The organism is Paraburkholderia sp. J94 (assembly GCF_905220285.1).
GTDB classification, from domain to species: Bacteria; Pseudomonadota; Gammaproteobacteria; order Burkholderiales; family Burkholderiaceae; genus Paraburkholderia; species Paraburkholderia tropica_A.
The window spans coordinates 1-115,343 of the sequence record NZ_CAJMZH010000022.1 but is presented as its reverse complement, the minus strand read 5'-3'; the positions used below and the strand labels follow the sequence as shown (position 1 = coordinate 115,343).

Here is a 115,343-nt window from a genome sequence, read left to right as displayed (position 1 = left end):
CGCGCAGTGCCTGAGCGGTCAGCGGTGGCGAATTCAGCCATTGCACGGCGCCGTCCAGCGGCGGCAACTGGCCGAGCACCGGCAGTGTCGTCGCAGGCCGCATGGCGTCGGAGGCGCGCATCATCGCGCCGCCGTTGGCCGACATCGCGCCTGCTGCCATTGTGTTTCCGGTATCCGCGCTGTCGTTCTGCGCATTCGACGATTTCGATGAATTGACGGAGCCGGTCATCGCCATCGTGGCGTGCTTCGACGGGGCGAAGCTATCGACGAGATGCTGCTCCAGACTGCCTGTCGCGACGGTCGAAATGCGCGTGAGGACGCCCGTGTCCAGCCCGAGCGCCACGGCGGCGACACCGGCGAGCATCGCCACGCCAATGCCGCGCCGGATCCATTCGCCCGCGCCGAGCGAGCGCTTCATGGCCGCGAAGACCCGGCCGCCCAGCAGCAGCGCGACGGCCAGCGAAGTCGCGGCGCCCGCCGCATAGGCCAGCAACAGCAGGGTCGTGCCGATGCTTGCGCCTTGCAGCGCCGCGCCGGTCAGGATCAGGCCGAGAATCGGACCCGCGCATGGCGCCCACAGCAGCCCCGTCGCGATGCCGAGCAGAAACGAGGCGCCGACACCGGGCGCGCGTTCGTGCTGCATGGTCTCGGTTAGCCGGTTGCCGACGTTCACGAGCGGCTGCATGATGCGCTCGGCCAGACGAGGGACCAGCAGCGTGAGGCCGAACACGGCGAGCAGTACGATGGCGAGCCAGCGGCCATATTCGTTGGCCTGGGCCACCCAACCGCCGCCGACGGCGGCGAGCGTGGCGACCGCCGCGAAGGTCGCGGCCATGCCGCCGAGCAGCGGCAGGCCGGAACGCACGAAGGGCTGATCGGCGCGCGCGAACACGAAGGGCAGCACGGGCAGGATGCAGGGGCTCAGGATGGTGAGCACACCGCCGAGATAAGCGAGGACGATGAGTAACATGGTGGTGTCCGAAGCAGCGATAGCGGGTCGATCGAGGCGCTCAGGCCGCGTGAGGCGTGAAGGTCATGGCGACGCCGTTCATGCAGTAGCGCAGGCCGGTCGGCTTCGGACCGTCGTCGAAGACGTGGCCGAGATGGCCGCCACAACGACTGCAAAGCACTTCGGTGCGGGCCATGCCGAACGAGAGATCTTCGCGCTCGATCACCGCGTGCGGCAGCGGCGCATAAAAGCTCGGCCAACCCGTGCCGCTGTCGAATTTCGTGGTCGAGGCGAACAGGTGCGCCGCGCAACCCGCGCACGCGAACGTGCCGTTACGGTGTTCGTCGTTGAGCGGACTGGTGAACGCGCGCTCCGTCCCCGCATTGCGCAGCACCTCGTACTGGGCGGGCGTGAGGCGCTTGCGCCATTCCGCATCGGTATGCACGACGGCGAAATGCCCGGCAGGGCCGGACGCCGCACTCATGGCCATCGCGCCGCTGGCGGGCTGGGCCGCCTTCGCGCGCCATTGACCGAGCGCGGCCATGACGGCGAGCGCGCCGCCGCCGGATAGCAACAGGCGTCTACGTGTGTTCATCATGTTCTCCGTGTGCGATGCGCCGCCGCCCGCGGATCAGGACAGCGCGCAACCGTTACACGAAGCATAGGTAGCGGCCGATCCCGAAGTCCTCACGAAAAGTAAAATTAAATGTGATAACTCCGGAGCGGAATTTTCTGCACAATGGGCTTTTCAATCCGGACCTTTCATCGCGGCGCGCAGCGCCGATCACTGAAGACCCCATGGATCAGACCAAACGCGTACTCATCGTCGAGGACGACGCGGATATCGCCAACGTGCTCATGCTGCATCTGCGCGACGAACATTACGAGGTCGTGCACAGTGCCGACGGCGCCGAAGGGCTGCGTCTGCTGGAGCAGGGCGGCTGGGATGCCTTGATTCTCGACCTGATGCTGCCGGGCGTGGACGGGCTGGAGATCTGCCGGCGCGCGCGGGCGATGACGCGCTACACGCCGATCATCATTACGAGCGCGCGTTCGAGCGAGGTGCACCGCATTCTGGGACTCGAACTCGGCGCCGACGATTACCTCGCGAAGCCCTTTTCGGTGCTGGAACTCGTCGCGCGCGTGAAGGCGTTGCTGCGTCGGGTCGAGGCGATGGCGAAGGATTTGCGGCTCGAAGGCGGCACGCTGATGCTGGGCGGTTTTTCGATCGATCCCGTCACGCGCGAAGCGCAGGTCGACGGCAAGCGCATCGAGCTGACGCCGCGTGAATTCGACCTGCTCTATCACTTCGCGCGCCACCCGGGCAAGGTGTTCTCGCGCATGGAATTGCTCAACGCCGTCTGGGGTTATCAGCACGAAGGCTACGAGCACACCGTCAACACGCACATCAACCGCCTGCGCACCAAGATCGAAGCCGACCCCGCGCAACCGGTACGCATCCTGACCGTCTGGGGGCGCGGCTACAAATTCGACCCGCTCGCGCCATCGGCGTCCCGCGACAGCGGGCAAGGAGGGGCGTCGTGAAACTGTCATTGACGCAGCGGATATCCATCGTGTTTTCGGTGTTGCTGCTCGCGTGCTGCGGGGCGTCGGCGTGGTTGCAGATACGCGCTTCGGATCTGCACGATCAGGAGGTCATCCAGGCCCTGTCGCACGACCTGGCGTCCCACATCGCCCATAACTCGGCGCTCATGGGCGCGGATGGCCCCAAGCCCGCCGCGTTACGCACATTGTTCGGACAACTGATGGCGGTAAATCCGAGCGTCGAGGTATACCTGCTCGACACCAGCGGCCGCATCACGGGCGACGACGCGCCGCCGGGGCACATACGGCGCACGCGCGTCGACCTGCAACCGGTGCAGCGCTTTCTGGCCAACGATGCGTTGCCGATTCTCGGCGATGATCCGCGCAGCGTGGATGCCAGAAAAGTGTTCAGCGCCGCCGTTGTTCAAGGCGCTGGCGGGCGTCCGGCGGGGTACATCTATGTCGTGCTGATCGGCGAGGCGCGCGATGCGTTGGCGACACGGCTCGCGCAAAGCACGGTGCTGCGCACGACGCTCGGGTTGATGGCCGTGGTTGCGTCGCTTGGCCTGATTGCTGGTCTGATCGCGTTTGGCCTGATCACGCGCCCTTTGCGGCGTTTGACCGATACCGTGAGCCGCATCGACGCGTCGATCCAGGCAGGCTCCGAGCCTGTGCCGCTCGTGCTCAGTCGCCCGGCGGCGCGCACGGAAACGCGCGACGAGATCGCCATTCTGGAACGCATGTTTGCGCAGATGGTCGAGCGCATCGGCGTGCAGTGGCGCGAACTCAAACGTCAGGACCAGGAGCGACGCGAACTCTTCGCGACGATCTCGCACGATTTGCGCACGCCACTCACGTCGCTGCATGGCTACCTCGAAACGCTGTCCTTGAAGGACGACACGCTCGAGGGCGCCGAGCGCCGCCGCTATCTGGCGATTGCGCTGACCCAGAGCGCGAAGGTGGGGCGGCTGGCTCAATCGCTGTTCGAACTGGCGCGCCTCGAACATGAGAACGTCCAGCTCACGCTGGAGACGTTTCCCCTCGCGGATGTCGTGCAGGACGTATTCCAGAAGTTCGAGCTTGCGGCGCAGGCCCGCCAGATCCGCTTGCGAGCCGTGATTCCGCCGCGTCTGCCTGCCGTTTGCGCCGACCTGGCGATGATCGAACGCGTGCTGACCAATCTGCTCGACAACGCGATCCGCCATACGCCCGAGGGCGGCGAGGTCAGCGTCGAGCTTGCCGGCGAAAATGGCAAGGTGACGGTGGTGGTCAGCGATACCGGGCCGGGCATCGCGCCTGAGCTTCGCGCGAATCTGTTCAGGCGCGCGTTCAGTTCCGGCGATGTGCGTCGCCAGGGCGGCCTGGGACTGTTGATCGTGCAACGGATGCTGCTGCTGCATGGCAGTGCTATTGAACTGATCGAGCGGGATCAGCGTGGCGCGACGTTCAGTTTCAGGCTCGACGCTGCGGTGCTGCGGGCGGCCCACGAGTCGTGAGTGGCTCGTCTGCTGTGTTTAGGTTATTTGAGCGGTTTGCGCTTCGTTATCCAGAAGCACTGGGCGGGCCGACTGCACTACGATTTCCGCCATGAGCTGGGTTTGTTTGCACCAAACCAGATTTCGTTTGCGTCTCACCACAACTGGTGCCGCGCAAACGAAACTCGTCCGGAGGCCAGCCGTGTCTTCCCTTTCATTTGCCCTGGCCTGTGGATCCGGAAATCCAGCAGGTTTGCCAGGCGCTAGCTCACGATCCAGGCGACCCGACTACTGCCGGGATTCGGGCGGGTCAACTTGCTATGAGCACGATGTCCTCGCTGGCGATGCTGCTACAGGGAACACCGATCACCCGGGTCGCTTTGAGTAGCGGCTATGAGAGCCACAGCGCGTATGCCATGTCGCAGATCTTCCCGGGTTGCAAAGCAGGTTCACACGATCACCACGTCAATTCGACGAGTTGATCGTTCGAAGCCGGCCGCCTGCTCGCGCAATCGCAAGGAAGTGATCAACCACAAGGAGACCAGGCAATCCGGCTTTTGTTTTGTCGTCCAGCGGCATTAGCTTCTCATCGATTACGCAGTGTTAGCGTTGCGGTTGGGCTGGGTGGTTTTCCCCGCTGGCGTGGCAGGCCCAATCTAATCCGCTAGCTGCGCTAACTACTGCGCACGCTTCAGTAATTGCGCTGCGAGGAGGCCGGCATGCGGAGTCAGCGCGGAAAAGTCCCGGGCGCAAAGATAGAGATGCCGTTTGGCCCACGCTTCCTGCAGCGGCAACACAACCAGATTCCCTCCAAGGACTCTGGCCACCTGATCGGAAACGATTGAAATTCCCACGCCCGCCTCGACGTTCATCGCAACATTCTGGATGTTGCGTAGCTTGATGCGGTAATCCAGTTGACCTCCGAGGCGGGATGCACGCTCTGCCAGATACACTTCGAGCGCTGCGTCGGCGACTCCGACAATCGGCTCGCGAAGGAAATCGGCAAACAGAACGCTCGCTTGCTGTGCAAAATGGTGCGACCGGCCGACAACAACGACAAGCTGATCTGTTCCGATCTGTTGTGTCTGCAGCGTGCCGAAATCAGTTGTGTCAGCAACCAGCCCCAGGTCGGCTCGCCCGCTCATCAAAGATTGCACGATGTCCGCACTGGTACGCTCTTCCAGATCGATCGACAGGTCGCGATGAGCGGCCAGAAATTGGCACAGTTCCGGAGGCAGAAAACCTGCCATGGCGGCGCTGTTGGACAGCAACCTGATCCGGCCTTTGAGGCCGGTTGCGTAGCTTCGAAGTTCGCCGCGCATCGTCTCGACATGACCCAGGATCAGACGGGCATGACGGACCAGTGCGTCGCCCGCAGCCGTCGGTCGTACGCCGCGGCGGTTGCGTTCGAGTAACGGCGCGCCTAAGGTCGATTCCATGCTGGCAATGCGCTCACTGATCGACGCGAGCGCGAGGTGCAGCGAGCGGGCGCCCTGGGTCAGGCTTCCGCATTCGACTACGGTTAAAAAGAGCCGCAGATCTGTCAGGTCAAAGCGCATGGCAATTATCTTTCCCTTCGGAATTTCCGAAGTCTAGCACCGGTAGTTCCAGATTGTTCAGGTAGCACCGCCTGGCTAGCATGGCGTTCATGAACTCGATGCTTATGATTTTTTCCGCAGGAACACTGGCAGGCGCGATGAATGCGCTGGCAGGCGGCGGTTCGTTCGTCAGTCTTCCCGCGCTGATTGCCGCGGGCGTTCCTCCGGTTCTGGCGAACACGTCTAGCACCGTCGCGCTGTTTCCAGGCGGGCTGGCCAGCGCATGGGCGTATCGCAGCGGGCTGAAACCGGTGGGCGCCGTGTCGCTTGGCGGGCTACTCGCGGTAACGCTCTGCGGGGGATTGACGGGCGCGGTGCTGCTGCTTTGTACGTCATCAGTCGCGTTTACGTTCATGTTGCCGTGGCTGCTTCTGATAGCGTCTGTCGCGCTTGCGTTCGGACGACGAATCGGCGCGGCGTTACGCGCGCGCTGGCGCATTCACGCGCATGTGGTCCTCGCCATTCAGTTCTTGCTAGGTGTCTACGGAGGCTATTTTGGCGGTGCAGTCGGGATCATGATGATCGCGATGTGGGGACTTCTGGACACGTGTGATTTGAAGCATCTGAACGCGCCGCGAACGCTGCTGGTCAGCGCGGCGAACGTGGTGGCGGTGATGGCTTTTGTCGTTGCCGGCGTGGTTCGCTGGCCGGAAACATCGATCATGCTGGCAGGCGCAATCGCTGGCGGATACGGAGGTGCGCTGGTCGGGCGGCGCGCGCGACCGGACATAGTCCGCGCCATTACGCTGATCGCCACGACCGGCATCACGCTGGCGTTTTTTATAAAGACATATGGACCGATGCTCAGGCGTTAATGGGAGAAAGTCATGCTGTGCGCTTTGCTCGATACGTTAGGATCTCTTGCGATCCTGTTTAGCCTCGCCGCGCAACACGACGCGTTTCGACGGCGTTCGAAAGGGGCGGGCTCCCGCCTCCGAAAGCTTGACTGAACGACTCAGGGCGTGAATCAGTTACTCCCGCAGAGATTTTCGGGTGATTTCGGACGTGTATCGTGTGCTCGAAGAACTCGGTCTTCAATACGAACTGCATGCGGTGAACGTCACGACATGCAAACGTACCTCGCTGCGGCGTAATCAGCCCCATAGTGATTGAGGGGGAGAATGTGGCAGTTGCACACTGCTTGGCAGAACTTGGCTGAGTGACCGCACGAGAGCAACTCGTGCGGTCACTCAACAAATCAGAAGTCCGATCTAACTGTCAGCATGACATTGCGCGTATCGCCGAACACGCTGTAATACGTGCTGGGCGGGCGAATATAATATTCGCGGTTGAATACGTTATTCAACTGCAACGACGCTTCTACGTGCTTGTTAAAGCGATAGCCGATCTGCGCATTGAAAATCGCATAGCCGCCTTGTTCGACGCCGCGTGAAATACGCGTCTGCGCGAGCATGCCGCCACCCACGGAAAAGCCGCGCAACGCGCCGCGCGAGAACGTGTATTTCGTCCACAGTTTGAACAGATGCTTCGGATCGGTGCCATCGGTTAGATCGGGCGAATCGTTCTCGTAGTGCGCGTTCAGATACGTGTAGCCGGCGTAGACGTTCCAGTCCGGCATCGGCTGGCCCGTGACTTCGAGTTCGACGCCCTGATCGCGCGCCTTGCCCGCCGAGACGTAGTAATACTGGTGCGCCGGATCGGCGACCGCACGGTTGTTGTCGTCGATACGGAACAGCGCGGCGTTCGCATTCAGGCGGCCATTCAGGAAGCTGCCTTTCACGCCCACTTCATACTGCTCGCCCGAACGCGGCGGCAGGCCCGCGCCCGAATACGTGCTCTCCGTTTGTGCGTCGAGAAAGCGCGCGTAATTCGCATAGGCCGTGAGCGACGGCACGATGTCCCACAGCAGCCCCGCGGACGGCAGGAAGCGGTGATTGATCTGCGCGTTGGTGGTCCAGTCGCCGACGCTCGGCAGCGTCGATTGCGTGCGGTCCTGGAGGAAGGCTTCGCGGCCGCCGAGCACGAGCGTGAGCGGGTCGGCAAGCTTGATGCGCGCCTGCGCATAGACGCCGTACTGCACAGTGCGATGGTTGGTGCCGAAGGTGTAGGGCACGTCCACGGCGGGCACGGCGTTCGGATCGTAGAGACTGAACGCGCCGCCATACGGACCGGTGAGCGCCAGATAACCCGACTGCGCGCTCGACGTCATCACCGAGTAATTGGCGCCGATGGTCAGCGTGTGCGTCTGCCCGAACAGGCGGATCGGGCCCGATACGTTGCTGTCCGCGCCGAACCAGTCGTAGCTGGTGCGCTGGCGCTGATCGCCGAAACGCGCGAGTCCGTCTGCGGTCGCGCCGGGACCGGAGTACGCGTAATACGCCTTCGAGAGTTCGTGGCGATAGAACAGCGTCGTCGACGATTGCCAGTCGTTTTCGAAGCGATGCACGAGGTTCGCGTTGCCTTCCTGCAGCGAGGTGTACGCGTAGTTCCAGCTCGGGCTGAAGTTCTGCGTGAACGAACTCGGCACGCGGCCCGTGAGAGCGGTGCGCGTGCTGTTGAGCACGCCGCCCGCGCCGTAGTCGATGCCCGAAATCGGCGAGACCTGATAGCCGCCCGAGAGCGAGAGCGTCGTGCGCGGCGTGAGGTCCCAGTCGAGCGCGCCGTAGGCCATCACTTCCTTGCTGCGCGTGCGGTCGATGGACTGCGTGCCGTCGCCGCCCACCAGCACCGCGCGAGCGCGCACCGTGCCGTCCTTGTTCAGCGGGCCGGTCACGTCGATCATCTGGCGCACGCTGCCGAACGAATCGACCTGCGTTTCCGTGGCCAGATGGAACTGATCCTGCGGGCGCTTGCGCACGAGATTGACCACGCCGCCCGGCTCGCCCATGCCGTCGATCGATCCGCCCGGGCCGCGCAAGATCTCCACACGGTCGTACATCGCCAGATCGAATTGCAGCTGATATTGCAGGCCGCTCAAGGTCGGCACGCCGTCGAATTCAATGCCGAGCTGCGAGCCGCGCGCGCGGAAATACGCAGTGCCGTCGCCGTAATCGATCGAACTCACGCCGGTGACGTAGCGCAGCGCGTCCTGGATGGTCGTCACGTTCTGGTCGTCCATCTGCTGGCGCGTGAGCACCGAAACCGAGTTCGGCGTTTCCTTGATCGACTGCGCGACCTTGCCGCCGATCGTGGCCTTCTTCGCGGCGTAGCTGCCGCTGCCTTCGGTGGTCGCGTCGGCGTCGTTCGCGCCCGATACCGTCACGGCGGGCAGTACCTCGCCGTTCGCGGCAGGCGCGGTTTGCGCGCGCGCCCACGGCGAAGCGAGGCTCAGCGCCGCGAAGGCGAGCGGCGTCATGGTGAGCGCGAATCGCGGCGCGGCGCGCGTGACGCGGTGCGGCGCCAGCCTCCACCATCCCGAAGCCGGCGCGCGACGCGCGCCACGGTGGTCTATTCTCGTTGTCATCGTCAATCATCCCACTGTTGAAAAAGGCCGAACGGCTTCCTCCCGCGCAAGGCGGGCTGTAAAAAAATGCGAGGGACGATCGTTATGGACGGGGTTGTGAGGGCCCCGTTTGCCCTTGATGTGCTGCTTGCTGTGCTGCTTGATGTGCGATTTGCTTCGCTACCTGAAACCGCGCGATCAACGACGCACGCCGCGCACTAACACCCGCGCCACGAGCCACGGTCCGCCGAGCAGCGTGGCGACGAGGCCCGCCGCCACCTCCTGCGGAAACGCGATTTGCCTGCCGAGCCAGTCGGCCGTGACCATCAGCAGCGCGCCGAGCGTTGCCGCCAGATAGAGCTGCGGCATGGGCCGCCGCGCGCCGGAAAAGCGCGCGATATGCGGCGCGATCAGCCCGACGAACGAGAGCGGCCCGACGACCACGGTGGCGGCCGCCGTCGCGAGCGCGGCGAGCAGCAGCAACGCGAAGCGCGCGCGGCCCACCGGCACGCCGAGGCTCGCGGCGGCATCCGCGCCCAGCGCGAGCGTGCCGAGCCAGCGCGCGGTGAGCGGCGCGACGGCGAGCGCGAGCAGCGCCAGCGCGGCCATACTCCAGGCGATGCCGGGCGCGACGTAATACGTGGAGCCGATCAGCAGATCGACGAGCACGCCCGCGCGCGGATCGCCGCTCGACATCAGCGCGCCGACCACCGCCTGAAACAGCGCGCTGATCGACATGCCGACCAGCAGCAGACGCTCGGGTGCGAAGCGCGCGCGCCGGCCGAACCAGAGCAGCAGCATCAGCGTCGCGAACGCACCGGCCACGCAGCCCGCGAACAGCGCGGCGGGCACGAGGCGCTGGCTCAGGAACAGCACGGCGACCATGCCGAACATGCCGCCCGATCCCACGCCGAGCAGGTCGGGGCTCGCCATCGGATTCGCGGTCATGCGTTGCAGCAGCGTGCCCGCAGTCGCGAGCAGGCTGCCCGCCGCCAGCGCCGCGACGAGATGGGGCACGCGCCAGAACAGCAGGGCGTCGATATGCGCGCGGGTCGCGAGACCCCAGCCATCGGCGCCGCGCGAGACCATCAGCGAGAGCACGCAGACGAGCGGCAGCAGCACGGCCCAGAGCAGCGGCAACGTGCGCGGCGCACGCGGATCGTGGCGCGGGCCAGGCGTCGCAGTGGAATCGGGCCGCGTGCGCAGACGCGGCAGCAGCGCGATGAGCAAAGGCACGCCGACGATTGCGGTCACACTGCCGGTCGCGATCAGATGCGCCGAAAACCACTCCGCTTGCGCGGCGAAGCGCACGATTTCATCGGTGAGCCAGAGCAAGGCTGCGCCAGTGAGCGGCGCCCAGACGAGCCGGTCGCGCAAACGCCGTGCGCCCGCCAGACGCGCCAGCAGCGGCGCGGCCAGCCCGATAAAGCCGATCACGCCGACTTCGGCGACGACGAACGCGGTCAGCGCCACGGCGACGAACAGGGCCGCGCCGCGCATCCAGCCGACCGCCACGCCGAGATTGCGCACCGTCGCGTCGCCCGCATCGAAGAGACTCAGCGGACGGTAGAGCAGCGCCGCCCCGAGCAGGCAGAGCCCGAGCCGCACGGCCAGATGCAGCGCCGCTTGCCAGCCGCTCTGGTCGAGCGCGCCGCCGCCCCAGATCTGCAAACCGGCGAGCCGGTCGAAATGCACCACGGAGATCGCGAGACTGATCGCGCCGCAGTACAGGTTCACCACCATGCCGCCGAGGATCACCCCGAGCGGCGACATGCCTTGCGCCCACGCCAGCGCGAACACGGCGAGCATCGCGACCGCGCCGCCCGCGAGCGCCAGCGTGTCGCGGTCCAGCGCGAGCCAGCCGGGCATCCAGATCGTCGCGATCGAGAGCGCGAGATAGGCGCCGGGGAACACGCCTAGCGTCATCGGTTCGGCAAGCGGATTGCGCAGCACCTGCTGCATCAGCGTGCCCGCGAGGCCGAGCGCCGCGCCGCAGAGCAGGGTCATCGCGATACGCGGCAGCAGGCTGTAATGGACCAGCACCGCGCCCACGTCCTGCGCGCCGACCGACGCGGGCATCGTGAGCGCGCTCCAGAACGGCGCGCCCGCGAGCGCGCGATGCAGGTCGGCGGCGGCGAGGCACGCGGCGAGCGCGAACAGCGCGCCGACGAGCGGCAGACGCCAGTCGCGCGGCGGCGCGGCGCGCTGAAGCAGGGGCGGACGCGCGGGATTACGCAAGGCCGCCTCCGCCGTTGTCGAGCGTGGCCAGCGCCACGGGCATGGCGGCGGCGAAGCGCTGCATCGAGACGAGACCGCCGAACGCCGCGATCACCGGCAGCACGGTCACGCGGCGTTCGCGGACGGCGGGCAGCGCGCGCCACAGCGGGCTCGCGTTCAGCGCGGCGCGCAGGTCGGCGTGCAGCGGACCGACCAGCAGGATGTCCGCGTGCGGCGCGTCGAACAGGCGTTGCAGCGCAACGGTGGCCGATCCCGTCAGGTTGGTCTGCCACGGCGCGCTATGCGTGCGACCCGCTGCGTCGCGTGGATTCGCGGCATTGCGCAGGCCGATACGCGCGAGCACCGCGTCGAACAGACTGCCCGCGCCATAGACGCGAAAGTGCCGCTCGTCGAGCGCTTCGGCGACGATCACCGCACGCGCGGGATGGCGGGGCGTGGCCTGGATCGCGTCGGCGGCCGCGGAGAATGCGTGCTGCGTGGCGGCGATCAACGCCGTGGCGCGCGTCGGCGCGTCGAGCGCGTGCGCCATCGTCGACGTTTCGGTGCAGAGCGCCTCGAACGGTCGCGCGGCGCTCATGTACGCGCCCAGCGTGAGCGTCGGCGCGATGCGTTGCAGCGGCGTCATCAGCGCGGCGTGGGCGGGCGTGACGATCAGCAGGTCGGGCGCGAGCGCGAGCAGCACGTCGAAATTCGGCTGATAGAGCAGACCGACGTCGGCGACGCCCGGCGGCAGCGGCGGCGCGACGATCCCGCTCGCGTACCAGTCCGGCAGCGGAATGCCCACCGGCGCGCGGCCGAGCGCGAGCAGCGTTTCGGTCAGCTCCCAGTTGAGGACCACGATGCGCTGCGGCGAGCGTTGCGGGCTCGGTGATCGGGACAGCGTCGCGGCGAAGCCTGACGGGGACGCCAGCGCGGCGAGCGCGGTCAGCGCAGCCAGCACGCGGCGGCGATGCGGATTCGCGGTTGTCGCGCTCATGCCGGAAACCCCAGACGGCGTCCGCTCGCCGGATCGACGCTCACGCTCATCGGCACGCCGTAGATCGATTCGAGCCGCTGCGGATCGATGATGTCGGCGGCGCGCTCGCGCATCAGCAGACGTCCCTCGCGCAGCGCGACGATGCGGTCGCAAAAGCGCGCGGCCATGTTCACGTCGTGCAGCACGACGACCGCGCTCATCGCGCCCGAGGCGCAGAGCGTGCGGACGAGGTCGAGCATCGCGAGCTGATGGCCCACGTCGAGCGCGGCGGTCGGTTCGTCGAGCAGCATGCAGCGGCAGTCCTGCGCGACCAGCATCGCGAGCCACGCGCGCTGGCGCTCGCCGCCCGAGAGCACATCGACGGGGCGATCGGCGTGCGCGAGCACGTCGGCGGCGCGCATGGCATGGTCGACCCGCGCGTGGTCGTCGTCGCCGAAACGGCCCAGCGCGCCGTGCCACGGATAGCGCCCGAGCGCGACGAGTTCGCGCACGGTCATGCCGTCGGTGAGCGGCGTCTGCTGCGGCAGATACGCGACCTGACGCGCGAACTCGCGCGCGCTCCAGTGCGCGAGCGGGCGGCCCGCGTAACGGATCGCGCCCGCCGCGGGATCGAGCTGGCGGGCCAGCAGTTTGACGAGCGTCGATTTGCCCGAGCCGTTGTGGCCCACGAGTCCGGTCACGCGTGCGTGCTCGATCGTCAGGTCGAGCGGATGCAGCAGCGTGCGGCCACCGGCGGCATACGCGACGCCTTCGAGGGTGAAGGCCGCCTTTTCGTCTGCTTCCTTGTGTGCGTCTTCTTGCAGGATCGCGTTCATGCGGCGCTCGCCATGTCATTGCCGCTGTTTTTGTCGCCGTTTTTGTCGCGGTCGTGATCGTCCGCGAGGCCGGAACGCATCGCGCCGATCTGCCCGCTGTCGAGCTTGATGAGGCGATCGGCGAGATCGAAATACCGGTCGTCGTGCGTGATGACGAGCACGGTTTTGCCCTTCGCTTTAAGCTCCGGCAGCAGCGTGCGATAGAACACGTCCTTGAAGGCCGGGTCCTGATCGGCGGCCCATTCGTCGAACACGTAGAACGGCCGGTCTTCCAGAAACGCGACCAGCAGCGCGAGGCGTTTGCGCTGCCCCTGCGAAAGCGCGAGCGTGGAAAACGCGCCGTCTTCGATCCGCACCTTGTGGTCGAGCTGCAGCGCGACGAGCAGCGCGCGCGCCGCGCTTTCGCGCCCGGCGCTCAAGCCGAGCAGCGAATCGAACAGATGGAAGTCGCTGAACACCACCGAAAAATGCTGCCGATAGGCGGCGCGCGTCGCGTCGTCCACGGCCACGCCGTCGACGAGCAGGCGGCCGCGTTCGGGCGCATACAGACCGACGAGCAGTTTCGCGAGCGTGGTCTTGCCGCTGCCGTTGCCGCCGACGAGGAACACGAGTTCGCCCGCACGAAAGGTCAGATCGATCGGGCCGAGCGTGAAGAAACCGTCTTCGTTTTCGCGCGCGTAACGATGCTCGACGCCTTCGAGCACGATGCGTGAGAACGCGGGCTGCGCGGCGGGCGCGGGCCGATCGGTATCGACATCGGCATCGGCAAGCCGGACTCGCTCGGGCGGCAGCGCGGCTTCGAGCTTGCCGATGCGCTCGAACGCCACGCGCGCCGAGCTGATCGCGGGCAACGCCGCCAGCAGCCCTTCCACGGGCATGATCAGATAGAGAAAGACGAGCGCGTAACCCGACATCACATGCGCGTCGGCGTCGAACAGACGGGCGAGCACAAAGATCGTCAGGCCGACGAAGCCGAACAGCAGCAGATTGCCCCAGCTTGCCGCGAGCGCATGCAGCACGTAGCCGCGCGTGCGTTGCGCGCGCACCGCTTCCACATGCGGCGCGAGATGGCCGCCGACGAACGCATCGGCGCGCGCGCGATGCAGCTTCAGCTCCTTGGCGCCGTCGAACAGCGCGCGAAACTGGCGCAACAGTTCGTCCTCGCGTTCGCGCGAGGCGCGCAGATGGCGCAGCGCGCGCGAGCCGACGAGATGCGTGCCGAACGTGCCCACGCCGAGCACCACGAGCGCGACGCCGAGAATCGGCAGCGACAGCATGCCCAGATAGGCGAGGCAGCCGGCGATCACCGCGCCCTGCATCGCAATGGACGGCAGGCTCACGAAGAACACGACGATGCTGTCGAGGTCCTGGGTCAGCGCGCCCAGCGCGCGCGCAGCGCCGCAGCGCTCCAGATCGCGGAATGAGGCGGCGGCGATGCGGCCGATCGTCTGCATGCGCAGGCGCGCTTTTACGCGCTGGCCGAGATACATGAACAGCGTCTGCGAACCGACGCGCGTGGCGAGCACCAGCGCCGCGAGCAGGGCGAAGCGCACGCCCAGTTGCAGAAGTTGCGGCCCCGACGCCTGCAGCGCCTGGTTGATGAGCGCGACGAGCGCCGCGTTGGCGAAACCGCTCACGAGACTCACGAGCAGGGCGAGCGGCAGAAGCCAGCGCGAACTGCGGATCAATGAAGCAATCAGGGGCATAAGCGGCGGAAAAATCGTCCGTGCGGGTGTTGACTGCGGAGTCGACCGTTTAGTCGATGACACAGCCAGGCACGCGGTCAATCGCACGAATGAGAAGCATTATTGATTTCGAACGGGGTTCCGCTCGAAGCCTTGATGGGTAAGGAGATTACCGGCTTATGCGAATTAAAGGCGGACAGGCGATATCGAATTTTTGACAACTTTTGGTCAAATCCCACTATCATGGGCCACTTTCTTCCGCGCCTGTGCGCCCGTCCGATGAAGTCGTTTCTGCTCAAGCGCTACCCGATGGCCCGCGCGCCGCTGCCGCGCGAGGTCGCCGCGACGCTCGTGAACTACCGTCACGGCGAACGCGTGACGTGGCATCAGCATCGTCATGGTCAACTGGTGTTCGCGGTCAAAGGTGTGATTCGCGTGCTCACGCCCGCGCGGACGTGGACCGTGCCGCAGTCGCGCGCGGTGTGGTTGCCGTCGGATGTCGATCACGAACTGCACGCGGTCGGCGATACGGCGCTGTGCAGCGTCTATCTGGAACCCGACGTGTTTCCGTGGCCGTGGGACGACCCGGCCGTGATCGGCGTGTCGGCCTTGTTGCGCGAACTCGCGCTCACGCTGGTGGAGGGCGCGGACAGCTATACCGCCACGAGCCGCGCGGGGCTCGCCGCGCCCTTGCTGCTGAAGGTGCTGGCGGAAACGCCCAGCCTCGCCGAGCCCGGCGTGCCCTTGCCGCGCGACGAGCGCCTGCTCAAGCTCTGCGAGCACATGATGAACGACCCCGGCAGCGATCTCTCGCTCGACTTCTGGGGCGAGCAATTCGGCGCGAGCGGGCGCACGCTCGCGCGCCGCCTGCACGCGGAGACCGGGCTGACCTTCGTGGCCTGGCGTCAGCAGATGCGCGTGGCGGAAGCGATCACGCGTCTCACGCTCGGGCACTCGGTGGCGCAGGTGGCGAAAGATCTCGGCTATCGCAGCGCGAGCGCATTCATCGTCATGTTCCGGCAGGTCACGGGCGAATCGCCGCAACGCTATCTGGCGTCGAGCTAGCTAACTCAATGTCACGCGGTAGGGGGGGCTTTGATTTTCGAGCAATTTTCCGGTTAGTCCTCGCTTGGCCTGGAGAGGATTCGTCTTTCGGCGCTCTATAAATTTTCTTTCTAATCGGAGGCCTGCTGAATCTCCATTTCGAACAGCCATATCCTTGGCGCCGGCGAGTGCGCTGCAGCGTCGTGCCCGGGCCTTGATTTGGGCAGGCGCAGGCGTAGTTCGGGGCGGTAAGGCCGAAAGTCATTTCATGAGCGGCGCAGGGGAGGCGAGAGGCGCATTTCGACCCTGAACAGCCGCCCACCTAGCCTTTGGCTCTGTCCGTACCTGCGCCGGAAGCGGTCGTAGATGGCTAGAGCGATAGACGCTTTTAGCTCACTAGTTATACAAGCCGGTAGAGCTGATCTCCGCTCGTCGCGAATAAATATCGCTTATGCATCGACTATCACGTAGAAGATTGCATGGTCCAATGCGTGTCCGATAGCGTCGATTACGCGCGATGTCGCTGTCGGGATGATCGACGCTGATAGCTTCGCATGCTAGATGGGGAAAACCGGATCATCGCTTCCCGGGATCACAAGTACCGGCACTTCGAATGAGGCAAGCGCTTCCACTGTAAGATGTGGCGTGCGCTCCTGCGCTAACGCGTGATGATGATTGACTGTTACCCATCTCGAAAACCAACTAGCAACATTGCGTCAATAAGGTGAGCCGCCCCCGGCTCGAGGCGTAGACATGAGCGAACAAATAACGCGCAAGAATCACTATGTCCCGCAGTGGTATCAACGAGGATTTCTGAAGGCGCCGCAGTCACGGCTGCACGTCCTCGAACTCGCGCCTCAAGACACGATTTTGCCGAACGGGAAGGTCATACCTGGCTCACCGCTCAGCGAGTGTTCACCGAAATACGCGTTCGTAGAACTTGATCTCTACACGACCCGCTTCGGAGACATACTTAACGACGAGGTTGAGCGGCTTCTCTTCGGGCCGATCGACAAAAGCGGGGCGGAGGCCGTTCGTGCGCTGGTCGAAAACAAGCCACAACGGATACATGATTATTTCTCCGCACTGTTCGATTTTCTCGACACACAGAAGCTGAGAACACCAAAGGGGCTTGATTCCCTTCTCGACCGCTACGGTCAGATTGGGCAGACCGCGTTGATGGTCGAGATGCAACGCTTGCGCGCCATGCATTGCACGATCTGGACGGAAGGCGTTCGCGAAGTTGTCTCCGCAAAGAACTCGGCTGTGAAATTCATCGTCTCGGACCACCCTGTCACGGTTTATCACCGTGAGTTTGCATTTGATCACAGCACTTGTAGCTATCCCAATGACCCCGGTATCGAGTTGGTCGGCTCACAGACTATCTACGCGCTCGATGGCGAACATTGCTTGATTCTTACCCACACCGAGTATGCGAAGTCTCCTTCAAACGTAGACGTTCTGGCGAAGCGCACCCATGCTCGCTACCGAGGTCACAGCTATGTCCGGACGGACGCTTTTATTCGTACCCGCGATCTGTCGTCCGACGAGGTTATCGCGATCAATCACGTCCTTAAGTCGCGCGCCAGAAAATACGTTGCTGCAGCACAGGTTGATTGGCTATATCCCGAACAATCTAACTCGCTAAGCTGGCGTGAAATAGAGCAGATCCTGTTGCCTCGGGGCGACCTTTGGAGGTTCGGTGGCGAGATGGTCATGAAGTTCAGCAACGGGACCTACCACTTTCAAGACGCTTTTGGTCGAACGTCGAAGGCTCATGAGTATCTTGCGAAGAAGCCGCCCGAAAGCGAACCGGCCGCAGACGACCGCTGCCCTTGCGGGAGTGCACAGCGATACGCGGACTGCTGCCAACCGTTACCCGCGCAAGAGCGGCCGACCTGGACGAGCTGCGGGATACGTGAGCGTAACATCGGTCTATGCAATGCGGTTTCCGACATTCTGGGTCTCAACAAGGGAAATGACTGGAACGACGTCCGTCGCGAACTCAACGACGAGCATGTGGTTCGTATTCACGAGTTTTATGAGTTCTTGTGGCCGACGGACACGTTGTTGCGCGAGTTGCTTCCACGCCCTAAGGCGAACGTCTCTCGGGCAGTTTTTCTGGGACCTGTAGATGTCCGCTCGCTTCCGTTGCTGATCATGCCTTTGCTCGATTATTTCGATGAGCTAGTCGTGCCACACCCATTCCCCAATGCGGCGGGGCTACGACCAGAATACAGTCCGACAAAGTCTCCAGCTCTTTATAGAGATCAGACGCTAAGGAATGTGCTGATGCTGCTTGAGCTAGAGGGCTTTATACGATCCGGAAAAATCCACCTTATCCCGGACCCAATGGACGTCGACGAGTTCTACCGCGCTGAGATTCTTGAGTTAGCAAAGGACCAGATGCGAGGCGTGGCGCTGAGTGATCGTGACGAACGCTATACAGAAGCGTTGGCCAAAGATGATCATAAGCGATGGATGCTCCGCGCTCACGCGGACGACCTCCTTGCGTTCGTGAAACGTAACACACCTGATCTTGCTCACGATGTCGCCGAAAAGGTTGCCGCTCATCTGAAAAAGGAAATCGAAGAAGATCCATTGATTCTCCTTCAATCAATGCCAAAGGGATCGGATAGTGGCCAACTAATGTGCTTCAAGAATTTCGGCATCGATTCAGGACTGTTCATCGCATCGATGACAGGCTCTGTCCCTTACTGCCATCTGGACGCTATCTGGGGAAAACTACACGCGGCAAACGACAAGCAGGCACAGGGTGCGGATGTCCTCGTAGAACGCCTCCCGGCGGACGCGCGATCGATAGAGATCCCTGTGCGATTGCCCGGTTCGTACGAACAAGGAGATACTCCTCGGAACGCGGATGGCGTGCAAGAAGTCATCCGAATGTTCATTAAAGTAGCATCGAGGAACGATCCCGAAGATGTTGCGCATCTAGACGCGGCGTTGAAGGCTGTCCGTGCCCAATCGCAGACCGGTATTCCGTCTAGCATCTTGGCAGATCTTGAAGCTTCGGCTCCGGCCGGTGGCTTCATGACTACGAACGCGACCCGCCTGGTTCACACATACGGGCTAACAACGTATATCAATCCGGTACCTTTAGCGTTTCGCTTTGGCTGGACAGATTAAGGATCGGCGATCCGGTACGTTGCACAGGCGCTAGGGCTGCCAAGAAATCGTGCACAGCTAGCACTCTGTCGCTGGAGACGATCCGATTTCAAAACGACATACCAAATATGAAAAACTTTCGAGAAATGGTCTCCGAGTATTTGGACGAGAATCCAGACCGGAAGAAAACGCTTACGGAAGCTGACATAGACCGATGGCTCGACGAGCACGCCGACGAGATGGTCGAAAAGTTTTCTAGTGGACTTGCGCAGGATTTGGATCGTCAACAACGAGGGTTTGTCGAAGGAATTCATTCCGAACTCGCTGGCTTTCAGAGGCGGCTATTTGAAACTTGGCATGCTCCGCTCATTCGGTTGGATTCCCTGATCGCAATGTGCATGGAGATCGGAAGCGAGATCAACGCCGAATATAGAAGTTCTGGCAAATACCCACGTTCCTCGCGACGAAATATGACGATCCGGCTCCATACGCGCGCTGTCCAGATCGCGAACGAGGTTTCTTGTCTACTAAAGGGCGGTTTCTCAGATGGAGCGATGGCGCGCTGGCGATCGCTTCATGAAACATCAGTAATACTGGCGTTTCTTGGTAGGCACGACGAGGCGCTTTCCAAGCGATTTGTGGATTTTCAGGCAATCATCCGTTTGAAGGCCGCGAGCGAATATAACGAACATCACGCCGTCCTCGGGTTTGACCAGTTCGACCAGGAGCAACTTGCTCAATTTCAGCGCGAACGCGACGCGATGCTCGTCAAATATGGTCAAAAATTTGGAGGCGAGAACGGATGGGCTACCGAGGTACTCAGGCAAAAACGAGTCACGTTTAAAGACATCGAAAAATTTGTGGAGATGCATTATCTCCGCCCTCAGTACAGCTTTGCCAGCAAGAATGTCCACTCGGGGGTCGACAGCCTCGGGTACAAACTTGCGCTGTCGATGTCTAGTCAAGAAACCTTGCTGGCTGGGCCCTCCAACGAGGGATTCATAGAGCCGATTCAATGCAGCAGTTACTCTCTGATCATCGCCACGGGCGAGCTTATAGACACAGCTCCAAACGATGAGCGATCGATTATGGAAGGCGTGCTGTGGCATTGGCATGAAAAGCTCAAGGCAGAGCTAATTGATGCCGAGGCCGCTCTTCGCCAACGCGGGTGCGGCGTTCAGGATGAAGGCTAGCGTACGGCAACACCCGTCCCGCTGCCTTGGATGACAACGTATGGAGTGGTCGGAAAGGATGTAAATCTATGTCAAAGGCAGCGTACTCTCGCGGATATAGCAGCACACGCAACGCATCTCAACAAGGAGTGTTCGCGTTGAGGGCGACGCGGCCGCTACTTGCTGGCGAGATTGATTGCTTTGTATGGCGAGGACTTTCCGATGACAGACCTCGGCGCGGAGATAGCCGCCTCCTTCGGTCGTTTTGCACCAATTCGTGCGGGGGCCGGGCCGCGTCGCATTATTTTTTGATGCTCAGCTGCGACCTCCGATGAGACGAGTGACCGGAACGCGTCGAGCTTCCGCCATACGTTATTGTTGGACGAGCGTCGCTTCATGGCCGCCTACCGACTCACACCTCGCTCAGAAACGCGCTGCGGCGGCGGACCGGCGCAGTGCGACCCGAAGCAGTCTCCCATGCGATGTTTCACTATGGCCGCTTTGTGAGGGCGGACATTTCCATTCGAAGAAGTGGATGCCGCATACGCGTATCTGCGCAGCGGTCAACATTTCGGGAAAATCGTTGTGCGCGTGTGATTGGAAACAAGCGAATGTCCGTATTAGGGACACGATCTTGAGTGACAGTTATTGGTGGCAGCTTCATGCGTTGCGACCCGTTGTTGACCCGGTGCGTGGCTTACGGCCGGACAAACCGGCGCCCGTGCACCATCGACGCACACGCGTCCTGATAAGCAGGCTGTCATGCCGGTGCGTTGCCGGCGGCTGCATCGGCGATTAGTTCCCTTCGACACGCGTTTCGCATATCGCCGTCGGCGATTTCCTTCGCGCAATCCCTTCGTAGACCGCTCGCAATAGGTGGTCCTATGATCTCCGCGAATGCTGTTCCGTCGCGCCTTACGAGATTCCATGGTCAATCCGATCCGCAGTGAAATCGATTTCGATGCTGAGGGCCGTCAGGTCGGCTATCTGCGTCTGCCGCATTCGGTGCATCGCTCAGCATATGGCTGGATCCCTATCCCCGCCGCGTCGATCCGCAACGGCAACGGGCCAACCGTCGTGCTGATGGCCGGCAATCACGGCGACGAATACGAAGGCCAGATTCTCGTTTCGCAATTGCTGCGCGAAATCGATCCGCAATGGGTGAGCGGCCAGTTGATCTTTCTGCCGATGGCGAATTTCCCGGCTGCGCAGGCGGGCACGCGCACGTCGCCGCTCGACGGCGGCAATCTGAATCGCAGTTTCCCGGGCGATCCGCAAGGTACGCCGACGGCGATCATCGCCGACTATATCGAGCACACTTTGCTCGCGCGCGCGCAGTATCTGGTCGACTTCCATTCGGGCGGCAGTTCGTTGCTCTACGATGGCGCCAACATGCTCGCGATCCAGCCTGACGACACGGAGCAGGAAACGCGTTTGCGCGCGTTGCTCGGCGCGTTCGGTTTGCCGCGCGCGTTTTTACATCCCCCCAATCCGTTGCATTCCGCCACGGCGGCCTGGCGGCAAGGTGCGATCTCGATCGTGACCGAACTAGGCGGCGCGGGCACGGTGCAAAGCCGCCTGTTGCGCGAGGCGCATCAAGGCGTTCTGCATCTGCTGGGCAGCATCGGTGCACTTGCGGGGCCGCTGGTGCCGAAGGCACCGCCGCATGAGACGCGCTTCTATCGTGTTGCTGGCGCCCGGCACTACGTTTATGCCTATGAACCGGGGATTTTCGAACCGCTTGTCGAACTCGGGCAGCGAGTGGAAGCGGGCCAGCCCGCCGCGCGCATTCACTTTCCAGAGACGCCGCTACGCGAGCCGGTGACGGTTGCGTTCGAAGCGGCTGGCGAAGTCGTATGTCAGCGCGCAGTGGCGGCCGTGCAGCGTGGCGACTGCCTGTTCCATCTCGCCGAACCTGTGTGACGCGCATGCAGACGGGTTGAAGCCCGGACGCCGACACTTGCTGCTATCGCAGCGAGTACGTTGTTACGTGCGTTCATTGGTTTTTAATAAATAAATAGTTATCCATAACGTTATTCGAATTGCTTGTTTAATTGCCTTGCGATGAACGGATAACCTTGCCTGCACCGTACCAAATTCGAATAACGTAGCGGCGCTACTTCCCCGACGATCATCTTATGAGCTACCGCATCATCGACACCACGCCGCTCGACGCGCTGGCCAAACCGTTGCTCGATGGTTTGCAGCACGAGTACGCGACGCGATACCGCGAATTTCGTAGCGACAGCGAAGCATCGGCAGCGCAGGAACTGGCGCGCTATCCGGCCACGCTGTTCGCGCCGCCCGATGGTGCGTTCATTCTCATCGAACGAGAAGGCGAGATCGTCGGCGGTGGAGCGTTCAAGCGCTATGACGCGCATACGGCGGAACTCAAGCGTATCTGGACGCACGAGAGTCAGCGGCGCAAGGGTGTCGCGCGCCGGGTTGTCGAGGAACTGGAGGCGCGCGCAGTACGGCTCGGTTATCAACGCATTTATCTGACCACGGGATTCAGGCAACCCGAGGCTTGGGGACTCTACCTCGACACTCACTACGTGCCGCTTTTCGATCGTGCGATCGCGCCGGAAATTCATGTGCGGCTGCCGTTCGGAAAGGATTTGCGCAGTCCGGGCAACGTCGATTCGCTCGACGATCTGCGCGCCCGCGAACCGCTCGGCGCCCGCCGCTGAGTGGACCATCATCCACCCCATCGATCCTTCGAACATGACATTCAAACAAAAGCTTGCGATGCTGAGCGGCGCGCTCACGCTCGGTCTCGGCGCGGTGCTCGCGACCAGCACGTGGGCGGCGGAGCAATTCGATCTGAGCCCCGAGCAGCACGGCCGTCCTCGCGCCAGCGCCGACGCCGCCGCGATCACGGCCGTGCCGCCTGGTTTTTCGTTCGCGGAAAAGGACACCCTCACGATCGGCATCGTACCCGCGCTGCCGCCGATCAGCACCTACGCGACCGATGCGCGCACCGTGGTCGGCTTCGACCCGGATCTCTCACAGGTGGTGGCCGACGGCCTCGGACGCAAGCTGCGGCTCGTGACGCTCGCGTGGCCCGATTGGCCGCTCGCGTTGCAGTCTGGGAAAGTCGATGCCGTGGTGTCGAATGTGACCGTGACCGAGGAGCGCAAGGAAAAGTTCGACTTCTCGACTTATCGCCGCGATGAACTGGGCTTTTACGTGCGCACCGGCAGTCCGATCAAGTCGATCCGCGAGCCGAAGGACGTTGCGGGTCTGCGCGTGATCACCGATGCGGGCACGAATCAGGAAAAGGTCCTGCTCGAATGGAACAAGGAAAATATCGCACACGGTTTGAAACCGCTCACTGTGCAGTATTACGACGACGATGCAGTGCGTACCGTCGCGCTGCAAGCGGGCCGCGCCGATGCGATATTCAGTGTGAACGCCGTGCTGGCGTGGCAGGCAGCGGTACAGGGGAAAACGCGGCTAGTGGGCACGGTCAGCGGCGGCTGGCCGCGCACGGCGGAGGTGGCCATTACGACGCGCAAAGGTAGCGGTCTAGCCGTGCCGCTTACGCAGGTGCTCAACGACCTGATCCAGAGCGGCAAGTATGGGCAGGTGCTCACGCGCTGGAATTTGCAGTCGGAAGGTATCGCGCATTCGGCGACGAATCCGCCTGGATTGCCGAAGACCTGAGTCAGCACGCGCGTTGACTGCTCTGGCGCGCGACCTAAAGACTTCGTTGTAACGCACGGCGCGCCGTCATAGGTGCGCCGTTTGCTTTTTATACGCCGGATTTCGTGCGCGAGCGGCGAAGCATGCAAGGCCCGCGCATTAACGATTACGAATGGCCATTACGCGGAATAACCATGCGCAAAATGATTGTTTAATGAGCGCGCGACATGACTGTTATCTTTTCACCGCGCTGAAACAACACGGCGCGACGACAAAGAATGCTGGCGTAATCTTAACGTAAGATTGATAAGTCATGCAAATGAAAATGAAAAGAACGCGATTTCTCAGCGAAATCGAGGTATCGCGACCACGACGCGCGAACCTGCGCCCTCAGCCCGTCTCAACCGCGTAAGCCGGTCTCTTTTCCGGTATCCGCGTACTTCTGGTTATTTGATTAGTGATCCTTTTCGACTCGGATAAATCCGGGCGAAAGGAGAGGTGCGCGCTCACCCGCTGTACGTCCCGTAACCGATAGCTCTCCGCCAACTGGATTACCGATGCATGCAATGACAAAAAGACAGGCCACCCGTGTTGGGCAGGCCGCTCCCGGCTTGCGCATGAAGACTCTTGCACTTGCTGCCTTCGCGCTGGCGTGCCACAGCACAGCATGGGCGCAGGCCACGCCAGCGGCGGGCGCGAGCGACGCCGGCATCACGCAACCCGGGCAACCCACGCAGCCAGCGCAGCCAGCGCAGACGACTACGCGCGTCGGCGATACCGTGCAGCAAGACACGGTCGTCGTGACGGGCACGCGCACGGACACCAAGGCGAGCAAGAGCCTGACGCCCGTGGACGTCATCAGCGCCGCGCGCCTGCAGCAGACCGGACAGAGCAATCTGCGCGACGCGCTCGTTCAACTCTCGCCCGCCATCGTGCGTGAGACTTACGCGGGCGATGCCGCGGTGCTTACCGACGCGCTTTCGTTGCACGGCCTGAGCCCCGATCACGTGCTCGTGCTGGTCAACGGCAAGCGTCGTCACAGCACCGCGAATATCGCGCTTGACGGCGGTTTGAACGAAGGCTCGACCGGCGTCGATATCGACATGATTCCGGTGGCGCTGATCGATCACATCGAAATTCTGCGTGACGGTGCCGCCGCGCAATATGGTTCCGACGCGATCGCGGGCGTCATCAACATCATTCTCAAACGCAAGTCTCAGGGCGGCGAGGTGCAGAGCACGACCGGCCAGACCTACGCGGGCGATGGCTTGAAAAACACCGAGTCGGCGAATCTCGGTTTCAATCTCGGCGATAAGGGTTTCTTCGATCTCGCTGCCGAATACGCGCGCCAGAATCACACGGTGCGCACGGGGCCCGACGACTACTTCGGCACCTACGCGCCAGGCCACGGTTACTACAATCCGATCGAGGGCGATCCGTCGAGCACGCGTGAATCGGTGGGTTTCAACGCGGGCTATTCGCTTAGCGACGATGTCGAACTGTATGGTTTCGGCACCTATGCGCATCGCAACGCGAGCGCGTACCAGAACTATCGTCCGCCTTCGGTGCTGCCTGAGATCTATCCGAACGGCTTCACGCCGCAGGAAACGATCAACGAGAACGACTTTTCGGTCACGGCGGGTGTGAAGGGCGAAAACCTGTTCGGCTGGGCCTGGGATCTGAGCACGACCTACGGCGGCGATCACGCGAACATCGGCATGGTCGATTCGGCCAATACGGGGCTTTACGACGCGATCGGCTACACGCCCACGAGTTTCCATCTGTCGACGGTGAGCAATACGCAACTCACCAACAACATCGATTTTTCGCGTGCATTCCAGTTGCCGCTGCTGCCCGCGCCGGTGCAGGTGTCGTTCGGCTTCGAGCAGCGCCGGGAAACTTATACGGTGGGAGCGGGCGATCCGTACTCGTACGCGTATGGCGGCTCGCAGGCGTTGCCCGGTCTCTCGCCGGTGAGCGCAGCGGACGTGTCGCGCAACGTGATCGGCACGTATATCGACCTGTCGACGCATATCACGCCGAAATGGCAGATCGATCTCGCGGGCCGCTACGAGCATTACAACGACGTGGGCGACACGACCAACGGCAAGATCTCCACGCGTTACGACTTCACGCCGCGTTTCGCGGTGCGCGGCAGCGTCAGCTCGGGATTCCGCGCGCCGTCGCTCGCCGAGGAGTACTACACGAATATCAATGAGTCGCCGGCTTCAGCGAGCGGCTTGCTTGCGGCCAATTCGGCTGCGGCGAAGCTCATCGGCGCGCAGCCGCTCAAGTCCGAGCAATCGACGAATTACAACGTCGGCTTCGTGCTCACGCCCGTGGACAACCTGCATGTGACGCTCGATGCGTATCAGGTGAATATCCGCAATCGCATTGTGCTCGGCGGCACGGCGTCGGGCGCCGACGCCATCGCAGCGATGGAAGCGGCCGGATTGTCGGTGCCGTCGTCGGTGCCGGAATCGGCGGTGTCGGCGAGCTATTTCACCAACGGCGCGAGCACGCGCACGCGCGGCATCGACCTCATGGGCACGTGGCACACGGGCTTCGGCCATTGGGGAGCGGTGGACTGGGATCTCGGCGTGAATCTGAATACGACGTCGATCACGCACATGGCCACCAACGCGAACGGCGAGCCCGTGCTCAATGCGCAGCAGGTCGGCTGGCTCACGACTTCGACGCCGAAGAACAAGATCATCATCGGCGGCACGTGGCATCGCGACAAATGGGCGGTGACGATCCACGAAACGCGCTTTGGCCCGACGTCGGGTGAAGAGACCTATATCGTGGGCCCGAATGCGTTTTCCACCACGCAGTTCATTCACTTCGAAAACGCGGCGCGTTATGTGACCGATGTCGAAGTGCGCTACGACGTGACGAAGAAATTCCAGATCGCAGTAGGCGCCAACAATCTCTTCGATGTTTATCCGTCGAAGCTGCCGTACGAGGCGCAACTCGAAGGCGCGCAGTACGACGCGTTCGCTTCGACTATTGGTGTAAATGGCGGCTTTTATTACCTGCGCGCGCGCTATCAGTTTTAAGCGTTATGCAAGCCGCACGCTGGGCATTTCTGCAATGCATAGAAGAAATCAGTCGTACGCCTCATGGTTTGCGGTGGACATAATGTCCGGCGGGGTGTGAGCGCGTTTTTCGCAATCTTTCACCTGCGTGCGTGAGCGCGCGGGAAGGGAGTGACATGTCCTGGTCCCTTTCGATACTCGACAAGAGTCCAATCGCCGATGGCGCGAATGCGCACGGGGCGCTGCAATTTACGATTCGTCTCGCGCAGCGCGCCGAGGCGCTGGGCTATCAACGCTACTGGATCGCCGAGCATCACGGCGCGCCGGGGCTGGCGAGTTCCGCGCCTGAGATCGTGGTCTCGCATCTGCTCGCGCATACCTCGCGGCTGCGCGTGGGCTCGGGCGGCGTGATGCTCCAGCATTACAGTCCGTTCAAGGTCGCCGAAACGTTCCGCGTGCTCGCCGCGCTCGCGCCGGGCCGCGTCGATCTCGGCGTCGGCAAGGCGCCGGGCGGTTTGCCGCTCACCACGCGCGCGTTGCAGTGGTTTCACGACAAGACGAAGAAGCCCGACTTCGCACATCAACTCGCAGAACTCGACGCGTTCCTCAAATGGGGCGTGGCCGAGGATCATCCGCTCGCGGGCGCCGTGGCCTTACCCGTGCCGCCCGAACCGCCGCAGCGCATTCTGCTGGGCGGCAGCGTCGAGAGCGCGCGTCTGGCCGCCGAGCACGATTGGGCCTTCTGCTACGCGGGTCATTTCAACGGCGACGAAGCCAACATAGAGCGTTCCATCGACGCCTATCGTGAAGCCACGGGCCGCGCGCCGCTGCTCGCGCTCTACGCCTTTGCTGCGCAAACAGCGGAACAGGCGCGCGAGCAGGTCGGCGCGCTGCGCATCTTCAAGCTGCAACTCGCAACCGGCCAAAGCGTGAATCTGCCGAGCCCCGAGGCTGCTGCCGAATTCGCGCGGCAAACCGGCGTGTCCGATTACCGGCTCGACGAACTGCATCCGCACGTGATCGCCGGAACCGCCGAGGACGTACGCGACGATCTCGACGCATTACACGCACGCTTCGGCATTGAGGAATTCGTGATCGACACCCCGGTTGCCGACTACGCGTTGCGGCTCGCGTCATACGAACGCCTGGGTCACGCCGTGCACGCCGCGCGCGTGTGAGTTGCGCGTTCGAAGCAAGCGTCGATGGGCGCTTTCACTTCACACACTTTCGCTGAACGGATTGAACATGACACAACCTAACCTCACATTCGGCATCATGCTGCACGGCGCGGGCGGCCACATGAACGCGTGGAAGCACCCTGGCGGCCCGGCGGACGCGAGCGTCAATCTCGACTTCGTAACGGGCATCGCGCAAAAGGCCGAAGCCAACGGCGTGGCTTTCGCATTCGTCGCGGACGGCCTTTACATCAACGAAAAGTCGATTCCGCATTTTCTCAATCGCTTCGAGCCGATTTCGATTCTCTCCGCGCTCGCCACGGCCACAACCAGGATCGGCCTCGCGGGCACCTTGTCGACTTCGTATAGCCATCCGTTCACGGTCGCGCGCCAGTTCGCTTCGCTCGACCTGATCAGCGGCGGCCGCGCCGGATGGAATGTGGTGACGTCGCCGCTCGAGGGATCGGCGAAGAACTACGGCGGCGAACATCCCGATCACGAACTGCGCTACGAGATCGCCGATGAATATCTCGACGTCGTGCAAGGCCTGTGGGACAGCTGGGACGACGACGCTTTCGTGCGCAATCGCGCGAGCGGCCGCTTCTTCGATCGCGACAAGCTGCACACGCTCGATCACAAAGGCCGTTTCTTCGAAGTGGCGGGGCCGCTCAATATTCAGCGCTCGCCGCAGGGGCAGCCGGTGATCTTTCAGGCGGGCTCGTCGGAGTCGGGCATTGCGCTGGCCGGTAAATATGCCGACGCGGTGTTCACGCATTCGCCCTCGCTCGAAGAGACGCGCGAGTTCGCCGAGCGCGTGCGCGCCAGCGCGGTGGAGCACGGGCGCGATGCTTCCGACGTGAAGATCTTTCCCGGCATCGGGCCGATCGTGGGCGCGACGCTCGAAGAAGCCGAGGCAAAGTATGCGGCGATCCGCGATCTGCTTGATATCGACGACGCGCTCGCCTATCTGGGCCGCTTCTTCGAGCACCACGACTTTTCGCAGTATCCGCTCGATGCGCCGTTTCCCGAACTGGGCGAACTCGGCACCAACAGCTTTCGCTCGACCACCGATCGCATCAAGGCCGACGCACGCCGCAGCGGCGCGACGCTGCGCGAAGTGGCGCTCGAAGTGGCTACGCCAAAGACGCAGTTCCTCGGCACGGGCGAGCAGATCGCCGACGAGCTGATCCGCTGGCTCGACGCGGGCGCGGCCGACGGTTTCATCCTCGGCTTTCCGGTGCAGGCCGAAGGGCTCGACGACTTCGTCAAGCACGTGATCCCCGTGCTGGAAGCGCGTGGCCGCTACGACCGCCGCCTCAAGGGCCAGACGCTGCGCGATCACCTTGGCTTGCCGCGCCGCGAAAGCCGCTACGCCGCCGCCGCGGTGTGATGACCGACTCCACGAGCAGGAACCGCAAACCATGAGCGATACCACTCATCTGGACGCCTCCGCGAACGCGGCCGGGACGCCCGATTACGCGCGCTACCACGTCGTGCCCGCGCGCCACCGCGCGCGCACGGCGGGGACGGTGCTGGCCGTCGTACTGATCGGTGTCGTGCTGCAATCGGTGTTGGGCAATCCGCGCTGGGAATGGTCCGTGTTCGGGCAGTGGTTCTTCGCGGAGCCCGTGCTCGAAGGGCTCGGTCGCACGCTCGTGCTCACGGCGCTGGGCGCGGCGTTCGGCTTCGCGCTCGCGGTGCCGATCGCGCTCGCGCGGCTCTCGCGTTCGCCGTTGCTCGCCGCGCTCGCGTGGGCGTTCGTCTGGCTGTTCCGCTCGATCCCGCCCATCGTGCTGCTCCTGTTGCTCAACAACCTCGGCTATCTGTACGAGACCGTGTGGATCGGCGTGCCGTTCACGCATCTCACGCTGCTGCAAGCGCCTACGGCGGATCTGATCGGGCCGTTCTTCGCGGCCGTGCTCGGGCTCACGCTCAACCACGCCGCGTTCGCTGCCGAGGCGATCCGCGGCGGCATTCTCTCGGTCGATCAGGGGCAGCGCGAGGCGGCGGCGGCGCTCGGTCTGCCGCATGCGCGCCAGGCGTGGCGCATCGTGCTGCCGCAAGCAATGCGCGCCGTGTTGCCGACTGCGTTCAACGACGTGATCGGGCTCGCGAAAGGCACCTCGGTGGTCTATATCCTCGCGATGCCGGATCTGTTCTATACGGTGCAGATCATCTATCACCGCAATCTCGAAGTGATCCCGCTGCTGATGGTCGCGACGATCTGGTACCTCGTGATACTCACGGTGCTCTCGGCGATTCAGGTGCATATCGAGCGTCACTATGCGCGCGGCGCGACGCGCGATCAGCCTGCGCGGTCGCGGGTCGGCAACTGGCTCGCGATTGGCGCGGGGCCTGGGATGCGCGTCGTGCATAGCGTTGGCGCGGCGCTCGGCAAGCTGCGAGGTGGTGCGGGCGACACAGCGCATGCGGCTGCGGAATCGGGCGCGGAATCGGGCGCAGAATCCGGCTGGGCTCAGCAGCGCGTGGGCGGCCGAGTCGGCATCCACAATGTGTCGCGAAGCTTCGGCGCGCTCAAGGTGCTCGACAACCTCTCGCTGACGGTGCCTTCCGGCAGCGTGACGGTGATACTCGGCCAGTCGGGCTCGGGCAAATCGACGTTGCTGCGCACGATCAATCACCTCGAAAGCGTCGACGACGGCTTCATCGACATCGACGGCGAACTCGTCGGTTATCGACGCGAAGGGCGCACGCTCTACGAACTGAAGGAAGCGGAGATCCTCAAGCGCCGCGCCGAGGTCGGCATGGTGTTCCAGAGCTTCAATCTGTTCCCGCATTTGAGCGTGCTCGACAACGTAATCGAAGCGCCGCTCGCGGCGGGCGTGCCGCGCGACCTTGCGACCGCACAGGCGCGCGCGCTGCTCGCGCGGGTGGGTCTCGCCGATAAAGCCGATGCGTGGCCGCGCCAGCTTTCCGGCGGTCAGCAGCAACGTGTGGCGATCGCGCGCGCGCTCGCGCTCAAGCCGAAAGTGCTGCTGTTCGACGAACCGACTTCCGCGCTCGATCCCGAACTCGTGAACGAAGTGCTCGACGTGATTCGCCAACTGGCGCGCTCGGGGACGACGCTCGTGATCGTTACGCACGAGATTGGTTTCGCGCGCGAAGTGGCGGACACGGTCGTCTTCATGGATGGCGGTCGCGTGGTGGAGTCGGGGCCGCCCGCACAGGTGCTCGGCAATCCGGCTCATACGCGCACGCGCGAATTTCTCTCGAAGGTGCTGTGATGGTGCCTGAACGCACACGCGTCGCGACGCGGCCAGGGCGGCGCCGCTTCGTAACGGCGTTGGCCGCACTGGGGGCGTCACGGTTCGCTGTGGCGGCCTCGCCCGAGGTCGTTGCGTCGAGCGACGCGGGCTTCGACTTCAGCCCGCAACAGAGCGGCCGCCTGCGCGCCGTGAAGGACCAACAGGCCGTGCACGCGCTCGGCGCCACGCCGCTCGTGAAGGCGGGCACGCTGACCGTGGCGGTCGCGCCGTTCGCGCCACCGATCGCTACTTACGCGACCGACGCCCGCACGATCGTGGGCGCGGACCCGGACTACGCGCAGCTGCTCGCCGATGCGCTCGGCCTGTCGCTCGCGCTCGTCACCGTGGCGTGGGCGGATTGGCCGCTCGGCCTTGCGTCCGGCAAGTACGACGCGGTGATCTCGAACGTCGGCGTCACGGAGGCGCGCAAGCGCAAGTTCGACTTCACGAGCTATCGCCAGGGACTGCACGCGTTCTACGTGCGGCAGGACAGCGCCATTCGCGCGATCGGCACGCCAGCCGACATCGCGGGCCTGCGCATCATGACGGATTCCGGGACGATCCAGGAGCGCATCCTGATCGAATGGAACCGGCAGAACGCGGCGCGCGGGATCAAGACGGCTTCGCTGCTGTACTTCGACGACCGTGCTTCCGCGCGCCTTGCGCTGCTGGCCGGGCGCGCCGACGCGATCTTCGACCCCGATGCACCGCTCGCCTTCGAAGCGGCCACGCAAGGCGGCATCCGCAAGGTCGGTGAGGTCAACGCGGGCTGGCCGGCGCGCGCCGACGTCGGCGTGGCGACGCGCAAGGGAAGCGGGCTCGCGCCGGTCCTCACACTCGCCACCAATGGTGTGATCCGCACGGGACAGTACCGCGCCTCGCTTGCGCGCTGGAGGCTGCTGCCCGAGGCGCTGACACAATCGCAGACCAATCCGCCGGGGCTGCGCGACGCTTGAGCGCGCGGTTCGCGGCTTCTATGGAGACGGCATGGCCGCCATTCGGATCGACCACCTGGCGTTCCTCACGCCCGGCAATTATCGCGACGACGCGCCGCTCGAAGGAATCGAGCAATCGCTCGACCTGTTCGCCGTGGGCGAAGCGCTCGGCTACGACAGCGCCTGGGTGCGCCAGCGGCATCTCGAACGCGCGGTGTCGTCGGCGGCGACATTTCTCGCGGCGGCGAGCCAGCGCACCACGCGCATCGGTCTCGGCGCAGCGGTGATTCAGATGGGCTATGAAAACCCGTTCCGGCTCGCGGAAGATCTCGCGAGCGTCGATGTGCTGTCGCGCGGGCGGCTGAACGTGGGTCTGAGCGCGGGTGCGCCGGGGCATGGCGCCTTGCTCGGCGAGCGCCTGTTCGACGCCGATCCGCAGCAGATCGACTTTTCCTATGCGCGTATCGCGCGTCTGCGCCAGAACCTCGCGGGCGACTGGCTCGGCGATAGCGACACGTTCGTCGAATCGGCGGCGGGCCGCGTGCGTCCGCGCGTGACGCCCTACGCGGCCGGGCTCACCGAGCGTCTCTGGTACGGCGGCGGTTCGCTTCGCTCGGTCGAATGGGCGAGCCGCAACGGCTTCAATCTGCTGATCGGCAACATCACGGCGGGCGAGGGCACCGACGATTTTCGCGAGGCGCAGTTGCAGCAGATCGCTGCGTATCGCGTGAACTGGAGTGACGCGCGGCCGCCGCGCATCGCGCTGGGCCGCGTGATCGTGCCGCTCGACAGCGCGAGCGCCGCCACGCGCGAGTTTTACCGTGCGTATGCCGCGAGCCGTCATGCGCGCACGCTGATACCGCACGGCGAGCGGCGCACGTTGTTCGCGCCGGATCTGGTCGGTAGCGCGGAAGAAATCGTCGACGCGCTTCAGGCCGATCCCGTGCTGGCCGAGGTGAGCGAGCTGCGCCTCGAATTGCCGTACGACCTGCCGTTCGAGCACTATCGGCAGATTCTGGACGATGTAGCCGCGCGCGTTGCGCCACGGCTCGGATGGCGCGCGCATGACGCGCGGCGGGTCGATGTCGCTTCGCGGGACGGGGTGCGCGATCGCCGCGAAGTGGCCTAGTGGTGGCTTAGGCCCGTCTTAGTATCGCCGTGCATAACGTTTTCGCGAAACGCTGGTTGCGATACGCGAACACCCCCATGAAAATCATTAACTATCCTGATCAATCCAACGAGGGATTCAATCCAGCATGAGCCGTGACCTTCTGATTCTGCTCGAACCCGGTTTCGCCGATCCCGCCCATCCCGGCGAACGTTTCATCTGCCCGCACGGCGCGCCGATCGAAGGGCTGCTCGCGAGCGATCCCGCACGCGTGGCGCGTCTCGACGTGAAGCGCGTAGCGTTCGCGCGGCCGCGCCCCGCGGTCGTCGCGGTGCTCGACGAGGCGCATCAGGGCCTGCCCGTGCTCGTGTTCGGCGACGAGCAGGCACCGCCCGAGGACGCGCAAACGCTCGGCGAGCGTCGCTTCGTCAACGACCCGCAGCGCATTCTTGCGCTGCTCGCCGAGCGCCACGGCTTTCCGAAAGTGCATTGAGTCTGCGCGCGTGCTGACCAGCCCTCGCGGTCCGTCTTCAGGAATTCACGATGTCCAATTTCGTATCGTCCGGCGACGCACTGGCGGCCGCGCCGAATGAACCTTCGCCCGCCGCGCTCGACTGGGTGCGCCGCCTGGTGTCCATCGACACGACGAGCCATCTGCCGAATCTCGGCCTGATCGAGACCGTGCGCGACGAACTCGCGCGGCACGGCATCGAGGCGACGCTGGTCCACGACCGGCGCGCGGGCTGGGCCAATCTCTTCGCCACCGTGCCCGCGCACGACGGCGCGCGCGACGGCGGCATCGTGCTCTCGGGGCACACCGACGTCGTGCCGGTGGCAGGGCAGCAATGGGACAGCGATCCGTTCGCGCCCGAGGTGCGCGAAGGCCGTCTGTTTGGCCGCGGCACCTGCGACATGAAAGGGTTTATCGGCACGGCGCTTTCGCTGCTGCCGCACATTCGCGAGACGCGCCTCGCGCAGCCGCTGCATTTCGCGCTTTCATACGACGAGGAAATCGGCTGCGTGGGCGCGCCGCATCTGATCGCCGATCTGCGGCGGCGCGGCGTGCGGCCGGCAGGCTGCATCGTCGGCGAACCGACCGGCATGCGCACGGTGATAGCGCACAAGGGCATACACACGTATCGCTGCTGTGTGCGCGGCCATGCGGCGCATTCCTCGCTGACGCCGAAGGGGCTGAACGCGATCGAATACGCCGCCCGCCTGATTTGCCATATCCGCGAAATCGCCGATCAATTCCGCGCGCAAGGGCCGTTCGACGAACTCTTCGACGTGCCGTTCACCACCGCGCAAACGAGCCTGATCGAAGGCGGCAACGCGATCAACACGGTGCCCGCCGAATGTCGCTTCTCGTTCGAATTCCGCAATCTGCCGAACGTGGCGCCCGAGACGGTGATTGGGCGCATCGAGTCGTGGGCGCGCGAGACGCTGTTGCCGCAGATGCGCGCGGAGCATCCTGCGGCGGCGATCGAATTCGAGCGGCTCTCGTCGTCGCCGGGACTTGACGCCGCCGAGGAGGCGGCGATCACGCAACTCGTGCGCGCGCTGACTGGCGAACGCGAGCGCCGCAAGGTTGCCTACGGTACGGAAGCGGGTCTGTTCGCGCAGGCGGGGATTCCAACCGTGGTGTGCGGGCCGGGCCATATCGAACAGGCACATCGCGCCAACGAATACGTTTCGCTCGATCAACTCGCGAGCGGCGAGCGTTTCTTGCGCAGCGTGATTCGCAGCCTCGAAGCGGACGATGGGCTGGCCGCCGAGGCGGAACGCGCGGCGGTATCGGTGTGAACGTGACCAGCATCCCAACAACACCCGGAGACGACGACATCATGGGCAAACGCGAACGCATCGAGACATTCGACGACATCGCCATTTCATCCGCGCTGGATGAGCGTTTCGAACGCGTGTCGGTGCGCGATCCGCGCGCGCGGCCTTTGTTCGAGGAACTGGAATACGAATACCGCAGCCGTTACGAGGACGTGATTCCGGCGCAGGAACTGCGCAATGAAATGACGCGCTACGCCGACGAACTGTTCGCACCGCCCAAGGGCGCGTTCGTGCTGCTGCTGCGCGGGGAGACGGCGGTGGCGGGCGGCGCGTTCATGCCGCATACCGATGCGGGCACGGCCGAGTTCAAGCGCATCTGGGCGAGCCGCGCATTGCGCCGCCAGGGGCTTGCACGGCGCGTGCTCGGCGAACTGGAAAACGAGGCCGCGCGTCTCGGTTATACGCGTGTCTTTCTCGGCACGGGGCCACGTCAGCCGGAAGCCATTTCGCTCTATACGCATAGCGGTTATACCTTGCTTTCGGCGCATGATTTCGGCGAGGATGCGCCGCCGGGATACCACTTCGAAAAGCTGCTCACGCGTGGCTCACGCTCATGACTGCGCGTGTTGAATTGCCAGTAAGCGAACGCACGGCGGACGTGCATCGCTTCGATGTCTTTGGCCGTATCGTTGCCGTGACGAAAGTGCGCGACGCGTGGCAGGCCTGGTTCGTCGGCGAAGACGGAAAACGCCGCCACGCGGATTTCGTGATTCCGGCTTTTATCGAAGCCGACGAACTCGCCCAATATCTCGACGATCTCTTTCACGAAAGCGCATCGCCCGATCGAGTCGCGGTGGTGCGCCTGAAAGCAGGCGGCTGATACCGCGGTGCCTGCCGGTTGTATCCCGTCACTCTTTCATGCGGACCGCGTCATGTCCTTGTGCCTTACTCGCCGCGCATGCTCGTCGCGCCGCCATGTTGCTGCGTCGTTCGCAGCAACGCTTGCCTGCATCGCCGCGCTATTCGTTGCGCCGCTAGCGGCCCACGCCGCGCCCAAAGGCACGCTCGTATTTTGCAGCGAAGGCAGCCCTGCGGGATTCGATCCCGGCCAGCACACCACCAGCACGGACTTCGACGCGAGCACCTATACCGTGTACAACGAGCTGGTGCAGTTCCGCAATGGCACACTGGATCTGGAGCCCGGCCTTGCGACGAGTTGGGACAGCTCGCCCGATCAGCGCGTCTACACGTTTCATTTGCGTCACGGCGTGAAGTTCCAGACGACCGCGTGGTTCAAGCCCACGCGCGAATTCAACGCCGACGATGTGCTTTTCACGTTCAATCGCATGCGTGATCCGCAGATGCCGTTTCGCAAGGCGTATCCCGCGACTTTCCCTTATTTCAGCGATCTGGGATTCGACAAGAATATCGCGAACATCGAAAGGCTCGACGACTACACCGTTCGCTTCGACCTCAAGACGCCCGACGTGATTTTCGTGCGCAATCTTGCGATGAGCTTCGCGTCGATCCTGTCCGCTGAATACGCCGCGCAATTGAGCGCTGCGCATCGCGAGGCCGACATCAACCAGTTGCCGGTGGGCACCGGTCCGTTTGTGTTCCGCTCATACCAGAAGGATGCGCTGATCCGCTTCGATGGCAACCCGGATTACTGGCGGCCCGAGGACGTCAAGCTCGCTCATCTCGTATTCGCGATCACGCCCGATCCGGCTGTGCGCGTGCAGAAACTCGCGAGCGGCGAGTGCCAGGTGTCGGTGTTTCCACGTCCCGCCGATATCGAGGTCATCAGGCGCAATCCGGCGCTGAAGGTCGTGTCGGGCGTGGGCTTCAACGTGGGTTTCGTCGCGTACAACACGCAGCATGCACCGCTCGACCGCGTGGACGTCAGGCGCGCGCTCGACATGGCGATCGACAAGCCCGCGATCATCCGCGCCGTGTTCGCAGGCAATGCAAAGTCCGCGACGAATCCGATGCCGCCCGCTCAATGGTCGTACAACGACACGCTCAGGGACGCGCCCTACGATCCCGCGAAAGCGCGGGCGTTGCTCGCGCAAGCGGGCTTGCCGGATGGATTCGAAATCACGCTTTGGGCCATGCCGGTGCAGCGGCCGTACAACCCGAATGCGCAATTGATGGCGCAGCTGATTCAGCAGGATTGGGCGAAGATCGGCGTGCGCGCGAAGATCGTGAGTTACGAATGGGGTGAATACAACCGTCGCGCAAAACTGGCGGGCGAGCACGATACGCTGCTATACGGCTGGTCGGGCGACAATGGCGACCCTGACAACTGGCTCGGTGCGCTGCTTGGTTGCGACGCCGTGCATGGCAGCAACGTGTCGAAATGGTGCGACGCCTCGTTCAATACACTCATCGAGAAGGCGCGCTCGGACGCGGATGTGAAGGAGCGCACTGCGCTCTATGAGCGGGCGCAGGTGATCTTCAAGCAGCAGGTGCCGTTCACGCCGATCGCGCATTCGATCGTGTCGCTACCGGCCTCGAAGCGCGTGGAGGGGTTGGTGTTTTCGCCGTTGGGAAGCCATCGGTTCGATGGCGTCTCGTTACAGTGAAGCGAAATGGCACGGCTGCAAGCGCTATTCCCATCCGTGGTTTGCTTGGCACTCTATCGGCACATCTGGGTGAAGCTTTGGCGCGTCATTTTTTGCGTAGCTCTACGCTTCAACCCCATCAAAGGAACGGTGACGGTACGCGCGTCTCGCGCGTCGTGGATGCCTGCGCATCTTGCGAGTGGATGAATCATGCGGTCCCGTTCAACACTGCCGACGAGCATGGCGAGCGCTGCTTGATGCCGTTAAGCCCGATCTAAAACAATGTATTCGAAACCTGCCATCGCCACGGCTAACGGCAGGTGCTTTGGCGGCCGTTTGCGTCTCACCAAAAGCTGAGCCCCCCGACACCAGGGTTTTTGACAAGTTTGCAACATATGGTGCAACGAAGTACAGTACGGCAACAAATGGATTTGTAAGCCTGTTGCCGGCCGCTCGTTGAAGGGGCCAGAAAGGAGTGTCGCAATGAAACGTATGAAGCTGACTGGCTGGATCGTGATCGGCATGCTATTGGGGATCGCCGTAGGTTACGGCTGCCATCGCGCGATTGGCGACGCGCAAAGCCTCAAATCGGTCGCCGACGGCTTTGCGCTCGTCACCGACCTGTTCCTGCGGCTCATCAAGATGATCGTCGCGCCGCTGGTGTTCACCACGCTCGTGGTGGGCGTCGCGAAGATGGGCGACGCGAAGGCGGTCGGGCGCGTGGGCGTGCGCACGCTCGCGTGGTTTATCGGCGCGACCTTTGTTTCGCTGCTGCTGGGCGCGGTCGTCGCGAACTGGCTGCAACCGGGCGCGGGCCTGAATCTGCCGCTGCCCGATTCGCACGCGGCCACCGGCATTCAGGCGGGCGCGATTTCGATCCGCGAATTCGTCACGCATCTGGTGCCCAAGAGCGTCGTGCAGGCGATGGCCGAAAACGAAATCCTGCAGATCGTGGTGTTCGCGGCGTTCTTCAGCCTTGGCATCATCGCGATCGGCGAGCAGGCGAAGGGCATCGTCACGCTGCTCGAACAGATTTCGTCGGTGATGTTCAAGGTCACGGGCTACGTCATGGCGTTCGCGCCGGTGGCCGTGTTCGCGGCGCTCGCGCACGTGGTCGCCATTCAGGGGCTCGGCGTGCTGCTCAGTTACGGGCGCTTCATGGGCGTGTTCATCGGCGCGCTGGTGTTGCTGTGGTGCGCGATCGTCGCCGCGGGCGGCCTCGTGCTCGGCCGCCGCGTGTTCGGGCTCGTGCGTTCGGTGCGCCTGCCGATGCTGCTGGCGTTCAGCACGGCGAGCAGCGAATCGGCGTATCCGAAGCTGCTCGAACAACTCGAACGTAGTGGCGTGCCTCGCCGCATTTCGAGCTTCGTGCTGCCGCTCGGCTACTCGTTCAATCTCGACGGCTCGATGATCTATTGCACGTTCGCCACGCTCTTTATCGCGCAGGCTTATGGCATTCATCTGTCGTTCATGGATCAGGCGGCGATGCTCGCGATCCTGATGCTCACGAGCAAGGGCATGGCGGCCGTGCCGAAAGCGTCGCTCGTCGTGATCGCCGCGACGCTCGGGCAATTCAATATTCCCGAAGCGGGCCTGCTGCTGATCATGGGCGTGGACACCTTCCTCGACATGGGCCGCACGGCCACCAACGTGCTCGGCAACAGCGTGGCCGCCGCCGTGGTGACGAAGTGGGAAGGGCAGCTCGGCCCGGTGCTGAGCGAGGACGAATACGAAGCGCTCGCGAATGCGCGCGAGCAGGCGCATGGCACGATCGATCTGGTGGAAGGCGCGACGACCTGAACAGGTTCGATACGGAATCCGAATCAATCGTTATTCACGAATATCGGATAGAAAAACGGCGGCCCGCATAATGCGGCACCGCCGTTTTTTATTGCGCTTCAGCCTGGTGCGTCTAGCGGCTGATGTCTTCGAGCGAGCGTCCGCGCGTGGCCGGTCCGAGCAGCACCATCACGATGCCCACGAGCATCGACACGCCGATAAACATCGCCACGCCCGGCACGCCGTAGTGATGCAGCAGAATGCCGATCGCGAGCCCCGCGAACGCGGCCGCGATGCGGCTCCACGAATAGACGAAGCCCACGGCGCGCGCCCGCACGCGCGTGGGATACAGCTCCGCCTGATAGCCGTGATACGCATACGACATCACATTCGCGGCGAGCGTGAACAGCACGCCCAGCACGATCAGCAGCCAGGGCTGCGAAGCCTGCGCGAACAGCGCGATCACCACGGCCATGATCAGCAGGCCGCCGACGATCTGCGTCTTGCGTTCGAGTTTATCGGCGAAACAATAGCCGATCAGCGGGCCGAACGGATTCGCAATGGCGATCACGAACGCATACGCTAGGCTCTGCGTGACGTGTATGCCGCGCTCGATCAGCAGCGTCGGCACCCACGCGGCGAAGCCGTAAAAGCCGATCACCTGCGCCATGTTGAAGATCGAGAGGATGACCGTGCGGCGCAGATAGGGCGGACGCAGCACTTCGGCGAGCGAGCCCGCGCCGGCTTTTTCCGGCGCGGCGGGTGCGGGCGCGGGCAGCTTCGCGCCGGTTTCGGCTTCCACGCGGCGCTCGATGTCGGCGACGATGCGCTCCGCCTCGGCTTCGTGACCGTTGCGCGCGAGCCAGCGCGGGCTTTCGGGAATGCGTCGGCGCAGGAACCACACCACGATCGCGCCCACCGAGCCGATCAGGATCACGACGCGCCAGTAGTCGAGGCCGAGCGGCTGTGTGTCCTTGAGCGCGTAGGCGAGGAACGCCACCACCGGCACCGCGCTGAACGTGATGACCTGGTTGAGCGCGTAGGCGCGGCCGCGTTCGCCGCGCGGAATCAGTTCGGAAATATACGTGTCGATCGTCACGAGTTCGATGCCGATGCCGATGCCCGCGATGAAACGCCAGATATTCAGCGTGAGGCCCGTGGTCTGGAACGCCATGATCGCGGTGCAAACGATGTACCAGATCAGCGACCAGGTGAAGATCTTGCGTCGGCCGTAGCGGTCGGCGACCTGGCCGAACACGAGCGCGCCGACCCAGAGCCCCGCAAACGTCGAGAACACGAAGGTGCCGAAGCCCGCCACCTTCAGCGGCCCGAGCGCCGAAAAGAAGCCGAGCGATTCGGGCGTGAAGAGGCCCGCGTGGACCATGCCGGGCGCCACGTAGCCCGTGAAGAACAGATCGTAGAACTCGAACACGCCGCCGAGCGACAGCAGGATCACCATGGTCCAGACGGTGCGCGACGGCGGCAGCCGGTCGAGGCGGGCCGCGATCTCCGCCGATGTGGGAGTCGACATCGAATTCCTTTTGTTGGTTTGGGTTGCGAGAGGTGACGCCTGGCGCGGGCGCGTGCGCGCAGGAGTTATGCCGGAGCTTAATTGACGCGGCGCTTCACGGCACCTGGTTGAAACCCAACTCGCGGTTTCGTCGGGCGGGCGCGTGGACGGCGTTCGTCAGCCGCGCGAAAGGTGACGCGGGGCGTTACGGCGCAGTTCAGCGCGTTCTGGGCGTTCAGGGCGTTCAGGGCGAGGGCGCCGACGCTTGCGCGGTGCGCAGCGGCGTCGGGCGTGGCGGTGGGGAGGTGCTGGAGAAGCGAGAGAGAAGCGCGGATGGCGCGGGGTATTTGCCGCCGTTGTGCGGCACCCACGCTACAGGGCGCGCCTAATCCGCGTTGAAGCGTGCCTGGGCGCGTCCGGACGCGTTTGATGCGTTACGCGGCGCGCGGCTTGGCGCCCGCAGGCGGCGCTTCCTCGATGCCGCGGAAGATCAGCGCGGAAACCAGCGTGATCGCGCCGACAGCCGCGAAGCTCACGCGAAAGCCCAGCGCCACCGAATCCCAATGCGCGGCGACCAGACTCACGAGCGCGCCGCCGATCGTCACGCCGAGGCCCATCGCGAGCATCTGCACCATCGAAAAGAGGCTGTTGCCGCTGCCCGCATCTTCGTGCGAGAGACCCTTGAGCGTGACGCTGTTCATCGCCGCGAACTGCATCGAATTGGCCGCCCCGAAAATCGCCAGCACGATGAGCGAGACGATGACCGGCGTGTCGCGCGAAATCAGCGCGAACGCAACGATCGACGCGCCCACGATCAGCGTGTTCACGAGCAGGAACGTGTCGTAGCCGTAGCGGCGGATCAGCGGCGCGATCCAGCGCTTGGCGACCGTGCCCGCGAGCGCGGCGGGCAGCATCATGAGGCCCGAATGCAGCGGCGTGTAGCCGAGTTCGAGCTGCATGAGCAGCGGCACGAGAAACGGCACGGCGCTGGAACCGACACGGCAGACGAGATTGCCGATCAGGCCGACGCTGAAATTGGGTTCGCCGAACAGCGCGAGCCTGAACAGCGGATCGCGGCGGCGGCGCGCATACGGCACGTAGGCGAACGCGGACGCGAGGCCGAGCACGAAGAGTCCCGCCGACCACGCCGCGCGATGCGTCTGCACCGGCGCGTCGAAGGCGAGCGAAAACGCGATCATGCACAGCGAAACCAGCGCGCAACCGATCACGTCGAACGGCGGCGCGGCCGTGCCGGAACTGCGCGGCAGATAGCGCCACACCATGAACAGACCGGCGGCGCCGATCGGTACGTTGATGAGAAAGATCCAGTGCCACGTGATGGCCTGCACGAACCAGCCGCCGAGCGTCGGGCCGACGATCGGGCCCACTTGTCCGGCGACCGAAATCAGCGCGAGCGCGGACACGTATTGCTCGCCGCTCACGGCGCGCAGCACGGCGAGGCGGCCGATCGGCATCAGCATCGAGCCGCCGATGCCTTGCAGCACGCGCGCAATCACGAGTTCGCCGAGCGTGTGCGCGCCCGCGCAGCACAGCGAGCCGAGCACGAAGATGAGGATGGCGGTGAAGTAGACGCGGCGCGTGCCGAAGCGGTCGGCGAGCCAGCCCGAAGCGGGCGTGAGCATGGCCATCGTGAGCGTGTAGGCGACGATCACCGGCTGCATCATGAGCGGTTTGACGCCGAGGCTGTGCGCCATCGAAGGCAGGGCGGTGTTGACGATCGTCGTGTCGAGCGCCTGCATGAAAAAGCCTGCGGCGACGATCCACAGCAACGCCGTCTGGCTCGAATCCTTGTTCATGGGAACGTCTTGGGCGCGGCGCGAACGGCTGGAAACACGGGCGCGCGGCGCAAAAATCTGCAATGACGTCATGATATTGTCATCGCGGGCAATCGGGAACCCCACTCAGGACATTGACTGTTATCGGCAATGCCGATAACAATGGGGCATGCTCAATCCCATCTGGCTCAAGTCCTTCGCCACCGTCGCGGCCTGCCACAGCTTCACCGAGGCGGCGCGCCAGCTCGGTCTCACGCAGTCGAGCGTCAGCGACCATATCCGCCGGCTCGAACAGGAGATCGGGCGGCGTCTGTTCGTGCGCGACACCCATTCGCTCGCGATCACGCCCGATGGCGAGGCGATGCTCGCGCACGCGGGCGCGATCCTGCAGGCGATCAACCGCGCCGAATCGCAGTTCCGCGCGCCGCGCCTGAAGGGGCGCGTGCGTCTCGGTTCCTCGGACGATATCGCGCTCGGCCCGCTGCCCACGGTGCTCACGGCGTTTCGCAACGCGCATCCCGACGTCGAGCTGGAAATCATCATCGGCATGACGGGGCGGCTTTACGAGCTGCTCGACGCGGGCGCGATCGACCTGATGGTGGGCAAGCGGCGTCTCGGCGACAAGCGCGGCGTGGCGCTCTTTACCGGGCGGCTCGAATGGCTCGCGCGCACCGGCACGATGGTCGATCTCACGCAGCCGCTGCCGCTCAATCTCGTGGCCGAGCCGAGCGTCACGCGCGCCGTGGTGCTCGACGCGCTCGCGCAGACCGATTTCCGCTGGCAGATCGTGTGCACGAGCAGCAGTCATTCGGGCTGCGTGGCGGCGGCGCGCGGCGGCCTCGGCATCACGGTGCGGCCCCAGTATCTGGCGGCGCGCGGGCTGGCGCCGCCGATCAACGTCGCGAGCCTGCCTGTCTTGCCCGATGTGGAGTTCATCGCGCTCGCGGCGAAGCGCCTCAGCCGTCCCGCGCAAACGCTGATGCAATTGCTGCACGACAGCGATCTGCGCGGTTCGTGGATCGGCGAATAAGGCGTCCGTTTCCGCACGATCGGGCGCGCGCCGCACGCACGTCTGGTGTAATATCCGCCGCCTGGTTATAAGGTATTGGTAGCGTGTATTCGCAGCAGGTGAGTGATATGGATCGAAAAACAGCGGAGCGTCTGCTCGTCGACGCGGACAGGATTGCCGAATTCGTTCTGGAGTGTTTCGACCTGACGCTCGAAATGCCGCGAGGGCGCGAGCTCTACGACCATGCCTTCAGCCTCTATCTGAAGCGCGAGGCGGGCGACGTGCCCGTCGCCGATCTCTACGACGCGCTCAAAAGCCACGGCGAATTGCCGGAAGCCCCCGCGGCTTGATGCTCGCCTGAGCGCGGGCTCGCGGCCCGCGCTTTATCGGTTCGCTTTTCAGCTCGATTCCCCCGCACGTGCCGCATAAGCGCGCACGGGCGCATCTTCTTCGTCCTCGGCCAGCGCTTCGAGCGACAGGCCTTTCGTTTCGATTCCCATGATCGCCACGGCCAGCGCCGCCACGCCGAACGACAGCGCGCCGAGCGTGAACACGCCGCTCTGTCCGAAGATCGGCAGCACGACGCCCACGGCATACGGTCCGATCAGCGAGCCGACGCGTCCGATCGCCGACGCGAACCCCGATCCCGTCGCGCGCGCGCCCGTCCCGTACAACTCCGGCGTGTACGTATAGAGCACGGCCCACATCCCGAACATGAAGAACTGCATCGCGAGCCCTGCGCTGATCAGCAGCGCGGCACTTTGCAGATGCAGCGCCGTTTGCCCGTAGACCCAGGCCATCGCGCCCGCGCCGACCAGCGCGGCCACGCAGGTCGGCTTGCGGCCGATGCGTTCGACGAGCCACGCCGCGCACAGAAAACCGGGAATGCCGCCGAGCGAAATGAGCACGGTGTAGAGCACCGACTTCGTGACGGTCGCGCCCGCTTGCTGCATCAGCGCGCCGAGCCACGAGGTGAGGCCGTAAAAGCCGAGCAGCGCGAAGAACCACAGCGCCCAGACCATGATCGTGCGGCGGCGGTACGCGGCGCTCCAGATCTCGCGGAATGCGCCGCGCGAGCGATTGGCCGCCATAGCAGCCGACGACGCCGACGACGAAGCACGCGCGGGCGCAGGCAGCGTGGCGACGCCGAGCGTGCGCATGACCTGGGCTTCGATCTTCGTGGTGACGGCGTCGGCTTCGGCGACACGGCCGCGATGTTCGAGCCAGCGCGGCGACTCCGGCACGATGCGGCGCACAATCAGCACGAACAGCGCGGGAATCGCGAGCAGCGCGAATACCGTGCGCCAGCCGAATTGCGGCAGCACGAAATACGAGGCGACGCCCGCGGCGATAAAGCCAAGCGGCCAGAAGCCGTCCATCAGCGCGACAAGGCGGCCGCGTTTGGCGGCGGGCACGAACTCGGAGAGCAGCGTCTGCGCGACCGGAAACTCCATGCCCATGCCGATGCCGAGCAAGACGCGCCAGAGGATCAGCGCGTCGACGCTTTGCGCGGTCGAGCACAGATACGAGGCCGCGCCCCAGAGCACCATGCTCCACTGAAAGACCGGGCGGCGTCCGAAACGGTCCGACAACAGGCCCGCGAGCGCGGCGCCCAGCACCATGCCGAAGAAGCTCGCGCTGGCGACCAGTCCCGCCGCCGCGCTGGACAGACCGAACTCGGTCTTGATCGAGCCGAGCACGAACGTCATCGTGCCGAGATCCACGGAATCGAAGAAGAAGGCCACCGCGATGATCAGAAAAATCGTGCGGTGATACGGCGAATACGGCAGGCGTTCGAGACGCGCGGCGGCGTTGGCCGACGCCGTGCGTGCCGGCGAATGAGGCGATGGGCGGGTCATGTCGTTCCTGTCGTTCGGATGCGCGACCCGGAGCGCGGGCGCGGCGCGCGCCGGCCGATGACCGGGCCGTTTCAGTAGACGCCGCCATAAATGCCCGACATAGAACGAAACCGGCGAGGGGATGGAATGCGGCCGTCGCGCGGGCGCGGACCGGTTGTTGTCTTGCTGTAAGGCATCGCCGTGTCAGCGTGTACGCGCGGGCTAAATCTTGGCGTAAAAGGCCAGCCCCGAAACCGTAGACTGTTGTGCGAAAAGATACCGCGCGTGTTGCTGGCGGGAGCGTCTGCGCTGAATGGACCAGAAGCGCAGACCTGAAGCGCAGACCAGGCGTGCAGACCAGAAGATCAGACCAAAGGAATAGACCAGAGCATTAGAACAGCATGGAGACAACGCGCGGCAAGCCGTGTTGCGGCGCGGAATGCAAACGGGTGAACGATGACGACCATAAGAGACCGCTTGTTGTTCGGGGAACAGCCGCCGATTGCCCCGCTATCGCCACAACGGCTCACGCAGCCGACGCGGCCGCCCAGGCCGCCGCGCGCCAGGAAGGCCGCGTCATCGGCGAGCGTCGACGCGAAATCCGTTGCGCAGGCGCATTCGATCTTCCACGAACGATGGTGGCTCGACATCGCCACGCAAGGCAACTGGGCGCTCGCGACCGTCAAGCAGGACGACACCGTGCTCGGCGAAATGCCCTACGCGCTCGTGCGCCGACGCCTGTGGCGCATCTCGCATCTGCCGCCGCTCACGCGCACGCTCGGTCCCGTGATCGCGCCGGTGGCGGGCAGCGAGGCGCGGCAGCGTCGTCATCAGCTTGACGTGACCGCGCGGCTGATCGAGCAATTGCCCGCGTGCGACAGTTTTTTCCAGGTGCTCGATCCACGCGTCGACGATGCGATTGCGTTCGCGCTGCGTGGCTATACCGTGTCGGCGCGCTACACCTTCCGCATCGACGCGCATATCGGGCAGGACGAAGCGTGGTCGCGGCTCGACAGCAAGACGCGCAACGTGATTCGCGGCGCGGCGCGCGAACTGACCGTCGCGCCGATCGCCACGCCTGGCGAATTCCTCGGTTTCTACGAGGATAATCTGCGCGCCCGCTCGCGCAGCAACGCCTATGGCAGCGCGGTGATGCGCCAGCTCGTCAACGCCTTCGTCGAGCGGCAGTCGGGCGTGCTGCTGGGCGCGTATGGGCCGGGCGCGAAACTCGTCGCGGCCATCGGGCTCGTGTGGGATCAGCAGGCGATGTATTTTCTGCTCTCGTCGCGCATGCACGAAGCGCATTGCGGTTCGATCAGCCTGCTGATCTGGAGCGGCATTCAGCGTGCGATCGAGAGCGGGCTCATCTTCGATTTCGACGGCTTTTCGAGTCCGTCAACCTTCAGCTTCCTGAATGGCTTCGGCGCGACGCTTACGCAGCGTCTGGGTGTCGAGCGGCACGGCACGGCGTATCTGCTCGCACGCACGCTCAAGCGGCGGCTCGCGCCGGGATCGGTTTTTGTGCCTAATTTATAGGGGTATTGTGACGATGCGCGTCGATGCGCTTCGATCCACGTGATCGGCGCATCGATGCATCAATGCAAGACGGGACGATCAGACCAGTTCGTGCTGCGCGTGCGGCGTCGCGTGCCGCGTGGTGGCGCGCGCAAGTTCGAGCGCGCTCGACGCGAACAGCAACGGCGACCAGCGCCGGATCGCATCGCTCGCGCCGTTGGCGAAACGCTCGCGCAGCACGCCGTCGCTGCCGAGCAGGCCGATGCGCTGCGCGAGCGTGGGCACGTCGCGCGGCTCCACGACGAAACCGTTCACGCCGTCGAGCACGATCTCGCCCGCCACGCCGCAGGTGCGCGTGACGATGGCCGGGCAGCCCGCCGCGAACGCTTCGTTCACGCACAGCCCCCATTGATCGAACTCGCTCGCGAGCACGATGAACTCGGCGAGCGCATAGAGGTTCGGCATTTCGTGATTGGCGAGCGAGCTGAGGATCGACACGTCGGCGTCGAGTCCGTGCGCGGCGATGCGCGCGCGCAGCTCCGCATCGAGCGGGCCCTGACCCACGAGCACGAGTCCGATGCCGCGTTCGCGCAGACGCGATTGCGCGTAGGCGTCGATCAGCACGTCGACATTCTTGCGCGCCACGAAGCGGCTCACGCAAAGCAGAAAACGCGGCGGCAGGCCGTAACGTTCGCGCACGCTGCGGGCGTTGTCGCGCGCGCGTTGCGCGAGGCGCGCGAAATAGTCGATGTCGATCACGTCGAAGCCGATGCGCGAGCGCGCCATCGGAATGCCGAGCGAAAGCGCGTAGCGGCGATGCCGCTCGCCCGCGACGAGCGCGCCGTCGAAGCGGCTCACGATCAGCCGCTTGAGGCGCTCCTTGGTGGCGCTGCGCACGCCGTCGTCGGCTTTCGAATCGGACATGTAGATGAGCTTGAAGCGCCGCGTGAGCTGGCGCAGCACGCACAGCAGCGCGGAATACTGCGTGTTGTAGCCGAGCGTGATGACCACGTCGGGCGCGAACGCGCGCAGCCGGGCGACGAGGCGCGAGCAGTCGCGCAGTCCGAGTCCGTCGCTGTCCGAGCCGTCCTCGACGAGCGTGACGGCGTGCGGCGGCCGGCTCGCGAAGAACGCCGCGCGGCGCTCCTGCGGGAAGCCGTAGACGCCCGAGCGCGCGAACACTTCGATCAGCGACACGTCGTGGCCGCTGCGCGTGGCGGCGTCGACGAGGGCTTCGTAGCGAGGCACGTGGTAGTCGCCCAGATTGCCGACGACGAAGAGAATGCGCATGGACAAAGACCGCTCACGATTGAGTTGGCTGGAAGGTCCGTCGCGCTACGCGCCTGCGGTCCACGATCAGCGGCCCGCGGCAGTCGCGCCTTTTACATCATCGTAACCGCCCATCCTGCGCGGCAGCGTCGCCAGGCGGCGCACTGGCTGTCAGCGGCGAGGGTTTGTCCGAATCGACGGGGCGCGGGCTGCGATGCGCCGTGCATCGATTGAGGCGGCCGCCAACCCGAGCCGGAACGGGTACAGGCGATTGTCAAGCAAACGCCGGGGCTTCCGCGCACGAATGCGAGAATTTGTAAGACGACAATTTGACAATTGCGGCTTGTCATACAACAATGACTTCGCTTCGAAATCGCGATCCACGTATCGGGGACGGATCGATATCGTCGAAGCCCGAGCAGCAGCGGTACGGAAACACCCCACGGAGACCCCTCGCGACGCCACGCGCGCGAGACCCAAAACAGATAAGTTCACCGAACGAATCATGAGAATATCCACGAGACTTCTTGTTCTGGTCGCGACGGCGCTCGTCGCGCTGGTGGCCATCGGCGGCTACGGCCTCGTCAGTCTCAAGCAGGCGATGCTCGACGACACGCGCGGCAAGATCACCAATCTGCTGCACATGGCCGAACATCTCGCCACCTACTATCACGATCAGGAAAGCGCCGGAAAAATGACGCGCGAGGAGGCGCAGGCCGCCACGAAGCTCGCGCTCAGCCAGCTCAATTATTCCGACCAGAGTTTCTTCTGGGCGCGTCTGCCCGACGGCACGACGCTCGTGCACCGCAACGCGGCGATCATCGGCAAGGTCAACGCGGGCAAGGCGCCCGACGGTCGGCCCGACGGCGACCTCTACCGCGAAATGCTCGCGCGCGAGCACATTCCCGTGATGCTGACGCTCGCGAAGCATCCCGTCACGGGCCAGCTCACGCAGAAGATGAACGGCATCGTCGCGTTCGAGCCGTGGGACTGGTGGATCGGCACGGGCTTTTATCTCGACGATATCGACGCCGCGTTCTGGCGCACCGGCCGCGTGCTGATTGCGCTGATCGTGCTGGGCGTGGCGGGCATCGCGGCGCTGTCGTGGCAGATCATCCGCAACGTGGTGGGCACGCTCGGTGGCGAGCCGCAGTACGCGGTGGCCGTCACGCACCGTATCGCGACCGGCGATCTGACCGGGCGCGTCGAATTGCGCGCGGGCGACGAACGCAGTCTGCTGGCGTCGATTGCGCGCATGCAGGCGAGCCTCGTGGCGATGATCGAGACGATCCGCACGGGCGCAGAATCGGTGACCACGGGCGCGAACGAGATCGCGGCGGGCAACACCGACCTTTCGTCGCGCACCGAGGAACAGGCCGCGTCGCTGCAGGAAACCGCCGCGAGCATGGAGCAGCTGACGTCGACCGTGCAGCACAACGAGGCCAACGCGGGCGAGGCGCGCACGCTGGTCTCCACCGCGAGCGCGGCGGCCGCCGATGGCGGCGCCGCCGTGGCGGCCGTGGTCGATACGATGTCGAGCATTCAGACGTCGTCGGAGAAGATGGTGGAGATCACCGGCGTGATCGAAGGCATCGCGTTCCAGACCAATATTCTCGCGCTCAACGCCGCCGTGGAGGCCGCGCGCGCGGGCGAGGAAGGGCGCGGCTTCGCGGTGGTGGCCTCCGAAGTGCGCTCGCTTGCGCAACGCAGCGCGAGCGCGGCGCGCGAGATCAAGGCGCTGATCGACGCGTCGGTCGGGCAGGTGCGCGAAGGCTCGGAACGCGTGCGCGCGGCGGGCGGCACGATGCAGAGCATCGTGCGTTCCGTCGACAATGTGACGGACATCATCTCGGGCATCGCCGATGCCTCGTCGGAGCAGCGTACGGGCATCGAGCAGATCAGCCGCGCCGTCACGCAGATGGATACCGTCACGCAGCAGAACGCGGCGCTGGTCGAACAAGCGGCGGCGGCGGCCGATTCGTTGTCGACGCAGGCGCGCCGCTTGTCGGAGGCGGTGTCGATGTTTCGCACCTGAGCTTCTGCGCCCGGGCGCGGCTATCGACGTTGCGCTTATTTCGGCGAGACGTCGATGTCGCCGAAATATTTGCGCGCGAGCGTGGTGACGGTGCCGTCCGCTTCGAGCTTCGCGATGGCCGCGTTCAGACGTTCGCGCAGCGCGGCGTCGCCCTTGCGGATGCCGAAGGCCACGCCGTTGCCGAGGATCTTGTCGTCGCGCACGGGCTCGCCCACGAACGCGAAGCCCCTGCCGTCGGGCTTCGAGAGAAAGCCGTTTTGACCGGCGGGCGCGAGCAGCAGCGTGGCGTCGAGGCGGCCCGACACGAGGTCGGCGTAAATCTGGTTCTGGTCCTGATACGGCACGACGTTCACGCCCGCCGGTTCCCAATGCGTCTTCGCGTAGGTCTCCTGGATCGACGCCTGCAGCACGCCTACGCGCTTGCCCTTGAGCGAGGCGGGCGTGGCGACGAGACCGCTGTCGGCGCGCGCGATCAGGCGGCTCGGCACGCGGTAGATGACGGTCGTGAAGTCGATCGCTTCGCGGCGCTTCTCGGTGGCGTTCATCGCCGAATTGATGGCGTCGAACTTGCGGCCCTGAAGCGCGGGAATCAGCCCGTCGAACGAGGTTTCGACCCACGCGCAATGCAGCCGCGCGTTCGCGCAGACCGCATTGCCGATGTCGATGTCGAAGCCTTGCAGGTGGCCGTCCGCGCTCTTCGATTCGAACGGCGGATACTGCGCCTCCACGCCGAAGCGCAGCGAACTGGAATCGGCGAACGCCGGGAGCGAGCCGAGCGCGCACGCGAGCGCGAGCAGCGTGGTGAGGGGCTTCATCGTGATCTCCTTGTGTGAATCAGATCGTGCAAAGACGGCGCGCGCCTTCGAGCAATGTTTCGTCATCCTTCGCAAAACTCAGGCGGATGATGCCGTGATCGGTGGCGTCGGTGTAGAACGCCGAGAGCGGGATGGTCGCCACACGCGCGTCGCGGATCAGGCGCAGCACGAAGTCGCTGTCGCGTTCGTCCGAGAAGCCGCGAAAGCGCGCGAGCATGAAGAAGCTGCCTTCGCTCGGCAGCAATTCGAAGCGCGAGTCGGCGAGCGCGTGCGCGAGCAGATCGCGCTTGTGCTGATAGAAGCCGCCGAGGTCGAGATACGACGAGGCGTCGGCGAGCGCCGCGCTGAACGCGTGCTGCATGGGCGTGTCGGCGGCGAAGGTCATGAACTGATGCACCTTGCGGATCTCGTCCATCAGCGCGGCGGGTGCGAGGCAGTAGCCCACGCGCCAGCCCGTGACGTGATACGACTTGCCGAACGACGAGACGATCACGCTGCGCTCGGCCAGCTCCGCATAGCGCGCCATGCTGCAATGACGCGCGCCGTCGAACACCACGTGCTCGTAGACTTCGTCGGAGAGAATCACGATATCGGTGTTGCGCGTGAGCGCCTTGAGGCGCGCGATGTCCTTCGCGCCCAGCACCGTCGCCGTGGGATTGTGCGGCGTGTTCACGATGATCATTCGCGTGCGCGGATTGATCGCGGCGGCGACTTCGTCCCAGTTCACGCGGAAGTCCGGCTGCGCGAGCTTGATGGCGACGGGCGTCGCGCCTTGCAGGCGCACGATGGGCGCGTAGCTGTCGAACGAGGGCTCGAAGTAGATCACCTCGTCGCCCGGATGCACGAGCGCGCTGATCGTCGAATAGAGTCCTTCGCTCGCGCTCGCCACGACCGTCACTTCGCTCGCGGGATCGTAGTGCGCGTCGTAGAGCGCCGCGTACTTGGCCGCGAGCGCCTCGCGCAGCGCGAGCACGCCGGCCATCGGCGCGTACTGGTTGTGGCCCGCGCGCATGGCGGCGGCCACGTCGTCGATCAGTCGCGGGTTGGGCGCGAAGTTCGGCGCGCCTTGCGAGAGGTTCAGGGCGTCGTGCTCGGCGGCAAGCTGGCCGATCACGGTGAAGATGGTGGTGCCCACGTCGGGCAGTTTCGAGCGGGAAGGGGCGGCGCTGTGCATCGTCCGAAAGGCAGAAGGAAAAACGGCCATTTGGCCTAAAAGCCCGCGCGGCGGCAATCGAATTATTCTCATGCGCGCCATGCGTTCGCCTCATGGCGCGCTTTTTTGTTCGTGCATGCGCGTGTGCGCTGCGACCCGGCGGCTCAGGCTGGCGGTGCGCCGCGCGCGCGATCGCGCTCGATCCACGCGCTGAATAGCTGGATTTTCGGCTGCTGCGCGGCGAAGTCGGGATAGACGAAGTAGTAGCGCGAACCGGTGGCCACCGCGAAGTCGATCGGCAGCGCGAGCCGCTGGGCGGCCACGTCCTCGCTGACTAGCGTACGGTCGCCGATCGCCACGCCGAAGCCCTGCATCGCCGCGCTGGTCGCCAGATCGAGCGATTCGAACGTGGGGCCGCGATGGGCGTCGATCTGCGTCGCGCCGGCGCGTGAGAGCCAGAGCTTCCAGTCGGCGTGATCGCGCGTGGGATGCAGCAGCGTGAGCGGCGCGAGGTCGTCGGCGTGGGCGATCGGATGGCGGCGCAGGAATTCCGGCGTGCAGACGGGCGTGAGGTATTCGTCGAATAGCGGCACCGAATGCACATCCGCGCCCGGCGACGGACCGTAGATGATGGCCGCGTCGAACGGCTCGGCCTGGAAGTCGACTTCGTGTTGCCAGGTCGTGGTGATCTGCACCTGGAGTTCGGGATGCTCGGTCTGGAAGCGTGTGATGCGCGGCAGCATCCAGCGCATCACGCAGGTGGGCATCTTGAGCGCGAGTTCGCCGCGCTGGCGCGTGAGCCGCATCGACACTTCCTCGATGCGCCCGAAACCCTCGCGCACGGCGGGCAGCAACTGCTCGCCCTCGGCGGTCAGCGTGAGACCCTTGGGCGAGCGCTTGAACAGCGGCAGGCCGTAATACTCTTCGAGCGCGAGAATCTGGCGGCTGACCGCGCCCTGCGTGAGGCACAGATGTTCGGCGGCGCGCGTGAAGCTGCCGTAGCGGGCGACCGTTTCGAAGATCGGCAGCGCGTTGAGCGGCGGCAGGCGCCTCACGACGCGCTGTCCTTCGTGACCAGCACGAGCGGCGTTTCGACCACGTCGGGCAAGTCGTCCTGGCGGTGCTGCTCGATCAGCGCCTGCAAGACGACGTCGATGCCGTAGACGGCCTGCTTTTCCGCGAACTGGTCGACGGTGGCGAGGATGCGGCCGTCGGCGAGCATCGGCTTGATGGCGGCGCTGGCGTTGTAGCCTGTGATCAGCACGCGGCCGCGCAGATGCGCCATGTTCACGGCGTCTACCGCGCCGCGCGCCATGTTGTCGTTCGCGCACAGGAGCGCGCGCAAGCCGGGCTGCGTGGCGAGCAGTGCGCTGGCTGCCGCGCGGCCCTTCGCGTAGTCCCAGTCGCCGGTCTCGGTGGCGACGATCTTCACCGAGGCGGCCCGCATGGCCTCGCGAAAGCCCTGGTCGCGCTGCTGCGCGTTGCGGTCGGAGGCCACGCCTTCGACGATGGCGGCGCGCTCGCCGGGATGCAGCCGACGCGCGAGATAGTCGCCGACGAGCCGCGCGCCGCGCCGGTTGTCGGGGCCGACGAAGGGCACGCGCAGACCGGCTTCGCGCAGCGCGCCCGCGTCGAGCGGATTGTCGATCGTGACGGCCAGCACGCCCTGGCGCACGCACTTCGCGACGGCGGGCACGAGGCGGCGCGAATCGACGGGCGCGAGCACGATGGCGCTCACGGATTGCGCCGCCAGCGACTCGACGTACGCGGCCTGCTGCGCGACATCGGTCTCGCCTTCGGTGCTGCGCACGATCAGCTTGAACGGATAGGGCGAATGCGCCTGGAAGGCCGTGGCCGCGCGGATCATCCCGGCCGTGAACGGATCGTTGCTGGCCTTGAGAACGAGCGCCACGGTGATGTCGCGCCCCGCGCCGCGCGCAAGGGGCGTAGCCGCGCCGCAGGCCGCCAGGGCACTGGCGATCAGGAAACGGCGGCGCGTGAGCTCATGCATGGCGGGTTCGGCCGGATGCCGAAAAGCGGGTTCGGATGGCCGGGAGTTTACGCGATTGGCGCGCGCCTGGGGAGGCGGGGAAGCGAGGGGGCGCACCTCGCACCCCGCCTCAACACATCCGCTCAGTGCACCGTAAAGCTGTAATGACCCGTGGTGCGATGACCGTCCGCGGCCACGGCGATCCACTTGACTGCATATTGCCCCGCGCCGAGCGGATTCACCGTCACCGACATGCGCTTCTTGTTCGCCGCGTCGACGGCGGCTTTTTCGCGGATCACCGATTTGCCCGCCGCGTCGGTCACGTCGATCGAACTGAAGGCGGGTTCGAGTTCGTCGTCGAAATCGATCGTGACGGTGGTTTGCCCGGCGGCGACGGTTGATCCGGCGGCGGGCGTTTGATGCGTCGGGTAAGCATGCGCCCAGGCGAGTTGCGCGCCCGCGAGGGCGACGGTGGCGGCGAGCAGGCGAAGCGAACGAATGGCGTTGAAATTCATGATGAAGTCCTCAGAAAAAATTACGTTGAATGCGCGTGTTGAATGCGGTTATTGAAAGAGCGGCTTGCCGATGCTGTGCGGCGCCACGTCGTCGAAGAAAATATGCGTCTGCACGAGGATGCCCACGTGCGAGCCGCTCGCGCGGTTGATCGGAATCTGCGCCTCGATGCCGAGCTGGCCGTAACGGTTCATCCAGATGAAGCCGGGATTCACGGTGCCGGTCGTCTGTCCCTGGCTGCGCGAGAGCGGCACTTCCACGAGCGGAATCAGATTCGAGAGCGGTTGCGGCAAGCCGAGATCGTGCACGTGCTGTTGCAGATACGGCAGGCTGTACTGGAACGTGAAGCCGTAGTTGAAGGCGTTCGGCTGGCCGCCGCCCGTCGCGAGCGCCGGGCCCGCTTCGCCGGTGATGGCGATCGGGCGCAGCCACGCGAGCGAGTCGGGCAGGTCGCCCATGCCCTTGCCGGCGTAGATCGTCGGCGAGATCGTCGAGAAGTTGTCGGCGATGGCGCGGCTGCCGGTGCCGCCGATCTCGGCGTCCACGCCGACCGAGGTCATGAACTCGTGCGCATCGTTCACGTAGAGCAGGTATTTCAGGCCGACGCCGAAGTTGTCGAAGCCGCGCGCAGTCGGGTTGTTCTGCATGACGTAGCCGCCGTCGACGGAGAGTGCGAGGCGCGGCGTGATCAGCTTGTCGTATTCGAAGTCGAAGGTGTTGACGCTCTGGTCGCCCGCGTCGCCGGGCACGCGTTGGTGGCCGAACTGGAGATCGGCTTCGTCGCCGACGCCGGGGTCGTCGACGGCCATGGTCGCGGGAAACACGCGGTCGCCCGCGATCGCGTGAGCGTGGGCCGCGTGCGGCGCCAACGCCAGGCAAGCGACGGCGAACGTGAGCATGAGCGCGAGCGCAGGCGCGCCGCTACGTCGTGCGGGCGCGTCGAACGCGCTCCGGCACGGCAAGTGATGGAACATGATGATCCTGTAACGAAGTGGTTCGCGCGCCGTGCCGACGGCGCGCGCGAACGCGCAGCGGCACGCAGGACGTGGGGCCGCGCAAACGGGGCAAGCGGGTCAGGCTTCGTTCAGGCGAGAGGCGGGGCGCGCGCGAGCGCGAAGGTGAGCGGCTCGATGCGCCGCTGGCTGTCGAAACGCGCGGCAATGCGCGCGTGGACGAGGCGCGTGGCGAGCGGCAGCGCGAGCGGCACGCCGGGCACCACCGGCAGATGGACGAGCAGATTGCAGTAGCCGCAGTCCTGCATGTCGCCGGGATTGGCGTGCTGATCCGCGTGCTGCGTGGCGTGGCTGCCGCTGTGCGAAGTCATCGCCATGCCGCGCATCGAGGGCATGTCGCAATGCATGACCGATGCGCTGGCGTAAGCGCTGGAAGTGGTGGAGCCGGCAAGCAGATGCGAAATCACGGGCGCGAACGTCGTCATCAGGATCGCGAGCGTTCCTAATAGACTGACGAACTGGAGGCGGAGCCGGCGCACGGTGATCAGCGAACGGGACAGTAAAAAACGAGGCGATCATTATGCCACGCGCGCGGCAACGGGCCGGTTGGCGCGGGCAAAATGCCTCAACGAATAGATAGGTAATATATTTACCTATTTGGCGCGGTTGACTACGCGGATAGAAAGAGATGATTGCGTATATAACGTCGATATCATTCTAACGTCGATATCATTCCGTGTGCGAGCGCGTAACCCTATCAATGCGTCAAGATATTGACGTAAAACCGCAGCCACCCTAGAGTACACACGACACCCCACAACAACATCGAGACATCCGCCATGCCGACATTCGACCGGCTTTTGACCCCGCTTGCGGTCGGCCAGGCCGTGCTGCCCAACCGCATGGTGATGGGCGCGATGCATACGCGGCTCGAAACGCTCGACCGTCCGCATGAGCGCCTCGCGGCGTTCTACGCGGCGCGCGCGGCGGGCGAAATCGGCCTGATCCTGAGCGGCGGCTTCTCGCCGAACGCCGAGGGCGTCATGGAAGCGGGTGGCCCGCTGTTCGACCGCGCCGGGCAACTCGACGAGCATCGCGCCGTCACGCGCGCGGTGCACGCGGCGGGCGGCAAGATCGTGTTGCAGATCCTGCACGCGGGCCGCTATGCGAAGGTGCCCGAGTGTGTCGCGCCTTCGGCGATCAAGGCGCGCATCAACGCATGGACGCCGCGCGCGCTCAGTCTCGACGACATCCGCCGCACCATCGCCGACTTCGCCCATACGGCGGCGCTCGCCGTCGAGGCGGGTTACGACGGCGTGGAAATCATGGGCTCGGAAGGCTATCTGATCAACGAGTTCGCGGCCGCCGCCACCAATCATCGCGACGACGCATACGGCGGCAGCTTCGAGGCGCGCATCCGCTTCGCGCTCGACATCGTGCGCGCGGTGCGCGCGCGGCTCGGCGACGCGCCGATGCTGATCTACCGGATTTCGTCGATCGATCTCGTCGAAGGCGGCCTGAGCGGCGCGGAGATCGCCACCTTCGCGCAGCACGTGGAAGCGGCGGGCGCGGACCTCATCAACACGGGCGTGGGCTGGCACGAATCGGCGGTGCCGACCATCGCGGCTTCCGTGCCGCGCGCGGCCTGGCGCGAGGCGATCCGCAACGTCAAGCAGGCCGTGGGCATTCCGGTGATGGCGTCGAACCGCATCAACATGCCCGAGGTCGCCGAGGAACTGGTTGCCTCGGGCGTGGCCGATCTGGTGTCGATGGCGCGCCCCTTGCTCGCCGATCCCGAGTTCGCGAAGAAAACGCGTCTCGGTCTCGCCGATGAAATCAACACCTGCATCGGCTGCAATCAGGCTTGCCTCGATCGCATCTTCACCGAGCGCACGGCCACGTGTCTCGTGAATCCGCGCGCCGGGCGCGAGATCGAATTTCCCGCGGGCCGCGCGCGCGTGGCGAAACGCGTGGCCGTGGTGGGCGGCGGCGCGGCGGGCATGGCGTTCGCCGTGAACGCGGCCGAGCGCGGCCACGCGGTCACGCTGTATGAAGCCGCCGCGCGTCTGGGTGGGCAGCTGAACCTCGCGAAAGCGGTGCCCGGCAAGGCCGAATTCAACGAAATGCTGCGCTATTTCGCGGTGCGGCTCGCGAAGCTCGGCGTCGATGCGCGGCTCGGCGAAGCGGTCGGCGCGGCGTCGCTGGCGAGCGGCGCGTACGACGAAATCGTGCTGGCCACGGGCGTCACGCCGCGCGTGCCCGAGATCGCGGGCATCGATCATCCGAAGGTGGTGTCGTATGCCGATGTGCTGAGCGGCAAGGTCGAGGTGGGCGCGCGCGTGGCGATCATCGGCGCGGGCGGGATTGGTTTCGACGTCGCCGAATTTCTGCTCGGCGATGCGCGCGAATCGCTCGATGCCGATGCGTTTTTCCGCGCCTGGGGCGTGGATGCCGCGAACGCGGGAGCGGGCGGGCTGGCGAACGTGGCGAATGTGGTGAACGACGTCACGCCGCGCCGCAGCGTCCATCTCTTTCAGCGCAAGGCCGAACCGCTCGGCAAGGGACTCGGCAAATCGACGGGCTGGATTCTCAAGGCGCGTCTGCGCCGCGCGAATCTCATGATGATTTCGGGCGCAACGTATGACGCCATCGACGATCAGGGGCTGCATTATCGCGTCGATGGCGCGCCGCAGGTGCTGGCGGTCGATCATGTCGTGCTCTGCGCGGGCCAGCTTGCGAATCGGGCGCTGTACGACGAACTGGCCGCGCGCGGCATCCACGCGAAGCTGATTGGCGGCGCCGACGTGGCCGCCGAACTCGACGCGCTGCGGGCCATCGACCAGGCCACGCGCCTCGCCGTCGCACTCTGATCGTTCAGCGCTGAGAGCGGCGTAGCCGTTCGCGCCCCTTCATCGCGCCTGTCTCCCAGGAGTGGAACTTGCGACCTTCGCTAGGGAGCGAAGGGCCACATCGTCCACGATTTCAGGGAGGGAGCGTGTCTGTCGCACGGAACGCGAGTTTCATTCGAGGAAGCAGCGAGATGTCGGGGCGCATGCGCGACTTCGACTGGGACGCGACGCCGTTTGGCGCGCTCGCGGACTGGCCGCCGCCGCTGCGCGCCGCGCTGAGCCTGTGCCTCGGCTCGCAGTCCCCCGCCGCGATCTGGTGGGGCGACGACGCGCGCGTGCTCTACAACGACGCCTATATTCCGTTCCTCGGCGCGGGCAAGCATCCGGACGTGCTCGGCCTGCCCGGCGCGGCCGGCTGGCCCGGCACCTGGGCGCAACTCGGCGCGCACGTCGAAGGCGTGCTGCATAGCGGCGACGCCGCCTTGAGCGAGGACGAGCACGTCTTCCTCGCGCGCCATCTCGACCAGCAAGACGTTCAGGAAGAGGTCTACGCGAGCTTCGCCTACGAACCCCTCTACGCCGACGACGGCACGATCGCGGGCGTGTTCTGCCTGTGCAGCGAGACTACGTCGCGCATGCAGGGCGAGCGCCGCCTCACGACCTTGCGCGCCCTGCGCGCGTGCGCGGCGGAGACTGGCTCGGTCGTGGCCGCATGCGAGTGCGCGGCCGACATTCTCGCGGCGAACGGCTATGACGTGCCGTTTTCGGCGATCTACGCCGTGCCGCTCGGCCGCACCGATCTCGAACTGGTCGCGAGCAGCCACCTCGACGCGCCGCTCATCGCGCGTCTGCACACGCTGGCGGACGCGCGGGCGCACGCGTGGCCGCTCGATGAGGTGCTCGCGCAAGGCGAGACGCGCGAGTTCGCGCTGCCGTCGCTCGACTGGCGCGGCGACGCGGACAGCGGCTGGCCCGAGGCGCCGCGCAGCGCGCTCGCGATTCCGCTGCGCCGCGCGGGCGTGCAGGACGTCAGCGGCATCGCGGTGCTGGGCGTGAGTCCGCGCTGCGCGCTCGACGACAGCTATCGCGCGTTTTTCGATCTCGTCGCCGCGAGCGTGGAAGCCGTGGTCGCGAGCGCGCTCGGCCGCGAGGCGCTGCAAGCGGCAAATCGCCAGAAAACGGAATTCCTCGCGATGCTCGCGCACGAGCTGCGCAATCCGCTCGCGCCGATCCGGCACGTAGCCGACCGGCTCGGCGCCGAGGGTCTCACGGGGCCGCAGGCGGCGCGCTGCATCGAGATCCTGCGCCGCCAGGCGGCGGTGCTGAGCCGTCTCGTCGACGATCTGCTCGACATGTCGCGCATCACGCTCGGCCGCGTGCAGTTGCACAAGCGCGGCGTGCTGCTGCAGGAAATCATCGCGCAGTCGCTGGAGAGCGTCGATGCGCTGATCCGCGAACGGCAGCACCGGCTCACGGTGACGAGCGAGGGCGCGGCGCGCGTGGACGGCGATCCGCAGCGGCTCGTGCAGTGCCTCGTCAACGTGCTGACGAACGCCGCGAAATACACCGGTAAGCGCGGCGAACTGCATATCGAATCGTTCGAGCGCGACGGCTTCGGCGTGCTGCGCGTGCGCGACACGGGGCAGGGTATCGCGCCGGAACTGATCGAGCATATCTTCGATCTGTTCGTGCAGAGCGAGCGCACGCTCGACCGCGCGCAAGGCGGCCTCGGTCTCGGGCTGTCGCTCGTCAAGAAGGTGATGGAGCTGCATGGCGGCCACGCCTATGCGTCGAGCGACGGCGTCGGGCACGGCACCACGGTGACGCTCGAAGTGCCGCTGGCCGATTACGACGCCGTGCTGCACGAACATGAGCCGGAGGCCGCGCGGCCGGAAACGGGCGGCCCGCTGCGCGTGCTCGTGGTCGACGACAACGCCGACGCCGCCGATTCGCTCGCGATGCTGCTCGAAGCGGAGGGCCACGCGGCCACCGCCGTCTACGACGCCGACGCCGTGCTCGCCTGCGCGCGCCAGTTCGCGCCGGATGCGATCGTGCTCGATATCGGCCTGCCAAAAATCGACGGCTATCAGATGGCGCAGCGCATCCGCGCGACGCCGGACCTCGCGCGCATCACGCTGATCGCGGCGACGGGCTACGGCCAGCCGGAGGACCGCGCGCGTGCGTTCGAAGCGGGCTTCGGCGACCATCTCGTCAAGCCGGTCACGCTCGACGCCTTGCGCCGCGCGCTCGCCAAAGCCCGGCGATGACGCGCGGCACGCCCAATCGTCGGATCAATGCTTGTGCTTCTTCGGAATCTTCGCGCCCGATTTGCGCGCCTGATTCAAGGCAATCGCCACCGCCTGCTTTTGCGATTTGCCTTCCTTCATTTCGGTCTTGATGTTCTTCGAAATGGCTTCGCGCGATTTGCCTTTGCTGAGCGGCATGACGACCTCCTTTGCATGGAGCGGCTATGTTGATGAATGACGCGTTCGTGCGCGCATGCCGCGTGCCGCATGGACGTTTCCATACTTGATTCGCGCGATGATGCGCACGGCGGGCATCGTGTTTGCGCTAGGTAGATTCCCATGCCCGCCGAGGCGACAGGAGGCCATCATGCCGCGCGCAATCTGGAAAGGCGCCATCAGTTTCGGGCTCGTGTATGTGCCCGTCGAACTGTATCCGGCCACGCAAAGCGAACGCACCGGTTTCAGCCTGCTCGACCGGCGCAGCTTCGATCCGGTCGGGCATCAGAACATCAACAAGCGCACGGGCAAGCCGATTGCACGCGACGACATCGTGCGCGGCTACGAATATGAAAAGGGCTCGTACGTGGTGATTTCCGATGAGGAAATCGAAGCGGCCAGTCCCGAAGCCACGCAGACCGTCGATATCCTCGCGTTCGTCGAAGCGGCGCAGGTGTCGTTTCTGTATCTGGATACACCGTACTGGCTCGCACCCGACAAGCGCGCGGGCAAGACCTACGCGCTGCTGCGCGACGCGCTCGCGGCGAGCGGCAAGATCGGCATTGCGAATGTGGTGATGCATAGCCGTCAGCATCTGGCGGCGCTGGTGGCGACCGGTCCCGCGCTCGCGCTCCAGACCTTGCGCTGGTCGACCGAAGTGCGCGAGGACGACGCGATTCCCTCGCTGCCCAAGGCCGCGAAGGAAGCGGGCGTGAGCGCGCACGAGATGCAGATGGCGCGCAAGCTCATCGACGACATGACGACGACGTGGGAGCCTGCGTCGTATCACGACACCTATCGCGACGAAATTCTCGCGCTCGTGGAGCGCAAGGTCCGCGAAGGCAAGGCGCACGAAGTGGAGCACGTGCACGCGCCCACGCACGAGCGCCGCAGTGCCGATATCGTCGATCTGTCCGATCTGCTCAAACGCAGCCTCGGCAAACGCGGCGGCGCGGCGAGCAACGATGCGCCGCCACGCAAGAGCACGCCACGGCGCGGACGCCGCGCGGCTTGATGTGAGGCGATGACGACGAGTCCATGAATGGGGCGTCCGCGATGAAACATAATCTACAGGATTACGAATCAAAACGCCGGTTCGGCGAGACGCCCGAGCCTGCGCCGAAGTGCGGGAAAACGCGCCGCAACGGCAGCGCGTCGTTCGTGATCCAGCGCCACGATGCGCGGCGCTTGCACTACGATTTCCGGCTCGAACTCGACGGCACGCTCAAATCGTGGGCGGTGCCGAAGGGGCCGAGTCTCGACCCGAGCGTGAAGCGGCTGGCGGTGCATGTGGAGGATCATCCGCTCGACTATGGCGAGTTCGAAGGCACGATTCCCGAAGGCCACTATGGCGCTGGCACGGTGGAGATCTGGGATCACGGTAGCTGGCAACCCGAAGGCGGCATGCGCGCCGCGCGCGAGGGTTATGCGCATGGGCACCTGAAATTCACGCTCGATGGCGACAGGCTGCACGGCGGCTGGGCGCTCGTGCGCAGCCCGATGGGCGACAGCAAACAGGAGCGCTGGCTCCTCATCAAGCAACGCGACGACGATGCGATAAGCGAGGACGCGTTCAACGTCACGGACGATAACGGCGCGAAAAAGCCCGCGGCGGGACAAGGCACCCGCAAAGGCGCCCGCAAAGGCGCCCGCGAACGCGCACGCGCGTCAAAACGACAGACATCCACGCCGAAAACGCGCGATGCCATGAAAAGCACACTGGCCGATTCGAAGGCGGCGGCAAAGCGCGCTTCGAAATCCAAAGAGAAATCGCTGAACACCTCCGCGCTCGGCAAGCTCGAAGGCGCGGTTCGCGCCGCGTTGCCGGAAGCGCTCGCGCCACAACTCGCCACGCCCGCCGATGTTTCGCCCAAAGGCGATGATTGGCTCTACGAACTGAAATTCGACGGCTATCGAGTTCTCGCGCGCGTCGATCGCGGCGCGAAAGGGAAGAACGCGGTACGCATCTTCACGCGCGCGGGCCTCGACTGGAGCGCGAAATTTCCGCGCCAGGTTCAGGCGCTGGGCGCGCTCGATATCCACTCCGCGTGGCTCGACGGCGAAGCGGTCGTGCTCGACGCGCAAGGCGTGCCCGATTTTCAGGCGCTGCAAAATGCCTTCGACGAAGGGCATGAGGACGCCATCGTGTTCTGGCTGTTCGATTTGCCGTGGCTCGACGGCGTCGATCTGCGCAAGGTGCCGCTGGAGACGCGGCGCGCGCAGCTGGCGGCACTGCTCGAACGCAACGGGCAGGACGCGCTGCGTTTCTCGGCGGCGTTCGAAGGCGATCCCGAGGATTTGCTGCAAGCCGCTTGCGCCGCGAATCTCGAAGGCCTGGTCGCAAAGCGACGCGAAAGCGCCTATACGTCGACGCGCAGCGCGTCGTGGCTCAAGCTGCGTTGCGCGCGCCGCCAGGAATTCGTGATCGGCGGCTATACGGAGCCTGCGGGGAGCCGCACGGGCTTCGGCGCGCTGATTATCGGTGTCTACGACGAGGCGGGCGCGCTGCACTACGCGGGGCGTGTCGGCACCGGCTTCGATACGGCGATGCTGGAGAAACTCGCGCGCGAGCTGAAGACGCGCTCGCGCAAGACCACGCCGTTCGCGGCGGTGCCCGCAGCGGAGCGGCGCGCGAATGTGCATTGGGTACAGCCGGAACTCGTGGCCGAAGTGCGATTCAAGACCTGGACGAGTGCGGGCGTGGTGCGTCAGGCGTCGTTCGCGGGGCTGCGTCGCGACAAGGCGCCGGAGTCGATCGTTCGCGAGCCGCAGTCGCCGCCGGTGAATACGAAATCGGCATTGAAAGCGACATCGAAGCGCGCCTCGCCGGCGGCGCACAAATCGCACGATAAACCGCGCGACAAAGAGGACGCCAACGTGGACACAGAAGTATCAGGCGTGCGCATCACGCATCCCGAGCGCGTGATCGACGAACGCAGCGGCACGCGCAAGATCGACCTCGTGCATTACTTCGAGTGGATCGCGCCGCGTTTGCTGCCGCAATTGCGCAATCGCCCCGTCGCGCTCGTGCGTGCGCCGAAGGGCGTCGGCGGCGAACTGTTTTTCCAGAAGCACGCGAGCCAATTGCAGATTCCGCACGCCACGCAACATGCCGGTCTCGATCCCGGTCACGCGCCGCTGCTCACGCTCGATAGCCTCACGGCGCTGATCGGCGCGGCGCAAATGGACACGATCGAACTGCATACGTGGAACGCGCTCGCGAAGCAGATCGAGAAGCCCGACCGTCTGATCTTCGACCTCGATCCCGATCCGTCGCTCGACTGGAGCCGCATGCTCGAAGCGGCGCAACTCACGCGCGATCTGCTCGATGCGCTCGGGCTGCGTTCGTGGTGCAAGACGAGCGGCGGCAAGGGACTGCATGTCGTGGTGCCGATCACGCGCCATAGCGGTTGGGACGAAGCGAAGGATTTCGCGCAGGCGGTGGCGAGGCATATGGCCGCCACCTTGCCCGATCGCTTCAGCGCGAAGATGGGGCCGCAGAATCGCAAAGGCCGCATTTTCGTGGACTATTTGCGCAACGCGCGCGGCGCGACCGCGATCGAAGCCTACGCGCCGCGCGCACGGCCCGGCCTCGGTGTCTCGACGCCTATCGCGTGGGACGAGTTGGCGCGCGTGACGAGCGGCGACCAGTGGAACGTCGCGAATCTGCACAAACGGCTCGATGCGCTGCGCACCGATCCGTGGCACGACTACGCCGATGCGAAGCAGCGCATCACGGCGGCGATGTGGAAGAAGCTCACGGGCGAATGACGTCGCGTGGCGCTCAATGCGCGCACACGGCGGTGAGCGCGCGATCCCACTCGGTATCGGGATCGACGTCGAAGAACTTGCCCGCGCCGACCGTGGGCATCATGTCGACGCGATCGATCAACTGGTTTTGCGCGTCGTAGCTCAGGCGCGTCATGAGCGAGGCCTGGTGTTTGGTGCAGTCGAACGCCACCCGTTGCTTGAGCAACGACGCGGGCGCGACGCCATGCGCGACGGCCGTGGGCTGGTCGTAGCGGATCTGCACCCACGCGCGGCGAATCGCGCCTTCACGCACGATGGACGAGGTGTCGACCGATTCGGTCCACGTATTCGGCACCGAGCCGACGGTGGTCCACGTCGCCGCATGGGCCAGCGGCGCGGCGGCGGCGAGGGCGAAACAAGTCAGGAGTCGCCGGGCAATTCGATGCAACGGGACGCGTGGCGCATGGCGTGAGATCGGCGCCTGGGTGCCGGTTTCGACGCTCAGTTCGTGGCTCACGTCGGTGTTCACTGCGTTACTCGCTTCGGTACTCATAGGTTTCTCTGCGGACAGGTCGGCTCGCCGGGCGGCGGCGAGCGATCGCCATTGTAAGCGGTTGATGCAGACGCAAGCGGTTTCGCCCGCAACGCGTGTGAAGCGCGTGTGAAACGCGTGTGAAGCGGCGCGGCGCATCTGCTGCGTCGCACCATCCCCACGGAACGCAGGCTTTCGTTAGAATCGGTTTTCGTCGCGGCATGATCGAAGCGCGAATGCTGCTCAGATGATTCATCCTTTAACGGAGGCGAGCGTGCCAGGTTTACTTCCCAATGTCGACCGCGATGGGCTCCTTGAGTATTCGGTGGTGTACACCGACCGCTCGATCAATCACATGTCGCAACTGTTTCAGGGCGTCATGCGCGATTTATCCGCGAGCCTGAAAAGCGTTTATCACGCGCAGGCGGTCGCCATCGTCCCGGGCAGCGGGACATTCGGCATGGAGGCCGTTGCCAGGCAGTTCGCGACCAACAAGAAATGTCTGGTGATCCGCAATGGCTGGTTCAGTTACCGCTGGACGCAGATCTTCGAGATGGGCGGTATTCCGTCCGAATCGGTGGTGCTGAAGGCGCGGCCGGTCGAAGCGGGCAGGCAGGCCGCCTTTGCGCCGCCGCCCATCGACGAAGTGGTCGCGGCCATCAAGGAGCACAAGCCGGATCTCGTGTTCGCGCCGCATGTCGAAACGGCGTCCGGCATGTTGCTGCCCGATGCGTATCTGCGCGCGGTGGCCGACGCCGTGCATGCGGTCGGTGGCATGTTCGTGCTCGATTGCATCGCGTCGGGCACGGTGTGGGTGGATATGGCGGCCACGGGCGTCGACATTCTGATCAGCGCGCCGCAAAAAGGCTGGAGCGCGTCGCCGTGTTGTGCGCTCGTCATGCTCGGGCCGCTCGCGCGCGAACGCATCGACGGCACCACCAGCACGAGCTTCGCCTGCGATCTGCGCAAGTGGCTGCAGATCATGGAAGCCTACGAGGGCGGCGGCTTCGCCTATCACGCGACGATGCCGACCGACAGCCTCGCGACGCTGCGCAACGTGATGAAGGAAACCGAGGCCTACGGTTTCGCGAAGGTGCAAGCCGAGCAACTCGAACTCGGCGCGCGCATTCGCGCGCTGCTCGCCGAGAACGGCTTTAAAAGCGTGGCCGCCGAAGGATTCGAGGCGCCGGGCGTCGTGGTCTGCTACACCGACGACGACGGCATTCGCTCCGGCAAGAAGTTCGCCGATGCGGGTTTGCAGATCGCGGCCGGCGTGCCCTTGCAATGCGACGAGCCCGCCGATTTCAAGACCTTCCGCATCGGCCTGTTCGGGCTCGACAAACTGCATGACATCGAAGGCGCGGTCGCGCGTTTCGCCAATGCGTTGAAGACGCTCGATTGAGTGGTGGCTTGATGTGATGTTGCAGGGGCAGGCGCGCGCGCCTGCCCCTTTTCATTACAACGATCGCTTTACGACGATGCCAGCGTTTCGTGCGCCGCTTTCACGACGGCATCGGCGGTAATGTCGAACTTCGCGTAGACGTCCTGGATCTTGCCCGACTCGCCGAAGCTGTGCATGCCGACGAAGCGGCCCTCGGGTCCGATATAGCGATCCCAGCCCAGTTCGACGGCGGCTTCCACCGCGACCCGCGCGGGCGAGTCGCCGAGCACCGCGCGCTTGTACGCGCGATCCTGTTCCTCGAACAGCAGACGGCAGGGCATCGACACCACGGCGGTCGGCACGCCTTCGCCCTGCAATACATCGCGCGCCGCGACGGCCAGCTGCAATTCCGATCCGGTCCCGATCAGCGTGACCTTGCGTGGGCCGCCTTCGGCTTCATGCAACACGTAAGCGCCGCGCGCCGAACGGTTCTCGCCGCTCGCATCCTTGCGCAGCAACGGCACCGGCTGACGAGAGAGCGCAATCAGCGCGGCGCGGCGCGGCTGATCCAGAATCAACTCCCAGCATTCCGCTGTTTCGACCGGATCGGCGGGCCGGTAGACGGCCAGTTGCGGAATCGCGCGCAGCGCGGCCAGATGCTCGACCGGCTGATGCGTCGGGCCGTCCTCGCCGAGACCGATCGAATCGTGCGTCATCACGAAGATCGAGCGGATGCGCATCATCGCGCTCAGGCGGATCGCCGGGCGGCAATAGTCCGAAAAGCACAGAAAGGTGCCGCCGTAGGGAATCAGGCCGCCGTGCAGCGCGATGCCGTTCATGGCCGCGGCCATGCCGTGCTCGCGCACGCCGTAGTGGACATACGAGCCCGCGTATTGCCCCGGCTTGATTTCGACCTGATGCTTCGTTTTCGTGTTGTTCGACGGCGTGAGGTCGGCGGAGCCGCCGAGCAGTTCGGGAATGGCGTCGAAGAGACGATCGAGCACGTCGCCGCTGGCCTTGCGCGTGGCGATGGCGTCGCCTTTCTCGACGAAGGCTTGCCGCGCGGCCGCGATGGCCGCTTTTCAGTCGGACGGCAAACGGTGCTCGTTGCGGCGCGCGAATTCTTCGCGCAATGGCTGCGGCGCCTGCTTGACGCGTTCAGCCCATGCGAGCCGCGCCTCGCGTCCGCGCGCGCCGATCTCGCGCCACGCGCTCAGCAGATCGGCGGGAATGTCGAACGGCGGCGAAGGCCAGTCGAGGATCTTGCGCGCGCCCGCGATCTCGTCCTCGCCGGGCGCGTCGCTATGCGCCTTTTGCGTGCCCGCCTTGGTCGGAAAGCCGAAGCCGATGATCGTCCGGCACGCGATCAGCGTCGGGCGGTCGTGCGTCGCGCGCGCGGTCGTGATGGCGTCGCGGATCGCGTCGGTGTCGTGGCCGTCGATGTCGAGGACCTGCCAGCCCGAGGCGTGAAAGCGCTCGATTTCGTTGTCGGAGACCGCGAGGCTCGTCGCGCCGTCGATCGAAATCGAATTGTTGTCCCAGAACGCGATCAGGCGTCCGAGCTTCAGATGCCCGGCGAGCGAAATCGCTTCCTGGCTCACGCCTTCCATCAGGCAGCCGTCGCCGAGAAAGACGTAGGTGTGGTGATCGACGAGTTCATCGCCGAAATGCGCGTTCATGATGCGTTCGGCCAGCGCCATGCCGACCGAATTCGCGATGCCCTGGCCGAGCGGCCCGGTGGTCGTTTCGATACCTGCGGCGTGCGAATACTCGGGATGCCCGGCCGTCTTGCTGCCGACCTGGCGGAAGTGCTTCAGTTCGTCGAGCGTGATGTCCTGATAGCCGGTCAGATAGAACAGGCTGTAGAGCAGCATCGAGGCGTGGCCGTTCGAGAGGATGAAGCGGTCGCGGTCGAGCCAGTGGGGCTCGGCGGCGTCGAAACGCAGAAAATCGCGGAACAGCACGGTCGCGACGTCGGCCAGACCCATCGGCGCGCCGGGGTGGCCGCTATTCGCTTTCTGGACCGCATCCATCGAAAGAAAGCGGATACAGTTCGCCATCGCGCGCAGATGCGGGTCCCGTGGCGAGGGAATGGCATGCGCGGGCGCGCTGCCGCTGGCGGTCGGGTCGGTCATGGGGCGTCCTCTTTCGGATGGCGGATGGCAGGGTGCGGATGGCGGAGGGTGAATCCGGATTCCCGCAAGATGCGTGCCGTTACAGCGGGCTTTCGGAGCGATGAAGGTCGAACGGACCAGCACCACATCGACGATACGCCGCTTTGCGCCCCGGTGCGATGGAAGCGTGCCGGGCGGGCTCAGCTTTCCTGTAATATCCACGCCTTCGCGTCGGCTTCGGGCAGCAGGGCCACGAAGTTCTCGACGATCGAATCGGCGCCCGTGTCGCGCCACGTGAGGCCGACGTCCCAGCGCGCGTCGGCGTCGTGAATGGGCAGGCACACGACCTTGTCGCCGGGCGACTGCAAGGCCGATTCGTGCATGATCGACACGCCGAGGCCCGCGCCGACCAGCGAAAGAATCGTCAGCGACTCGTTCGCGTGCTGCACGGAGCGCGGCTCGAAACGGCGCGAGGCGCAGAAACGCACGATGTGATCGTGCAGGCCCGGCGCGCGCGAGCGTTGCAGCATCAGGAAGGGCAGCGTGCGCAGCGCGTCCGCGTCGAAGCCCGTGATGGTGTGGGCGAGCGGGCGCGGCACGACGAGCGCGAGACGGTCGGAGAGAATGCGCCGGTGCGCGAGCCCGGCCTGCACGGGCAGACGCACGAATCCCGCCTGCAGGCTGCCTTCGAGCAGCCGCTCCATCTGTTCCGCCGAGGACAGATCGTGCAGCGTGACCTCGACATCGGGAAAGCGCGCGCGAAAACGCGGCAGCACACGCGAGACCGTTTCGACCGTCGAGAAGCTATAGCCGATCGCGAGCCGTCCGACTTCGCCGCGCGCCGCGCGCTTGCCTTGCGAGAACACGCGCTCGGCCTGCTCGACGAGCGGCCGCGCTTCGCCCAGAAAATAGCGGCCCAGTTCGGTCAGCGCCGTGCCGTGACGGTCGCGATGGAACAGCGGCGCGCCGAGGTCGTCTTCGAGCCGCTTGATCTGCTTGGTGAGCGCGGGCTGCGAGAGATTGAGCGTTTGCGAGGCAGCGCCGAAGTGCAGCGAATTCGCGAGCGTGACGAAAGATTTGAGTAAATGGAAGTTCATATCCGCGTTTATCACCGCCAGTTATCACCACAACGACAACAAGTCATTGGACCGCGCGGCGCGGCTATGTTCGAATGCCGTTTCGCGCAGTATAGCGGGCACATTTGAGTCGGAGTGCCATGCAATTCATATATTGCAAACGGTGATTTCGTTATTCCGCCCATCCCTAAGCGAATACGGTTCGATGCGTGTCAACGCAATCGTTTCGTGATTCGTTCAAAGGCGGGACCATTAGCAGGAAATACATGAAACGATATTCGGGGAGATCACGCGCGGCATCCGTACCGCGCGTCGTGGCGCGTCGATTCGCGCGGCCAGTGCGCTTGAGCATGAGCGTGGGCGTGGGTCTGAGCATGAGCTTGATGGCCGCGCATGGGCTTGCCGCCACCACGGATCAGGCGGAGCAGACGGAGCAGGCGGAGAAAGCGAACAACGCGAAACAGAATGAACAAGCCGCGCCGCCCACGGCCGCATCGTCGGGCAGCGCGGTGCTGCCGACCGTCACGGTCAACGGTGCAAGCGGCAATGCGTGGCGCGCCCGCACGGCGTCCGTCGCCGGTTACGACAACGCGCCGCTGCGCGATACGCCCGCGTCGATCACGGTCGTCACGCGCGCGCAACTCGACGATCAGCAGGCCAAACGCACGAGCGACGTGGTGCGCAACGATGCGTCGGTCAACAACGATTACGCGCCCGTGGGCTACTACGAAGGCTTTTCGATTCGCGGCTTCGCGCTCGATCCGGCGAGCGCCTACCGGCTCGATGGTCTCACGCTGTCCGGCGAGCAGCAGGTGGCGCTGGAAAACAAGGAGCGCGTGGAGATTCTCAAGGGTCTCGCGGGCATCGACAGCGGCGTGATGTCGCCGGGCGGCGTGGTCAACTATGTGAGCAAGCGGCCCGAGAATGTGGCGAGTGTGACGGCGGACGTGGACAGCCGCGGCTCGACGTCGGCGGCCGTCGATCTCGGGCGGCGTTTCGGTCCCGACGATCAGTTCGGCCTGCGCGTGAACGCCGCGAAAGAGAACATGCATTCGTATATCGACGGCACGAACGGGCGGCGCACCTTCGGCTCGATCGCGGCGGACTGGAACATCGACCCGCAGGCGAGCCTGCAATTGAACGCGGAATTCCAGCAGTGGATTCAGCGTTCGGCGTCGGGTTATCAATTGCTCGGCGGCACCGTGGTGCCGTCGGCGGTGTCGTCGTCGAAACTGCTGGGCGCGCAGTCGTGGGCCAAGCCCGTGACCACCGACGCGCTCAACATCAACGGCCGCTTCGACTACGCGTTCAACGACAACTGGCGCGCCTATGTCGCCGCCGGCCGCAGCCGCACGATGATCGACGATAACGTCGCGTTCGCGTATGGCTGCTACTACGTGTCGAGTTGCGGCGCGGGCGGTACCTCGCCGTACTTCTTCAGCTCGAACGGCGATTACGACGTCTACGACTATCGCAGCCCCGGCGAATACCGCCGCAACGACGAAGTGCGCGCGGCCATCGACGGGAAGTTCACCACGGGCGCGCTGCGCCACGACGTGTTGTTCGGCACGAGCGCGCTGCATCGCGTGGTGCATCTGTCCGATGCCGTCTACGACTACGTGGGCAGCGAAAACATCTATGGCGACGATGTCGATTTCGCGCCGTCGCCGAATTCGCCGAGCGTGTCGTATCCGCAGCTCGATGCGTGGCAGTACTCGCTGTTCGCCACCGATCGCGTGAGCCTCGGCGAGCATTGGCAGGTGCTGGCGGGCGGACGTGCGGTGTTTCTGCGCCAGAAGGCGTGGACGAGCCAGGACGGCCCCGAGACCGGCACCGACAAGTCGGCGCTGCTGCCGCAGATCGCGCTCGTCTACAAGCCGGTCGAGCCGCTGTCGCTCTATGCGTCGTACAGCAAGGATTTGTCGCTCGGCGACCAGGCGCCCGTGCGCGCGAGCAATGCTTACACGTTCCTGCCGCCCGTCGAGTCGCATCAGTACGAGATCGGCGCCAAGTACGACTGGGCGAATCGCCTGAGCCTCACGGCGGCCGTGTTCTCGATCAGCAAGCCGTTCGAGTACGCGCAGCCCGATGCGTCCGAAGCCGGTTACACCTTCGTGCAGCGCGGCACCGAGCGTCACGGCGGCATCGAGCTTTCGGCGGCGGGACGCGTGACCGAGCGTGTTTCGGTGACGGCCAGCGTCGCGGCGATACGCGCGCGCGCCTACGATTCGGGCACGCCCGCGTATGAAGGGCATCAGGTCATCAACGTGCCCGCTTTGCGCGCGGCGCTCAATGCGGACTGGTCGGTGCCGGGCATCGCGGGCTTCGATCTGCTCGGCGGCCTCGAATACAGTTCGAGCCGCAATGCGAACGAAGAGGGCACGGCGCGCGTGCCGGGCTGGATCGTGTTCAACGCGGGCGCACGCTATACGACGAAGCTCGCGGGCCATCGCACGGTGGTGCGCCTGTGGGTCGACAATCTCTTCAACCGCTATTACTGGCGCGACGCGGGCGAGCAGCAGGGCGACGCGTATCTGTTCCTCGGCGCGCCGCGCACGGCGCGTCTGTCCGTGACGTATGACTTCTGATCGCGTGGTCCCTGGAGAACGTGCATGACCCGAATGACCCTGATGCTCGAATACTTCCATCCGTGGACGAACGCGGCGGGCTTCTACGTGGCGCGCGACGAGGGCTGGTTCGCCGAGGCGGGACTCGACCTGGAGATCGTCGTGCCCGATCCCGCGCGCGGCGACGCGCTCGCGCATCTCGCGCGTCACGATGTGGACTTCGGCGTGTTCCCGAGCAATCGCCTGTTCGTGCAGCGCGAGGCGGGCCATCCGCTCGTCGGCATCGCGGCGATCAACCATCGCGCGCTGGAGACGATCCAGACCGTGGCGTCCACCGGCATCGAACGGCCGCGCGATCTGGCCGGGCGGCGTCTCGCGCTGAACCCGACGCCGCGTGGACTCGCGATGGTACGTCATCTCGTGACGCACGACGGCGGCGACCCGGATGCGATCACGATCGTCGATAGCGGCGTGCGCGAACTGCCGCCCGAGAGTTTTCTCGACGGCGAGGCCGATGCCTCGTTCGGCAGCTACTGGGCGTGGGATACGCTGTTCGCCTCGCGCGTGCCCGACGACGAGCGCCGCATCTGGCCCGTCGATGAAATCGGCGCGCCCGCCTATCATAGCTATCTGCTCGGCGCGCACGAGGACACGCTGGAGACGCGCGGCGAACTCGTGCGCGGGTTTCTGGCGGCGGCGCGGCGCGGTTATCTCGCGGTCGCGCAGGAACCGGAGCGTGCGTTGCCGTCGCTGGAACGCGTGATTCCGTATTTTCCGCGCGCGCTGCTGAAGCGCTCGCTGCCGCTGATCGCGCCCACATGGACGCACGACGGCGCGTGGGGCGTGCAGCGCGATGCGCTCGTGCATCCGTACGCGCAGTGGCTCGGCAAGCATGGCGTGCTGCGCGACGCCTCGCAGAGCGCGCACGCGTTCACCAACGCTTTCCTGCCCGACGATCCGCGCCAGTAAGGCACGCGGCCGCGTCTACCCGACAACGAATCTCTTACACATCATGTCCGCACTCGAAATCATCGGCGTTATCGTCAGCGCGCTCGCCATCTGGCTCACGGCGCGCCGCAAGATGCTGTGCTGGCCGATCGGGCTGGCCTCGGTGGCGCTGTACGGCTGGATCTTCTTCGACGCGCGGCTCTATTCCGATGCGCTGCTGCAAGGCGCGTTCGCCGTGCTGCAACTCTACGGCTGGCATCGCTGGCTCGCGCAGCAGCGCGGCGGCGATGGCGAAGCGGTTCAGCCCGTCGTGCCGGTCGGCGGCGTGAGTCTCGCGCGTCTCGCGCCCGATCTGTTCGCGGCAGTGATCGGCAGCGTGCTGCTTGGCGCGGCGATGGCGCACTTCACCGATGCGGCGCTGCCCTGGGTCGATGCCTCGCTCACGGCGTTCAGCCTCGTCGCGCAGTACTGGACCGCGCGTCGCTATATCGCGTCGTGGACCTTGTGGATCGTCGTCGATGTGATTTACGTGGGCGTGTTCATCTACAAGGGCTTGTATCTGACGTCGGGGCTTTATGCGCTGTTTCTGGTGCTCGCGGCGCTCGGCTGGCGCGACTGGTCGCGTGCGCTGCGCGCCGATGCCGATCAGGCTGCACAAGCTGAGTATGCCGCTCCGGGCAGCCGCGTTTGATGCGGCGGGAAGGCCATCGATATCATCGACATCATGAAGCACGACACACCACATAACCCCGCTTCGGCAGCGAACCAGGACGCGACCGGAGCCGCGCCGCAATTCACCGTCGACGGCGAGAAAGCCGAGCGCGACTGGCCGCTCATCACGCGCGACGAAGTCGAGCGCCTGCTCGCCGGTTACGCCGATCTCGCGCCGCTCGCGAAGATCGCGTGGCATAGCCCGCGGCCGTTTTCGTCGGCGGTGCTCGCGCATACGCTCGATGGCCGCGCGTGGTTCGTGAAGCGCCATCACGCGCGTTTGCGCAGCGCCGCCGGACTGGCCGAGGAACATGGTTTCATCGCGCATCTGCGCAGCCGTGGCGTGCCGGTCGCGGATGTGCTCGTGGATCGCGCAGGCCACACGGCCATCGCGCAGGGCGACTGGACCTGGGAAGTGCACGCGGCCGCGCCGGGCATGGACACGTATCGTGGCGTGATGTCGTGGAAGCCGTTCTTTCACGCGAGCCACGCGTGGTCGGCGGGCCGCACGCTCGCGCGCCTGCATCGGGCCACCGCCGATTACGACGCGCCCGCACGCGCGTTGCAGCCGCTGCTGTCGAGCTTTCGCGTGCTGAGTTCGCCGGATCTCGATGCCGCGCTCGACGCCTGGGTGCAGGCGCAGCCGGGGCTCGCGCGCTCGCTGGCGAAGCATGACTGGCGCGCCGATATCGCGGAGGCCATCGCGCCCGCGCACGCGCGGCTCGCGCCGCTGTTGCCCGCGCTGCGTTCGCAATGGACGCACGGCGACTGGCACGCCTCGAACCTCTTGTGGACCGACGCCGCGCCGGGCGCGCAGGTGCGCACGGTGCTCGACTTCGGCCTCGCGGATCGCACCTGCGCGGTCTACGATCTCGCGCTCGCCATCGAGCGCAACGCCATCGACTGGCTCGCCGCGCCCGCAACGTGCACGGTGCAGTACGAACACATCGGCGCGTTGCTCGACGGCTATGCGTCGCTCGCGCCGCTGAGCGACGCCGAATACGAGGCGCTGATCGCGCTGCTGCCGATCGTGCATACGGAATTCGCGCTGCTCGAAGTCGAATATTTCGACGATATTCTCGGCGACGAAACGGGCGTGCGCGCCGCCTACGACGGCTATCTGATCGGACACGCGCGCTGGTTCGAGAGCGAGGACGGACAACGCTTGCTCGCGTGGCTGCGCGCGCGACGTAGTGAGGAGGGCAAATCATGAACGTTGCGAAGGGAAAGGCGATCGACGTGCACAGCGAGGCCGACGATGCCGCGCGCCGCGCACGCGTGCTGGTTGAACCGGAGGCGCTGGCGCGCGAGTTGGGCGCGACCGATCTCGTCGTGCTCGATGCGCAGGTGGAGTTGCCGTCGCCACGTTTCGACGGCGATTACCGTGTGGCGAGCGGGCGCGACGGCTGGCTCGCGCAGCGCGTGCCGGGCGCGCGGCATGCCGATCTGACCGCCGCGTTGAGCGCGCCGCACGCGACGTTGTCGTTCATGCGGCCCGCGCCGGCTGTGCTCGCGCAGGCGCTTGGCGAACTGGGCGTGAGCAACACGTCGCGCGTGGTGATCTACGATCGCGCCGATGGATTCTGGGCCGCGCGGCTCTGGTGGATGCTGCGCTGGATCGGCATCGAGGCGCGTGTGCTCGATGGCGGCTGGCGGGCGTGGCGCGAGGCTGATCTGCCGATCGAGAGCGGGCCGGCTCAAGCGGTGGCGCGTGGGTTGATCGACGTGCGTGAACGCGATGGCATGTGGGCGGATCGCGCCGACGTCGAAGCGATCGTGGCAGGCGAGCTTCGCAGCACGCTCGTGTGCGCGCTGTCGGCGGGGGTGTTCGCGGGCGAGGCGGCGAGCCGCTATGCGCGGCGCGGACATATTCCGGGCAGTTCGAATGTGCCCGCGCGTGGGTTGTTCGATGCGAGCGGACGGTACGCGGCGGTTTCCGTGCTGCGCGAGGCGCTGGGCGCGCTGGATCGGGAACAGCCGGTTTGTGTGTATTGCGGCGGGGGTATTTCGGCTGCTGTGGACGCGCTCGCGCTGACGCTGACCGGGCGCGGCGATGTGTCGATTTATGACGCGTCGTGGCAGGAATGGGCGGCGGATTTGGCGTTGCCGGTGGTGGTGGGGCGCGGGTGATTCATCGGATTGGTGCGGTCATTTGAGGGGCGTTCACTCTGTCACCGTGATCTCGACGCGACGGTTGCGCTTGCGGCCCTGAGCGGTCGAATTGTCGGCGGCGGGTTCCGCGTTGCCTTTTCCCGTCGAATGAATGCGGGCGGGTGTCACGCCTGCGGAGACGAGAATCTGGACGACTTCCAGTGCGCGAGCATCGGACAGCGTCAGGTTGGAGCCGTGTGCTGTCTGTGCGAAAGGCTGGTCGTCGGTGTGGCCGGTGACGAGGACCGTGCCCGGCGTCTGGGCAATTTCTTGCCCGATGCGGGAAATCATCGGCTTGATCCGTGGATCGATGTTCGATTGTCCGGCTTCGAAGATGCCTTCCAGCCGCAGCGTGACGGTGGTGTGCCCGGCGTTTTCGACCAGGCTGACGGTGCCCGTGCTCAAGTCGCTCGCAAGCCGGTCCGTCAGCCGGTCCGTCAGCCGGGCGGCGAGGGCGCCGGAGGGCGCTGGGGTGGAGGTCGCGGGGCTTGGCGGCACGATCGGCGTGTGCCATGAATACCCGATGGCAGCCGCGGCGGCAATTAGCAGCAGGCCGAACAACGCGGCTACCGGCCATCGCCGCGATTCCAGGCGCGTGTTCGGTGCTGGTGGCGCCTTAATCGTCACTTGATCGACCGGATGAATCTCGACCGTTGCCGGGGCGCTTTCGGCAGGCGGTTCCGCCGCCCTGACACTTTCAGCGGGCAGTGCGATGCGCGGTATGTCGGCGGTCACGGCCTGTTCGATCTGCTGCTGAATGGCCGCGATCCGCTGCGCACTGTCGTTGGCGAAACGATAGCGGCCCTTGAATCCCCGTTCGAGAATCTGCTGGATGACTGCGATCAGATGGCGATTCTCGTGCGGCGCGTGCAGCGCCTCCGTGGCGATCGCGTAGACGCGGTCGCCACCCCGGCGGTCATAACCGAACACCGTGACGAGCGCTGTCGCGCTCCAGTCCATGCCAGGCTGCGAGCCGTTGCTCCAGTCGCTCCGCCCGGCGGCTTCGTCCAGCGCCGAGCACAGGCAGTATCGGGCCTGTTCGGCGTGCTCCTGAGGCAACCTGAGTTCGCCGCAGATTTTTCCGAAAATCCGGAGCTGCTGAACCAGCCATTGCCGATGGTGGGCGACGCCAGCCACGTCGAGTGCGGCGGGCATTTCCGCAAGCGCGTCCAGTAGCGGACGGGCGGCTTCGAGCAGCGGGTTGTCCGCGCTTTCGGCGGCCCGAATACGCGCGCGATACGACACCGTGGGATCGGCGACGCGGCGCGTATCGGGCGAAGTGCCTGTCGCGTTCATGGGCCGTTTCCCGATGACATCGCGATCAACGCGCACTGGGCGGCACCGCCGGGAGGCCTGCGGGAGGCAGGCCCGGCGGCGGACCGCTATCGGTGAGACCGAACACCGGCATCGAACTCGGGCAGCGGAACGTTTTCAGCACGTCGCTGGTGAGCGGATTGGCAACGCTGCTGGTCGCGGCGATATCGAGCACGGCCTTGCGTCCATCGAAGTCGAAGGCGGCGCGGGTGCGCCCTGGCGTGGCGGTATCCGTCACATGGCCTTTGTCGAGCAGGCGCATCAATGCCCACGGGCCATTGGCCGACGCCGTCGACGTTTCGGGACGGATGCGCGGGTGGGCGGTCAGTTCGGCATGCACGCCGCCGCGCGGACCCGGCCAGGTGACGATGAAGGGCACAACCGGGCCGTGCTGGTAAAGCAGGGTCTGCCCGTCGATGTCGATCGCGAGACCGGTAATCGCGGGATCGAGTTCCGGCACCTGAATACTGGCTTTCCAGGTCATCTGATTCTGGCCCTGGCCGTTGAAGAAAACGTCGCGAATCGCCTTGGCGTGCTGGAACGGTTCGAGATCCGGTCCCTGAACGGGATCGGTCGCGCCGGGCAATGTGCGGTAGCGCCACGGCATCGCCGAGGTGTCGACGAAAGGCGCCAGCGTCTTGGTGAAGAAGTCGTCGATGACACCGCCCTGCGCAAACATCCGCGTGAAGTCGTCGATGCTCACGTCGCGCGCGCTGCCGGGCGTGAACGGGTAGTTGCCCTCGATCGTGAGCCGGCAGGTGTCGCCGATGACGGCGCCCATCTGGCGCGAGAGCAGTTGCCCGATCCCCTGATTGACTTCCTTCGAGCCTTGCTGGGCGAGTTGCAGCAGGACGGTGCGGAAGGGAGCGGGCATGGTGTTCGCCGTCATCTTCAGCTTGGCGGCCGCGTCGCTGGCGGGCGGCATGCTGTTATTGCCGATCGCGTTGTCGGCCACCGTGAGCGCGGTGTAGTAATCGTTCAACTGGTTGGTCACGCCGTCCAGCCCGGTTTTGCCGGCTTGTGCCGTGGCGTCGGCGGCGGCCTGCACCGCGGCGTTGCCCGTCACGACCTCGCGCAGCGCCGCGAAATGGCTGTCGACGATATCGCGCTCGATCTCTTCCGATGCGCGAATACCCAGCGTCGTGTCGGCCTTCTGGCTGAGCTGGTCCGTCGCTTTCTGGAGCAGGGAGCCGCCAGTGGCGGCGATGGGCTGCGTGAGCGTGGTTTCGTGCACGGCCGCCCGCGCGAGGCGCGCGAGCGGCGAGTCGGGCGCGGCGAAGCTGCGCAGCACCTGCAGGTTGAAGGCGAGACTCGTGCCCGTCACCGTGCGGATGTCGCCGAGGAACGCGTCCCATTGCTGGGTGTATTCGGTCAGATACTGACGACGGATGGCTTCCGTCAGCGGATCCTCGGCGCCGGTGGTCGCGCTTACGAGCTCAGCAGTTTTTTTTTGAGCCTGATCGGAGAGGCCGGCGAGGTAAGAGCGCCCCATGACCCACGCATCGTCGTCGCGCGCGACCTGGGTGAACTCGGGCAGACGCTTGTCGAAGAGTTTGCGGTAGCCGTCGAACGTGAACAGGCCCGGCACGCCGCGGGAGAGCGGGGCGCCGCTCGCACGCGTGAAGACCGTGCCGGCTTGCGGACCCACCGCGCGGATGAGCGTGAACTCATCCGGCGCCTCCTTCATCATCGCCGCCTTGGCCCGCTCGTAGAGCCGGTCGGTGGCATTGCTGCCGTCGAGGAAGGCGCGCGCCGACTGAATCAACGCATCGTTGCGGATCAGCGGCGACTGGACGATGCGAGTGCCGGAAAAGAGTTGCTGGACATGATCGATCATCGACGCGCGACCGCCGAAGACGGATGCGCTATCCGTCTGCGCCCAGTCGTCGAGCACCCACGCCTTGACGTCGTCGGCGTTGAATCGGGCCTTGTCGTACAGCATGAGATAGGCGCGCAGGGCTTCGTAAGTCGCCTTCGGATCCTTGTTCGCGATCGATTGCGAGATCACGTCTTCCATGCGGTGCACGATTTGCGGCAGCAGCAGGTTGTCCTCGAGCGCATCATAGGTGTGACGGCTTTCGGTGACGATGTCGGGGGCGGTGTAGAGGCCATAGCGGAACGTACTACCTGGATCCGAAAGATCGAGGCCCTGATACGTCGGCAGATAGCGCGCGGCGCTCAAGGTGTCGGGCACAGCCTCCGGCTTCGGATCGTGATACAGCTGCGTGACACGCGCGGCGAGGGCCTGCGTCTTGCGGGCGATGGCGCCGAGATAGTCACTGTTGTTGCCGAAGCTCACGCGCAAGCCGATGACCAGCCACGCGAACAGCAGCAGCGCGAGCGCATGGCCGATCAGGCGCAAGAGGCGGAAGCGGAACTCCCAGCGCAGATTCGGACGCACCAGATGCGCCTCGGGAATGACGATCTTCGTAAAGAGGTCATGCAGGAAGAAGCCTTCGCTGGCGGCTTCACGCAGCGAAGCGGCCTGGCTCGTCATGCCGGACATGATCCGCTGCATGATGGTGCGCCGTTCGGCCACGAGTTCGCTGCCGGACTGATCCGCGCTCGTGAAGTACACGCCGCGCAGCGTTGAATACAGCTGGGTGTCGTCGTAGCGCGAATCGAGGAACACGCGTTCGATCAGTTCGACCAGCGGCGCGCTCAGCGCGGCGAATTCCTGTGACAGCGCAGCGAGCTTGCGTCGATGGATCGGGTCGTATTCGTCCTGCAAGCGGGCATTGACGCCGTTGTCGAGGCGTTGCACGAGTTGGCCTAGCTCCGAGCGGCAGCGTGCGGTCACCCCTTCCTTCGCGATGGTTTCCTTGCCGTAGGGCAGGGTGAAACCCCACGTTTGCGCGCGGTTTTCGGCGGTCAGCGACGAGAAGTATTCGGTGAAACCCGTCAGCTGGTCCATGCCGGTCACAATCAGATAAACCGGAAACCGGATGCCGAGCTCGCCACGCAGTTCGGCCAGGCGCGCACGCAACGCGGCCGCCTCGGCCATGCGGCGGCTGTCGTCCTGATTCGTCAGCTCGGCGAGGTTGACGGCGAGCAGCGCACCGTTGATCGGCGCGCGCGGGCGATGCTTGCGCAGCATGGCGAGAAAGCCCAGCCATTCCGCAGCGTCGATGCGCTGCTGAGAATTGACGACTTCGGTGCGCGCCGACGCGCCGGTTGCGACAAGCGCCTCTTTGCCGCCGCTTTCTCCAACGGGAGCGCCGGACTGATCTTTCCCGCTGGCGGCGTCTGCCGCGGGCGTTGGCGCCGTCAGGATTGATGCAACGGCGAACTTGCCTTCCTCCGAGCCGTGACGGGTGTAGCGGCCTGCCGTGTCGATCAGGACGGCGTCATTGGTCAGCCACCAGTCCACGTTCGGAGTCGGCCGATGCATCGCGCCCGCTGCCCGCTGCATCTGCTCGGCGACAGGGAAGGCGAGACCGGCATTCAGCAGCGCGCTCGTCTTGCCCGACGATTTCGAGCCGAGCGCGATATACCACGGCAACTCGTACAGGTAGCGCTTGCCCTGGAACAGTCGTCCGGGGCCACGCGCACCGGTGCGCATCGCTTTCAGCCGCGCGAGCGCCCCGGCCACGATGGCGCCCACTTCCTTGAGTTGCGCCTCGGCGGGCGAGGGGTCTTTCTTGCCCCCGAAAGTCAACATCCGCTCGACCAGCGACTGGTTGCTTTTCATCTCCTGCCACAGACGGAAAAGCCAGTACACCGCGAAGACGAACAGCACGATGGCGATCGCGACGACGCGAGCCGACTCGGGCGCGAAGGGCTGCATCTTGCCGAACGTGAGCAACGGCGTGGCGTACCAGATCAGCAGGCACAGCAGCGCCACGATCACGGGGCTCGTCGACCAGCCGACCAGCCATAGCAGGACGCCTGCCAGCAATAACGCGATGACGAGCACACGCATGCCCGCGCCCGCAAGCGGCTTCAGTCCGCCGAATGCGACGAAGGGTCCGACAAACCAGATCACCAGCGCGATGACGAGCAGCGCGAGAAAGGCGAGGAACTGGCGCGAGACCAGAAACGACAGGAATTTTTTCATGCCTGGATGCTGACTGCTTTCATGGTTCCGTTTATTCCGCGACCGTGATTTCGACACGGCGGTTCTGCGCGCGGCCCTGCGGCGTGCCGTTGTCGGCCACCGGATCGGCTTCGCCCTTGCCGATGGCCTCAAGACGGCCTGCCGGCACGCCGGCGGCCTGCAGCATCTGCATGACCTGAGTGGCGCGTTCTTCGGACAGCGCGTCGTTCGAGGCGAACTGTCGGCTCTTGATCGGCACGTTGTCGGTGTAGCCGAGCACCGAGACCTTCCCCGGCACCTTGACGATCTCGGCAGCAATCTTCGAGATCAGCGGCCCCATCGACGCGTTCACGGAGACGCCGCCAGGCGGGAACATCGAATCGCCCCTGAACGTCACCGAACTGTGATGCGAGTCTTCGTCGACGCTGACCGTGCCCGCGGCAATTTCGTCCTTGAGCAGCGTCTTCAGATGCAGGGCGGGCGGCGCGGGCGGCGGCGTCATGTGACCGATGTCGGCGATCTGCTTTTGCACTTCGGCGCTGCGCCCCAACAATGTGTATTTGAAGTAGCCAAAGCAGCCGATCAGGATGATCGAAAGCAGGGCGACCGTGATCCATACCGGGAAGTCGTAGAACGATGCGCGCCGGCCCTTCACGTCGGACTGCCAGTGCGGCGAAAGCGCGACCGGCACGATGCCGCGCCTCGCCATGATTTCGTTGTAGATGCGCTGGCGCACGGCTTCGTGCTTGCGGTGACCGCCTGCTTCAAAGCGGTAGCGGCCTTCGAAACCCAGACTCAGGATGCGATAGATCACTTCGAGCAGATCGAGATGCTCCTGCGGTTCGGCCATCAGCCGGCCGATCAGCAGGTAGACCTTGTCGCCGCCTTGCCGGTCTTCGTGGAAGATCGTGGCGAGTCCGCGCGTCACCCATTCGACGCCGGCATCGTGGCTATCGCTGCCACGGTTGGGCGTCTTGTCGCCGCGCGCGGCTTGAGCGACGCCATAGCCCTTGCTGTTTTTGCCCCACGCGGTCTGCATGGCCGCCTCGTCGATGGCGGTGCAGAGGCAGTAGCGTGCGCCGAGCATGTGGTCGCGCCGAATGTTCGTCTGCTCGCACAGCCTCTGGAAGGCGCGCACCTCCTGCTCGAGCAGATCACGCAGTTGCTCCACGCGCTGATGATCGAGTTGCGCCGGCATGTCGGCCAATGCGCGCAACAGCGGGCGCGCAGCTTCGAGCAGCGGATTGCTGGCGGCCTTGATGGCCGCGAGACGGGTTCCGAGCGGCTCGCCCGGTGGCAATTCCCGCCGGGGTGTCGCGTGCTGATCCTTGAAGTCCGGGCTGTACCCGGCCGTATCGATCGTTGCCTGTGGCATGACGGCATTTCCTTGTCTGCGTATCGGTGGCCCGTCGTTATCCACGGATGCCCCACAACTCGAGCTTCAGCGACGGGAACTCGCCCGCGATGTGCAGCGCGAGACCACCACGGCGTTCGACGTCCTCCCAGAGCGCGCCCGTGCGCGAAAGCTCGTAGTAGATGTAGCCCGCGTTGAAGGGAATCTGACGCGGCGGCACCGGCAAGGCCTGTAGCGCGATGCCGGGCAGGTGCGCGCGCACGAGATCGGGCAGGCGCTCGGAAGGGCCGAGCTTGGCCTGGGCGGCAAACTGCTGCTGCAGCGTATCGGGCGGCATGGCCGCGCTGACCGCGAGCACAACCGAGGTAAAGCCATGCATTTCCACCGGGTCGACGACCGCGTTGCGCATGCCGTAGCCGGCATCCTTGAGGTCGATGCTTTGTGCGCTGCGAACGAGCACGGCATTGAGCAACTGATGCGTGTCGTCGACGACGGGCTTCAGGCACAGGTGCGGAGCCGTGTGCTGATACGCCGGATGAGAGTCGAGCGGACGGCGTGTCGTGGTCCGCACATAGGTCGACAGTTCGCCTGCCATGCTGATGAGCACGGTATAGAGTTCGGCGGGCGAGGTGGTCGGCACGCGCCGCAGATGCTGCAACAGCGGCTCGTAGCGGTTGAGCGTTTGCAGCAGCAGGTAGTCCGAGACCTCGGACGCGGTACCCGCCTTGCCGTCCGCGCCGGTCAGACGATGCGCGAGCGCGGTCGCGCGCAGGCGCGTGAGATCGTGGATCTTCGCGAGCCAGCTCGTGAGCAGCCCGCTGGCTCCATATGCCGACACGGGCGGCACGAGGGTATCGTCGAGTTCGATGCTGCTGTCCGCGCGAATGGTCGTCACGCGCGTGAGCGCAAGGCCGATCCACGCGTCGGTCATTTCCTTCTCGGGCACGAGACGCAGACGCAGATTCGACAACTGGATCTTCTGCGAGCCTTGGCCGACCGAGTTGGTGTCGCGCAGATCCGTGTTGAATACGGCGTAGCGCGCGAGCGAATCCTGCGCGTTGTCGAAGGTCGTTTCCTCGCCGTTGGGCACGCGGATCGGCACGGCCAGATAGATGAGTTGTTCAAGATGTTCGGGCCGGATCGTGAGCGGCGCGGGCGGAGGTGTGCCGCCAGGCGCGTCGAACGGTGTGCCGTCAGGAAAAACACCGGCCGCGGACTTCACGATGACCTTGCCCAGTGCGAGCGCCTCGGCGTCGAGCGAGTAGTGCGTGAAGCCAAAGAAGAATGGCGAAAGGGGCGCCGCGCGCTTGTGCGCGAAATGCTCGAGATAACGCTCCTGTTGCTGGAATAGCTGCGGGCGCATGAACAGCCCCTCGTTCCAGACGACCTTGTTATGCCAGCTCATGATCTTGGTCTTCGCCTCGCGGTTTACTTCTGCGTGTTGTCGGTAATCCTGATCGCCCCGGCGTCAAGATTGATAGTCAGATTCAGCTTTGGCGACGAGAAGCGATACCATGCTTTCTCGGGTGTCGCGGGCAGCAGATACGTGGCGCGCCACACGGCGTGCGGCAGATCGCGGTATTCGGCGAGCACGCCCAGGGTGGTCGAGTTCGCGTCGGCGACGCGGCGGATGGTCTGATGCTCGCCTGGCCGCAACTGGAACTCGTCACGTTTGACGAGATCGTCGGTGAGCACCGCCTTGTCCTTGTCTTGCAGCGAAAAATAGTCGGCTGCCTTGAACGCGTTGTCGGTCTTCAGTTCATAGACGCGCACCACGATGGGCGCGGCCCGTCCCTGGTCGTCGGGGTTGACCGTGGTCGCCGCACTGATTGTCAGGTCCAGCCGCAGCGGCATGTGCGGTTTGGGATCGCCGCTTGCACAGGCGGCGAGCAGCAGCGCGGGCGCGCAGGCTGTCACGGAGGTAATCAGGCGCATGCGATAGGGCACATCGGTATAAGACGGGACGTGCCCGACGAGTGCCGCGTGCAACGCGCACGTGGCAAACGCCGGGCGGGACTACAGCGAAACTGCCCTCAGGCAGTCGAAGCTCAGGCTTCCTTGTTGCCCTTGATGTCGTAGCTGGCCGTCACGGCGCCGCCGCTTCCGCCCTGGGCATTCTGGACGACATATTCCTGCTTCACCTTCGCGAACGACAGGCGGACCTGTTCGCGAATGCCGTTGTCGCTGTTGCTGCCTGCCGGGCTCACGTGCGTGACGAGCACGTCGTGCATCGTGATCTTGAGGTACTCGAGCGGGTTGCCGCCTGCCTTGCGAACGGTCAGGACTGCCTGGTCGATGTGCTTGCCAGTCAGGCAATACTTCATCAGATTCGGGCTGGCCCGGTCGACCGAGTGTTCGAACGACAGATCTTCCACGGTCGCCTTGCCGGCGCCGCCGCCCGAGCCGGCGTGCATGCTCGACTGTTGCGAAATGCCCCAGTTCCAGTTCGCCACTTCGATTTCGTTCTTGTGCGAAGCGTCCGGCGACTCACCGTCGATACCGTCGATCTTGAGGAAAATGTCCTGCGCCATCTTGAAACTCCTTCGTTGAAAAATGTACTTCACGGGGTATTGGACGGGCGCGTGTTGATATCCCTCACCAGACAAAGGACGGCCTGCCCGATGCGGAATGAAGCGCCCAGCATTCCCACAAGGGAATCCTCTGCAGTTGAGAAGGTGATTTTTCGCCGCGTGGATTTCGCCATCGCAGCGGCTTTTCTTCCTTCGAATCGCAGCGTTCTCGCGCCTGCGGCCGGGGAGGCCGGGCGGCGCGACATAGTGGCTTACACATTCGCAAAGCGTTTGGATGCCGCTTCAAATCACGACGCCGCGTGCGTCAGGCGGCTTCCTTGATCGACGGCAGCTTCGCAACCAGGCGTAACGACACGGTCAGGCCTTCGAGCTGGAAGTGCGGGCGCAGGAAGAATTTCGCCTGGTAGTACCCAGGATTGCCTTCGACATCCTCGACCAGCACTTCGGCGGCGGCGAGCGGCCGGCGCGCCTTGGTTTCCTGCGACGAGTTGGCGGGGTCGGCATCGACGTAATTCATGATCCATTCGTTCAGCCAGCGCTGCATGTCCTCGCGCTCACGGAACGTGCCGATCTTGTCGCGCACGATGCACTTCAGATAGTGCGCGAAGCGCGAGCAGGCGAAGAGGTAGGGCAGACGTGCCGACAGGTTGGCGTTGGCCGTCGCGTCCGCGTCCTGATACTCAGCCGGCTTTTGCATCGACTGCGCGCCGATGAAGGTCGCGTGGTCGGTATTCTTGCGGTGAATGAGCGGAATGAAGCCGTTCTTCGACAGCTCCGCTTCGCGGCGATCCGAGATGGCGATTTCGGTCGGGCATTTCATGTCGATGCCGCCGTCGTCGGTCGGGAACGTATGGCACGGCAGATTCTCGACCGTGCCGCCCGACTCGACGCCGCGAATCAGCGAGCACCAGCCGTACAGCTTGAACGAACGGTTGATGTTGACGCCCATCGCATAGGCGGCGTTGGACCATGCATAGTGACGGTGATCGGAGCCGGCCGTGTCTTCCTCGAAGTCGAATTCGTCGACCGGATTCGTCTTCGCGCCGTAGGGCAGGCGGGCAAGAAAGCGCGGCATGGCGAGACCGATGTAGCGGGCGTCCTCGGTGTTGCGCAGCGCATTCCACGGCGCATATTCGAGGTTCTGCGTGAAGATCTTCGTGAGGTCACGCGGATTGGCGAGTTCCTGCCACGATTCCATTTGCAGCACCGAGGGCGACGCGCCCGAGATGAACGGCGTGTGGGCAGCGGCCGAAATCTTGGCGATCGAACCCAGGAGGTCGACGTCCGGCGGCGTATGGTCGAAGTAGTAATCGGCGACCAGACAGCCGTAAGGTTCGCCGCCGAGCTGCCCATATTCTTCTTCGTAGATCTGCTTGAAGAGCGGGCTCTGATCCCACGCGAGACCCTTGTAGCGCTTCATCGTGCGGCGCAGATCGTCCTTCGAGATATCCATGAAACGGATCTTCAGACGCTCGTCCGTCTCGGTGTTCGAGACCAGGTGATGCAGGCCGCGCCAGGCCGACTCCAGCTTCTGGTAGTCGTCGTGGTGCAGGATCAGGTTGATCTGTTCGGATAACTTATGATCGATCTGCGCAATGATGGCGGCGATGCTCTTGTACGCATCGTCGCTGATCGTGGCCGACTGCCGGAGCGCCTGCTCGGCGAGCGTCTGGACGGCGAGTTCGACGGCTTCGCGTGCCTGCTCGGTCTTCGGACGGAATTCCTGGTTGAGCAGTTGGGTGAAATCCGAACCGGTTACGACGCCGGCAACCGATGCGTGTGCTTGCTGTTGTGCCATGACTTGTCTCTGAGGGTTTCTGTCGATCAGTTTGCGTTGCTGGTTTCGGTCGTGTCGTCGGCGGCCTTCGGCTTCGGTGCGGCGGCCAGCGATTTCAGAAGCGAAGGATCCTGGAGCAGCTGGTTCACGAGCGATTCCGCGCCCGACTTGCCGTCCATGTAGGTCTGCAGGTTCGCGAGCTGCGTGCGCGCGTCGAGCAGGTGGCGCAGCGGTTCGACCTTGCGTGCGACCGCAGCCGGCGAGAAGTCTTCGATGCTCTCGAAGGTAATGTCGACCGTCAGTTCGCCTTGACCCGTGAGTGTGTTCGGCACGGCAAACGCGACGCGCGGACGGATCGCCTTCATGCGCTCGTCGAAATTGTCGATGTCGATATCGAGGAAGCGTCGATCTGCCACGGCGGGCAACGGCTCGACCGGCTTGCCCGAGAGGTCGGCGAGCACGCCCATCACAAACGGGAGTTCGACCTTTTTCTCGGATCCGTAGACCTCGACGTCATACTCGATCTGCACACGCGGCGCGCGATTGCGTGCGATGAACTTCTGCGAATTGCTGGAAGCGGACATAGGGAAACTCCCGTGATCGGTGATAGGTGTGATAAAGGATCGGCAGCGTCAGAGAGACTGCCCGACAGTGAGAGACGCTTCGGTGCCGGTGGTGAGGTCGTCGGCCTGGCAGGCCTGAGCGGTATCCACCGACCGGAACACCAGGGCGGCGACGGGCGGCGCGTCGCGATCGCCCAGTGCGATGTCGATGCGCGAGATCGGCTGCTTCGACGAGAAGGCATCGAGCCACAGGGTCGACAGGCGAGGCAGCACATGCTGCTCGATGAAGCCAATCAACACGCGGGCGCCCGTTTCCTGCACGAGACAGCGACCGACGATGTAGTCGACGACCGCCGCGTCGTAGGTCAGCGCTATCTGGTGCGTTTGATCCATGCGGCGGACGACGCGGTCCAGATGCAGGCGGACGATGTTTGCGAGCGACGCGCTGGCGAGCGGCCGGTACGGCACGACGGTCACGCGGCCGAGAAAGGCAGCTGGAAACACCTTGAGCAACTCGGGCATGAGCGCGTCGCGCAGGCTCTCCGCGTTCGGTGCGAGCGTTGGGTCTGCGCACAGGCTCGCCGTGAGTTCGGAGCCCGCGTTGCTGGTGAGCAGGATCGTGGTATTGCGGAAGTCGATATACCGGCCGTCGCCGTCTTCCATGTAACCCTTGTCGAATACCTGGAAGAACATCTCGTGGACGTCGCGATGGGCCTTCTCGATCTCGTCGAGCAAGACCACGGAATAGGGCCGCCGCCGCACAGCTTCGGTCAGCACGCCACCCTCGCCGTAACCGACGTACCCCGGCGGCGCGCCCTTGAGGCCCGAGACCGTGTGAGCCTCCTGGTACTCGCTCATGTTCACGACGATCAGGTTCTGTTCGCCGCCGTAAAGTGCCTCGGCGAGCGCCAGCGCGGTTTCGGTCTTGCCGACGCCTGATGGCCCCACGAGCAGGAAAACGCCAAGTGGCTTCTTCGGATCGGTGAGACCCGCGCGCGCGGTTTGCACGCGCTCGCCGATCTGGTGCAATGCGTCGGGCTGACCAATGACGCGGGCCTCGAGCGTGGCGGGTAGCGTTCGAACGGCCGCGATTTCGTCGGTCACCATCCGGCCGACGGGGATGCCTGTCCAGTCCGACACGATTTCCGCGACGATGGCTTCATCGACTTCCGGGAAAACATAGGGGGCGTCGCCCCGCAGTTCCGAGAGCGCCGACTCAAGGCTGCGTAGCGACGCGGCGCAATCCTGATCGCCGGACCGTGCCGAGTCACGCGCTTGCGCAAGCGCCTGCATGGCGCCGAGCTGCGAGCGCCACTGACCTTCGATCACGGAGATGTCACGGTTCAGGCTGTCGATACGCGCACTTGCCGATGCGACGGCCTGGTCTGCATCCAGACCGATGAGCGCTTCCTGCTGGAGCAAATCGCGTTCGACGGTGGCCGCGCGCAGACGCTCGCAAAGGTTCTGCAACTCGCGCGGCGGCGTATGCTGCGAAAGCGCTACACGTGCACAGGCTGTATCGAGCAAGCTGATTGCCTTGTCGGGCAACTGGCGCGAGGGAATGTAGCGATGCGAAAACCTCACCGCTGCACGGATCGCTTCGTCGAGCACGACGACGCCGTGGTGCTGTGCAAACGTTTTCGCGAGTCCCCGCACCATGTCGATGGCCGCGAGTTCCTCGGGCTCCGCGACCTGGAGCACCTGAAAGCGGCGCGTGAGTGCCGGGTCTTTTTCGATATGCCGCTTGTACTCGGCCCAGGTCGTAGCGCCGATGGTGCGGATCGTCCCGCGTGCGAGCGCCGGTTTGAGCAGATTGGCCGCGTCGCCCGTGCCTGCCTGGCCGCCGGCCCCGATCAGCGTATGGATTTCATCGACGAAGAGAATGACCGGGACCGGTGATTTTGCGGCCGCTTCCAGCACACCTTTGAGGCGCGCCTCGAACTCGCCCTTCATGCTGGCACCCGCGAGGAGGGCGCCGACGTCGAGGCTCAGCAGTCGAACATCGATGAGTTTGGGCGGGACTTCACCCTGAGCAATTGCCAGCGCGAGACCTTCGACGACGGCTGTCTTGCCGACCCCGGCTTCGCCCGTGAGGAGTGGATTGTTCTGCCTGCGGCGCAGTAGCACATCGATCATCGTGCGTATTTCGAGCTCGCGTCCCACGACGGGATCGATTTCGCCCGCACGAGCGCGAGCGGTCAGGTCGGTGCTGAATTGTTCGAGCGTCGAGCCAGTCGAAGTCCCCAGCATGGCCTGCGAGGCTTCACCCGGAATCGCGGGAGCATAATCGCTGTAGTCATGTGCGACTTCGCTTGCCTCGGGCGAGCCGTTAATCCACGCCGGCAATAAATCAATTAGATTATCTACGGGAATTTTAGCGAAAACAGGCGAAATGGAGAGCAGCGCTCGCCGTAAATCGGGCGTGGTAAGAAGCGCCACAAGCAGCCACGCGCCGCGAATGCGATTTTCTCCCATGCCGAGCGAAGTGATGAGCCAGCCGCGCTCAATGGCGCTATCGACATGATGCGAAAAATCGCTGATAGAACTTGCTCCAGCCGGTAGCGCAGCGAGTGCTCGTGCCATATCGCGATCTAGTGTGGCCTGATCAATTTCGCAATGACGCAGTACACGATGCATGTCGGAATCAGGCTGCTGCATCAATTGATGCAGCCAGTGCACCAATTCGACATAGGGATTGCCTCTGAGCTTGCAGTACGCCGTTGCTGATTCAGCACTCCTGAACAGCGTGGCCCCCAGTTTTTGGAACAGGGACTGACGGGAAATCGCCATGGATTTATTCCAGGATTATTGTTCGCTTCATGCTTGATGCGGCCCGTCTCTCCCGGATCGCACGGTGTGGTCTTCTCTCTGTGGTCTTGCGGTGCGCGTGTGCGCTCCCTCTATAGCCCTGTGAATTCCGGTGAAAAACAGCCGCGTTGAATTGCTCGGGGCTATTTGTACGAAGAACTGTAATTCCAGAAGTCTTCGCGCGTCAATGCGGTATATGCGGTATTTCTGCTATTTTTCATACCAAATTCATCTCAAATATTGCTTTCATGGTCTATTTATTCTTGTTCCATCATCTCAATTTTTACGTCAATAGAGGTAATCCGAATTTGTGTTAAGAAGTGCAATTTTTTGATGTTGAGTAACGAAATTTAAAGAACGCTCGGGTTGTTTAAAGATGCCTCGATGATCTTTTTATGTCAGGTGAAATTTGACAAGTCGTCGCAGTAGACGAATTCAAGTTTCATGTGTTTAAAATGCGCGTCTTCAAGCATATTCATGTCACTGTCTCATGCTCTTCTTCCAGATGCTGCGCGGTCGGGAATCACCTGTGATACGCACCGAGCCTCAAGCAATCCTGACTGACGACGCGTCTAATGGAGCGTCCGCAGACACATTGGAGGCGGATAACGATCTGCTTGCGATGCTCGGCGAACATTACGCGGATGATGACCTGCGGGGCAGCGACGCCATCTTTAGTTTTATTGGATCACGTCCGGCGCTGGAGCAGGGTGCGGCGTCGCAGTCGCCGACACGCTTCGACGCCGACGATCTGATGTCGAGTCTGCACAGGCAGTACTGCCAGGCACTAGACAATCCATTCGGGCTGGGATCGGTGGCCGAGTGGGAAGCTCCGGCAGAGCCGGCTGGCCACGATGCTCATGGCGGGTCCGGTTTGCCTGTCGATCCGCATCGTCACAGGGCTGGCCATGATTCAATCGAAGCGCTCCTGACTGGCGCGCAACTGCTCGATCATGCATTTGGGTCGCTCAAGGAAAGTGATCTCGGATACCTGCCGGAATCCGAATCGGCGCCGGAGATCTTGCGCCTCTTTGCCCCGCCTGAATATCAGGCTTCAGGCTTGCGTTCCAGGGCAATGCTCCCGCCGGCGCTCGCGCGCCGCGAGCACCATTCCCTCGGTATCGACAGCCCGCTGCCCATGCCGCAAGTGAACCTGACGGAGGATTCGGAATGACGTTATCACTGGATGCACGGCTTGCTGACGTGCAGGACATGATCCGGCGGGAGCCGGCGGTTGCGGGGCATCGCTGGAGCTTGTTTCAGTTGCTTTGTGTGACGGAGCAATGGGAACGGGCGGTCCAGCAGTTGCAGGTATTTGCGCAGTTGATTCCGCAGCAAGCGCAGGCCGCGCAGGCGTATCGCGACTTGATTCGTGCTGAGCGGTGGCGCGCGAAGGTCATGAGTGGACAGGCACAACCGGGCTTTGTTCTCGATCCGCCGGTGTGGGTGGGGCGGCTTGCGGAGTCGCTCGGGCTTGCCGCAAACGGTCGACAGGATGCAGCCGACGCGATGCGAGAAGCGGCGCTGGACCAGGCGCAACTGGTACGCGGTGTCGGCAAGGACCAATCGTTCGACTGGATCGCCGACAGCGATTCGCGTCTTGGCCCGGTCTGCGAAATCATCACGGCGGGGCGCTATCGTTGGCTGCCTTTCGCCGATATCGCCGCGTGGGAAATCGCGCGTCCAGCCGCGCTGGTCGACCTCGTATGGGCGCCTTGCCTGATTACGCTCGTCGACGGCGCGAAGGTGCGGGGCTTTATGCCCGCGCGCTATCCGGCTGTCGTGGGTACAACGCACGATAACGCCACGCTGGATGCATTGCGTCTGGGTAATACGACGATCTGGTCCGATTGCGGCCGCACCAGTGTGATTGCGCAGGGCCGCAAGACATGGACCAGCAGTGTGGGCGATATTGGCCTGTTCGAGCTGGATATTTGCACGTTCGGGCATGATGCCGACCGCCGCCCGGACGACGATAACGACACGATTGCCATGCACGGTGAGGAGCGCGTCGATGGAGCGGCGTAGGCGCAAAGAGGGAGGCGCGCAGACGGGCAACGCGCCTCGGCGGGCCAATACGTTTCTCATGCCCACGTTGCTGGACCGTCTGCGTGACGACGCACCGCACAGACAGCACGAAGCACCGGGCGAGTATGCCGTGACGCGTGCGCAGATGCGCGACATTGTCCAGCGCGATCTGGCGTATCTGCTCAATTGCACCAACATCGAGGAGCAGATCGACCGGGAGCGTTACCCCCACGTCGGCTCTTCGACGGTGAACTTTGGGGTGCCGCCGCTGGCCGGCAAGTTCCTCGCGACGCGCCAATGGTCCGACATCGAGACGATCATCAAACGGGCCATCCGGGACTTCGAGCCGCGCCTCGTGCCGGACAGTCTCAGCGTATTGCCGTTGCATGACAAGGATGGCGAAGTCCAGTACAACGCCCTGGCGTTCGAAGTTCGTGGCCTGATCAGCATGGACCCTTATCCGATGGAATTCATGGTGCAAAGTTCGCTCGACCTGGAAACCAGTCAGCTCGACGTTAGCGGCGCGCGCGGCATCTGAATCAGATCGACTACGGGACAAGGCAATGGATGCACGGCTGCTCGACTACTCCAACCAGGCATTGATCTATCTGCGCGAACTCGGCGCCGCATTCGGGCGGCAACATCCGGGTATCGCGGCACGCCTGGACATGCACGCCGGCGAGGTGGCCGACCCCTACGTCGAGCGGCTGCTCGAGTCATTCTGCTTCATGGCCGCGCGCGCGCAGATCAAGATGGATGCGGAGTTTCCACGGTTCGCCGAACGGCTACTCGAAGTCATCTACCCGAACTACGTGGCGCCGACGCCGTCCATGTCAGTCGCCCGGGTTTATCCCAACAAGGCCGAAGCGAATCTGAGCCACGGCGTTCACGTGCCGCGCGGCACGGTGCTCAAGGCGCGCAAACCCGCAGGCGAGAAAACGGCGTGCCAGTTTCGCACCGGGCTGGAGGTCACGCTTTATCCGCTGGAAATTTCGGGGGCGAGGCTCACGGCGACTCCCTTGGACGTGCCCGCGCTCGATCGCTATGTTCCGCACGACCGGCAGGTGCGCGGCGCGCTGCGCCTGCGGCTGCGCACCACGAACGGCGCCCGGATTGCGGATCTCAATGCGCTCGATCGCCTGCCGGTTTATCTCGCCGGCGACGAACAGGTTGCGTCCCACCTTTTCGAACTGCTGCACGCAGGCAGCGTGGCATTGCTCATCGGCGAACCCGGCTCGTCCGGCGGGATGACCAGACCGCTTTCGGCTGTGACGTCCAATCCGGTCGCACTCGAAGGTCTCGGCGTCGACCAGGGACTGTTGCCGCTCACATGGTCGAAATTCCACGGACACAATCTTTTGCACGAATACTTCGCGTGCCCGAGCCGTTTCTTTTTCTTTGCGCTGACCGGGCTCGCGGAAGGATTCAGTCGTATCAACGGCTCGGAAGTCGAAATCATCGTGCTGCTGGATCAGCCCATCGACCGGCTCGCGAATCTGGTGGACGCATCGCGGTTCGCGCTGTTCTGCACCCCTGTCATCAACCTGTTCGAGAAGCGGACCGACCAGATCGAAATTCAGCAGGGCGAAGCGGAGATCCGCCTCGTGCCGTCGAAGCTCGAACCGCTCGACTATGAGGTATTCGCGATACGGACATTGAGCGCGCAGAACGCGTCGTTTTCGAACGAACAGGAGTTCAGGCCGCTGTTCCAGACGCTGAACCACGACGAGGGCAATTATGGGCGCTATTTTTCGAGTCGCCGCGAACGTCGCCTCGTGTCGGACTCGGGACGGCTTTACGGCACTCGCACGCCCTATATCGGCACGGAAGTGTTTGTGTCCCTGGTCGATCAGGCGCAAGCGCCGTATGGCGAAGATCTTCGCTTTTTGTCGGCCGATGCATGGGTGACCAACCGGGATCTGCCATTGCTCGTGCCGCGTAATGGCGTGAACGACCTCGACGGGCATGACGAGGCGGCGATTGAATCGATCGGGCTGATTCGCCCACCCAGTCTCCCGCGGCCGCCCTATGCGGAGCGCGAGATGGCAGCACGTCTCATCCGGCAACTGAATTTCAACTACCTGCCGTTCAGCGATATGGATCACCGCGAGGGCGGCCAGGCGCTGCGCGACCTGCTCGGTCTCTTTCTGTCGGGCGAGGACAGGGAGCGCCGGCGTCAGGTCGACGCGCTGATTGGTGTGAAGACGCAACCGGTCACCAGCATGCTGCCGGGCAACGGCCCACTCGTGTTCGGTCGAGGCATCGAATGTGTCCTCACGGTCGACGAGACGGGTTTTTCCGGCGTGAGCCCGTATCTGTTTGGTGCGATCATCGAGCACTACCTGGACCGGCATGCGTCGATCAACTCGTTCACGCAGACGGCGCTGGACTCGATGCAGCGAGGGCGCGTGGCCCGCTGGCCGGTGCGCATGGGCATGGGCGGAGCGGCGTGATGAAACGAGCGCTTTTCAAGGCACGGGTGCAGGATCTCGCGCTGTCGCCATCGCTGCTCGGACACCTGCAGGCCGAGCCCTGGCGATATGGTTTCCTTGCGCTGATGCGTCGTATCGGAGCGAACCCGGCAATCGACCCCTTGGGCACGGCCCGGCTTCCGCAGGCTGAACCTTTCCGTATCGGCCAGCAGCCGGCACTGGTTTTCGCGCCGCGCGAGATCGCGAGCGCGGGCGTTGCGCACGATCGCTTGAAGATTCGCCTCTTCGGACTCGGCATGCTCGGTCCCAATGGGCCGCTGCCCATTCACATTACCGAGATCGCGCGCGAACGCGAGGAGCATCGGCGCGACCCGACGCTCAGCAATTTTCTCGATGTCTTTCACCACCGGCATCTCACGCAGTTCCATCGGGCCTGGGCATCGGCGCAATCGGCTGCAGGTCTCGATCGCCCGGACAACGAGCGTTTCACGTTCTACGTCGCGGGTCTTGCCGGCCACGATGTCGGGGAAATCGACGAAGGCCCTTTGCCTGCCCACGCGCGGCTTTCGGCGTCGCCCCATCTCATTCGCGAGTCACGTAATCCGGGTGGACTCGCCGCCACGATTGCCCATTATTTCGGGGTGCCGGTTCACATCGAAGAGTACGTTTTTCACTGGCTGGAGCTGGCCCACGGCGAGCGAAGCAGGCTGGGCGTGCCGGGCGCGGGTTCGATCATGGCCGTGAACGGAATTCTCGGCGACAAGATACCCGATCGCCAGTGCCGTTTCCGCATGGTGATCGGCCCGGTGGATATCGACGATTACCAGCGCTTCACTCCGCGCGGATCGGATCTGCTGCGTCTGGTCGAATGGGTCCGGGCGTTTGTCGGCACGGAAATGCATTGGGAACTCGAGTTGAAGATCCGGCCGCACAGTGCGCCGCCGGCCGTGATGGGCGGTCCCCAGCAATTGGGCTGGTCGGGGTGGCTTGGGCAGTCGCCGTCGGCGGAGCCCGTCACAGGCATGCTGTTCGAGCCGGAACGCTATGTGTCCCAACTCAGGCGGGATGCAAAATCCCGTGCTGCCTGGTCGAATCAACAGGTTGAACAATGAGCCAGAAACGAAAGCAGAATCCGCAGGCTGAGAAGAACCCGCAGGCACCTCAGGGGCGCGGCGCCAACCATGACTGGATGGCGCCCATTTCAGCTGGGGAGCCTTGTGGCGTGGATCTCGAATACGACCCCGAGTTCGTCGTCCTGAGCGCGAGCGTCGCTGCGAAAGCCGATGCCCAGTACGGCGATTTCGTCGGCACACCCGAGCCGGTGAACTGGAGCGACGTGGATCGCGATTGCCGCCGGCTGATGGTGCGCAGCAAAGACTTGCGCCTGGCGCTGCTGTTTATCCGTTGCCGCACGCGTCTCGCGGCCGCCGCCGGTTTCGCGGAAGGTCTGGGCTTGCTGGCGGGATGGCTGATGACCTTTCCCGACCTGGTGCACCCGCAACTCGGCGTGGACGAAGATCGCTCCGCCGCGCTCGAGATCCGCATGAACGCCTTACAGTCGCTCACCGATGCCGATGGCCTGATTTCGGATCTCAGGGAAATCGCGCTCACCCGGTCGACACAAACACGCCTGCAACTGCGGGACGTCGAGCGCGCGTTCGCGCATCCCCGGCCGAGTGACGCGCTCACTCCAGACTCCGTGACCCGGCAGCTTGAGGAACTGCGCATGCAGCGTCCTTCGGTGCTTTCCGGATTCGACGACGCGATGGAGAGTTTGACGGCGATTGAAGGCTGGTGTCGCGAGCATCTGGGTGTGTACACGCCCGACCTCACCGCGATCAAACGGCTGCTACGCCATGTTGCCATTGCGCCGGGCAGCCGTCAGGTGGAAGCCGCCGCTGAAGAAGAGGGCGATGTTCAAGCGGATGCGGAAGAGAGCACGGCGTTGATTGAGTTACCGGCCGCTTCCGGGGAGAGTGATGCCGACGCATTGCCCGAACCCATGACGCCGCGTACAACCGCCAGGGCGTCGGATCGCCACGCGGCGCTTAACCTGATTCGTGAAGCACGCTATTGGTTTGAACAACACGAGCCAAGCAGCCCGATACCGGTATTGCTGAGGCGCGCCGAGCAGTTTGTCGGCAAGCGCTACGCCGATGTTGTCCATGCAATTCCCGCCGAACTATTGGCCCAGTGGGAGAGCGTAAGGGATGACGAATAACCAGGCCATTCTGTCGATCGACTGTAGATGAAAATTTGGCAGTGTTAAGGACTATTCACGCTCATCACGAAGATTGCACCCGTCTATCGCAAGTGCGGGAAATAGATGGAAAGAAGCGGTGAGCGCAACATGACACGCTGCTTCACAGCACGGAATTTGAGTCTGGGTGGAGGAAAAGAACGAACTATGACGAAGCCACATCAACCACCGGCAGACCCGGCACTGCTCGATTACTACACGCGCGAGTGGCTGTACACGACGGCGCTTGCACAGGAATTCGCGGCCGAGCATCCGAAGATCGGGGCACGTTTGGGCATGCAGGCGGGCGAGATCGGCGACCCTTATGTCCAGCGGCTGGTTCAGGCGTCGTCCTTCATGACGGCGCGCACGACGATGCGTCTCGACGCGGCGTTTCCCGATCTGATGCAGCCGATGCTGGAGACGATCTACCCCAACTACGTCCGGCAAACCCCGTCGATTGGCGTGGCCCGCCTGTATCCGGGACACGAAAGCGGTCATCTTGGCCAGGGCTTCGTCATCGAGCGCGGCACGGCCTTTACCTCGCGCATACCAGCGGGCGAAAGCACGCCTTGCACATTCCGCAGCAGTCAGGACGTGACCGTCTATCCGCTCAGCATCAAGCTCGCGCGGGTCACGCTGATTCCGCCCGACATTCCCTCGCTTGACCAGTATGTGGCGGACGGCTTGCGCGTGCATGGTGCCGTGCGCCTTACGCTCCAGACCACCAACGGCGCGCCCATTGCCAGCCTGGAAGGACTGGACCGGCTGCCCGTTTATCTCGCGGGTGAGGAGCGCACTGCCTCGCATCTGTTCGAACTGATCCACTCCGCGGGCATTGCCAGCGTCATGGCCGCGCCGGGCCGATTCGCCGACGGGCCACTCTACGGAGTTACACGGGGCGCAGTGGCCCACGAAGGCATTGCACCGGAGCAGGCAGTGCTGCCCGACGTGCCGCGCAGATTGCACGGGCATGGGCTGTTGCAGGAATATTTCGCGTGCCCGGCGCGCTTTTGGTTCTTCGCGCTGACAGGGCTCGGTCAGGGACTGCAGGCTGTCGCGGGTAACGAAGTCGAGATCGTCATCATGCTTAACCGGGCGCCGGGAGCGCTGTCCGAAACGGTCGATGCGGCGGATTTTGCGCTTTTTTGCACGCCGGTCGTCAACCTGTTTCCATTCCGCACGAAGAACCTCGAAATCATCCCCGGCGAGCTTGAGCATCGGCTCGTACCGGTGCCCGAGGCCCCCGCGGATTTTGACCTGCGCTCCGTGGACACGGCGCGTGGTCAGGTTGCCGAGGAAAACAGCGACGAGGTGCGCTTCGAGCCTCGGGACCGGCCAGCTGGCACCGGCGGTACAGGTGGTGCAAGCGGCATTGGCGAAGAACACTATTTCAGGCTGCGCCGCGAGACTAATCTGGTTCAAGGCGGTGGCCGGCAGTACGGCACACGCCGCCCGTTCATCGAGACGCAGAGCTTCATTTCGCTGGTGAGCGGCCAGGACCAGCCCCATGACGGCGGCATTCGGTTCCTGTCGCTGGATGCATGGCTGACCAATCGGGATCTGCCTTCGCTGCTCGAGTGCGATGGCCGCAACGATCTGACGCTTGCAGGCTCGAAGCCGGTGGCCAGCATTGGCTTTGTGCGCGCGCCGTGCGCACCCAAACCGCCGCTCGCGCGCGGCGACCTGGCCTGGCAACTGATGGGGCAACTGAAGCTCGACTACCCGTTGTTCGACGATCGCGACGAGGAGTCTCAGCCAGGCGAAGGCGTGCGCCGCCGCTTGCGGCTGTACGTCACCTCCGGCGCGGATGTTCTCTCGCGTCAGGTCGAAAGCCTTGTGAGCGCCACCGCTACGCCCGTGAACGACATGCTGCCGCCTGGCAACGGCGGGCCGGTGTTCGGACGAGGCATCCGCTGCGAATTCACGTTCGACGAAAGCGGGCTCGACGGAGTGAGTCCCTATACGCTCGGGCTGGTGCTCGAACACTACGTCGCGCGCCACGTCTCGATGCACGCGTTTACGAAAACCGTGCTGCATTCGAAACAGCGCGGCCAGCTAGCCCAATGGCCGCCGCGCCCCGGTATGCGCGACGTTTCCTGAATCGCGTCTCTGACTGGCCACCTAACGTGGCGCGAGTCCAATGCGCTCGTTTCGCTCGCCTATAACATGGGGAACCTCAGGCAGGCGCCTGGTCAAATCCGCAAGCTGAACGACGGCGGCAACGAGAGCGCGATATGTTCTGTCTAACTTTTTACAATGCCAATCATTGAGTGCAGGGAACGCGACCGCACGCGGCTATTGCGGATAGTGACAAATTTATTGCAACGCCGTTCCAGCAACGAAACACGCCTCCCATTACACGATTTCCCCATTTAAAACGACCCCTTTTTCCCCATGTGGATAAAAACCCGAAACGCATATTCTGTTTTTCTTTCTTCGCTAGAATATGCAGCGGGAATCCATAATTGGATAACCGCTGTAAATCGGGGGCGAGCGAAGCCGGGTCTTCGCTCCGTCAAAAAGGGGTACGCGCGATGCGAAACCCTGAAACAGCATCGAATAAGTTGGCGACATGTGGCGACGCTTCACTACCGTCGTTGGCAAGGTCATTCCGGGTGTGGGCAGCCCCTGTCGCAAGCGCGGATGGGCTATGCCCGTTTCCGTTGTCATCCTCGGGTTGAGCTTTCTCTGGACCGGCACGCTCGCGGATTCGAACACCCCGCGCCAGTCGGTGCTGCGCGTGCTCGCGTGGCCCGGCTACGCTGACGACGACTGGGTCCAGGCGTTCGAAAAACGTTTTCACGCCAAGGTCGAAGTCACGTTCGTCGATTCCGACGAAGCGCTATGGGCGCGCATGCATAGCGCCGTGCCGCCGCCCTTCGACGTGCTGGCGGCCAATACCGCCGAGATCGCGCGCTACGCGCAGGCGGGCATGCTCGCCACGCTCGACCTCAAGCAGATTCCCAATCGCCACTGGCAGCAGCCGTATTTTCAGCGGCTCGCCGACATCGGCGGACTCGTGCATGGCGGCCAGGCCTATGCGATTCCGTTCACCTATTCGTCGATGGGCCTCATCTACGACCGCAAGCAGATTCCGGTCGCGCCGCGCTCGATGCGCGCGATGTGGGATCCGCGCTATCGCGGCAAGGTGCTCGATTTCAATAGTGCGCAGCACAACTTCTCGTTCACGGCGCTCTCGCTGGGCTATTCCGATCCGTTTCATCTGACGCCGGAGCAGATGCGTACCGTCACGCGCGAACTCGTCAATTTGCGCCGCAATCTGCTGACGTATTACACGCTGCCCGAGGAAGCGACGGCGCTGTTCGTGCAGCATCACGCGGCGCTGATGTTCGGCAACTACGGCACGCAGCAGGTCGAGCAGTTGCGCAAGGCGGGCGTCGATGTCGGCTATGTCGTGCCCGACGAAGGCGCGCTCGCGTGGCTCGATTGCTGGGCGATCACGCGCAACGCGAGCAATGCGACGCTGGCGCACGCGTGGATCAACTATATGCAGGAGCCGTCGATCGGCGAGCAGCTGACGCAGCGAGAAGGGCTCGCGAACACGATGACGCCCGTGCCCGGCGGCGCGTCCGGCGCGGGGCCGAACCTCGTCTGGCTTCAGCTCGTCGAGAGCATCGGCCAGCGCGAAGCGCTCTGGCAGCGCATCGAATCGGGCGACCGTTTGAGGACCTTCCCGGAATGATCAAGCTCGGGTTGGCGGCCAGACTCTCGATTCTGCTGGTGTGCATCGGCGTGCTTGCGTCGGGCGCCACCGGTTATTCGACCTATCAGGCCAATCGCCAGATGCTGATGCGCGAAGCCCAGCACAGCCTGCTGACGTCGACGCAACTGCTCGGCCAGCGCTTCACCGCCGCGCTCGGCGACGTCGCCGCCGACGCGCTCGTGCTCGCGACGCTGCCTTCGTCCGCGCCGCTCGCGCGCGGCGATGCGCCCGATCCCGGCAGCGCGCGGCTCAAGCAGGTGTTCGTCAGCTTCATGCGGCAGCATCCCGAGTATCGGCAGATTCGTCTGATTTCGCGCTCCCACTTCGGGCTCGAACGCGTGCGCGTCGATCGCGGCGAGCATGACATCGCGATCGTCCCCGACGACGACCTGCAGGAGAAGGGCCAGTTTCCCTACGTGTTCGATACGCTGCTCGCGAGCGCGGGGCGCGTCTATCTCTCGCCGGTCGGGCTCGAAGGCGGCGGCGGATCGGACCCGGACCAGCCCGTGGTGAGGATCGGCACGCCCATCGTGGATGCGGGCGGCGGCAACGTCGGCGTGCTGGTGATCGACGTCGATCTGGGCCGCGTGTTCGAGCGGATCGAACGCGATTTGCCCGCCGATTATGCGGTGTACATGGCGAACGAGTGGGGCGATTTTCTGGTTCATCCCGACCCGGCGCAGACCTTCGGCTTCGAGCGCGGCCGCCGCGTGCTGATGCAGAAGAGTTTCCCGCTCACCGGTTCGCTGTTCGACGGCAGCCAGCCGAACGTGACGTTTACCGGTTACGCGCATCCGCATCAGCCGCCCGCCGAAGTGTTCGCGTTCGTGCGCCTGCCGTATGGCGTCGTCGACGGCAAGCGCTTCGTCGCGCTCGGGCTCGCGCGGCCGCTCAGCGACGTGCTCGCGCCCGCCAACGCATTGGGCGCGCAGATCGTGCGTCTCGCGCTGATATCGAGTGTCGTTGCGATCGTGCTGGCGATTCTGTTCGCGCGTGCGCTGGTGCGTCCGCTGCGCACGCTCGCGCACGCGGTGACGCACATTTTCGACGATGACGCGATGCAGCGTCTGCCCGTGTCGCGCTCCGATGAAATCGGCGTGCTCGCGCGTTGCTTCGAACACATGCGCAGTGAGATTCGCTCGCAGGTCCACGCGCTCCATGCGCGGCAGGAAGAGTTGACGCATCTCGCGGGGCACGACACGCTGACCGGTTTGCCCAATCGCATGCGCTTCATGGATCAGCTTGAGATGTCGATCCGTCGCGCGGCGCTGTGCGGCGAAAGGCTGGCGGTGCTGTTCGTCGATCTGAACGGCTTCAAGCAGATCAACGATCAATTCGGCCACTCGGCTGGCGACGCGGCGCTCGCGGTGGTGGCGCAGCGTCTGCGCGCGGCGCTGCGCGATACGGATATCGTGGCCCGCTTCGGCGGCGACGAGTTCGTCATTCTCGCCAGCGACGTGCGCTCGCCGGAGTCGATCGCGGCGACGGCGGCGCGCATTCAGGCCGCGATGGAAGTGGCGGTGCCGCTCGGCGCGCAGTGGGTCGATGTCGGCGTGAGCATCGGTGTCAGCGAGTTTCCCGACGATGGCGACCATGCGAGGGAATTGCTCGCGAAAGCCGATGCCGCGATGTATATCGCCAAGACATCGGTGGGCGCCGACTATGTGCGTTATCGGGACCGCGCCAATTCACGCGCTAATTTACGTGCAGATTCACAGGCCGATTCACAGGCCGATTCACACGACATTGCGCCCGAAGGGATCGCCGATACCGACACTCCTTCGCGCGGCGACGAATAAAACAATCGTTCGTGCGTTTGCTCGATCCGCTTCCTGATTAAGCCTGCTTTTATTCCATCGACGTTACAAAACAAATTTAGGGTGTCATGGATTTTTGCTGACGCTGCGATTACACTCGGGGCAGATTTGTACCGAATGGTTAATTCGGTAAGCTGATTTCCCCGCCGCGTTTGCTTCCCCGGCAACGATCGGCTTGTGCCAGCTAGCGCTGGCTCTTTTTATTTCATCCGTCGGACCATTGCCGTTCGCGGATATCTCTGGATCGAATGCGCGGGCGCTTTGCTCGCGCGTCGACATTCGTTGCCCGCCGACACCCGATAAGTCTGCGTCGCGCCGCTTTCCCCATAGCGATGCGAGTCGATCGGCGTGCGCAACGCTCTCCGCTTTTCAAAACGTTCCCGCGTGATTCCGCGCGACGAATGCCTGCGCTTCGGAGTCGCCGAAGCCGCCAAATCGACTATCGCCTGCCGGCCGCTGGACGCCCTGATCGTTGAACTGGGCCGCCTATTTCCTTACATTTTCATTCGGACGTTTCGGGGCAGCGAATACGTTGCAGTGCACAAAACGGTGTGTTCGCTGGCGCGTGAGCGGCGAAATTGCCATACTGGAGGGCCGCCGACCATTACGGGCGCTTTTTTTCTGCATTTTTTACACGCCATGAACAAGACTGCCACTCCCCAGCCCGAGTTTGCCCTCGAACGCCACCCGCAGCCGACGCCCGCCGACGCGATCACCGCATTGATCGCCGAACCCGTATTCGGCAAGGTGTTTACGGACCACATGGTCACGATCCGCTGGAAGGAAGGGCTCGGCTGGCACGACGCCAAAGTCGGTCCGCGCCGCGCGTTCGAAATCGATCCGGCCTGCGCCGTCCTGCATTACGCGCAGGAAATCTTCGAAGGCATGAAGGCCTACCGTCGCGACAACGGCGAGGTTTCGCTGTTCCGTCCGCTCGAGAACGCCAAGCGCTTCCGCGCCTCGGCCAGCCGCATGTCGATGCCCGAACTGCCGGAAGAACTGTTCCTCGGCGCCGTCGAGGCGCTCGTCGACATCGACCGCGCGTGGGTCCCGGGCGGCAACGGCAGCAGCCTTTATCTGCGCCCGTTCATGTTCGCGATCGAGAACTATCTGGGCGTGCGCGCGGCCTCGGAATACGTGTTCTGCGTGATCGCGTGCCCGGTCGGCCCCTATTTCAAGTCGGGCAAGTCGGCGGTCACGGTCTGGGCGTCGGACACCTACACGCGTGCCGCGCCCGGCGGCACCGGCGCGGCCAAGTGCGGCGGCAACTACGCGGCCAGCCTGATCGCGCAGACGGAAGCCTCGTCGCACGGCTGCGATCAGGTGGTGTTCCTGGACGCCGCCTCGCATCGCTGGATCGAGGAACTCGGCGGCATGAACATCTTCTTCTTGATGGACGACAATTCGCTGCGCACGCCGCCGCTGTCGGGCACGATCCTGCCGGGCATCACCCGCGCGTCGATCATCGAACTGGCGCGCGCCGAGGGCTTCACGGTCAATGAAGCGCCGTATGCCTTCGACGAATGGCAGGCCGATTCGGCTTCGGGCCGCGTCAAGGAAACCTTCGCCTGCGGTACGGCGGCGGTCGTGACCGCGATTGGCGCGGTGCGTCACGCCGGCGGCGAGTTCACGATTGGCGACGGCGGCGAAGGCCAGGTCACGCGCCAGCTGCGCACGCTGCTCACCGACATCCAGCGCGGCAAGGCGCCGGATTCGCGCGGCTGGGTGCGCACGGTCGAGGCTCAGCCCGTGACGGCCGGCCAGTAAGCGGTTCTCTCGGCATCGCGCGATGCCGATATCGCGTAAAAACGGCGCTCGTTGAGCGCCGTTTTTGCGTTTACGTGCTATCGGCGGTTCGAAGCGGGCTGAGCCGGAAATCAGAAATCGGTTGCACGGCGCCCGGTTTACGCTATACGATCCATATACGTTTCATATATACGGAGTGGCAAATGGGCATCGTCAACATCGACGACGAATTGCACGATCAAATCCGCAAGGCGAGCGCGGTGTCGTGCCGCTCGATCAACGCGCAGGCGGCGTTCTGGATCAAGATCGGCATGCTGTGCGAAATGAATCCGACGACGCCGTTCAACGAGATCGTCGCCCGCGAACTGCGGGCCGCGGGCGTGGCGGCGGAAGCGCTCAAGGTGGCGTCGGCGTGACCAAGCGGCCTGAGGAAATCGCCTTGATGGCGGAGTCGGGCAAGTTGCTCGCGGACGTGTTCGGCTATCTGGACCGGCTGAACCTGATCGGCATGTCGACGATGCAGGTGAACGATCTCGTCGATGGCCTCATCGTCAACGAGCTCAAGTCGCGCCCGGCCAGCAAGGGGCAGTACGGCTACGCCTACGCGCTGAACGCTTCGCGCAACCACGTGGTCTGTCACGGCGTGCCGTCGGCGGCGGAGATTCTGCAAAGCGGCGACATCGTCAATTTCGACATCACGCTGGAGAAGAACGGCTATATCGCCGATTCCAGCAAGACTTATCTGGTCGGCGAGGTGTCGCCGCTCGCGCAACGTCTTGTCGATGTGACTTACGAGGCGATGTGGAAGGGCATTCGCGCTGTGCGTCCGGGCGCGACGCTCGGCGATGTCGGGCACGCGATCGAGCGGCATGCGCGGCGCAATGGTTATTCGGTCGTGCGCGAATATTGCGGGCACGGCATTGGCCGCGAAATGCACGAGGATCCGCAGGTGCTGCATTGGGGCAAGCCGCGCACGGGCTTGGCGCTGCGCGAGGGCATGGTGTTCACGATCGAGCCGATGCTCAATCAGGGCCGCGCCGCCGTGGCGACCGGGGACGATGGCTGGACGGTCGTGACGCGCGACGGAAAACTGTCCGCGCAATTCGAGCACACGGTGGCCGTGACGCGCAACGGCGTGCGCGTGCTGACGCTGCGGCCCGGCGAGACGTTGAACAGGCATTGAAAACCGTCGCCGATCCGCCTGGGTCCGCTTACTCGCTGATACGGAAATACTCGCTCGGCACCACGCCGAGCTGCTTTTTGAACATCGCGGTAAATGCGCTCGGACTGTCGTATCCCATGCCGAGCGCCACGTCGAGAATGCTCTGACCCGTCGCCAGCCGTTCGAGCGCCATGAGCAGACGCGCCTGCTGCCGCCATTGCCCGAAGGTCATGCTCACTTGCTGGGCGAACGCGCGTTGCAGCGTTTTCGCATCGACTCCGGCGACTTTCGCCCATTCACCGAGTGTTCGTTTGTCGTCGGGCGCATCGAGCAACTGCTGGCAAATATCGGCCAGATACGGGTGCGTGGGCAACGGCAAATGAAGCGGCAGCACGGGCAGGAAATTGAGTTCATCGAGCAGCAAACCCATCAGGCGTCCGTCGCGTGAATCCGCGGTGTAATCGCCCGTTATCTCCATCGCGCTGACAATCAATTGCCGAAGCAGATCGGAGATCGCCACGGTATGGCACTGCCTGGGCAAACCTTGCGCGGCGTCCGGTTGAATATAGAGCGTGCGCATCGTCACGACTGCCTTTAACCGGCAATCTCCGCATCCACGCATTCGCCGCCCACTTTATCGAGCGCATTGAGCAGCCCCGCGCGCAACTCGCTCAGCGCGTGACTTTTTTCATCGAGTTCTTTTAGCTTGGCCTGAAGACAGACGACCTTATCCGCCGTGCCGAAACCCGGGCTATCCCATACGTCGATCACATCGCGGATTTCCGCCAAAGTGAAACCGAGCGCTTTGGCGTGGACGATCAGACGTATGCGCTGAAGCGAAAGCGCCGAATACTGCTTATAGGTATTCGTGACGTGCGGTTGCGTTGCCTTGTCGAGCAAACCAAATCGTTCGTAATAGCGAACCGTATCGCGAGACACGCCAGCCTGTTTACAGAGTTCGCCAATAAGCATGCTGTTTCCATTCGGATTCGTGAGCCGACATTAGGACTTGACCGTGGTCTTTAGTCAACGGTTTAGAGTCGGAGTCGTCTTTCACTCTGTGTTTCACACGCTCAACAGGCTATGACCATTCCTTTCGATTTTCGCGGAAAGACCGCACTCGTCACCGGCGCGTCGTCGGGTATTGGCCGCGAATTCGCGATTGCGATCGCGAGGCGCGGGGCCAAACTGCTGCTGGTGGCGCGCTCGGGCGACACCTTGCGCAATCTCGCGGAAACCTTGCGACGCGAGTATGGCTGCGAGGCCGATTTCCTGAGTATCGATCTGAGCGCGCCGGGCGCCGTGGATGCCGTTGCCGCGCATCTGAAAGCCACCGGAAGTCATATTGACGTGCTGATCAACAACGCAGGCTTTGCGACATACGGGCGATTCGAAACGATTGCAATGTCGCGTCAGCGCGAGGAAATGCTCGTGAATTGCATGGCCGTAGTCGAGCTGACACATCTCGCGCTGCCGGGCATGCTGGCGAAATCGAATGGCGTCGTCATTAATGTGGCGTCCACCGCCGCATTTCAGCCCGATCCGTATATGGCTGTTTACGGCGCGACCAAAGCATTCGTGCTGTCATTTTCCGAGGCGATCTGGGCTGAAAACCGGCAGAAGGGGATTCGCGTACTCGCCTTGTGTCCGGGCGCGACGCAAACGGGATTCTTCGATGTCGTCGGCGCGCAGGAGGCCGCTGTTGGCGTGCCGATGCCGGTGGAAAGCGTCATTCAGGAAGCGTTCCGGGCCGTGGATCGCAACGAGTGCCATCGGGTCGTGGGCGCGAAGAACTGGTTGCTCGCCCAATTGCCACGGCTATTGAATCGTCAGGGCGCCGCTCGGCTCGTCGAAAAAATCCTCAGACCAAAGCCGACTCAATTCACGACAAAACACGCTGGCGGCTAAACACGGCCGCGATTAGAAAAGCCGTCGCGACCGGGGGGACGCGACGGAAAGATCTTTCCCGGAGCGGAATCGATCTGGAGGTATCCGCGGCAATCACGCCACGGACAGGAAAACGGTATCAGGGCAATGCACGCGCGTCTATTTGCCTAAATTACGTCGGCTTACGTAGCGGATTGCGCGCGGAGTGTCCAGCGAATCGTCACATGAACGCGCCATTCACGGTATTTGTGAATGAAGTGTTGGCTGTAGCGATTTAGCGAAGTTGATCGAAAACTTACCGTCGATTACCTTCTCGGCACGCCGTCATTCATGAACGGCGATTCGCTGGAATCTGAGAGACTGTTGATGACCGACGAATGTGTTTGCCGCCCGGGCGGTAAGCACATTCGCGCGGCCATTACGGATTGTCTTCGTCCGATCGTGTCAGGCGCATCGAAATCGAAAAGCGCTCGGCCGGATGCACGGTCACCGACACCTCGAACGTTTTCCCCGCTGCATCCAGATATCGGCGCACCACGCGCAACGCTGCCGTTCCGGCCTCGACGGCCAGGCGCGCGGCCATGTCCGGCGCGAGCAGCAGCGCGCTCACATCCTGGCGAATCTCGGCCACGCGTCGTCCGTAGCGCGTTTCGATCAGCGAACTGATGAGCGTGTCCGGCTCGGCGCGCGCCTGATCGGCCACTTCCTGATACGCCGGATCGATATAGACATCGGTCCATCCCACCGGCACGGCCCGTTCCGCCGCGCGCGCGCGCGGCGCGTCGCGCTGCACGCGCAGACTCGAAATCCGCAGCCAGCGCTCGCCCTCGTCGCATTGCAGGACGTCCGCGAGCCCGGCGTCCGCCACCACGTCCTCCACCGACTGCACTTCGCGCAGATGCTCGCTGCCGAACTGCACCAGATCGTCCACCGAAGCCAGCGTCGGCCGAAAGCCGTTGCGCGGCTGCGCCGACTCCACGCGCGTGCCCGCGTTCTTGCGGCGCGAAACGAAACCGAGTTGCTGAAGCTCGTGCAGCGCCGCGCGGATCGTGTGGCGGCTCGTCTGGTACTGGTCGCGCAATTCCAGCTCGGTCGGCAAGTAGCTGCCGACCGGAAAGCGGCCGGAGGCGATGCCCTCGGTCAGATCGCGGGCGATTTCGGCAAAGCGGGGTCTGTTCATGACGGAAGTTTAAGGCGCGCACGTCCGGCGTAGGGGTAAATCACGACTTGCTCGATATGTTCGAACATATTAATCTAAATATGTCCGAACATATTCGGCGATTCCTTCGCCGGTTCGTCCCTGAATGTCGAGTCCAAGCCTGATACCGAACATGATCCCCAGCCAGATGCCCGCCTCCAGCACCGTCGTCGATTCCATCCTGTTTCGCGACGCCTTCGGCACCGCCAAAATGCGCGCCGTTTTCTCCGATACCGCGCTGATCCAGCGCTACATCGACGTCGAAGTCGCGCTCGCGAAAGCCGAGGCGCGCTGCGGCGTGATCCCGGCCGAGGCCGCCGACGCCATCGCGCGCGAGTCGCGCATCGAGCGCATCGACTTCGACCATATGCGCGAGGAAACCGACATCGTCGGCTATCCGATCCTGCCGCTCGTGCACCAGCTCGTCGGCATGTGCGGCGAAGCGGGGCGCTATGTGCACTGGGGCGCCACCACGCAGGACATCATGGACACGGCCGTGGCGCTGCAGGTGCGCGACGCGCTCGATTCGATCGACGCCGATATCCGCGAACTGCGCGGCATTCTCGGCGACCTGGCGAACAAGCATCGCGACACGCCGATGGCGGGCCGCACGCATCTGCAGCAGGCGCTGCCCGTGACCTTCGGCTATAAGGCGGCGATCTGGCTCGCGATGTTCGACCGCCATCAGCAGCGCATCGCGCAACTGCGCCCGCGCGTGGCCGTGGTGGAATTCGCGGGCGCGGCGGGCACGCTCGCGTCGATCGGCGAGAAGGGTTTCGCGGTGCAAAAGGCGCTCGCGCAGGAACTCGGTCTGGGCGTGCCGGCCACGACCTGGCACGTCGCGCGCGACGGTTTCGCCGAAGCCGTGAACCTGCTCGCGCTCGTGACCGGCTCGCTCGGCAAGATCGCGACCGACATCATGATCATGGCGTCCAACGAATTCGCCGAAGTCTACGAGCCCTTCGTGAAGGGCCGCGGCGCGAGCAGCACGATGCCGCAAAAGCGCAATCCGATTTCGAGCGAACTGATGCTCGCGGCCGCCAAGGCCGTGCGTCAGCACGCGGGCCTGATGGTCGACGCGATGATCCAGGACTTCGAGCGCGCGACCGGCCCGTGGCACGCCGAATGGATCGCGATTCCCGAGAGCTTCATTCTCGCGTCGGGCGCGCTGCATCAGGCGAAGTTCGCGTTGGGCGGCCTGATCGTCGACACCGGGCGCATGAAGCACAACCTCGGCATCAGCAAGGGGCTGATCGTGGCCGAGGCCGCGATGATGCAGATGGCGCCGTACACGGGCCGTCAGCAGGCGCACGATCTGGTCTACGACGCGTGCCGCACAGTCAACGAGCACGGCGGCACGCTGGCCGAGGCGCTCGCCGCGCTGCCCGAAGTCACGCAACATTTCGATCGCGCCGCTATCGATCGCATGACCGATCCGGCCAACTATCTGGGCCTCGCGCCGCAGATGGTGGACCGCGCGCTCGCCTTGTCGAGCGAGATCTGATCGGACGGAGCTGGAGGAGCACACATCATGAACGACAAGATCCTCGCGAACGAGGCACACGAATCGTTGGCGCCGCTCGCGCGGCAACCGTGGTACAAGCGGCTGGGCATGCAGGTGATGATCGCGCTCGTGCTGGGCATCGGCGTGGGTCTTGCGTTTCCGGCCTTCGCGGCGCAGCTCAAGGTGCTCGGCGACATTTTCCTCGCGCTCATCAAGGCGGGCGTCGCGCCGCTCGTGTTTCTGACGATCGTGCATGGCATTGCGTCGGCGGGCGATGCGCGCAGCGCGGGCCGCGTGGGCTGGCGCTCGCTCGTCTACTTCGAGGGCGTCTCGACGATCGCGCTCGCCGTGGGTCTGCTCGCCGGCAATCTGTTCCAGACCGGCAAGGGCATGACCGCGATCGCGCCGCACGCGGCGGCGAATGCCGTGGCTGCCGCGAAGGCGCCGCCGCCGCAGACCTTCAGCGCGTTCGTGATGCACCTCGTGCCCGACAACTTCATCGGCGCGTTCGCGAAGGGCGAGTTGTTGCAGGTGGTCGTGCTCGCGGTGATGGTCGGCATCGGCATTCTGGCGATTCCCGAAGCGCGGCGCGTGCGCATCAGCGAAGGACTCGATCTCGTTTCGCAGGTGCTGTTCGCGTTCGTCAACGTGGTGATGAAGCTCGCGCCGCTCGGCACCTTCGGCGCGGTCGCGTTCGCGGTGGGCAGCAACGGCACGGCGGTGCTCATCGCGCTCGCGCAACTGGTGCTGAGTTTCTATGCGGTGATCGCGCTGTTCGTGTTCGTCGTGATGGGCGCGATCGCGCGGGTCGCGGGCTTCAGCATGTGGCGTTTTCTCCGCTATATCAAGGACGAAATCCTGATTGTGCTGGGCACCGCCTCATCGGAAAGCGCGTTGCCGCGCCTGCTCGTCAAACTCGAACGACTCGGTTGCGCGAAGCAGACCGTCGGCCTCGTGCTGCCGACCGGTTATGCGTTCAACCTCGACGGCACTTCGATTTTTATGTCGATGGGCGTGCTCTTTATCGCGCATGCGTACAACGTGCCGCTGACGTTCGAACATCAGCTCGGCATTCTGCTGCTGATGCTGCTGACCTCGAAGGGCGCGGCGACGGTGTCGGGCGGCTCGTTCGTGGTGTTCGCGGCCACGGTTGCGTCGACGGGCGTGCTGCCGGTCGAAGGCGTGGCGATCATCTTCGGCGTGTATCGCTTCATGTCGATGGCGATTGCCACCTGCAACACGATCGGCAACGCGCTGGCGACCGTGGTGGTCGCGAAGTGGTCGGGCACGTTCGATGCGCAGGTCGCCGAGGACTGGCTGAATGCACGCGCACCGATATCGCACGACGATTCGCACACGCATGAGCACAAGCCCATCATGTCGATCGACGGAAGGAACGTGCGTTGAGCGCGCGTTGAGCCGCTGCGCGTGTGATTGCGCGCGCATGTAATGTCGCATGTAATCTTTATGCAAGCCGCTATTTCAATGGAAGAGATTCCATTGCGAAAAAATAGCGGCTGCATTAAGATCACCCGGTCGCCGCAATGGCGGCCGTAAGCGTTTACGTCAACCAACGCGTACCTGGTCGTCAGCCCGTCAATGCGGGTCGATGGCTTTCTACGCTTGATCGACGCCATGAATACGCTTATCGACTTTCTCGCTGTCTTTCCCGCTTGTTTCAATTCGCGCGCTATCGATTCCGGTCGATGGACGAGCTTAAGTGCGTCGATCCGGCGAAATTCGTTCGTCATCCCGATTAATTGAGCGCCGATGGAGTCTGACTTTGCAATCACACATTGAACATCCGCAGCGCCCGGCAGAAGGGCAAGGCTTGCCGGAGCGCCAGCGCTGGCTCGTCATGAGCTGCATCCTGCTCGGCATCCTGCTGAGCAATCTCGACAGCGCCATCGCCAATATCGCGCTGCCGACGCTCGTCCGCGAACTCGGCACCAGCGACGCGGCGGTCGTCTGGGTCGTCAACGGTTATCAGCTTGCCGTGGCCGTATGCCTGCTGCCGGCCGCCGCGCTCGGCGAAATCATCGGGCACAAGCGCATTTACGCCATCGGGCTGGTGCTGTTCCTGATCGGCTCGGTGTGCTGCGCGAGCGCGCCGTCGCTGCCCGTTCTGGTGGCCGCGCGCGTGCTTCAGGGTGTCGGCGGCGCGTGTCTCGCGGCGCTGGGTCCGGCACTGGTGCGTTCCATTTATCCGCGCAGCCTCATTGCTCGCGGCTTTGCTTCGATTGCGCTGGTGGTCGCGATGTCGGGGGCATTAGGGCCGACGGTGGCGGCGCTGATCCTCTCGATCGCCGCATGGCCGTGGCTCTTTCTCGTCAACGTGCCCGCGTGCCTCGTGGCGATTCCGCTGTTTCTCGCCGTTGCGCCGCGTAGTCAGGGCGCGCCGCGTCCGTTCGATCTCGCGGGCGCCGCGCTCAACGCGATCGCATTGGGCTTGCTCGTGATGGGCGTCGATATTCTCGGCCACGATACGGGCCGGGCGGTGATCATGCTGGTGGTGGGCGCGTTGTTCCTGATGGCCCTGGTCTGGCATCAAAGCCATCGTGCGACGCCGCTACTGCCGCTGGATTTGCTGCGCATTCCCGTGATCGCGCTCTCGGCGGTCACGTCGGTGTGCTCGTACGCGGCGCAGATCATCGCGTATATCTCCGTGCCGTTTCTGCTGCAAACCTTGCTGCATCGCTCGGCGGTCGAGACCGGCTTGCTGGTGACGCCCTGGCCCTTGCTCGTCGCCGCCGCCGCGCCCATCGCCGGTCGTCTTTCCGCCCGTTACCCGGCTGCGGTGCTCGGCAGCGTCGGGCTGGCGGTGCTGGCGGGCGGGCTGGTCTCGCTGGTGCTGTTGCCGGGCACGCCGACCGACCTCGAAATCGCCATCCGCATGGCCGTGTGCGGCGCGGGCTTCGGCTTCTTCCAGACGCCGAACAACACGACGATGATGACGTCCGGGCCGGTCGCACGCAGCGGCGCGGCTGGCGGCCTGGTGGCGGTCGCGCGGACGGTGGGATGGTGCCTGGGATCGTCGCTCGTGACGATGCTGTTCCAGTTGAACGTCACGGAGCGGACGACGAAATGTCTCGCTGTGGCGGCGATCTTCGCGGGCATTGGCGCGGTTGTCAGCCTGACGCGCGGTTTGACGGCGTCGGGCGCCGGCGCGCAAGCGCGCGGCTAGCGCGCTGCGGGCGAGTTTCTGCGGGCGGATCAGTCCGTAATGGCGATATGCGTGCTGTCCTCGGCGTCGAGCCGGATCTCGTTGACGCGTCCGGCGCGCACGTCGAGCAGCAGCCGGTCGAGGGCTTCGATCTTGGCCGGATCGCGACCGACCGGCTTGATCAAGGTCGGCGCGCCGCCTCGGGCCGTTGCGTGGGCTTCGAGCAGCAGGTGAATGACTTCTTCGCGGGTCATGAAGATGCGGTTCATACCGGGGTTCCCCTGTGTGGCGAATCATTTTGTATGAGGGAATTATATTCGGCCACGGTTGAATCGGCATCGAAATGAACCCGGACGCGCCCACGCAGACCCTCGCTCGGGAACTGCGCCCGCGTTAGTGAAATGCTCCTTTCATTGAATGGGAGTCCGTACTATCTGCACGCGACGCATGAACGCCGTGCGGAAACGACGAAAGCGGCAGCATTTCCGACACGCGCATCCAGCGGCTGCGGCGCGTGCCCGCGAGCCGCGCGAGCAGCGGCGCTTCGGAAACGTCGCATTCGACCGGAAAACAGGGCGAGCCCTGCGAAGCGAGCCACAGCGCGCGCGCCACGCCGTCGATCACCGAAAGATAAGGCTGCGCCGTTGCGTTCAGGGCGACAGTCTCGTTGATCGACGGCGCGCCGATTCTGGGTCTCACGCCGCAGCGCACTTCCATCAGCGGAACGGGATCGCTTATGCCGAGCCGGAATCCTTCATCGGCGAGTTCGATCTTTTCGCTCAATACCGCAGCGTCGAGGCCGCGGGCCGGAAGCGCGCGGATCGCGCCGGGCATGTCGTTGCGCCACAGGCCGAACAGCGCATCGCGCCGCACTTCCACGACCGCGCGTTCGTCGTTGCCGAATTCCGTGCGGCCGACGCTCATAAAGACTTCGCCCAGGCGCGTGGGCACCTTGAACAGGGCGAGTATCTGGCCGTTTGCGGCGAGGCGCGGACCGAGGTAGGTTTGCACGAGGCTGTCCTGTCGGGCGGGGCGGCGGCGCGTGCGCGCCTCAGCTATATACCGGGAAGCGCGTCGTCAGCTCGGCGACCTGCGCCTTCACGCGCTCGATCGTGGCGGCGTCTTCCGGGGCTTCGAGCACGTCGGCGATCAGGTTGCCGACCCGTTCGACTTCCTTCACGCCGAACCCGCGCGTGGTCATCGCGGGCGAGCCGAGACGGACGCCGCTCGTCACGAACGGCTTCTCGGGGTCGTTCGGAATCGCGTTCTTGTTGACGGTGATATGCGCCGCGCCGAGCGCCGCTTCCGCCGCCTTACCGGTGATCTTCTTCGCGCGCAGATCGACCAGCATCACGTGGCTTTCCGTGCGGCCCGAGACGATACGCAGACCGCGCTTGACCAGCGTTTCGGCCAGCACGCGTGCGTTCTCGACCACTTGCTGCTGATAGGTCTTGAATTCCGGCGACGCGGCTTCCTTGAACGCGACGGCCTTGCCGGCGATCACGTGCATCAGCGGACCGCCCTGGATGCCCGGGAAAATTGCCGAGTTGATGGCCTTCTCGTGCTCGGCCTTCATCAGGATCACGCCGCCGCGCGGGCCGCGCAGGCTCTTGTGCGTGGTCGTGGTGACGAAGTCGGCGAACGGCACCGGGTTCGGGTAGACGCCCGCGGCGATCAAGCCGGCGTAGTGCGCCATGTCGACCATGAAGTACGCGCCGACGGCCTTGGCGACCTTGGCGATACGCTCGAAGTCGATGCGCAGCGCGAACGCCGATGCGCCCGCGATGATCAGCTTCGGCTTC

At 64.4% G+C, this 115,343-nt stretch carries 88 protein-coding genes and 2 pseudogenes (1 of these 90 running past the window's edge); 52 read left to right on the top strand and 38 right to left on the bottom strand.

Features of this window, described 5'->3' with window-relative positions:
- Together U4Y88_RS34455 and msrB are read right to left on the bottom strand one after the other, a co-directional pair.
- A protein-coding gene (locus U4Y88_RS34455; protein WP_321789338.1) for a cytochrome c biogenesis protein DipZ crosses the window boundary here: on the bottom strand, nt 1-970 show its 5' portion. It extends 893 nt beyond the left edge of the window; 970 of the gene's 1,863 nt are visible here — the first part of the coding sequence; its start codon is at nt 968-970; its stop codon lies beyond the left edge, outside the window.
- A 40-nt stretch (nt 971-1,010) separates the two neighbouring features.
- The gene (msrB, locus tag U4Y88_RS34450) at nt 1,011-1,544 is read right to left on the bottom strand and encodes a peptide-methionine (R)-S-oxide reductase MsrB (protein ID WP_321789336.1); all 534 of its coding nucleotides are present in this window, start codon (nt 1,542-1,544) and stop codon (nt 1,011-1,013) included.
- 203 nt (nt 1,545-1,747) lie between these two features.
- On the opposite strand from msrB, the gene U4Y88_RS34445 reads away from it, so the two are divergent.
- Both U4Y88_RS34445 and U4Y88_RS34440 read left to right on the top strand, forming a co-directional pair.
- On the top strand, nt 1,748-2,494 hold the full coding sequence (locus U4Y88_RS34445; RefSeq protein WP_310631407.1) for a response regulator transcription factor: 747 nt from the start codon (nt 1,748-1,750) through the stop codon (nt 2,492-2,494).
- Entirely contained in the window at nt 2,491-3,990 is a 1,500-nt protein-coding gene (locus U4Y88_RS34440; RefSeq protein WP_321789334.1) for a HAMP domain-containing sensor histidine kinase, read from the top strand. The genes U4Y88_RS34445 and U4Y88_RS34440 overlap by 4 nt, the downstream gene beginning before the upstream one ends.
- A gap of 656 nt (nt 3,991-4,646) precedes the next feature.
- Here the strand turns inward: U4Y88_RS34440 and U4Y88_RS34435 are convergent.
- Nucleotides 4,647-5,528, bottom strand: coding sequence for a LysR family transcriptional regulator (locus U4Y88_RS34435; protein ID WP_321789332.1), 882 nt, complete (start codon nt 5,526-5,528; stop codon nt 4,647-4,649).
- Nucleotides 5,529-5,617: 89 nt separating this feature from the next.
- On the opposite strand from U4Y88_RS34435, the gene U4Y88_RS34430 reads away from it, so the two are divergent.
- Entirely contained in the window at nt 5,618-6,382 is a 765-nt protein-coding gene (locus U4Y88_RS34430) for a sulfite exporter TauE/SafE family protein (RefSeq protein ID WP_321789330.1), read from the top strand.
- A gap of 383 nt (nt 6,383-6,765) precedes the next feature.
- Here the strand turns inward: U4Y88_RS34430 and U4Y88_RS34425 are convergent, their stop codons facing one another.
- The 5 genes from U4Y88_RS34425 to U4Y88_RS34405 all read right to left on the bottom strand — a co-directional run bounded on the left by U4Y88_RS34425 (nt 6,766) and on the right by U4Y88_RS34405 (nt 14,705).
- Nucleotides 6,766-8,883: a TonB-dependent siderophore receptor gene (locus tag U4Y88_RS34425; RefSeq protein WP_310634341.1), complete on the bottom strand. Its 2,118-nt coding sequence runs from the start codon at nt 8,881-8,883 to the stop codon at nt 6,766-6,768.
- Between the two features lie 285 nt (nt 8,884-9,168).
- Complete coding sequence (gene fhuB / locus U4Y88_RS34420; RefSeq protein WP_321789328.1) at nt 9,169-11,208, bottom strand: Fe(3+)-hydroxamate ABC transporter permease FhuB; 2,040 nt, start codon at nt 11,206-11,208, stop codon at nt 9,169-9,171.
- Nucleotides 11,201-12,184 (bottom strand): iron-siderophore ABC transporter substrate-binding protein, encoded by a 984-nt coding sequence (locus tag U4Y88_RS34415; RefSeq protein WP_321789326.1) that lies wholly within the window; start codon nt 12,182-12,184, stop codon nt 11,201-11,203. The genes fhuB and U4Y88_RS34415 overlap by 8 nt, the downstream gene beginning before the upstream one ends.
- On the bottom strand, nt 12,181-12,999 hold the full coding sequence (locus U4Y88_RS34410) for an ABC transporter ATP-binding protein (RefSeq protein WP_321789324.1): 819 nt from the start codon (nt 12,997-12,999) through the stop codon (nt 12,181-12,183). Before U4Y88_RS34410 ends, U4Y88_RS34415 begins: the two co-directional genes overlap by 4 nt.
- Nucleotides 12,996-14,705 carry a cyclic peptide export ABC transporter gene (locus U4Y88_RS34405; RefSeq protein WP_321789322.1) on the bottom strand — a complete coding sequence of 570 codons (1,710 nt, stop codon included), beginning with the start codon at nt 14,703-14,705 and terminating at the stop codon, nt 12,996-12,998. The genes U4Y88_RS34410 and U4Y88_RS34405 overlap by 4 nt, the downstream gene beginning before the upstream one ends.
- Before the next feature lie 258 nt (nt 14,706-14,963).
- Here U4Y88_RS34405 and U4Y88_RS34400 point away from each other — a divergent pair, with 258 nt between their 5' ends.
- The 19 genes and pseudogenes from U4Y88_RS34400 (at nt 14,964) to U4Y88_RS34310 (ending at nt 39,339) form a co-directional block, all read left to right on the top strand.
- Nucleotides 14,964-15,749, top strand: coding sequence for a helix-turn-helix transcriptional regulator (locus tag U4Y88_RS34400; RefSeq protein ID WP_310632611.1), 786 nt, complete (start codon nt 14,964-14,966; stop codon nt 15,747-15,749).
- A gap of 732 nt (nt 15,750-16,481) precedes the next feature.
- Entirely contained in the window at nt 16,482-18,875 is a 2,394-nt protein-coding gene (locus tag U4Y88_RS34395; protein WP_321789320.1) for a DUF4238 domain-containing protein, read from the top strand.
- A 107-nt stretch (nt 18,876-18,982) separates the two neighbouring features.
- Nucleotides 18,983-20,047 carry a DUF5677 domain-containing protein gene (locus U4Y88_RS34390; protein ID WP_321789319.1) on the top strand — a complete coding sequence of 355 codons (1,065 nt, stop codon included), beginning with the start codon at nt 18,983-18,985 and terminating at the stop codon, nt 20,045-20,047.
- 501 nt (nt 20,048-20,548) lie between these two features.
- Nucleotides 20,549-20,623: pseudogene (locus tag U4Y88_RS34385) on the top strand (hypothetical protein); the annotation flags it as partial.
- A 330-nt stretch (nt 20,624-20,953) separates the two neighbouring features.
- A complete protein-coding gene (locus tag U4Y88_RS34380) occupies nt 20,954-21,949 on the top strand; it encodes a succinylglutamate desuccinylase/aspartoacylase family protein (protein WP_321789317.1) in 996 nt (331 codons plus the stop codon).
- A gap of 215 nt (nt 21,950-22,164) precedes the next feature.
- Nucleotides 22,165-22,716, top strand: a complete 552-nt coding sequence (locus tag U4Y88_RS34375; protein WP_310632617.1) for a GNAT family N-acetyltransferase — start codon at nt 22,165-22,167, stop codon at nt 22,714-22,716.
- 34 nt (nt 22,717-22,750) lie between these two features.
- A complete protein-coding gene (locus U4Y88_RS34370; protein WP_415774535.1) occupies nt 22,751-23,692 on the top strand; it encodes an ABC transporter substrate-binding protein in 942 nt (313 codons plus the stop codon).
- Between the two features lie 596 nt (nt 23,693-24,288).
- Complete coding sequence (locus U4Y88_RS34365) at nt 24,289-26,730, top strand: TonB-dependent receptor (RefSeq protein WP_321789315.1); 2,442 nt, start codon at nt 24,289-24,291, stop codon at nt 26,728-26,730.
- Between the two features lie 155 nt (nt 26,731-26,885).
- A complete protein-coding gene (locus tag U4Y88_RS34360) occupies nt 26,886-27,887 on the top strand; it encodes an LLM class flavin-dependent oxidoreductase (protein ID WP_321789313.1) in 1,002 nt (333 codons plus the stop codon).
- A 67-nt stretch (nt 27,888-27,954) separates the two neighbouring features.
- Nucleotides 27,955-29,274 (top strand): LLM class flavin-dependent oxidoreductase, encoded by a 1,320-nt coding sequence (locus U4Y88_RS34355; protein ID WP_321789311.1) that lies wholly within the window; start codon nt 27,955-27,957, stop codon nt 29,272-29,274.
- 31 nt (nt 29,275-29,305) lie between these two features.
- The gene (locus U4Y88_RS34350) at nt 29,306-31,129 is read left to right on the top strand and encodes an amino acid ABC transporter permease/ATP-binding protein (RefSeq protein WP_321789308.1); all 1,824 of its coding nucleotides are present in this window, start codon (nt 29,306-29,308) and stop codon (nt 31,127-31,129) included.
- Nucleotides 31,129-32,106: an ABC transporter substrate-binding protein gene (locus U4Y88_RS34345; protein ID WP_321789306.1), complete on the top strand. Its 978-nt coding sequence runs from the start codon at nt 31,129-31,131 to the stop codon at nt 32,104-32,106. The genes U4Y88_RS34350 and U4Y88_RS34345 overlap by 1 nt, the downstream gene beginning before the upstream one ends.
- Before the next feature lie 31 nt (nt 32,107-32,137).
- The gene (locus U4Y88_RS34340; RefSeq protein ID WP_321789304.1) at nt 32,138-33,214 is read left to right on the top strand and encodes an LLM class flavin-dependent oxidoreductase; all 1,077 of its coding nucleotides are present in this window, start codon (nt 32,138-32,140) and stop codon (nt 33,212-33,214) included.
- 127 nt (nt 33,215-33,341) lie between these two features.
- The gene (locus U4Y88_RS34335; RefSeq protein ID WP_224017804.1) at nt 33,342-33,686 is read left to right on the top strand and encodes a DUF3088 domain-containing protein; all 345 of its coding nucleotides are present in this window, start codon (nt 33,342-33,344) and stop codon (nt 33,684-33,686) included.
- Between the two features lie 50 nt (nt 33,687-33,736).
- On the top strand, nt 33,737-34,996 hold the full coding sequence (gene argE / locus U4Y88_RS34330) for an acetylornithine deacetylase (protein ID WP_321789303.1): 1,260 nt from the start codon (nt 33,737-33,739) through the stop codon (nt 34,994-34,996).
- Nucleotides 34,997-35,037: 41 nt separating this feature from the next.
- Nucleotides 35,038-35,592 carry a GNAT family N-acetyltransferase gene (locus U4Y88_RS34325; RefSeq protein WP_321789301.1) on the top strand — a complete coding sequence of 185 codons (555 nt, stop codon included), beginning with the start codon at nt 35,038-35,040 and terminating at the stop codon, nt 35,590-35,592.
- Entirely contained in the window at nt 35,589-35,855 is a 267-nt protein-coding gene (locus tag U4Y88_RS34320; RefSeq protein WP_321789299.1) for a hypothetical protein, read from the top strand. The genes U4Y88_RS34325 and U4Y88_RS34320 overlap by 4 nt, the downstream gene beginning before the upstream one ends.
- A gap of 52 nt (nt 35,856-35,907) precedes the next feature.
- Nucleotides 35,908-37,560: an ABC transporter substrate-binding protein gene (locus tag U4Y88_RS34315; RefSeq protein ID WP_321789297.1), complete on the top strand. Its 1,653-nt coding sequence runs from the start codon at nt 35,908-35,910 to the stop codon at nt 37,558-37,560.
- 462 nt (nt 37,561-38,022) lie between these two features.
- The gene (locus U4Y88_RS34310; protein WP_224017791.1) at nt 38,023-39,339 is read left to right on the top strand and encodes a dicarboxylate/amino acid:cation symporter; all 1,317 of its coding nucleotides are present in this window, start codon (nt 38,023-38,025) and stop codon (nt 39,337-39,339) included.
- A 112-nt stretch (nt 39,340-39,451) separates the two neighbouring features.
- Here the strand turns inward: U4Y88_RS34310 and U4Y88_RS34305 are convergent, their stop codons facing one another.
- A complete protein-coding gene (locus U4Y88_RS34305; RefSeq protein ID WP_310632630.1) occupies nt 39,452-40,849 on the bottom strand; it encodes an MFS transporter in 1,398 nt (465 codons plus the stop codon).
- A gap of 413 nt (nt 40,850-41,262) precedes the next feature.
- Nucleotides 41,263-42,645 (bottom strand): DHA2 family efflux MFS transporter permease subunit, encoded by a 1,383-nt coding sequence (locus tag U4Y88_RS34300; RefSeq protein ID WP_415774534.1) that lies wholly within the window; start codon nt 42,643-42,645, stop codon nt 41,263-41,265.
- Between the two features lie 148 nt (nt 42,646-42,793).
- On the opposite strand from U4Y88_RS34300, the gene U4Y88_RS34295 reads away from it, so the two are divergent.
- Entirely contained in the window at nt 42,794-43,654 is an 861-nt protein-coding gene (locus tag U4Y88_RS34295) for a LysR family transcriptional regulator (protein ID WP_310632632.1), read from the top strand.
- A gap of 83 nt (nt 43,655-43,737) precedes the next feature.
- Nucleotides 43,738-43,983, top strand: coding sequence for a hypothetical protein (locus U4Y88_RS34290; RefSeq protein WP_321789293.1), 246 nt, complete (start codon nt 43,738-43,740; stop codon nt 43,981-43,983).
- A 48-nt stretch (nt 43,984-44,031) separates the two neighbouring features.
- Here U4Y88_RS34290 and U4Y88_RS34285 read toward each other — a convergent pair whose 3' ends face one another.
- On the bottom strand, nt 44,032-45,492 hold the full coding sequence (locus U4Y88_RS34285; protein ID WP_321789291.1) for an MFS transporter: 1,461 nt from the start codon (nt 45,490-45,492) through the stop codon (nt 44,032-44,034).
- Between the two features lie 435 nt (nt 45,493-45,927).
- Between U4Y88_RS34285 and U4Y88_RS34280 the strand changes: the two genes are divergently transcribed.
- A complete protein-coding gene (locus U4Y88_RS34280) occupies nt 45,928-47,007 on the top strand; it encodes a GNAT family N-acetyltransferase (protein ID WP_310632634.1) in 1,080 nt (359 codons plus the stop codon).
- 78 nt (nt 47,008-47,085) lie between these two features.
- On the opposite strand, the gene U4Y88_RS34275 is transcribed toward U4Y88_RS34280, so the two are convergent.
- On the bottom strand, nt 47,086-48,276 hold the full coding sequence (locus tag U4Y88_RS34275; RefSeq protein ID WP_321789289.1) for a glycosyltransferase family 4 protein: 1,191 nt from the start codon (nt 48,274-48,276) through the stop codon (nt 47,086-47,088).
- Nucleotides 48,277-48,760: 484 nt separating this feature from the next.
- On the opposite strand from U4Y88_RS34275, the gene U4Y88_RS34270 reads away from it, so the two are divergent.
- Nucleotides 48,761-50,290 (top strand): methyl-accepting chemotaxis protein, encoded by a 1,530-nt coding sequence (locus U4Y88_RS34270; protein WP_321789287.1) that lies wholly within the window; start codon nt 48,761-48,763, stop codon nt 50,288-50,290.
- A gap of 35 nt (nt 50,291-50,325) precedes the next feature.
- Here the strand turns inward: U4Y88_RS34270 and U4Y88_RS34265 are convergent, their stop codons facing one another.
- The 7 genes from U4Y88_RS34265 to U4Y88_RS34235 form a co-directional block, all read right to left on the bottom strand.
- Entirely contained in the window at nt 50,326-51,105 is a 780-nt protein-coding gene (locus tag U4Y88_RS34265; RefSeq protein WP_321789285.1) for an ABC transporter substrate-binding protein, read from the bottom strand.
- Between the two features lie 19 nt (nt 51,106-51,124).
- Nucleotides 51,125-52,279, bottom strand: a complete 1,155-nt coding sequence (locus U4Y88_RS34260) for a methionine aminotransferase (RefSeq protein ID WP_321789283.1) — start codon at nt 52,277-52,279, stop codon at nt 51,125-51,127.
- Between the two features lie 143 nt (nt 52,280-52,422).
- On the bottom strand, nt 52,423-53,313 hold the full coding sequence (locus U4Y88_RS34255; RefSeq protein ID WP_310631363.1) for a LysR substrate-binding domain-containing protein: 891 nt from the start codon (nt 53,311-53,313) through the stop codon (nt 52,423-52,425).
- A complete protein-coding gene (locus U4Y88_RS34250) occupies nt 53,310-54,269 on the bottom strand; it encodes a substrate-binding domain-containing protein (RefSeq protein ID WP_224017763.1) in 960 nt (319 codons plus the stop codon). The genes U4Y88_RS34255 and U4Y88_RS34250 overlap by 4 nt, the downstream gene beginning before the upstream one ends.
- A gap of 122 nt (nt 54,270-54,391) precedes the next feature.
- Entirely contained in the window at nt 54,392-54,763 is a 372-nt protein-coding gene (locus U4Y88_RS34245; protein WP_321789281.1) for a copper resistance protein CopC, read from the bottom strand.
- Between the two features lie 48 nt (nt 54,764-54,811).
- Entirely contained in the window at nt 54,812-55,660 is an 849-nt protein-coding gene (locus tag U4Y88_RS34240) for a hypothetical protein (protein WP_321789364.1), read from the bottom strand.
- 185 nt (nt 55,661-55,845) lie between these two features.
- Nucleotides 55,846-56,253: a DUF2946 domain-containing protein gene (locus U4Y88_RS34235; protein ID WP_321789279.1), complete on the bottom strand. Its 408-nt coding sequence runs from the start codon at nt 56,251-56,253 to the stop codon at nt 55,846-55,848.
- 300 nt (nt 56,254-56,553) lie between these two features.
- On the opposite strand from U4Y88_RS34235, the gene U4Y88_RS34230 reads away from it, so the two are divergent.
- Entirely contained in the window at nt 56,554-58,584 is a 2,031-nt protein-coding gene (locus U4Y88_RS34230) for an NADPH-dependent 2,4-dienoyl-CoA reductase (protein ID WP_321789277.1), read from the top strand.
- A gap of 170 nt (nt 58,585-58,754) precedes the next feature.
- Complete coding sequence (locus U4Y88_RS34225; RefSeq protein ID WP_321789275.1) at nt 58,755-60,830, top strand: ATP-binding protein; 2,076 nt, start codon at nt 58,755-58,757, stop codon at nt 60,828-60,830.
- 24 nt (nt 60,831-60,854) lie between these two features.
- On the opposite strand, the gene U4Y88_RS34220 is transcribed toward U4Y88_RS34225, so the two are convergent.
- Nucleotides 60,855-61,007, bottom strand: coding sequence for a DUF6496 domain-containing protein (locus U4Y88_RS34220; protein ID WP_224017752.1), 153 nt, complete (start codon nt 61,005-61,007; stop codon nt 60,855-60,857).
- A gap of 169 nt (nt 61,008-61,176) precedes the next feature.
- Here U4Y88_RS34220 and U4Y88_RS34215 point away from each other — a divergent pair, with 169 nt between their 5' ends.
- Nucleotides 61,177-62,040 (top strand): Ku protein, encoded by an 864-nt coding sequence (locus U4Y88_RS34215; protein ID WP_224017750.1) that lies wholly within the window; start codon nt 61,177-61,179, stop codon nt 62,038-62,040.
- A gap of 41 nt (nt 62,041-62,081) precedes the next feature.
- Nucleotides 62,082-64,796, top strand: a complete 2,715-nt coding sequence (gene ligD, locus U4Y88_RS34210) for a DNA ligase D (protein WP_321789273.1) — start codon at nt 62,082-62,084, stop codon at nt 64,794-64,796.
- Nucleotides 64,797-64,809: 13 nt separating this feature from the next.
- On the opposite strand, the gene U4Y88_RS34205 is transcribed toward ligD, so the two are convergent.
- Nucleotides 64,810-65,328, bottom strand: a complete 519-nt coding sequence (locus U4Y88_RS34205; protein ID WP_321789271.1) for a surface-adhesin E family protein — start codon at nt 65,326-65,328, stop codon at nt 64,810-64,812.
- Between the two features lie 253 nt (nt 65,329-65,581).
- On the opposite strand from U4Y88_RS34205, the gene U4Y88_RS34200 reads away from it, so the two are divergent.
- A complete protein-coding gene (locus tag U4Y88_RS34200; protein ID WP_321789269.1) occupies nt 65,582-66,709 on the top strand; it encodes an aminotransferase class V-fold PLP-dependent enzyme in 1,128 nt (375 codons plus the stop codon).
- A 68-nt stretch (nt 66,710-66,777) separates the two neighbouring features.
- Here the strand turns inward: U4Y88_RS34200 and tkt are convergent.
- Both tkt and U4Y88_RS34190 read right to left on the bottom strand, forming a co-directional pair.
- Nucleotides 66,778-68,823: pseudogene (gene tkt, locus U4Y88_RS34195) on the bottom strand (transketolase).
- A gap of 179 nt (nt 68,824-69,002) precedes the next feature.
- A complete protein-coding gene (locus U4Y88_RS34190; protein WP_321789267.1) occupies nt 69,003-69,899 on the bottom strand; it encodes a LysR family transcriptional regulator in 897 nt (298 codons plus the stop codon).
- A 329-nt stretch (nt 69,900-70,228) separates the two neighbouring features.
- On the opposite strand from U4Y88_RS34190, the gene U4Y88_RS34185 reads away from it, so the two are divergent.
- Genes U4Y88_RS34185 through U4Y88_RS34165 form a run of 5 tightly spaced genes read left to right on the top strand, consistent with a single transcriptional unit; the run spans nt 70,229 to nt 76,234 of the window.
- The gene (locus U4Y88_RS34185) at nt 70,229-72,466 is read left to right on the top strand and encodes a TonB-dependent siderophore receptor (protein ID WP_321789362.1); all 2,238 of its coding nucleotides are present in this window, start codon (nt 70,229-70,231) and stop codon (nt 72,464-72,466) included.
- Nucleotides 72,467-72,490: 24 nt separating this feature from the next.
- A complete protein-coding gene (locus tag U4Y88_RS34180; protein ID WP_321789265.1) occupies nt 72,491-73,414 on the top strand; it encodes an ABC transporter substrate-binding protein in 924 nt (307 codons plus the stop codon).
- A 43-nt stretch (nt 73,415-73,457) separates the two neighbouring features.
- Nucleotides 73,458-74,084 carry a nicotinamide riboside transporter PnuC gene (gene pnuC / locus U4Y88_RS34175; protein WP_321789263.1) on the top strand — a complete coding sequence of 209 codons (627 nt, stop codon included), beginning with the start codon at nt 73,458-73,460 and terminating at the stop codon, nt 74,082-74,084.
- A gap of 33 nt (nt 74,085-74,117) precedes the next feature.
- The gene (locus U4Y88_RS34170) at nt 74,118-75,317 is read left to right on the top strand and encodes a phosphotransferase enzyme family protein (RefSeq protein WP_321789261.1); all 1,200 of its coding nucleotides are present in this window, start codon (nt 74,118-74,120) and stop codon (nt 75,315-75,317) included.
- Nucleotides 75,314-76,234, top strand: a complete 921-nt coding sequence (locus U4Y88_RS34165; RefSeq protein WP_321789260.1) for a sulfurtransferase — start codon at nt 75,314-75,316, stop codon at nt 76,232-76,234. Before U4Y88_RS34170 ends, U4Y88_RS34165 begins: the two co-directional genes overlap by 4 nt.
- Before the next feature lie 33 nt (nt 76,235-76,267).
- Here the strand turns inward: U4Y88_RS34165 and U4Y88_RS34160 are convergent, their stop codons facing one another.
- From U4Y88_RS34160 to tssH, 9 genes are all read right to left on the bottom strand, one after another.
- A complete protein-coding gene (locus U4Y88_RS34160; protein ID WP_321789258.1) occupies nt 76,268-77,551 on the bottom strand; it encodes a DotU/TssL family secretion system protein in 1,284 nt (427 codons plus the stop codon).
- A 25-nt stretch (nt 77,552-77,576) separates the two neighbouring features.
- Nucleotides 77,577-81,626, bottom strand: a complete 4,050-nt coding sequence (tssM, locus tag U4Y88_RS34155; protein ID WP_321789256.1) for a type VI secretion system membrane subunit TssM — start codon at nt 81,624-81,626, stop codon at nt 77,577-77,579.
- A gap of 31 nt (nt 81,627-81,657) precedes the next feature.
- Entirely contained in the window at nt 81,658-82,980 is a 1,323-nt protein-coding gene (tssL, locus tag U4Y88_RS34150) for a type VI secretion system protein TssL, long form (protein ID WP_321789254.1), read from the bottom strand.
- 37 nt (nt 82,981-83,017) lie between these two features.
- Nucleotides 83,018-84,364: a type VI secretion system baseplate subunit TssK gene (tssK, locus tag U4Y88_RS34145; protein ID WP_321789252.1), complete on the bottom strand. Its 1,347-nt coding sequence runs from the start codon at nt 84,362-84,364 to the stop codon at nt 83,018-83,020.
- Nucleotides 84,365-84,387: 23 nt separating this feature from the next.
- A complete protein-coding gene (gene tssJ / locus U4Y88_RS34140; protein WP_310634380.1) occupies nt 84,388-84,894 on the bottom strand; it encodes a type VI secretion system lipoprotein TssJ in 507 nt (168 codons plus the stop codon).
- A gap of 113 nt (nt 84,895-85,007) precedes the next feature.
- Nucleotides 85,008-85,490, bottom strand: coding sequence for a type VI secretion system tube protein Hcp (locus U4Y88_RS34135; RefSeq protein WP_321789250.1), 483 nt, complete (start codon nt 85,488-85,490; stop codon nt 85,008-85,010).
- 304 nt (nt 85,491-85,794) lie between these two features.
- Complete coding sequence (gene tssC, locus U4Y88_RS34130; protein ID WP_310634359.1) at nt 85,795-87,288, bottom strand: type VI secretion system contractile sheath large subunit; 1,494 nt, start codon at nt 87,286-87,288, stop codon at nt 85,795-85,797.
- A gap of 26 nt (nt 87,289-87,314) precedes the next feature.
- The gene (gene tssB, locus U4Y88_RS34125; protein WP_321789248.1) at nt 87,315-87,851 is read right to left on the bottom strand and encodes a type VI secretion system contractile sheath small subunit; all 537 of its coding nucleotides are present in this window, start codon (nt 87,849-87,851) and stop codon (nt 87,315-87,317) included.
- 48 nt (nt 87,852-87,899) lie between these two features.
- Nucleotides 87,900-90,620, bottom strand: a complete 2,721-nt coding sequence (tssH, locus tag U4Y88_RS34120) for a type VI secretion system ATPase TssH (RefSeq protein WP_321789246.1) — start codon at nt 90,618-90,620, stop codon at nt 87,900-87,902.
- A 508-nt stretch (nt 90,621-91,128) separates the two neighbouring features.
- Here tssH and U4Y88_RS34115 point away from each other — a divergent pair.
- The 12 genes from U4Y88_RS34115 (at nt 91,129) to map (ending at nt 105,810) form a co-directional block, all read left to right on the top strand.
- Nucleotides 91,129-91,812 carry a TagK domain-containing protein gene (locus U4Y88_RS34115; protein ID WP_321789244.1) on the top strand — a complete coding sequence of 228 codons (684 nt, stop codon included), beginning with the start codon at nt 91,129-91,131 and terminating at the stop codon, nt 91,810-91,812.
- Nucleotides 91,809-92,666 (top strand): type VI secretion system accessory protein TagJ, encoded by an 858-nt coding sequence (locus U4Y88_RS34110; RefSeq protein WP_321789242.1) that lies wholly within the window; start codon nt 91,809-91,811, stop codon nt 92,664-92,666. Before U4Y88_RS34115 ends, U4Y88_RS34110 begins: the two co-directional genes overlap by 4 nt.
- Nucleotides 92,653-93,204 (top strand): type VI secretion system baseplate subunit TssE, encoded by a 552-nt coding sequence (gene tssE / locus U4Y88_RS34105; protein ID WP_321789240.1) that lies wholly within the window; start codon nt 92,653-92,655, stop codon nt 93,202-93,204. The genes U4Y88_RS34110 and tssE overlap by 14 nt, the downstream gene beginning before the upstream one ends.
- 25 nt (nt 93,205-93,229) lie before the next feature.
- The gene (gene tssF / locus U4Y88_RS34100) at nt 93,230-95,119 is read left to right on the top strand and encodes a type VI secretion system baseplate subunit TssF (RefSeq protein WP_321789238.1); all 1,890 of its coding nucleotides are present in this window, start codon (nt 93,230-93,232) and stop codon (nt 95,117-95,119) included.
- Nucleotides 95,119-96,210, top strand: a complete 1,092-nt coding sequence (gene tssG, locus U4Y88_RS34095) for a type VI secretion system baseplate subunit TssG (protein WP_321789236.1) — start codon at nt 95,119-95,121, stop codon at nt 96,208-96,210. The genes tssF (U4Y88_RS34100) and tssG overlap by 1 nt, the downstream gene beginning before the upstream one ends.
- Nucleotides 96,207-97,319 (top strand): ImpA family type VI secretion system protein, encoded by a 1,113-nt coding sequence (locus tag U4Y88_RS34090; protein ID WP_321789234.1) that lies wholly within the window; start codon nt 96,207-96,209, stop codon nt 97,317-97,319. Before tssG ends, U4Y88_RS34090 begins: the two co-directional genes overlap by 4 nt.
- Before the next feature lie 186 nt (nt 97,320-97,505).
- Nucleotides 97,506-99,440 (top strand): type VI secretion system baseplate subunit TssF, encoded by a 1,935-nt coding sequence (gene tssF, locus U4Y88_RS34085; protein ID WP_321789232.1) that lies wholly within the window; start codon nt 97,506-97,508, stop codon nt 99,438-99,440.
- Nucleotides 99,441-99,912: 472 nt separating this feature from the next.
- Nucleotides 99,913-101,043, top strand: a complete 1,131-nt coding sequence (locus U4Y88_RS34080) for an extracellular solute-binding protein (protein WP_415774533.1) — start codon at nt 99,913-99,915, stop codon at nt 101,041-101,043.
- A complete protein-coding gene (locus U4Y88_RS34075) occupies nt 101,040-102,863 on the top strand; it encodes a diguanylate cyclase domain-containing protein (RefSeq protein ID WP_321789228.1) in 1,824 nt (607 codons plus the stop codon). Before U4Y88_RS34080 ends, U4Y88_RS34075 begins: the two co-directional genes overlap by 4 nt.
- Before the next feature lie 657 nt (nt 102,864-103,520).
- On the top strand, nt 103,521-104,648 hold the full coding sequence (locus tag U4Y88_RS34070) for a branched-chain amino acid aminotransferase (RefSeq protein WP_224017718.1): 1,128 nt from the start codon (nt 103,521-103,523) through the stop codon (nt 104,646-104,648).
- A gap of 182 nt (nt 104,649-104,830) precedes the next feature.
- A complete protein-coding gene (locus tag U4Y88_RS34065) occupies nt 104,831-105,043 on the top strand; it encodes a ParD-like family protein (RefSeq protein ID WP_224017716.1) in 213 nt (70 codons plus the stop codon).
- Nucleotides 105,040-105,810 carry a type I methionyl aminopeptidase gene (gene map, locus U4Y88_RS34060; RefSeq protein WP_321789226.1) on the top strand — a complete coding sequence of 257 codons (771 nt, stop codon included), beginning with the start codon at nt 105,040-105,042 and terminating at the stop codon, nt 105,808-105,810. Before U4Y88_RS34065 ends, map begins: the two co-directional genes overlap by 4 nt.
- A gap of 28 nt (nt 105,811-105,838) precedes the next feature.
- Here the strand turns inward: map and U4Y88_RS34055 are convergent, their stop codons facing one another.
- Together U4Y88_RS34055 and U4Y88_RS34050 are read right to left on the bottom strand one after the other, a co-directional pair.
- Nucleotides 105,839-106,369: a helix-turn-helix transcriptional regulator gene (locus U4Y88_RS34055; protein WP_321789224.1), complete on the bottom strand. Its 531-nt coding sequence runs from the start codon at nt 106,367-106,369 to the stop codon at nt 105,839-105,841.
- Nucleotides 106,370-106,383: 14 nt separating this feature from the next.
- Entirely contained in the window at nt 106,384-106,761 is a 378-nt protein-coding gene (locus U4Y88_RS34050; RefSeq protein WP_321789222.1) for a MerR family transcriptional regulator, read from the bottom strand.
- 111 nt (nt 106,762-106,872) lie between these two features.
- Between U4Y88_RS34050 and U4Y88_RS34045 the strand changes: the two genes are divergently transcribed.
- Complete coding sequence (locus U4Y88_RS34045) at nt 106,873-107,697, top strand: SDR family oxidoreductase (protein ID WP_321789220.1); 825 nt, start codon at nt 106,873-106,875, stop codon at nt 107,695-107,697.
- A 397-nt stretch (nt 107,698-108,094) separates the two neighbouring features.
- On the opposite strand, the gene U4Y88_RS34040 is transcribed toward U4Y88_RS34045, so the two are convergent.
- On the bottom strand, nt 108,095-108,856 hold the full coding sequence (locus tag U4Y88_RS34040; protein ID WP_321789218.1) for a GntR family transcriptional regulator: 762 nt from the start codon (nt 108,854-108,856) through the stop codon (nt 108,095-108,097).
- Nucleotides 108,857-109,007: 151 nt separating this feature from the next.
- On the opposite strand from U4Y88_RS34040, the gene U4Y88_RS34035 reads away from it, so the two are divergent.
- From U4Y88_RS34035 to U4Y88_RS34025, 3 genes are all read left to right on the top strand, one after another.
- On the top strand, nt 109,008-110,378 hold the full coding sequence (locus U4Y88_RS34035; RefSeq protein ID WP_224017705.1) for an adenylosuccinate lyase family protein: 1,371 nt from the start codon (nt 109,008-109,010) through the stop codon (nt 110,376-110,378).
- A gap of 27 nt (nt 110,379-110,405) precedes the next feature.
- Nucleotides 110,406-111,785, top strand: a complete 1,380-nt coding sequence (locus U4Y88_RS34030) for a cation:dicarboxylate symporter family transporter (protein ID WP_321789216.1) — start codon at nt 110,406-110,408, stop codon at nt 111,783-111,785.
- Between the two features lie 376 nt (nt 111,786-112,161).
- Complete coding sequence (locus tag U4Y88_RS34025; protein WP_321789214.1) at nt 112,162-113,562, top strand: MFS transporter; 1,401 nt, start codon at nt 112,162-112,164, stop codon at nt 113,560-113,562.
- A gap of 29 nt (nt 113,563-113,591) precedes the next feature.
- Here U4Y88_RS34025 and U4Y88_RS34020 read toward each other — a convergent pair whose 3' ends face one another.
- The 3 genes from U4Y88_RS34020 to U4Y88_RS34010 all read right to left on the bottom strand — a co-directional run.
- Nucleotides 113,592-113,810 (bottom strand): hypothetical protein, encoded by a 219-nt coding sequence (locus U4Y88_RS34020; RefSeq protein WP_310632948.1) that lies wholly within the window; start codon nt 113,808-113,810, stop codon nt 113,592-113,594.
- Between the two features lie 124 nt (nt 113,811-113,934).
- Nucleotides 113,935-114,552, bottom strand: coding sequence for a plasmid fertility inhibition factor family protein (locus U4Y88_RS34015; RefSeq protein ID WP_321789212.1), 618 nt, complete (start codon nt 114,550-114,552; stop codon nt 113,935-113,937).
- Between the two features lie 40 nt (nt 114,553-114,592).
- Nucleotides 114,593-115,343: serine hydroxymethyltransferase (locus tag U4Y88_RS34010; protein WP_321789210.1), on the bottom strand; the 751-nt coding region annotated here is incomplete at its 5' end.

Coding starts and splice junctions, on each gene's coding strand:
- U4Y88_RS34160 (WP_321789258.1), bottom strand. CDS start 77,551: ATGAACGCGACAGGCACTTCGCCCGATACGCGCCGCGTCGCCGATCCC.
- argE (WP_321789303.1), top strand. CDS start 33,737: ATGTCCAATTTCGTATCGTCCGGCGACGCACTGGCGGCCGCGCCGAAT.
- U4Y88_RS34320 (WP_321789299.1), top strand. CDS start 35,589: ATGACTGCGCGTGTTGAATTGCCAGTAAGCGAACGCACGGCGGACGTG.
- U4Y88_RS34365 (WP_321789315.1), top strand. CDS start 24,289: ATGAAGACTCTTGCACTTGCTGCCTTCGCGCTGGCGTGCCACAGCACA.
- U4Y88_RS34370 (WP_415774535.1), top strand. CDS start 22,751: ATGACATTCAAACAAAAGCTTGCGATGCTGAGCGGCGCGCTCACGCTC.
- U4Y88_RS34245 (WP_321789281.1), bottom strand. CDS start 54,763: ATGAATTTCAACGCCATTCGTTCGCTTCGCCTGCTCGCCGCCACCGTC.
- tssK (WP_321789252.1), bottom strand. CDS start 84,364: ATGAGCTGGCATAACAAGGTCGTCTGGAACGAGGGGCTGTTCATGCGC.
- U4Y88_RS34380 (WP_321789317.1), top strand. CDS start 20,954: ATGGTCAATCCGATCCGCAGTGAAATCGATTTCGATGCTGAGGGCCGT.
- tssF (WP_321789238.1), top strand. CDS start 93,230: ATGGATGCACGGCTGCTCGACTACTCCAACCAGGCATTGATCTATCTG.
- U4Y88_RS34075 (WP_321789228.1), top strand. CDS start 101,040: ATGATCAAGCTCGGGTTGGCGGCCAGACTCTCGATTCTGCTGGTGTGC.
- U4Y88_RS34410 (WP_321789324.1), bottom strand. CDS start 12,999: ATGAACGCGATCCTGCAAGAAGACGCACACAAGGAAGCAGACGAAAAG.
- U4Y88_RS34315 (WP_321789297.1), top strand. CDS start 35,908: ATGTCCTTGTGCCTTACTCGCCGCGCATGCTCGTCGCGCCGCCATGTT.
- U4Y88_RS34170 (WP_321789261.1), top strand. CDS start 74,118: ATGAAGCACGACACACCACATAACCCCGCTTCGGCAGCGAACCAGGAC.
- tssH (WP_321789246.1), bottom strand. CDS start 90,620: ATGGCGATTTCCCGTCAGTCCCTGTTCCAAAAACTGGGGGCCACGCTG.
- U4Y88_RS34430 (WP_321789330.1), top strand. CDS start 5,618: ATGAACTCGATGCTTATGATTTTTTCCGCAGGAACACTGGCAGGCGCG.
- U4Y88_RS34345 (WP_321789306.1), top strand. CDS start 31,129: ATGGTGCCTGAACGCACACGCGTCGCGACGCGGCCAGGGCGGCGCCGC.
- U4Y88_RS34215 (WP_224017750.1), top strand. CDS start 61,177: ATGCCGCGCGCAATCTGGAAAGGCGCCATCAGTTTCGGGCTCGTGTAT.
- U4Y88_RS34350 (WP_321789308.1), top strand. CDS start 29,306: ATGAGCGATACCACTCATCTGGACGCCTCCGCGAACGCGGCCGGGACG.
- tssL (WP_321789254.1), bottom strand. CDS start 82,980: ATGCCACAGGCAACGATCGATACGGCCGGGTACAGCCCGGACTTCAAG.
- U4Y88_RS34110 (WP_321789242.1), top strand. CDS start 91,809: ATGACGTTATCACTGGATGCACGGCTTGCTGACGTGCAGGACATGATC.
- U4Y88_RS34390 (WP_321789319.1), top strand. CDS start 18,983: ATGAAAAACTTTCGAGAAATGGTCTCCGAGTATTTGGACGAGAATCCA.
- U4Y88_RS34305 (WP_310632630.1), bottom strand. CDS start 40,849: ATGTCGACTCCCACATCGGCGGAGATCGCGGCCCGCCTCGACCGGCTG.
- U4Y88_RS34435 (WP_321789332.1), bottom strand. CDS start 5,528: ATGCGCTTTGACCTGACAGATCTGCGGCTCTTTTTAACCGTAGTCGAA.
- U4Y88_RS34090 (WP_321789234.1), top strand. CDS start 96,207: ATGAGCCAGAAACGAAAGCAGAATCCGCAGGCTGAGAAGAACCCGCAG.
- U4Y88_RS34425 (WP_310634341.1), bottom strand. CDS start 8,883: ATGACGCCGCTCGCCTTCGCGGCGCTGAGCCTCGCTTCGCCGTGGGCG.
- U4Y88_RS34135 (WP_321789250.1), bottom strand. CDS start 85,490: ATGGCGCAGGACATTTTCCTCAAGATCGACGGTATCGACGGTGAGTCG.
- U4Y88_RS34070 (WP_224017718.1), top strand. CDS start 103,521: ATGAACAAGACTGCCACTCCCCAGCCCGAGTTTGCCCTCGAACGCCAC.
- U4Y88_RS34040 (WP_321789218.1), bottom strand. CDS start 108,856: ATGAACAGACCCCGCTTTGCCGAAATCGCCCGCGATCTGACCGAGGGC.
- tssJ (WP_310634380.1), bottom strand. CDS start 84,894: ATGCGCCTGATTACCTCCGTGACAGCCTGCGCGCCCGCGCTGCTGCTC.
- U4Y88_RS34265 (WP_321789285.1), bottom strand. CDS start 51,105: ATGAAGCCCCTCACCACGCTGCTCGCGCTCGCGTGCGCGCTCGGCTCG.
- U4Y88_RS34300 (WP_415774534.1), bottom strand. CDS start 42,645: ATGAACAAGGATTCGAGCCAGACGGCGTTGCTGTGGATCGTCGCCGCA.
- tssC (WP_310634359.1), bottom strand. CDS start 87,288: ATGGCACAACAGCAAGCACACGCATCGGTTGCCGGCGTCGTAACCGGT.
- U4Y88_RS34220 (WP_224017752.1), bottom strand. CDS start 61,007: ATGCCGCTCAGCAAAGGCAAATCGCGCGAAGCCATTTCGAAGAACATC.
- U4Y88_RS34080 (WP_415774533.1), top strand. CDS start 99,913: ATGTGGCGACGCTTCACTACCGTCGTTGGCAAGGTCATTCCGGGTGTG.
- U4Y88_RS34185 (WP_321789362.1), top strand. CDS start 70,229: ATGAGCGTGGGCGTGGGTCTGAGCATGAGCTTGATGGCCGCGCATGGG.
- U4Y88_RS34405 (WP_321789322.1), bottom strand. CDS start 14,705: ATGCCCCTGATTGCTTCATTGATCCGCAGTTCGCGCTGGCTTCTGCCG.
- U4Y88_RS34035 (WP_224017705.1), top strand. CDS start 109,008: ATGATCCCCAGCCAGATGCCCGCCTCCAGCACCGTCGTCGATTCCATC.
- tssB (WP_321789248.1), bottom strand. CDS start 87,851: ATGTCCGCTTCCAGCAATTCGCAGAAGTTCATCGCACGCAATCGCGCG.
- U4Y88_RS34395 (WP_321789320.1), top strand. CDS start 16,482: ATGAGCGAACAAATAACGCGCAAGAATCACTATGTCCCGCAGTGGTAT.
- U4Y88_RS34375 (WP_310632617.1), top strand. CDS start 22,165: ATGAGCTACCGCATCATCGACACCACGCCGCTCGACGCGCTGGCCAAA.
- U4Y88_RS34445 (WP_310631407.1), top strand. CDS start 1,748: ATGGATCAGACCAAACGCGTACTCATCGTCGAGGACGACGCGGATATC.
- pnuC (WP_321789263.1), top strand. CDS start 73,458: ATGTCCGCACTCGAAATCATCGGCGTTATCGTCAGCGCGCTCGCCATC.
- U4Y88_RS34045 (WP_321789220.1), top strand. CDS start 106,873: ATGACCATTCCTTTCGATTTTCGCGGAAAGACCGCACTCGTCACCGGC.
- U4Y88_RS34335 (WP_224017804.1), top strand. CDS start 33,342: ATGAGCCGTGACCTTCTGATTCTGCTCGAACCCGGTTTCGCCGATCCC.
- U4Y88_RS34310 (WP_224017791.1), top strand. CDS start 38,023: ATGAAACGTATGAAGCTGACTGGCTGGATCGTGATCGGCATGCTATTG.
- U4Y88_RS34250 (WP_224017763.1), bottom strand. CDS start 54,269: ATGCATGAGCTCACGCGCCGCCGTTTCCTGATCGCCAGTGCCCTGGCG.
- U4Y88_RS34030 (WP_321789216.1), top strand. CDS start 110,406: ATGAACGACAAGATCCTCGCGAACGAGGCACACGAATCGTTGGCGCCG.
- U4Y88_RS34270 (WP_321789287.1), top strand. CDS start 48,761: ATGAGAATATCCACGAGACTTCTTGTTCTGGTCGCGACGGCGCTCGTC.
- U4Y88_RS34260 (WP_321789283.1), bottom strand. CDS start 52,279: ATGCACAGCGCCGCCCCTTCCCGCTCGAAACTGCCCGACGTGGGCACC.
- U4Y88_RS34055 (WP_321789224.1), bottom strand. CDS start 106,369: ATGCGCACGCTCTATATTCAACCGGACGCCGCGCAAGGTTTGCCCAGG.
- U4Y88_RS34360 (WP_321789313.1), top strand. CDS start 26,886: ATGTCCTGGTCCCTTTCGATACTCGACAAGAGTCCAATCGCCGATGGC.
- U4Y88_RS34415 (WP_321789326.1), bottom strand. CDS start 12,184: ATGAGCGCGACAACCGCGAATCCGCATCGCCGCCGCGTGCTGGCTGCG.
- U4Y88_RS34325 (WP_321789301.1), top strand. CDS start 35,038: ATGGGCAAACGCGAACGCATCGAGACATTCGACGACATCGCCATTTCA.
- msrB (WP_321789336.1), bottom strand. CDS start 1,544: ATGAACACACGTAGACGCCTGTTGCTATCCGGCGGCGGCGCGCTCGCC.
- U4Y88_RS34020 (WP_310632948.1), bottom strand. CDS start 113,810: ATGAACCGCATCTTCATGACCCGCGAAGAAGTCATTCACCTGCTGCTC.
- U4Y88_RS34400 (WP_310632611.1), top strand. CDS start 14,964: ATGAAGTCGTTTCTGCTCAAGCGCTACCCGATGGCCCGCGCGCCGCTG.
- U4Y88_RS34065 (WP_224017716.1), top strand. CDS start 104,831: ATGGGCATCGTCAACATCGACGACGAATTGCACGATCAAATCCGCAAG.
- U4Y88_RS34240 (WP_321789364.1), bottom strand. CDS start 55,660: ATGCTCACGTTCGCCGTCGCTTGCCTGGCGTTGGCGCCGCACGCGGCC.
- U4Y88_RS34190 (WP_321789267.1), bottom strand. CDS start 69,899: ATGAACTTCCATTTACTCAAATCTTTCGTCACGCTCGCGAATTCGCTG.
- U4Y88_RS34225 (WP_321789275.1), top strand. CDS start 58,755: ATGTCGGGGCGCATGCGCGACTTCGACTGGGACGCGACGCCGTTTGGC.
- U4Y88_RS34340 (WP_321789304.1), top strand. CDS start 32,138: ATGGCCGCCATTCGGATCGACCACCTGGCGTTCCTCACGCCCGGCAAT.
- tssF (WP_321789232.1), top strand. CDS start 97,506: ATGACGAAGCCACATCAACCACCGGCAGACCCGGCACTGCTCGATTAC.
- U4Y88_RS34205 (WP_321789271.1), bottom strand. CDS start 65,328: ATGAGTACCGAAGCGAGTAACGCAGTGAACACCGACGTGAGCCACGAA.
- U4Y88_RS34050 (WP_321789222.1), bottom strand. CDS start 106,761: ATGCTTATTGGCGAACTCTGTAAACAGGCTGGCGTGTCTCGCGATACG.
- U4Y88_RS34180 (WP_321789265.1), top strand. CDS start 72,491: ATGACCCGAATGACCCTGATGCTCGAATACTTCCATCCGTGGACGAAC.
- U4Y88_RS34115 (WP_321789244.1), top strand. CDS start 91,129: ATGCTCTTCTTCCAGATGCTGCGCGGTCGGGAATCACCTGTGATACGC.
- U4Y88_RS34165 (WP_321789260.1), top strand. CDS start 75,314: ATGAACGTTGCGAAGGGAAAGGCGATCGACGTGCACAGCGAGGCCGAC.
- U4Y88_RS34295 (WP_310632632.1), top strand. CDS start 42,794: ATGCTCAATCCCATCTGGCTCAAGTCCTTCGCCACCGTCGCGGCCTGC.
- U4Y88_RS34285 (WP_321789291.1), bottom strand. CDS start 45,492: ATGACCCGCCCATCGCCTCATTCGCCGGCACGCACGGCGTCGGCCAAC.
- U4Y88_RS34280 (WP_310632634.1), top strand. CDS start 45,928: ATGACGACCATAAGAGACCGCTTGTTGTTCGGGGAACAGCCGCCGATT.
- tssE (WP_321789240.1), top strand. CDS start 92,653: ATGGAGCGGCGTAGGCGCAAAGAGGGAGGCGCGCAGACGGGCAACGCG.
- tssG (WP_321789236.1), top strand. CDS start 95,119: ATGAAACGAGCGCTTTTCAAGGCACGGGTGCAGGATCTCGCGCTGTCG.
- U4Y88_RS34275 (WP_321789289.1), bottom strand. CDS start 48,276: ATGCGCATTCTCTTCGTCGTCGGCAATCTGGGCGACTACCACGTGCCT.
- ligD (WP_321789273.1), top strand. CDS start 62,082: ATGAAACATAATCTACAGGATTACGAATCAAAACGCCGGTTCGGCGAG.
- U4Y88_RS34355 (WP_321789311.1), top strand. CDS start 27,955: ATGACACAACCTAACCTCACATTCGGCATCATGCTGCACGGCGCGGGC.
- tssM (WP_321789256.1), bottom strand. CDS start 81,626: ATGAAAAAATTCCTGTCGTTTCTGGTCTCGCGCCAGTTCCTCGCCTTT.
- U4Y88_RS34230 (WP_321789277.1), top strand. CDS start 56,554: ATGCCGACATTCGACCGGCTTTTGACCCCGCTTGCGGTCGGCCAGGCC.